The organism is Brassicibacter mesophilus (genome assembly GCF_050433385.1).
Lineage (GTDB): Bacteria > Bacillota > Clostridia > Tissierellales > Proteiniboraceae > Brassicibacter > Brassicibacter mesophilus.
On the sequence record NZ_JBNPXI010000003.1, the window covers coordinates 199,093 to 314,435 of the forward strand.

Here is a 115,343-nt window from a genome sequence, read left to right on the forward strand (position 1 = left end):
TTATTAGAACTAATCGTTTCAGGATTTGGACTTAAAAAAGACATTGGTTTAGACGAATACTTGAAGCTAGAATTTAGAAAGTAATAAAATTAATTAAATAATAAAGGAGAAATGATTATGTTATATAACTTAATTTTTACAAAGGGATTTGAAATGAAACAAGATAGAGGATTATTTGAATACCATAAACTTGAATGTAGAAACAAAACTTAGCTTTGTTTCTAGAAGATAAAGTTTGTATTAAAATGGCAGATACTATTGAAAAAATAGTATCTGCTATAATACCAATTTATAAATAAAGGGGGATTTTAACAAATGGCAGATCAAAGAATCCAAAAATTTGCAAAGCTACTAGTAAACTATTCATTGGGTATTAAGAAAGGTGACAAATTATTAATTAATGGTTATGATGTCTCATATCCGCTGATCAAAGAAGTTTATAGAGAGGCAATAAAGAATGGTGCCCATGTAAATACTGAAATAAGTCTTCCAGGCATAAGAGAAATATTCTATAAAGAAGCAAGTGATGAACAACTTGAATTTATTAGTGAGTATGATAAGTTCGTTTCAGAGTATTATGATGCAGAACTATCAGTATGGGGTGGATATAATGAAAGAGCGTTTTCTAATATAGATTCTAAAAGAATTCAAAAAAGAAGTGCCGCAACAGGTGGGCTTTTTAATAAAATGCTAGATAGAATAGCAAATAAGGATTTAAGATGGTGTGGAACACAGTTTCCTACACATGCGAGTGCTCAAGAAGCAAGCATGAGCTTGGAAGAATATGAGGATTTTGTTTACGGAGCTATGCTTCTAGACAGGGATAATCCAGTATTAGAATGGAAAAAAATATCAGAAGAGCAGGAAAAGCTTTGTAAATATCTAAATACTAAAAATATATTACATATAAAAACAAAGGACACAGATTTGAAAATGAGTATAGAAGGAAGAAAATGGATTAACTGTGATGGGAAAGAAAATTTCCCTGATGGCGAAGTTTTCACAACACCTATAGAAAATACAGTAGAAGGATATATTAGATTCACTTTTCCTGGAATAGAAATGGGAAAAGAAATTGAAGACATTAGACTTGAATTCAGTAAAGGTAAAGTCATTAAGGCAAGTGCTTCAAAGGGTGAGGACTTACTTCTAGCTTTATTAGATACTGATGAAGGTTCTAGATACTTAGGAGAAATAGCTATTGGAACAAATTACGGAATTCAAAAATTTACTAAGAATATGCTTTTTGATGAGAAAATAGGTGGAACTATCCATGCTGCAATAGGAGCTGCACCTAAGGAAACTGGTGGCAAGAATGAGTCAGGAATACATTGGGATATGATATGTGACATGAAAAATGGTGGCGAAATATATGTAGATGGAGAGCTATTCTATAAGGATGGCAAGGTTATTATAGAACTGTAGAACTGCGAATATTGTGTTAAGGAGATTATCATGAATTTTAAGGTATTGAAAAATAGGGATTTTTTACTATTTGTTTTTGGACAGTCGACTTCTCTTCTAGGCACTGGTTTTTTAAATGTGGCTTTAGCACTGTATGTACTTCAGATTACTGGATCAGCAGGAAAATTTTCTTCTGTTTTAGCGTTAGCGATGATACCAAAGATAATATTAGGACCAGTAGCGGGAACTATTGTAGATAAGGTTGATAGAAAGAAAATGATAATACTGTTAGATTTCATTAGAGGTGCTTTTGCTATTGTGTTATTTGCATACTCATTTATAGCTTCAATTAACATATTGGTTACTTATACATTAGTAATTTTCTATTCACTATGTGAAGTATTTTTTGGACCTGCATTCGTAACAATACTTCCTGCCATAGTTGATAAGGATGATTTAGTAGATGCCAATTCAATACAAAGAACAATAGAAGAGATTACATTTGCATCTACACCTTTTTTTGGAGCACTAATATTTGGTAAATATGGTGTAGGGATAATTTTACTTGTAGATGGAATAACATATTTGGTATCTGCATTTTCAGAGTGCTTTATGAGCATTCCGCCTCGTGAGCAAACAAAAGAATATTCTTCTTTTATTAATGATATTCTTGATGGATTTAAGGTGTTATTAATAGATATACGGATAACGTCTTTAATCAGTAATGGTATACTTACACACTTATTTCTATTTCCATTTGCATTAGTAGGATTCCCATATATGATTGTTACATTATTAGGAGGAACAGAAGTAGACTATGGAATAGTAGAAAGTATTGCGACTATTGGGTCAATTTTGGCAATATTTGCAGTGAGTCTTGCTAAGAAACGATGCAATGTAGCTCAATGCATAGGAATAGGAATAATCGGAATGCTAGTTTTTGTTATATCTATGCTACCTTTATCAAATAGTGGAATATTAAACTTGCTCCATAGTAACTCACCTATGATAGTTTTACTTTTTAGTACAATGATTTTTATATTTTATATGTCTTTTGGTTTTTATGGAGTATTTTATGTTACTTTTTATCAAACCACAATACCAGAGAATAAGCTTGGAAGATATGTTGCAGTTCAAGCATTGTTCTTCTCTTTAGCTCGTTTGGTTGGTTTTAAGATTTTTGGATATATGTTTGATAACTTTAATTTGATTATTCCAATAACAACACTAGGGATTGGTATGCTATTAAAAATTATAGTTCATATACCGTTTATCAAGGAAACAAAACGTTTAGAGATATTGGGAAGCAATTAAGTTTTTTCATTTATGTGTCATATTGGGGGGATTAAAAATGAACGGAATTAAAATAGTTGAATACGAAAGGGCACATGCTAAATCATTGGCTGACATGTGGAACATGAGTGCTGATAACTGGGGGGGATCTGACAGCATATATACTGAGGAGAGTGCAATAGAGGAAAACGAAAATACTGGCAATATAAACACATATGTAGCAATAGATGGTGAAAAAGTTGTAGGTTATTGTAGCTTTTCAGAATATAGGCAGGATGATGGAGCAATGTACATACCTCTTTTGAATGTTCGTCCAGATTATCATGGCAAAAAGGTCGGTAAACAATTAGTTCTTCAAACTGTAAAAAGAACTATTGAGCTTGGGTGGCCCAGACTTGATTTATATACTTGGGCAGGGAATACTAAAGCAGTTCCTCTTTATAAAAAGTGCGGCTTTTTCTGGGAGAAAAGAGACGATGCAACACATCTAATGAATTTCATACCTACAGTAATGCAAACAGAGGCTGTAAAGGAATACTTTGAAATATTTGACTGGTATGAGGATAGTAAAAGAGATATTGCAGTAAGTCCTGACGGAAATGAAGAAGATAACTATTCTAATTATGAATACTTATGGGAAAAAGATGGGAAACATTTGAGAATGGTTTTCGAAAGAAAAGGAAGAGGCTTACGATTAATTGATACAAATGACTATATTATAAGTGCAGATATCTCAGAAAAAGATTTAGTTTTCGGAAGAGAATATAATATAACCTATCATGTTGTCAATAAGACTGGTAAAAAATTAGATATTGCTATAAAAGGCAAGAACGATAAAAACATCACTTTTTCTTTTGAAGCAGAAGCTTCAGTAGCGGATGAGAAAACGTTTATTGCTAATTTCTTTGTCGGAGAAATAGAAGAAGAACAGAGTCATTGGAGAACACATCCTTGTGTTATAGCTGAAATTATGATTAATGGTAAAAGAGCTTTTTTAAAAGTAGGAATTAATCCTAAGTTTCCAGCGAAACTTTCACTTACTGCGCCTGATGTGCAGAAGCTAAAGAATGTTAATTCTGATTTTTATATAGACATTCAAAATAATTTTAATGAAGACACTGTATTTGAGTTCACATTACCTGATTCAGATGACATTGATTTTGAAGATAGAAGTTTTAGTATACCTTTAAAGCCAAAAGAAAAAGCTTCTATTCTTATATCATATACCTTAAATAATCCGTTTTTGTATCAAGCTATGTTAAATATAAAAGCTACTCTTAATAATGAAGTTGTTGAATTTAAGAAAAAAATATCGCTATATTTTAATGGATACACAGGTAGATTTGGAGGAGAAACTGATGAACAATGGATTGTATATAATGGGAACTATTCTTTACACTTAAATAAGTTTGATAATGATTTGATAGTGAAGAAATATCCTGATACTGTACATGAGATGATAGTATTTTATCCTAGAGTTGGGTTACCATTTTCTCTTGAATTTTCAAAGGAAAAACCACATACAGTTGAGAACTATTGTGAAGATGACTATATTGTACTTAAAGCTTTTTATAATTCAAGAGATTTTAAAAATATACAACTAATATCATTATCTAAACTATATCCAAATGGAATTGTAGAGCATAATTATGAAGTTCAAAATATAACAGATAAGGATACTGATGAAGATGTTTGGTTCAGTCAGAGCTACTATTATGATTTGGCGGATGCAGTAATACCTTATGATACTGAATTTGTAGAAATAAATGGATATGACAGTACTAGCCTTGACTATTGGGATAGTAGTAAATTTACTGAAAACTGGATTTATTCAAGTGAAGGCAAATCAACTTTTAGCTTTTGTTGGCCTAAGGAAGATAAAATAAAGTTTAACATGTGGTATTTTTCAATTGATAAAAATTTAGGTAAAATTCCTGCAAACTCAAGTATAAGCACAGAACCATGTTTTATAGCAATAGACACATTTAAAGATTGGAAAGAACTTAGGAAATTTGCTGTAAAACATGACTGTAATGATGATTCACATACAATTAGCAAACTCGAATTTAGTATCAATGATGGTAATCCATTTGTGGGAAAAAGCTTCAATGCAGCCTTTAAGGAGTATAGGAAATCATATTTTGATGGAGTCATCACTTTGAGTTCGAAAAATGACTTATTCGAACCTATTGTGAAAAACTTCTCCAAAGAAGACTTTGTTAACAATACTGAAATGATTGTTTCATTAGATAACAATGCAAACATTGATATTCTCTCACTAGATGTTGATTTTGAATCAGTAGCTTTTCAAAAGAAAATAGCAATATTTAAAACTAACAATGATACTATTAATAGCGAAAGAACATTTGAAAATGAATTAGAGATATTCTCAGTAGACAATGGGGAGATAAAAATTAAATCTTCTCCACAATTTGCAAATTCTATATTTTCTCTAGTGTATAATGGGCATGAATGGCTTGACACATCCTTCCCTACACCTACACCTAAATCCTGGTGGAATCCTTGGACAGGAGGAATAATAAGTCATCCTAGAGAGTTAACTCTTATTTCACTTAGTGAGGAAGAAAAAGAAGCAGATTTTATACAGATTAAAGATAGTCTAGGTAATATGTGGAGTGGTATAAAAATTTCAGCAAATATTAAGAAAAATGATAAATTTAAGGGTTTTAAGATGTACCAATACTATTTAATGCTTCCAGGCTTGCCAGTATTGTGTTGCACAACAGAAATTGTTCAAAAAACAGGCTATTATTTCAATTCTGTAGAATATATGACTGAAGTTTTTATGAAGCTTGATGAAGAGTTGAAAAATAATAGATTTACTGTGCAAAATCAATCAGGAGAGATGGTTACCTATAAGGCTGGAAAGGCTTTTGATATTAGGACAAATGGATCAATTACATTTGAGGGAGTTAATAGAACTGATAAGATGATGGTCTATAGTAATGGAGATGTCCCACTATGGGGATTTTCTAACAATGAAGCAGTAGGTAGCTTTGTAATTAACAAAATAGAGGCTAAAAATAATACTCAATTCTTTATGCCTCCAGCATTTTTAATATTCACTAAAGAAGTTATTGACCATGATTTACTAAAAAATTTACGAAATATAAAATTTTAGGAGAATAAATTATGAAAATAATAGATGCTCATTTGCATTTCTCAAGAATTGAGAGCTTTAATAAAACTGCTAGAGATATTTCTATTGTTGATTATTCAGCTTCAGGTCTGATAAAGGAATTTGAAGAAAACAACATAATAGCTGGTATAGGAATGGGATTGACAGAGGAAATGAGCGGGGGGTTCCCCGACACCTCCTCTCCTAACCCTATGAAACTTGATATAGGAGATAAACTGCCAAATAACTTAGCCTATTGTATAGGCGTTAATCCTGTTAGGTTATTGGGTAAATCAAAAGAGCTAGAGCTTGAAAATATTGAAGCAGAATTAAAAGGTGATGCTATAGGGATAAAGATATATGCTGGATATTATCAGTATTATGTTTATGACACTGTATATGATCCAGTATATGCTTTGGCTGAGAAATATAATGTACCAGTAACTATCCATAGTGGAGACACTTATTCTGATAGAGGAATCTTAAAATATTCTCATCCATTAACAGTAGATGAGCTTGCAGTAAAATACAGGGGCGTTAAATTTATAATTGCGCATTTGGGTGACCCCTGGGTCATGGATACTGCTGAGATAATTCGTAAAAATCCAAATGTGTTTACTGACCTTTCTGGGCTTATTATTGGTGATAGTACAGAAATTGAAAGAATGAAGCAAAAACAGCTATTTATTGACCATATCAAAAGAAGCTTAGTATATGCAGATAACTATTATAAAGTGCTATTTGGATCGGATTGGCCACTTGTACAGCTAAAGCCTTATATAGAATTCATAAAAGAAATCATTCCTGAAGAATTCCACGAGTATGTATTTTATAAAAATGCTTTAAGTGTGTTTAATAGGTTGAATAGAATGAAGACTCAAAAAGATATTTAATGACTATGAGGTCATACGACGAAATAATTTATATATCTCTTTTTAAAACTGTGAAAAGATAGAGATATGCGATATGACTCATAGGTCACTCATGAATAAAATACAGGTTTTTCCCTGACTGTTTTATTTCGTTTATGTTAGGAGGAAAATATATGAGAGTAATAAAATTAGAATCAAATAGAACTGCTGAGTTTATTAAATACTGCAAAAAATATGCAGATGAACATGACCCATCATTCTTGAGTGATGAAGACCTAAGAGAATTTGAACTTGATGAGAATAATCCTACATATATCTTAATTGATAAAAAAGACAAGATTGTGGGAGCTGGGTCACTTATGCTTCCTCAGAGTTATAGAGAAAATAGAAGAGGAAGGTTTAGAATTTTACATACTGAACATCCAAGTCTTGAAGCATACGAATTACTACTTGAGCCATTTATGAGGTATACAGAGGAAATAGATAACATTTATCTATTCATTCCTGAGAATAAAAAATCAATTGGTGATATCTGTGAAAATCTTGGTTTTAGAATTCAAAGATATTCATGGGTGATGAAAAAATTATCAGATAAAGCGGACAATCCAATTTTCCCAAAAGGATATCAACTTAAACCGTTTAGATTTGGTCAAGATGAACAGATCTGGTGTGATATATTAAATATTTGTTTTTCTCATTTAGCTGGACATTTAGACAGTACCCCTGATAGAATAGCTGAATTTGAGAACAGTGAATATTATCTAGAAGACGGAATGATGATGCTTTATGATAATAATAAAGCGGTTGGTATAGTGAGGGTAAGCTTAGAAGATGAAGAACCACAAAAAGATTCATACCTTGACCATCTAGCGGTTTTGCCGGAATACCAAGGAAAAGGACTAGGAAGAAACCTGCTGAGGGCAGGAGTACAGCTTAGTAAAAAGCACGGATTAAAATATACATGGCTGACTGTCAATGCAGAGAATAACAAGGCTGCAGAATTATATACAAATGAAGGATTTGATAAAGAAGAAGTTATAATTTGTTATAATAAGAAACTCTAATGGCACATTACTTTAAAGCAACAATATAAAAAATTAATTAAATAAGGACGATTTGTTTAATTTATTCAATTTATATATTGATTTTTTATAAGTTTACTGATAGATTTAAAATATGAAATAATTTATAATAACTCAAAATTTAAGGGGGTGTACCACAATGCAGGTAGGTATGTCAAAGTATTTACAAGCTCAAAAACAATTATTAAAGGAGCTAGTTTCAGCATTATCAAAGGATTTTAAATACGTTTCTGTATTAGGAACAGATATAAGTGGTAAGCAGTACATAGTTCACAGAACAGGTGCAGGGTTAAATGATTCTATGTGGGCAGAAAGAGGATTTGTGGTAAGAGTGCACAATGGAACTAACTATTCAGAGTTTTCATTTAATCAAATATCAAAAGATAGTTTGAACTCAATAATTAAAAAGATACATAGTAAGGTACTAAACGACATTAATAGCCTAAAAGAACATTCAATTGATTTGAGTAATTATCCTGTTATTGAAGAAGAAGCAATAACAGATAGCTTTTTTGGTGAAGTACAAATACTTCCTGAAAGCGTGAGCTCAAAAGAAAAGCTTCAGAAAATGACTTCAATCAAGGATAAAGCGCTTAAAAGTACGGAATTATTAATAGATATGAAGGTAGCATATGAAGAAGTACAAGTATCCAAAGTCTTTGTTTCTCAAAATAAAGATCTTGAACAGTCTTATATTTGGGGACAAGGTGCACTGATGCCAATTGTTAGAAAAGATGATAATACAAAGTATTATTATGAAAGTATATCGGGGCTAAAGGGAGTCGAAATATTAGATGAAATGGAGTTAAAATGTGAAGAAACAGTGTCCTATGCTGAAAAACTTCTTGATGCGAAAAGAATGATACCTGGAGAATATGATGTTATTTGTAATCCTGAAGTTTCAGGATTAATAGCACATGAGGCTTTTGGACATGGGGTAGAAATGGATATGTTTGTTAAAAACCGCGCAAAGGCAGTTGAATATCTAGGAAAGCAAGTTGCATCGGAGCTAGTGATAATGCATGATGGTGCTAAATCAGCAAAGCAGGTTTCATCTTACCTTTTTGATGATGAAGGAGTAATAGGAACAGACACTGTAATTATTGATAAAGGAATATTAAAAACTGGAATATCAGATTTATTATCGTCATTAAGGCTTAATACAAAGCCTACTGGAAATGGAAAGAGAGAGTCATTTGAAAGAAAGGCATATGCGAGAATGACTAATACATTTTTTGCAGCAGGAGAAGATAAGCTTGAAGATATGATAGCTTCCATAAAATATGGTTACTTACTAGAAAACTTTACTAGTGGTATGGAAGATCCAAAAAACTGGGGAATCCAGTGTATGATACTTGCAGGTAAAGAAATAAAAGATGGTAAACTAACTGGTAATATAGTATCGCCAGTTATAATGACAGGATATGTCCCAGATGTTTTGCAATCGGTCTCGATGGTTTCTGATGAAGTTAAGTTATTTGGAGCAGGAGCGTGCGGTAAAGGACATAAAGAGTTCGCAAAAACCGCGGATGGTGGTCCATATATTAAAACAAGAGCGAGGTTGGGATAATGATAGATAAAATTAGAGAAATATTATTAAACTCAAGAGAAGTAGATAGTTGGAAAGTAAACGAAAGCAAGATTGAATCAAGTGAATTATTCTTTATTAAAAAAGAGTTAGATATGAATCGAGCTAAGGAAGTACATCACTTTAAAGTTACAGTATATAAGGATTTTGAAGAAGAGGGTGTTATGTACAAAGGTTCTTCCACAACAAACATTTATCCTACTATGAGTACTGAAGAGATAGAAAAGGCAATTGAGAGTGCAGCTTTTGCAGCTTCATTTGTTAAGAATAAACATTATCCATTAGTGAAGCCTTCGGAAGTAGCTATGTCCAATATTAAAAGTGAATTTTCAAAGGCTTCTATTTCAGAATGGTTGCCTAAGGTAACTGAAGCCATATTTGGCTCAGATAAATATGAAAATGGAAGTATAAATTCATCTGAACTCTTCCTTGAAAAAATATATACTAGGATAATCAACTCTGAAGGTGTTGATGTATCATATGACGGATACAAAGGGCAAATAGAGTTGATAACAAACTGGAAAGAAGAAGGAGAAGAGATTGAACTATATAAAGATGTTAAATTTGCTGATTTCAATAAAGAAGATATAATCGAATGTGTAGAAGATATGCTTAAAATGAGCAAGAATAAGGCTATAGCAAAGTCCACGCCAGCATTAAACAATATACCAGTTCTTTTATCTGGTGAGCCTGTTAAGGAGTTTTTTAGCTATTATTATGAGCAAGCTAACGCTCAACTTGTATATGAGGGCATATCTACAGCAAAGGTTGGAGAATGTATTCAAGGAAAAGAAATAAAAGGAGATAAGATCAATATCACTGTTGATCCACTTTTAAAAACATCAACATTATCAGCTCCATATGATGAAGATGGATATCCATTAAAAGCAGTAGAGATATATAGTGATGGTATACTAGAAGGATATTGGGGAAACAATAGATTTTCCAATTATTTAAATATTGAACCTACGGGAAATATCAGAAATATTATAGTTCATGAAGGAAGTAAAAATATAGACAATTTGAAAAGTGAACCGTATCTTGAACTGGTTGCATTTTCTGATTTTCAGATGGATACAATGACTGGAGATTTTGCAGGTGAAATAAGACTAGGATGGTATTTCGATGGAAAAGATTTAACTCCAGTAACTGCAGGTTCTATATCAGGAAATATCAAAGACGTACAACAGAAAATGTATTTTTCTAAAGAAATTCAACAGTTAAATAATTTTAAAGGTCCAAAAACAATTAAGCTGCAAAATGTAAGTATAGCAGGAAATGAATAAAGATATTAGGGTTTTGATATTTATCAAAGCCCTTTCTTTTTGAATATTAATTAGTAAAAGAAAATAAGTTTACAAAACACAAACGATTGTATATAATGTTTATATAATAGCAAACATTATAGGGGTTGGTTTGGTTGAAAAGAACAGATGAATTATTTTGGAATGCTACGGTAGACGAGATTGTAAAAGGATACAAATATGATGATTTTACAGAGGAATATATATGCCTTATATGTGGAAAAAGCTTTACAAAGGGAATAATATACCCACTTTCGGACATTTTATATGATGCTCAAAAAGCTATTAAGCTTCATATTAATAATGAACATGGATCGGTATTTGAATATCTGATAAATATGAATAAAAAATATACTGGATTAACAGATATTCAAAAGGATATACTAAACTTTTTTTATAAAGGTATTAGTGATAAGGAAATAATTGAGCTTCAAGGTGGAGGGAGTACATCAACAATAAGGAATCATCGTTTCAAGTTAAAAGAAAAGGAGAAACAAGCGAAGGTATTCCTAGCAATGATGGAATTATTAGAAAAAAAGAAAGACAAAGGTAAACCAGAAACCGAAGGTATGGAATTCATTAATATTCATAAGGGGGCTACAATGGTGGATGATAGGTATGCAATTACTGAAAAGGATAGAGAGAATGTAATAAAAAACTATATTAAAGAAGATAGACTTACAGTTTTCCCTAGCAAAGAAAAGAAAAAAATAATAATACTTCAATACTTCATGAAAAAATTCAAGGCAGGTATAAATTATTCTGAGAAAGAGGTTAATGATATAATAAAGCAATTGTATGATGATTATGTTACAGTAAGAAGATATCTTATTGAATATGGATTTATGGAAAGAAGTAATGATTGCAGCCAGTATCGGGTAAAAATATAACATAATAAAAAGGAGTGAAGATTCACTCCTTTCTATTACCTATAGGAAAGTTCTAATTTTCCTTAATATAAGCTTTCTATTAATGGGTTAAAAGGCTTAATTAATATATTGACGCTTCTATAGAAGCTTTTTTACAAAGAATTACCTAACTTAATAAATCTTTCAATATCCTTTTCGATCAGCTTCAATGAGCTTCTCCAAAACTCTACTGAGTTTACGTCTATATTCATCATCTTAGTGATATCGGCAATTTTATTTTTACCAGTAGATTGAAGAAGTTTATCATACTCTGGAACGAATTCTTTACCACGTTTAAGATATTCAGCATATATTCCCTTAGCAAAAAGAAGTCCAAATGCATATGGGAAGTTATAAAAGTTAAGGCTAGCATAGTAGTAATGAGGTTTATTAGCCCACATATATGGATGAAGACAACTATGATTTAAACCATTACCATAAGCTTCTTTTTGCGCATTTAGCATTATTTCTTTAAGCTCATTTACTGAAAGGGAGTGGTCTTCTCTTATTTCGAACAATTTACTTTCAAATAAGAACCTACTATATATATCAACTATTACCTGTCCTGCATCTGAGATAGAAGATTCTAATAGATTGAAAGCTTCTTTGTCAGATGCTTCATTAAGAGCTGCGTTCATCACTATTGTTTCACAGAATATGGATGCAGTTTCAGCTATAGGCATAGGATAGTGACTATTTAAAATTGTTTCATCTTTAAGGCAAGAACCATGGTAGCCGTGTCCTAACTCATGGGCTAATGTAGTCATATTACTAAAGCTTCCATTAAAGTTAGATAAGATTCTACTTTCTTTTATTGCGTGAAGATTTGAACAGAAAGCTCCTCCTCTCTTACCTTCCCTAGGTTCTGCATCAATCCATCTTTTTGCAAATGCATTGTCTGCAAAGTCTGCAAGTTTATCACTGAAGGTTCTAAAGTTCTTAACTATGTAATTTCTTGCCTCTGCATAAGAAAACTTGATATCAGCCTCTCCCATAGGAGCAAACATATCATAGAAAGGTAAGCCATTTTGGTGTCCTAGTAGTTTAGCTTTTTTTCTATAATACTTATGAAATACCGGAAGACTTTCCTTCATAGCAGTAAGCATAGCGTCAAGAGTTTCCTTTTCCATTCTTGATTTTATCAGTGTTTCTTCTATTGGAGATTTGTAACCTCGCATTTTGGAAACAGTAATGACCTCTCCTTTTATACCATTTAAGCATGCAGCAGACGATTGTTCTATTTTCTTATATGAGTTAAGTTCTGCTTCATAAGCATTTTTTCTAACATTAGGATCTTTATCATATGCCATATTTCTGACTATTGGAAGCGGTAGTTGTTTATTTTCATCTCCCATGGAGATATCAACAAGTAATGTAGATGATAACATGTTTTGAAGCTTTGACCAAGCTTTTGAGCCTGTGTTTGCCATTTTAGAAACAAGAATCTCCTCTTGATCACTTAATAGATATTTAGAACTGTCTGCAAGTTCATTAAGATAGAAGAGATGTTCTTTTAAAAGAATAGATGAATATATAATTTCTTCAAGGTTTTCTAAAGAACCTAAGAACTTTTGAAAAGCAACTGATGGTTTAGTTAATTCGGTATATTTAGCCTGAAGTTTATCTATAAATTCAAGAGCTTTTTCATTTTTTGCATCAACACTTGATGACAGATTTGCATATGACATAAGTTTAGTAAATACATTAGAGAATTCAATTTCATACTTAATATAATCTTCAATCTTTTTAGTAGCATTTTCTTTTGAAGCAAGACTAGCCTCAGACCATGTTTTAATTTCTTCAATTTGCTTATAGCATTTTTCTAAATCCTTCTTAAATTCGTCGGATTCAAACGAAGTGTACAGTTCATCTAAACTCCATTTCATATTCATTTTGATTCCTCCTAACCAAATGTAAATTTTAACCTTATTTTTATGATACATTTAATATGTTAAAAGTTCAATAAAAAAAGCCCTATTATAGATTAACATATTAGTTTATACTTAATAATATGAGAAGATGTTGTATTATCAACAAATAACTGATTAAATATTTATTCAATTAAAAAATAAAATATATATCTTAGGAGGGACATATATGCTCAAAGAGCTAATGAAAGAGGGCTTTGGAAAGGATAAAAAATTGAATTGTGCTGAAAAAATCTTATATGGAGCAAATGAAGCCTATAACTTAGGTTTAGATAAAGAAAGCTTAAAGGTAGTAGCTGGATTTGGAGGGGGAATGGGTATCGAAAGTGTATGTGGTGCATTAACTGGCTCTATTATGGTCTTAAGTAAGCTTTTTGTAAATGATGTTGCACATGAGAGTGATAAAATAAAAGAATTGACTCAAGAGTTACTACATAGATATGGAAATGAAATGGGTGATATTAACTGCTCAGCCTTAAAGAAAAATCATAGAACATTATTCTCAGGCTGTGATAAGGTAATTGTAAAAGCGGCAGAAATACTAGACGATATTGTAGTTCGTGAACTTAAAAATAGCTAGAGAGGTGAAATGCGTTGATAAAAAGGTGTAAATGGGTAACGGATGATCCTATATATATTGAATACCATGATAAAGAATGGGGAATCCCAGTTCATGATGATAGAAAACTATTTGAATTTCTTATTCTAGAAGGAGCTCAAGCTGGATTAAGCTGGATAACTATACTAAAGAAAAGAGAAAATTATAGAAAGGTATTTGATGACTTTGATCCAGTAAAAGTTGCACAGTACGGTGAAGAAAAGATTCAAGAGCTTTTATCCAATAAAGGTATAGTACGGAATAGAAGAAAAATAGAATCAACAGTTAATAATGCTAAAGAGTTCCTAGCTATACAAAAAGAGTTTGGTAGCTTTGATAAGTATATATGGCAATTTGTTGGTGGAAGTCCAAAGATAAATAACTGGAATAGAATAGAAGAGGTGCCAGTTACGACAGTAGAGTCAGACCTAATGAGTAAGGATTTAAAGAAACGAGGTTTTAAATTTGTCGGCTCAACTATTTGTTATTCTTTTATGCAGGCTGTTGGCATGGTAAATGATCATACAACTGATTGTTTTAGGTATAGCGAAGTATAATTGAGGTAGGAAAAAATTCCTATCTCATTTTTTATCAAAAATGTTTTTACATATATAAAATATAAAAAAATATATTGACAATACTATTGTGCTGGTGTACTATGTAATTAATACACTAATACGATAGTATGTTTATTTTGTTTAAAAAGGAGGAGGTGTAGTATGAGTCTAGATTTTGACGAGAATATACCTATATATCTTCAGATAATTGAAATGATTAAAAGAGAAATAGTTACTGGTGAATTAAATGGAGGTGATAAATTGAGTTCTGTCAGAGAATTATCTCAACGATTAAAAGTAAATCCTAATACGATACAAAGAGCCTATCAAGAGCTTGAGAGAGAAGGATTAACATATACACAAAGAGGAATGGGGACATTTGTATCAGAGGATAAGCAAATAATAATTAAACTAAAAAAGGATATGGCTATAGGGGTATTAGATAGCTTTATAAATGGAATGAAGCAGTTAGGCTTTAGCAACACTGAAATTATAGAAATGGTAAACGAAAAGTTTAAAAAGGAGGATTAATAAATGGAACTTATATTAGAAGCAAAAGGCTTAAGCAAAAGCTATTTTAATAAAAAAGCACTCAGTAATGTTGATTTAGAGCTTCCTAAAGGGAAAATACTAGGGTTGTTAGGACCAAATGGAAGTGGAAAAACCTCTTTTATCAAAATTGCAGCTGGGATTCTTACATCTTCTTCTGGAGAAATACTGATAGATGGACACAAGCCAGGTGTATATACAAAATCAGTAGTGTCATACCTGCCGGATAGAAACTATCTTTATAAATGGATGAAGATAAAGGATGCTATAGGCTTATTTAGGGATTTTTATAATGATTTTGATGAAAAGAAAGCGTATGAATTACTAGACTTCATGAAGCTTGATAGCGAAGCTAAGGTGACATCACTTTCAAAGGGAATGCTTGAAAAATTTCAGCTGACACTGGTACTCTCAAGAAAAGCAAAGCTTTATATATTAGATGAACCTATAGCTGGAGTTGACCCAGTTGCTAGAGAAAAAATATTGGATGCAATCATAAATAACTATGCTGAAGATAGCTCAATGATCATAACAACTCATCTTGTTAAAGATATAGAAAGAGTGTTTGATGATGTAGCATTCATATCAAACGGCAAGATAGTACTATCAGGAAATGCAGAAGAGCTTAGATTGAGTAAAGGAAAGTCTATTGATGAGCTGTTTAGGGAGGTGTTTGAATAATGGGCAAATTATTAAAGTATGAGATTAAAGGAAGCTACAAGACGTTTATGATAGTATTTGCGTCAATGATACTACTAAGTTTATTTTTACTATTTAAAATTGATGCTTCTAATATTATAGGGAGAACCATTGCATTAGCATTAGTCGATGTTGCAGCTTTCATGGCTATACTATTGATGATAGTAGGGTTGTTCAATAAGGAAATGTATGAAGATAGAGGGTACCTAACATTTACATTGCCTGTTAATGGAAGAAACTTTCTAGGAGCTAAGCTAGTATCTTCATTATTATGGTTTTTAGTAGCGTCAGTTATATCATTAATATTTTTATATTTCATACCTACAGAAGATTTACGAGCTCAGATTATTCAAAGCTTAAGCACATACATTAACTGGAAAGCTGTGAGCTTAAATGTTTTATCGGAATTGTTTAGTGGAATATTTTTTATGACTATAATATTTTTCTCTATAACAATAAGTAAGATAGCATTAAAAAATAAGACAGCTGGAAAATTAACTGGATTTGTAGTTTTTGTTGCAGTTAACATCTTTTACTCATTTACTAGCTCTAAGTTAATGCAGGCTTTTCCTCAAGAAATCAATATAGGATTATCAAAAATGAATAATGCACTTATCTTAGAAGGGAGTAAACTATCTATAGATATGCCAAGTATCAATATTGCTGCTGCTGTATTTAGCATAATATTTATGATAGCCTTATTCTGGACTACAAGCTACCTAATAGATAACAAAATAGAAATATAAATAAAAAAGACTTGCTTCATTTGATGATGATGATATGATGCAAGTCTTTTTTTTACATTTATTTATTCTTTTTCACTACCTATTCTGATAACTTCTCCCATTTTAGACATTATATATTCATATCCACCAATACTATGAGGAATTGTACAGCTGGAACAGTCTTTTATCCCGTTATTGTATTTAAATCCACCACCACACTTATCTTTTAACATATATAATGGGCAATAGCAAAATAGACAGTTAAATTCGTCGTTATTTTTTACTTTATGGCATGGAAAATATTCGCATTTAGAGTTCTGAAAAAACTTATAATTTTCGCTCATTATCATCTCTCCTACTGATAAAATTTAAAATGGCTTGTACAAACTATATACCTATGAAACTATTATATATTAAAAGTCATTACAAATAAATAGAATAAGAAATTTTTAAAAAATGAATGAAAGTTTAATATCATTCACAAAAAATAGTACTTAAAATAGCTTTTTTTAAAGATTTCTTAAAGGAATTTAGAAAAAATAGTAGAAAAATATAGAAGAGAAGTAAAACATTCACAACAAATTAATGCTTTTTTCGACACAAGCATACAAAATGCATGAATTCTTTGTATTTCTATCTAAAAGGAGAGACGTGAATGGAATTATTTTCTGTTATGACGTTTACAGCAACATTTATAATATTAGCTATAGGAATGTATGTTGTAATTTTAAATCCAAAAAATAGTGCAAATATACTGTTTCTTTGTTTATGTTTAAGTGTATCTGTTCTTAGCTTCACGTATACAGATTTAGTGTTTTTCAGAATAGGAGAAAGTACTCTTATTTGGTATAGAATATGTTTATTTTCAGTTTGCTTCTCTATTCCATTGAGTACGAGTTACATTTATGCTTTTACTAGGAATAAACGTAATTATGGCAAGCTGTGGAAGCAAATGATTCTTTATCTTCCTGCAGTTATTTTTTATTATACTGGATTATCCGAAGATTTTGCATTTGAAGTTATACTAAAAGGGAATATAGTTTTTGCAAGTTTACCTAAAAAAGAGCCTATTTGGTTTTGGAGCTTTTTCTTGTATTGTATAACCTGTTTTATGCAGTGTATTAACTATATTGTTACCTGGTACAGATATTCAAAAAGCAATATGGCAAAGAATAAGGTGAAATTTTTAGTGGCATTTTGTGTTGTCCTACTCTTTTTAACTTATTCTCCATATATTATGTATACTATCGTAGGTATAAAGTCTTTCATAGCACCTCTTCAACTGTTATGGGTAATATTCGGCATTGTTTTTTCTATGGTAAAGTACAAAATGGCTATATACACTCCAGTTATTGCAGCTGATAAAATAGTTTCAACTATAGATATAATGTTTTTTGTGGATACCTATGGAAATATAGTAAAAACTAATGGTAAAACTTTAGAACTATTAAGGTATGATCTAGATGATATGTTAAATAGGAATATTAGAGAAATAATTGATGATAAAAGTATAATAACTAAGGAGAAAAAAAAGCTTGAAGATGAAAAATTGGAATCTAGCAGAATTGAGCTAAATCTTTTAACAAAATATAATGATGTTGTACCAGCTAGTATAACCTTGTCGATTGTGAGAGATAATTTTAACGATTTAGTTGGATATGTACTTACTGGGCAAGATTTAAGGTATACTAAAAAGCTTGAGAATGAAATAATTAGAAGAAAGGAAGTCGAAATAGAGCTTAAGAAAAGTAAAGAAAAATATAAAATATTTTTCGAAATGTCTACTGACTGTATATATGTGATAGATATTGATGGAGAAAGAATTATTGAAGCAAATCCAATTACACTAAATAAGTTTAAAACATCACTAGAAGAACTGTCAAAAGCTAGTGTATATGATATATTTACAGATAAAAATGGCAGGAAAGTTAAACAGAATATTTTAAAACTAGGAGCAGGAGATGAAATACGAGGATTAGAGCTTGAAGCTAAAGATACATCAGGCAAACAACTTATATTTGAGATAAATATATCACCTATTTTTGAAGATGGTAAGTTAGTTAAAATATTGAACTTTGCTCGTGATATTACTGAACGTAAGCATGCTGAAGAGCTTAATAAAAAAGTTGAAGAAAAAAATAGATTGTTAAGTCAGCTACAGTATTATGATAAGGTGAGGAATGAATTTTTAGCAAATATATCCCATGAACTAAGGACTCCATTAAATATTCAACTTGGTGTTCTTCAAATGTTCGATATGATATTAGCTAAACCAATAACTGAAGAAAGGAAAGATAAGTTAGTTAGCTACTCTAATATATTAAGGCAGAATTGCTATAGATTAATTAGAATTGTAAATAACCTTATTGACATAACAAAAATAGATTCAGGACATTTAGATATTAAGTTTGCAAAATGCAATATAGTATATCTTATTGAAGAGATAACATTTTCCGTAGCAGAATATATTAAGGATAGAGAAAGAATACTGATATTTGATACTGATATTGAAGAACAAATAATTACCTGTGATCCTGAAAAAATAGAAAGAATAATATTGAATCTTTTGTCTAATGCTATTAAATTTACTGAGAGAGGAGATACCATAAAGGTTAATATAGAAAGTAAAAAAGAAACTATTATTATATCTGTAGAAGATACAGGCATAGGAATACCTGATGAAATACATGACATAATTTTTGAAAGGTTTATTCAGGCAGATAAATCCTTTACAAGAAGAGCTGAAGGTAGTGGAATAGGGCTATATATTGTTAAATCATTAGTGGAAATGCATAATGGCAATATTTATTTAGAAAGTAAATATGGTTTAGGAAGCAAATTCATAATAGAATTACCAGCATACCATATTTCAAATAATGAAATAGCTGCTACATATATTGAAGAAGAATCTATAAATGAGCATATAGAAAGAATAAATATTGAGTTTTCAGATATATACTCATAAAATTACATATAATAATGTTATATAAAAAGCTTAAAAGGATAATTAAGAGGTGATAAAGTGAAAAAAGCTATCTTTTTAGATAGAGATGGAGTAATAAATGATAATAAGAGGCATGTAAATAAGCCTGATGATTTGGTTATTTACGATTCCGCAAAACAAGGTTTAGATAAGCTTTACAGAGCTGGATATGATTTGTACATTGTTACGAATCAAGGTGGTGTTGAATTAGGGCATCTAACAGAATACAATTTAGATAAGATCCATGAAAAATTAGTGAATGAGATTAATCCATATTGTGAAATAAAAGATATAAAGTACTGTCCTGACTTCAAGAGAAAATCTGATTGCAGAAAACCTAAGCCAGGTATGATTCTAGAACTTGCAGAAGAGTATAATATTGATTTAAAACAGAGTTGGATGATAGGAGATATGGATACAGACGTTGAAGCAGGTATAAGAGCAGGATGCAAAACTGCTAAAATAGGTAAAATTAATGATAGTGCAGATATAAATGGAGATAATTTAAATGATGTGGCTAAAAAAATCATACAATTAGGATAAAATCAAACCGTATTTTTACGGTTTTTTTTTTACAAATATTAGAATTAAAAAATTGTTTTTAACTTTCGTGCTAGGTTATTATAACATGAAAGGAATTTTGATACTAGTGTAGAATTCAGATTTAAAACATCAGTACAGGGGGTCCAAATGGGAGCATATGAAATAAATACTATAAAAATCTTACGGAACAAAACAATAAGAGAGATAAAAGGACTAGTACTTCTAAAGGATTTAGATGATAGCTTCGTTATTGATCTAAAATATGCAACAGAAGATAATTTTGTTAGAAAAGCAGTATATCCGGTATCGATATGTGCAATAAGAACAGAAACAGGCGAAAAGCTGGTAAGAGCTAATCAGATTTTCAAAAAAAAGGGATATACAATAAAAGTATGGGATGCGTATAGACCATTACATGTGCAAAGGTTGTTTTATGAAGCATATCCTGATCCAAATTTTGTAGCAAAGCCACCAGAAAATCCTATGATATCTGGCTTTGAGCCTAGTCATAATAATGGAATGTCAGTAGATATTACTTTAGTAGACATAAATGGAAATGAAATTGAAATGCCTACGGAGTTTGATAACTTTACTGATAAAGCAGCCACAAATTCTCTTGAAATGACTGAAAATGCAAGAAAAAATGTTAATTATCTTATCGAAGTTATGGAAAGTGTTGGATTTAAAAACTATGAGGGAGAATGGTGGCACTTTAATGATGTCATGGAAACGCCTTTACCATATTTAGATATACCATTACAAGCTTTTATTGAGTAAATTTTCAATATTTTTAGAAAATTTCGCTTTAGTACTTTAAAAGGATGCTGTTAAATAGTATAATATTATTAAATGTTTTTCAATATATTAAAAAAAGGGGGACAACATATGAGAATTAAAGAAATACAAGTAGGACAAATTTCCGTTCCATTAAAAAAACCTTTTAAAACGGCTTTAAGGACAGTTGATAAGGTTGAAGATATTGTAATTAGAATTATCACTGATACTGGACATATTGGATATGGGGAGGCACCTCCTACTGCAGTAATAACAGGGGATACAAAAGGGTCTATAAAATGTGCTATAGAAGAATTTATTAAACCGCAAATTATGGCACTTGATATTGAAAACATTGAAGTGATTATGAAAAAAATTGATTCAGCCTTAGTAAAAAATACTAGTGCTAAGGCCGCGGTAGATATAGCTATATACGATCTTTTTGGACAATTACATAACTCGCCTTTGTACAAGCTTCTGGGAGGTTATAGAAAAGAGATAATTACTGATATTACAATAAGTGTAAACGATCCTGAAGAAATGGCACAAGATAGTATTGAAGCAGTTCAAAGAGGATATAAAACTTTAAAAATTAAGGTTGGAAAAGATTCCAAATTGGACATGAAGAGAATAAAAGCAATAAGAGAGGCAGTTGGATATGATATTGAATTAAGATTAGATGCAAATCAGGGATGGAGTCCTAAAGAAGCTGTTACAATCCTTACGAAGATGGAAGAGAAAGGGTTTAATATAGAATTAGTTGAGCAGCCAGTTAAGGCGCATGATTTAGAAGGACTTAAATATGTTACTGATAATGTTGACACACCTATTTTAGCCGACGAAAGTGTTTTTTCACCAGCTGATGCTATAAGGATTATACAGGATAGAGCTGCTGATTTAGTAAACATCAAGCTCATGAAAACAGGTGGAATTCATAATGCACTAAAAATATGTTCTGTAGCAGAGATATATGGAGTAGAGTGTATGATAGGATGCATGCTTGAAAGCAAGCTTAGTGTCAGTGCTGCAGTACATTTAGCCGCTGCAAAAAGTATTATTACTAAAATTGATTTAGATGGACCAGGGTTATGTAGCATTGACCCAATAGAAGGTGGGCCAGTTTTTGAAGACTATAAAATAACGCTTTGTGATGAGCCAGGGTTAGGATTTAAAACTATTGGCAATGCAACCTTTTAGTTAAAGGATGATGCTATATGTTTGACAGAGATAGTTATGCTAGAAAATTTACAGATATGATGTCAGAAGGTTTCATATTTATTGATAATAAAGGCAGAATCCAGATATATAACAATAAGGCTAAAGAAATATTCGGAATTGCATATAACTATGGTATCAGTCATAGTTCGGGTATGATTGAAAAAGAAGATATAGTAATAATAGGAGATAATTGTCTTGGCAAGGATGATGGGAATCTTACTCCCGAAGCATTAAGCTGTATAGGTGTTAGTGATTCTGGGATACAAGTTGGAGATGCATTAATAGCTGTTGGAAGTTATAAAAGCAAAAAAAAGGAGGCGGCTGTATACAAGTTTATCAAGCCTGATTATGATGCTAACACACTAGAGCTTAGCTGTACTTATTTGAATACCGAGATTTCAGGACTAATAGACTTTAAGAGCAGAAATATAACTTTAAAGGTAAATAAAGATAAATACAACATGAATTATATTAAATACATTGGTCATATTGTAGTACTTGATGGTAATTCTAAAAAAATGAAGTTTTATCAGACCCAAGGTTATACAGCAAGAGGCGAAGGTATTTATGACTTATTAATGGGCAAAAAGTATAGAGCAAAAGGTGAGGACTCAGAATTTTTTAATGTCATTGGCAAGGATATATTTGAAATACATAAAGGCGGATCAACAATAGAAGAATTCTACTCAGCAGCAACGGGCAAAGATATAAGCTATGCAAATGAGTTCAAAGAAATAAATGGAAGACCCACTATATGCACTCTTTCTCCAGTAAACCAAGGTAAGCAAAGAGTGGGAGCCGTGCTAAAGGTTGAAGATATTTCTGAAATTAAAAAAGCTATAAGAGAGAGAGATGAAGCACTTCTTAATTTAGAGCAGATGGAAAGAAAACTTAAGGAAGAAGAAAGCTCAAAAAAATTATTACCTGAAATAATTGGTGAAAGTAAAGAAATCCTAAATGTAAAAAAGCTAGCTATAAAAGCTTCTAAGACTAATTCAACTGTGCTATTGCTAGGAGAAAGTGGTACGGGAAAAAGTCTACTAGCAAGAGCTATTCATAACAATAGTAAGCTTAAACACAAGCCATTTATACATGTTAATTGTGGTTCTATCCCCGAGACACTATTAGAAAGTGAACTGTTTGGATATGAAGGAGGAGCTTTTACTGGAGCTAGAGGAGAAGGAAAGGCTGGAATGTTTGAATTAGCTGAGGGAGGAACTATCTTCTTAGATGAAATCGGAGAAATCTCATTATTACTCCAAGTTAAACTTCTTCAAGTATTACAGGACAAATCTTTTTTTAAGATAGGTGGTAATAAAAATATAGAAGTGAACGTAAGAATTATTGTAGCAACAAATAAAAATCTTGAGGATGAAATGTTGAAGGGGAGTTTTAGAGAAGATTTGTATTATCGAATAAATGTTTTCCCCATATGGATACCGCCATTGAGAGAAAGAAAGCAAGATATATATCCTTTAGTACAAAATATGCTGCCTATGATTTGTTCAAGAATTGGATGTGAATCAAAAAGAGTTTCTGGTGAGGCTCTTAGTATTCTATCAGGCTATGAGTGGCCTGGAAATATTAGAGAATTAGAAAATATACTTGAAAGAGCAGTAAACTTAGCAGAAGGAAACACCATTTTATCAACACATTTAGCAATCAATAAAATTAAAAATATGAAAAAACATGAAGTTAAACAAATAGAATCATTAAAAGAAGCCATAATTGAAACAGAAAAAAAAGCAATAACAAATGCAATTTTACTTAGTGGAGGGGATAAAAAGGCTGCGATGAAATTACTGAATATTGGCAAAACAAGCTTTTATGAAAAAATAAAGAAATATAACATAGAATAGTCCGTATTTTAGGAAACATTCCTTAATCGTGGAATAAATCGATCAAATGGTTTGAATAGCTACAAATCAGCCATTATTACTAATATTCATACAAATATTTCTAATCTCAGTATTATTCTAACATAATTAGTTCGTAAATTCGGAAAAACTTATCTTTATTCCCATCAAAAAAACTAAAATTATAAATCTTAACTACTGTTTGTGAATTTGAAGACTACATGCGTTTAAAAAAATCACAATATTTTATCACAAACATTTGATGTATTGGCATGATAATTGCTCTTGAAATATTCAGAATATTATTACATTAGAGGAGCTGTCAATATGAAAAATATGGAGAATTCTTTGAATTTTAAATTCGCGGGCTATGATACTGTAAAGTTAGCTCAAAAATATGGTACACCGCTTTATGTGATTTCAGAAGAAATAATAAGAGATAGGTGTAGAGAGATACGAATAGATTTTTTAGAAAAGCATAGAAATACACGAGCTGCTTATGCTAGTAAAGCATTTTTGACTATGGCAATGTGCAAAATTATTGAAAGTGAAGGATTAGGACTCGATGTAGTATCAGGTGGAGAATTATATACTGCTATGAAAGCAGATTTTCCTATGGATAAGATTATGTTTCATGGAAATAACAAAAACTATAGTGAAATTGAGATGGCAGTCGAGAATGATGTAGGAAGAATTGTTGTAGACAATATAGATGAGATGGATATGATCGAAGAGATTGCAGCTAGGGCAAATAAGACTGTAAGTATATTAATGAGAGTGGCACCTGGAGTCGAAGGAAATACTCATAAGTACATAATAACAGGACAGAAAGATTCAAAATTTGGTATACCTCTTGATAAAGAAATTATAAATGAAGCCGTATCAAAAGCCATGAATAGTAATCATGTTGAATTAATGGGGTTCCATTTTCATATAGGATCTAATTTATTTGAGAATGATTCATACGTTAATGCTATTGAAACAGTTATGAATCTTTATAAAAGATTGAAGGATGAACTTGGTTTCGTCGCAAAAGAGTTAAATACTGGTGGAGGTTTCGGAATTTATTACACTAAAAATGACGACGTAAAGCCTTTAAGGTATTTTACAGACTGCATTATAGAGACTGTTCATAAATGCTGTAATAGTCTAGAATTAGACAAACCTACACTTATAATAGAGCCAGGGAGATGGATAATAGGAGAAGCAGGAATTACATTATATACAATAGGTACAGTAAAAGAAATTCCCAATATAAGAACATACGCAAGCGTAGATGGGGGATTACCAGATAACCCTAGACCTGCATTATACAGTGCAAAATATGAAGCTGTAGTTGCCAATAAATATAACTTAGAGCCTGATAGATTAGTTACTGTTGCAGGAAGATGTTGCGAAACTGGAGATATATTGATTTGGGATCTAAATGTACCAGAGCTTAAGAGAGGAGATACCTTAGCTGTTTTAAGCACAGGTGCTTATAACTATTCTATGGCTAACAACTATAATAAACTTCCTAGGCCAGCAGTTCTTTTGTTAAGAAAAGACGAGGAAAAAATAATAGTTGAAAGAGAAACATACGAAGACTTGCTTAAGAAAGAAAGAATTCCATTTTAGATATAAACACTAATATTAAGTATGTCAATTAACTTTCTGTAGCATTTCTAGTTATTATTTTCATATGTATTGCTGCAGTAAGGTTAATATAAAGAGCCAAAAGGCTTATAAAAAAGAGAAATTAGTACTTACAGTATTTTGTAGGTGACTAGAGGATTAAAAATATTAAAGGAGGGTCAAAATGAAAAAATCAATAGCTTTAATCTTAGCAATATTAATGCTTTTGGCAGGTTGCACGTCTGGGGGGACAAAACAACCAGCAAATGTTGATAACACAACAGACAATGATACTTCATTAGAGGTTAGTGATGTAGTTCAAGAGTATTCATCGGCTTACTCTGGAGAAATCACAACATTAAATTATCTAGAAACAGCTAATACTAATGAATTTGCTTTAGCAGCTAACATGGTAGATACATTAATCGATTATGATAGATATGGAGTTGCACAACCTGCTTTAGCAACTGAATGGAGCGTATCTGATGATGGATTAGTTTGGACATTTAAGTTACGAGAAGGCGTTAAATGGATGACACATGAAGGTAAAGAATATGCAGAAGTTACAGCACAAGACTTTGTAGATGCTATGAGATATGTTTTAGATAGTGGTAATGAATCAAAAACTGCTAATATCGCATATGGGGTTATTAAAAATGGAGAAAAGTTTTATAATGGAGAAATTACAGATTTTGACCAAGTAGGAGTAAAAGCAGTAGATAAATACACACTAGAGTATACTCTTGAGAAGCCTACACCATATTTCCTATCAATGCTTACATATGTATGCTTCTTTCCTGCAAATGGACAGTTTTTAAGCGAAGTAGGCGATAGGTTTGGTACAGATAATGTTAATTTCTTATACAATGGTGCTTATGTGATGGAAACATTTGAACCACAGACCAGAAGAGTCCTTGTTGCAAATGAAAATTACTGGGATAAAGAAAATGTATTTATTAAGAAAATAAATTATGTTTACAACAAAGAAGCAGCAACTTTAGCTCCAGAGTTATTTTTACGTGGAGAAATTGACTATACAGATGTGCCTTCAACAGTTATTGATGAGTGGATGAAGGATTCTGAGAAAAAGGCTATGGTACGTCCTAACAGAACAACTTTCTATACTTATTTTTACGCATTTAACTTTGATCCAAAGTTTCCAGAGGAATATAACCCAGATAATTGGAAAGTAGTAGTAAACAATCTAAATTTTCGTAAATCTATGTTCCATGCATTAGACAGAAAGGCTGCTATGCTAACTGCAGAGCCGTATAATCCGGAAAAGAGGCTTTTAAACACTTTAACACCAAAGAACTTTGTTGATTTAGAAGGTGTAGATTATACTCAGCTTGGCAAACTAGCTGACTTTTCAAATAATGACTCTTTTGATTCAAAAAAGGCCTTAGAATATAAAGAAAAAGCTTTATCTGAACTACAAGGAAAAGCCACTTTCCCAGTTAAAGTGTTAATGCCTTATAACTCCGGCATGACCGAGTGGGCAAACCGTGCACAGGTAATAGAGCAACAGCTTGAAAATCTATTAGGAACAGACTACATTGATGTAATTATTGAGCCTAAACCACCTACTGGATTCTTAAAGGAAGTTAGGCGTTCTGGAATGTATGCATTCCTTGAATGTAACTGGGGCCCAGACTATGCTGACCCTGAAACATATACAGATCCATTTGCTCCAGATGGTACTTATAACTGGCCTCACATGGCGGAAGGATATAAGGAAGCTAATGGAAAGAACACTTATGAAAATATGGTAAATGCTGCTAAGTCCGAGGTTGTAGATATTGAAAAACGTTATAATTTGTTTGTTGAAGCTGAAGCATTCTTTATAGATCAATCATTTGTTATTCCTTATGCTGTTGGTGGAGGCGGATACTCAGCTTCTAGATTAAATCCATTTGAATCACCATATTCGCCATTTGGTGTATCCAGTGAAAGATTCAAAGGTCAAAAGATTATGGCAAAGCCTATGAATACAGAGGAATTCAACCAAGGGCTTGCTAATTGGGAAAAAGAACGTGCAGAAGCATTAAAGGCAGCTAAAAACTAAGAGAATAAGGTTAAATAGTCTATAAAGGCTAATATAAAACTAAAGCCTGCAAAAGCAATTCTATTATATGCAGGCTTTATGTTTTATGATTGTATTTTATTGTTTTGACTGATGAGAAAAGGGGGAGAGAGATGTTAAAGTATTCTATAAAGAGATTATTGCAGTCTTTAATTACATTATTTATCATCATTACAGTAGTGTTTCTTCTCATGAGACTTATGCCAGAAGAAGGGTATTTTGGACAAGGATATGAAAAGCTTGACGAAGCACAAAAAGAAGCCATTTTGACAAACATGGGGCTTAGAGATCCTTTACATATCCAGTTAGGAAACTTCTATAAAAAATTATTATCTGGAGATTTGGGAGAATCAATAATATATAGACCTAAAGTACCTATAACCGAGATTCTTAAAACAAAAATTCCTTACTCGTTATATTTTGGTTTAGCCGCTATAGCTATATCCTTGATTCTTGGTATTCCTTTAGGTATAACTATGGCTCGAAGCAAAAGTAAGCTTTGGGACAAACTCGGTACAGGGTACATCGTATTTATTAACGCTGTTCCAGCAGCAGTGTATTTCTTATTTTTACAATTATATGTCACTGATATTTTTAAACTACCGATTTTGTTTAAGCCTGATAAGCCTGTAAGCTGGATTTTACCAGCAATATCTATGGCACTAGGGAGTATTGCGTATTATGCAATGTGGATGAGACGTTATATGGTAGATGAAATAAATAAAGATTATATCAGATTAGCAAGAGCAAAGGGATTGAGAAGTAAAGCGATTATGGTAAAGCATGTATTTCGTAATGCATTCGTACCTATGGCTCAGTATTTGCCTTCCGCAATATTATTTACAATAGCTGGTTCTATATACATTGAGTCATTGTATTCAATTCCAGGTATGGGTGGATTGCTTGTAGATGTTATACAAAGACAAGACAACTCATTAGTGCAGGCATTAGTGCTTATATATTCATCTATTGGAATAATAGGATTATTCCTAGGGGATATACTTATGGCTATATTTGATCCACGTATTAATTTGCAGAAAAAGGGGGGCGCTAGATAATGAGCAGCAAGGTAATGGATAAGTTATCTGATGGAATAAATGAAAATTTATTTGAATTTGCAAAATATGATGACAAAGAAGCTGAGCGTGCAGGCTATTCAAACTATTCTTATTGGCGTTCTACCTGGCAAGTGTTTATGAAAAACAGAGTAGCTGTGTTTCTTTTAGTAGTAATGACTACTATTCTAGTATTTACAATAATTCAACCATATTTACCAAGTCAAAAATCCCCTACTCAAATTTATATTGATGAAAATACAAAAATGCAGCTTAGAAATCATAAGCCTGATGCTGAGTTTTGGTTTGGAACAAACTCTATTGGTCAAGACCTTTGGTCTCGTATATGGAGTGGTACACGAACTTCGTTATTTATAGGGATAGTAGTTGGGCTTTGGGAAGCTGTGATAGGTATTATGATTGGAGCATTATGGGGGTATGTAAGATGGTTAGATCGGCCAATTACTGAAGTCTATAATGTCATAGAAAATGTTCCTAAAACTATCATATTAGTACTTCTAACATATATAATGCGTCCTGGTTTATCAACTATGATTTTTGCCATGTGTTTGACAGGATGGATAGGAATGGCACGTTTTGTACGTAATCTCATAGTGATTATTAGAGATAGAGAGTATAATTTAGCATCAAAATGTCTTGGTACTCCAACTAGAAGAATTATAACCAAAAACTTACTTCCATATTTAGTTTCAGTTATTATGTTGAGATTGGCTTTATCTATTCCGCAGACAATAGGATATGAGGTATTCCTAACATATATTGGAATTGGATTGCCAGTAAGCATTCCATCACTAGGGAATCTAATTAATGAAGGAAGAGCTCTTATGATGGTTCCTTCATTACGCTATCAGTTAATTTTCCCTTCAATAGTTATTTCTATCATTACAATATCTTTCTACGTAATGGGGAATGCTTTTTCAGATGCTGCTGATCCAAGAAATCATGTTTAGGAGGTGTAATTATGGCAGGACCAAAAATTATATTATCAGCAAAAGATTTAGTAGTTAAGTTCATGTTACGTGGTAAGGTTTTGACTGCAATACGAGAAGCATCTTTAGATCTTTATGAAGGAGAGAGCTTAGCCATAGTTGGAGAATCTGGATCGGGAAAATCTGTTTTTACCAAGACCTTTATGGGACTTTTAGATGGAAATGGATGGATAGATTCTGGTAGTATTATTTATGAAGGAGAGGATATAGCAAAGTTCAAAACTGAAAATGATTGGATTAGAATTCGAGGCAAAAAGATTGCTATGGTTTTTCAAGACCCAATGACTTCATTAAACCCGCTAAAGACTATTGGTAAGCAAGTTCAAGAGGCTGTTGAACTTCATCAAGGACTAAAAAAAGAAGAAGCAAAGAAGGTTGTAATAGAAATATTGAGAGATGTAGGCATACCTGAGCCAGAAAGAAGATATAAACAATATCCTCATGAATTTTCAGGAGGAATGAGGCAGAGAGTTGTTATAGCCATAGCAGTAGCTTGCAAGCCTAAGGTGCTTATTTGTGATGAACCTACTACTGCTCTTGATGTAACAATACAAGCTCAAATACTTGGGTTGCTGAAGAATCTTAAAAAGAAATATAGTCTTACTACTATATATATTACACACGATTTAGGTGTTGTGGCTAATGTTGCGGATAGAATAGCTGTAATGTATGCGGGAGATATTGTAGAAATAGGTAATTGTGAGGAAGTATTCTACAATGGACAGCATCCTTATACGTGGGCACTTCTTTCATCACTACCACAGCTTGGTGTTAAGGGAGAGCCTCTACATTCAATCAAAGGCACACCTCCAAACTTATTCTATGAAGTAAAAGGAGATGCATTTGCGCCACGTAATCCAAGGGCTTTAAAAATAGATTTTGTTGAAAGACCGCCATACTTTGATGTTAGTCCTACACATAAGGCTAAGACCTGGTTACTAGATCCTCGTGCACCAAAGGTAGACCCACCAGAGTCAATAAAAATACTTCGTCAGCAATGGGGGTTGAGTAAAAATGCGTAATAATCAAAGAGAGATTTTATTAGAAGTTAAGAACTTACGTGTAGAATTCGGTAAAATTAAAAGAAACAAATTTGTTGCAGTAAATAATGTTAGCTTCCATATCTATAAAGGAGAAACCTTTGGATTAGTGGGAGAATCAGGCTCGGGAAAGACTACTATAGGAAGAGCTATTATACGATTAAATGAAACAGCTGGTGGAGAAATAATCTTTAATGGGAAAAAAATAAATGGAAAAATAGATAAAGAAATGGATAAAGAGGTAACTAGAAAAATTCAGATGATATTTCAAGACCCGATGGCTTCGCTTAATGAAAGAGCGAAAGTAGATTATATAGTATCTGAAGGGCTGTACAATCTTAAAAACTATAAAGATGAAGAAGATAGAAAACACAAAGTACAAAAGGCTTTATTAGATGTTGGATTGCTCCCTGAGTTTTTAAGTCGGTTTCCACACGAATTCTCAGGTGGTCAAAGACAGAGAATAGGGATTGCAAGAGCTGTAGTTATGGAACCAGAGCTAATCATTGCTGACGAGCCAATATCTGCTTTAGATGTTTCTATTCGTGCACAGGTTTTAAATTTATTATCTGAGCTTCAGAAAAAGAAGGGGTTAACTTATTTATTCATAGCTCATGATTTATCAGTTGTTCGATTTATAACTGACAGAGTAGCAGTAATACACAAAGGGAAAATAGTAGAGCTTGCAGAGACAGAGAAACTTTTCAGAAACCCGCTTCATCCTTATACACGTTCACTCCTTTCAGCTATTCCATTGCCTGATCCAAGGCAAGAGAAGGAAAAAATACTGGAGATATATGATCCAAGCTGTCATGACTATACCAACGATCCTCCTAAATGGATTGAGATAGAGCCAGAACATTTTATATTAGGAAATAAAAAAGAATTAAATGAATATCGAGAGATGTTGAGTCAACAGCAAATAATATAAATTTAATAAAAATTATTATCAAAGAAATTTGTATGAAAAATGTTTTGCTGTCTTTATGGGGGTGTTATTTTTGGAAGATAGGTTATTTATAAATAAAGGCGAAGATTTTGAATTAGATTTACAAGAAAACATTGAGCTAAATGAAAGACATGAATTAGTCCTATTAGAAAATAAGCTTCAGGGAAGCTATGTGTCGCCTATAATCAACTCAAACAAGTTCAAAGATTTAGTTTATTCTTGGAATGCAGAAACACCTGATGGAACCGAGATAGAATTTTCTATTCAAGTTATAAAAGATGACATATGGTCAAAATGGTTTTCGTATGGAAAGTGGTCGTCTAACGGTAATAGAGGAAGTATAAAAGGCCAGAGCGATGATATTGCCAGTATGGATATTGATACACTTACGATATTTGGAGAAGAAGGGGCTAGAGGATTTAGATACAAGATTGAGATAACAAGAGACAGAATAGATACTGAAAGTCCTATAGTAAAAGGTGTGTGGGTTGCTTTAAATCTTATTGAAAAAATATCACCGGCCTTAGATGAAAGTAAAAATTGGATAGTGGAATTAGACGTACCAGTTAGGTCGCAAATGGTTATACCTAATATAGGTAATATAATATGTAGCCCAACGTCGGTATCAATGGTTATGGAATATTATGGTCAGAAAATTGATACTGAAGAAGTAGCAGATAGTGTACTCGATAATGGCGCAGAAATCTATGGAAACTGGTCATATAATGTTGCATATGCAGGTTCTAAAGGATTTACAGCATATGTAGACCGTTTTTCTTCAGTAGATGATATTAAAGATAAAATTTCAGATGGCATACCTGTTATTGCATCAATAAGGACTAAAACACAAAAAGAATTGCATGGTTCTCCTTCAGCTTATCCAAGTGGACACTTATTAGTTGTTAGAGGATTTACAGTTAAAAATGGAGAGGAATATATTATTGTTAATGATCCAGCTGCACCAGATCATGATACTGTTCGCAGAGAATATAAGCTATCAGAATTTGAAAATTCATGGAGCAATATAGTATATATCTTAACTTTAGATTCAAAATAGCTTCTAGTATATCGTAACGACAGGGGAGTGAACATTAAATGATAAAACCTAAACCACTAAAAAATGGAGACACTATAGGGCTAATTGGTCCATCGAGCCCAACTCCTTTTGAAAGAATTGAACCATCGATAGAAAGAATCAAAGAACTTGGGTTTAATGTAGTTGTCGGAGAGAGCTGCTATGGTGTTCACGGCTACTTATCTGGAAAAGATGAGGTTAGAGCTAAAGATGTAAATGAGATGTTTAGAAACAAGAACATAGATGGAGTGTGGTGTATAAGAGGAGGATATGGTACACCTAGGATTTTAGATATGCTTGATTATGATTTGATACGACAGAATCCCAAGGTATTTATAGGATACAGTGACATTACAGCATTGCATATTTCAATAAATCAAGAATGTGAGTTAGTGACATTTCATGGTCCTATGGTTTCAACAGAACTATATCGGGGGATTGACGACTTTACACGGGATTACTTAATTAAAAATATTATGGGACATAAATCATTGGGACTGATTACTAATCCAAAAAATATAGACATAAAGACTCTAGTATCAGGAAAATGTGAAGGAAAAATAGTAGGAGGGAATCTATCTTTAGTAGCATCTACCATTGGGACCCCCTTTGAAATAGACACGAAAGGTAAGATACTATTCCTTGAAGATGTAGATGAAGAGCCGTATAGAATAGATAGAATGCTTACACAGCTCAAGCTGGCAGGTAAGTTAGATGATGCTGAGGGTTTCATACTTGGAGATTGGAACAACTGCGTATCTGAAGAACCAAACAAGAGTTTAACTCTGTTTGAAATATTTAATGAGTTGATTGTGCCAATTGGAAAGCCTACAATATATAACTTTATGGCAGGACATTGCGATCCTATGATTACACTGCCATTTGGGGTAAACTCTAAGCTTGATGCAGATAATAAAAAGCTTTTTATAGATGAATCAGCTACTAATAATTAGAGAAAAAGGAGGGTGTCTTTAAATGAAGATATTTATTTCTGTGGATATGGAAGGCATATGGGGATTAGTTTCATCTGAACATGTATCAAGTAGTTCAAAGGAATACAGTAGAACAAGAAAACTAATGATACAAGAAGCAAATTGGGCTATAGAGGAAGCCTTTAAAAATGGAGCAACAGAGGTAGTTGTCAATGACTCTCATGATGATATGGACAATCTGATAATAGAAGAGTTAGATCCAAGAGCTCAACTGATAAGTGGAGGTCCTAAGCCTTTAAGTATGATGCAGGGAATAGACGATACATTTGATGGTGTCATATATATTGGCTATCATTCAAGAGCAGGCACTGTAAATGGAGTATTTAATCATACATATTCAGGAAAAACAATAGCTAATATAACTATTAATGAGAAGAAAATGGGTGAATGTGGCATAAATTCTGGAGTTGCAGGATATTATGGTGTCCCTATACTCGCAATATCAGGAGACAATATGGTTTCTGCTCAGGCCATTGTAGAAGTAGGTGATATGGAAACGATAGTTGTTAAAAAAGCAATATCAAGATATTGTGCGCATAACTTATCTAGGAATATGGTAAGAGAACTTTATAAAACTAAACTTGAAAATGCGTTTAAGAATATAAAACAAAGTCCAATACTCAAGTATGATGGTAAGATAACAATGGACATTGAGTTCAATAGAGAAGTTATGGCAGAAAATGCAATGCTTTTACCAGAGGCTTCAAGAGTTGATGAAAAAACTATTAGAATAGAATCTGATGATTATTTAAAGCTGTTCATGATGTTTAGAGCATGTCTTAATCTAGGGGGGGCGATTTCGTGATGTTCATTTTGGGAGGATCTTCCCCCTCCCTTTTTTTCATTATAAAAAGGTGGTGATTAGATGCTTAAGGATAAAATTATGAATGAGTTACATGATACTAGAGCGAAAGTTTCAATTGTGCTAAAAGACTTAACAAGAAATGAATGGATTATTAAGATAGATGAAAACAGACGATTCCCTTCTGCTAGTACAATAAAAGTATTAATTATGATAGAAGCGTTGAAGCAGGTTCAAGAAGATATTTTTACACTAGAGCATAAGGTCAAAGTTAGAGAAATAGATAGAGTAGATTTTAGCATTATTACTGAATTGAACATAAACGAATACACTTTTAAAGATTTATTAACTCTTATGATAATAACCAGTGATAATACAGCTACAAATGTATTGATAAACTTACTTGGTTATGAAAATATAAACCACATGGCTCGTACACTTGGATTGACTAATACAGTATTAAAAAGAAAAATGATGGACTTTGAAGCAGCAAAACTGGGCAGACAAAACGAAACAAGTGCGATTGATATGGCACAGATCATGGAAAGTATATATAGTAAATCGATTCTTACTCCAGAGTTGTGTGAAATAATGATTGATATTTTATCAAGGCAGAAACACAATGATATGCTGCCTAGATATATTACAGAAGAAATAGTTATCGCTCATAAACCAGGTGAGCTTGACCGATTAAATCACGATGTTGGGATTTTTTATTTAGATAATGTTCATTACATGTTAGGGGTATTTGTTACAGATGTACAGCATAATCTAGAGGCTAAAAGGATTATAGGAAGAATTTCTAAGATAGTATATGACTATTATATAGAAGAGAATATGTAGATAGTATTGAAATTTGAATATGAACAAAATGAGGTGATAATAATGGATAGGAGTATATATGAATGGGGAATAGTCAATAAAACTGTAGCTCCAATAAATCTTCATCCGAAATTTGAAAGTGAAATGGCTGATGAGGGCATTTTTGGAATGGTCGTTAGAATTCTAGAAGATGTAGGAGATGGCTGGTATCGTATAAAAACGCACTACAATTATAGTGGATACATGCATGAATCAAATATGATTATGGATGATAAAAAAGCAGATGAATGGAAGAATAAAGCTAAAGATGTGATTACTCATTCAATCGTAGATGTATTAGCAGAACCCAAATATCAAAGTTATACTATTGAACTACTAACGAGAGGTGCAGTGGTATATAAAACAGGAAATGAAAAAGATGAATGGATAGAGATTGAATTGCCAAATAATAATAGAACGGGTTGGGTGCGTAGTCCATTTGTAGGCAAGATAATGACAGCAGCTAACAAGAGTAATGAAGATGAATTAAGAAAAAATTTGGTAAATACAGCATTATCTTATATAGGAACTCAGTATAGATGGGGAGGAAGAAGTCCGCTTGGTATAGATTGTTCAGGACTCTGCTCAATATCATATTTATTAAACGGAGTCATAATATACAGAGATGCAGTACTTAAGGATGAATACATGAGAGAGATAAGTATAGACAATATAAAACCTGCAGATCTTTTATTTTCTCCAGGACATGTAGCCATGTATATAGGTGACGATAAGTTTGTGCACTCAAGTGGAAGTATTAGTGGTGTGAAGATTAATAGCTTAAACCCTAACCACTCTGACTATAGAGAAGATTTAGCAAAAACAATAAAGGGTGTAGGTACAATATTTTAAGCCAAAAGCTAAAGACAAGCCAAGGGGACGTTTTATTTGTCATATTTTCTGAATTAAAATAATTGATAAGTATAGTTATCCTTCATCATACGAAGTTCCAATTCATTAAAGCTACACAGAGCTGAGTAAAGAATGTTTGACTGGCAGCTTAGAAGTAAACCAAAAAATCTATTAGCTAATGAAGTGAAGTCTAGAGATCTCTAGGCTTCATTTTAATATTATTAGTATAAAGTCCAACAGTGTAAAAAAGGTTAAGGTAATTATTCATAACTAAAATTTTGGGCATAAGACATAAATGAATTAAATTATACAAGATATATAGAAGGAAAAGAATAAATATTGTCGAAACATACAAGTATGGTAAATTATTAACAAATTTAGTTATATAAGTTAGCTATATGTTTTAAGATAAAAGAAATATTATTAAAATGAAAAGGGGTGGAATAAAATGCTCAATTACAAAATGGAACTTACAGATGAAGAAAGGGAAATTTTAGAAGGCAAAAGAGGAGAGACCCTAAGAAAAGCTATGGAGTCTGTTGTACTGTATGGAGACACATTTGGGGCAAAGAGACTTATTCCTATTAGTGGGGCTGTTCATTTGGTAACTTCTTTTGGAATACCGATACTTGAACCAGTCTTTGATATGATGGAGGAATTAATAGAGGCAGGATTGAAGACAAAAGAGTCATTTACAGTTGACCCAAGACCACTTGATTACGACAATGTGAAATGTAATCTGCTCCAAAAAATAGTATTTAGAGTCATGTATGGAAAGCAAAAAGACTATGAACTGCAATTGAAAAAGGTTGGACTTAAGAATGATGAGGCGTTTACTTGTACATGTTATATGCCTGAAGTAGGAAATATACCAAGAAAAGGAGATGTCTTATCTTGGGCAGAGTCCTCAGCTGTTGTTTACGCCAATTCTGTTTTAGGTGCCAAGACCAACAGAAACTCTGGAGTAATAGAGCTATTATCAGGAATTATAGGAAAAACACCAGAATTTGGACTATTAACAGACGAGGGTAGAAAAGCTACATGGCGTATAGAATTAAAGACAACAAGACTACCTAATCCTCAGATTTTGGGAAGTGCAATTGGATTAAAGGTTATGGAAGATGTTCCTTTTATCGTTGGATTAGATAAGTTCTTAGGTAATGGAATTAATGATAATACAACTAACTATTTAAAGGATATGGGAGCAGCTAGTGCATCAAATGGGGCTGTTGGACTATATCACATAGAAAATATTACTCCAGAAGCTGTAGAACAGGGGGAGAATCTTCTTGTTGAAAATTATAAAATCTATATAATAGATGACTATGAAATTAAAAGGGTAGTAGAATCTTACCCAGTAATGTGGAAGAATAAAGACTCGAAACCTAAGGTTTGCTTCATAGGATGTCCTCATCTATCTTTAAGCCAAATATATCAATGGACTGAGAAAATTCATGATTCTCTTAAAAAATATGGAAACAGCAAGGTAAGCATAAGAACTATATTAAGTGCATCACCTGATGTAATTAGTAAATTTAAAGAAGATAGAGCAAGCTATGAAAAACTTATTAATACAGGAGCCACAATAACAGGAATATGCCCATTAATGTATATGAATAATCCTATATGCTCAAAGCAACCTGTTATCACAAATTCTAATAAATTGAGAACCTATACTACTGCTAGATTTTATGTAGATGAGGAAGTACTAGAAATTATTACTAAGAATTAATAGGGGGTAAGGGATAGATGGAAAAGATATTTAAAGGAAGACCTGTATTACCAGGAAATATCGAAGGGGAGGCAGTAGTTACCCATCAAGGATTAAATATTTTAGCTACTTTTCAGAAAAGTGCGTTAAGAAAGGCAAAGAAAGTTATTAGCTCTGATCAAAATAATAAAGAGCTGTATAATAAAGAGCTAACTGGTAAGATTATATGTCTACCAAAAACTATTGGTTCTACTACAGGAGGTATGGTATTAGAGTCAATAACAAAGCTTGGAATAGGCCCTAAAGCTATGCTTTTTTCTGAACACATTGATTCTCTTGCAGCTGCAGGTGTAATATTAGCCGATGTATGGGTTAATGAAAGAATAGTAACAATCGACCAGCTTGGAGATGAATTTCTTCAATATGTAAAAGATGGACAAACTATAGAGATTAGAGAAGATGGTTCAGTTGTAATTAAATAATAAGGGGGGAAAGAAATGGAGTATAATAATATATTTCAACCAGGAAATATAGGTAAGTGTAAGACAAAAAATAGAATTATAATGGCTCCAATGGGTAATATCAATATGGCAGACCCTATAGGTAGACCTCTATCTAAAATGATAGATTATTTTACTGAAAGAGCAAAGGGAGGAACAGGAATTCTAATTACAGGACTTATACCTGTATCGCAAGGAATTGATCCTACTGTTTCAGAAGACAATGACACAACGTATTTTCCAAGGATTGACAGTTCATCTAGAACCAGGCTATCAGGCTGGAGAGACTTAGCTTCTGCCGTTCATTCCTATGATTCAAAAATCTTTATACAGCTTACAGCAGGTCTTGGAAGAGTTGGTTCACCAGAAGTAGCTCTTAAAGGGAAAATATTAAAATCAGCATCATTGAATAAAAACTTTTATGTTCCCCAATTGCCTCACATTCCATATACGGATATGGGTATAAAGAAAATCGTAAAAAGTTTTGGACAAAGTGCAGTTAATGCTAAAGTATCGGGAATTGATGGTGTTCAATTACATGGGCATGAAGGATATCTTATGGACCAATTAACCTCAGCTCCGTGGAATAGAAGAAAATTTGGTAGGTATAAAAATAAATTTCAATTTGCTATTGATGTAGTTCATGAAATAAAGGAAAGATGTGGAAAAGATTTTCCTATAATCTATAGACTGGACCTTACTCAAGCCTTGAGAGAATCTTATGGAGATGAAATATTTAAGAATAGATTTAAAGGTATGGAAAGGACTATAGAGGAAGGGCTGGAAATGTGTAAAGCTTTGGCAGCAACAGGAGTAGATGCTTTTGACGTTGACAAGGGTTGCTACGATAACTGGTTTTATCCTCACCCACCAGCATATTTTGACGATATTCCATATGTAGAAGAAATGGCTGGTAGACTTAAAGCATATTTTGATAAGGAAAACATTCAATCTAAAGTAATTGCAGTTGGAAAAATGGGAAACCCTAGTAAGGCTCAAGAAGTATTAGAAAAAAACTGGGCTGATTTCATTATGCTGGGAAGACCTTTACTAGCCGATCCATACTGGCCTCAGAAAGTAAAGGAAGGAAGAACTAAGGAGATAATCCACTGTATAGGTGATCAAGAAGGATGTATTCAATCATTCATTTTAGGTGGACATCCTTGCTGTACAGTTAATCCTTATACAGGGTTCGAGGATACTAAGAAGGTAGAAAAAGCAAGCAAAGTTAAAAATGTTGCAATAATAGGAGCAGGACCAGGAGGATGTGAAGCAGCAAAAATTCTAGTTCATAGAGGGCATAAGGTTACTTTATATGAGAAAGAAGATAAGGCAGGCGGACAATTAATTGCTGGAAGCAAGCCTAAAATCAAGCATGATGTTGCAAAGTACATAGAAAACCTCCAATATCAAATGGAATTACTTGAAAAAAAAGGTTTAAAAATAAATTATAATAATGAAGTTAATGTTGAAGAACTGAAGGGAAAATATGATGTGATAATTTGTAGCAACGGACTTAAACCATTTATACCTAATATAGAAGGTAGTAATAATATCAAAAGTATTGAATCGAGAGATTTTTTAAATAATAATATGGAGTTACCACAGGATGTTAGAAAGGTAACAATAGTGGGTGGAGGAATTGTAGGGTGTGAAGTTGGATATGCTCTTGCTCATGAAAAAGGAATAGATGTTACTATAGTAGAGATGCTTCCAAATCTTATGACTGGAGTAGTACATGCAAACCGATCAATGCTACTCTGGATGATGATGGGCAAAGGAAGTCCTACAGGTAGAAAAGAAGATGCAATAAAGGAACCTATAACAGCATATGTAGCTTCTAAGGTTGTGAAGTTTAGCGAAGGAAAGGTGGTTATAAAGGCTAATAGAAAAAGAACGAATCCATTTACTCCTTGGACTACATTAGTTCCAGAAAATATTCATAATCCTTTTGACAAAAAGCTTGACCCAAATGATGTTGAAGATATAGCGATAGATACAGATTATGTAATCTTTTCTACTGGAGGGCGAGCTAATGATACTCTGTATTATAAACTTTTAAATGAAAATGCTGCTAATGAAATATATTGTATAGGAGATGCAAGAGAACCAGGTAGAGCATGGGAGGCTATTACATCTGCAAATGAAATTGCTAGATTTATTTAAATAAAAACTATTTAATATTCAGAGGGGGTTTTATCCTCTCTGAATGTTGCAATAACAAATAATATTCAAATTATGCAGGAAATGATAAGATTATGTAGAATTTTACAATTGCGACCATTGGCTGTATTAGTACAAAAATTACAGAATTTAAATATCTTAGGAGGCATATTATGGATAAAAATCAGTCAGTTCATGAAAGAAATAAACTAGTTGTCAAATTATTATGGTTTTCTTTGGTATTAGCATTGATAACAGACATAGTTAACAAAGTTCCTTTTGCTGCAATAATTGCTTTAGTAATAATAGGATTGACATGTGCAGGATTATCTACAATACTTACATACAAAAGGAAATATGAAACCTATGTTAAATATGCTATATTAGTTGGACTAGCTTTATTAGTATATTTCATCATTACATCAAATCCTCATATGGCAAACTACATACTATTGTATTATTTTTTAGCTATTATTACTTTATATCATGATTTTAAGCTTATTGTTTTGGCAGGAATTATTAATCTATTTTTCACAAATTACTTTTTCTTTGCATATAAAAACACTATGTTTTTAGGTCTTCACAACAATCATTTGGTTACTTTAAATCTTTTCTTAATACTAATTTCTTTTGTATTGGCTTTTCAAAGTAAAATTGGAGCTGATATGAGAAAAAAATTAGAAGAAAACAACGAAAAGTCTAAGGAAAATAACATTCAACTAGAGAAGATGTTTGAGCAAACTAGAAATACTTCAAAAACTTTAAATCAATTTAGTAGTAACCTAATGGACAATGTAAAGGCTATAGGTGAAATATCTAGCGAAATTACTATTGCATTTACAGAAATTGCATCAAGTGTTGAATTGCAGGCACAAAGTGCTAATGATATAAATCAATCAATGGTACAAAGCAATGTTGAAATTCAATTAGTCTCAGAAGCCTCAACAGTAATGAGAGAGTTATCTAATTCTACAGCAGATGTTTCAAGTGATGGAAATAAAGAGATAAATTCACTAAAGGATGAATTTGGTAAGGTAAATATTAATATAGACGATACTGTAACCCTTATGAATGAATTAAATAAACAAGCTAAGCAAATAGGCGTTATTTTAAATACAATTAACGAAATAGCAGAACAAACAAACCTGTTAGCATTAAATGCTGCGATAGAAGCTGCTAGAGCAGGAGAAAATGGAAAGGGATTTGCTGTAGTTGCAGAAGAGATTAGAAAGCTTGCCGAAAATTCAAGACAGTCGACAGAGGAAATAGCTTTTATTTTAAATGAAGTTCAAGAAAAAGCTGAAAATGCAACAGAGAGAGTTTATGCTGTCCACGATTCATTTAAATCAAGTAAGATCGTAACAGAAAATGTGGACAAGGTATTTAGAATGGTAAATGAAAATACGAATAATGTCTTAGCTCAGGCTAAAGATATGGATGAGAAGATAAAAAGTCTGCAAACAAGCTCAAATGCTATTGTTAATGAAGTTGCTTCAATATCAAGTACTACAGAGGAGACATCTGCTTCCGTGGAACAAGTAACAGCAAGTATAACAGATCAAAATAGAAGGATAGATGAAGTTGTTGAGAGCTTTAAGGCATTAGAGAAGTTAAGTCAAGAATTGAATAAGCTTATAAACTAATATATCAAATTAATGAATATAACTAATTTCGTACCAGTAACTTGTGATTTTTGACTTACATTGTTATAATAAGAAAATGAATTTATTTCATTGTTGGCAGTACAAATAATTGTTATACATGCTATTATAATAACCTATAAAGCAATAGTTTTTTAATATATTAGAAATTAATTATATAAAGGGTGAAATTATGAGATATCAAATTCGTCAAAAAATTTTTAGTTTTGGAGATAATTTTACAATTAAAGGTGAAAATGAAGAGCCAAAGTTTATTGTAAGAGGAAAGGTTTTTACTCTTGGAGATAAACTATCTATCGAAGATTTAAATGGAAATAAACTTTTTTATATTGAGCAAAAATTGTTTAAGTTTTTACCAGAGTATAGTATTTTTCAAGATGAAACGCAGGTTGCAAAGGTAAAAAAGGAATTTACATTTTTCAAGCCACGCTTCTATATAGAAAGTAAATTTGGAAGCTTTGATATGGAAGGGGATATTTTTGGATATAATTTTGAAATAATAAAAAACGGCAAATCTGTAGTTACTGTTAACAAAAGATGGTTTGCTTTTTCCGATACATATGGGGTAGAAATTGATGATAGAGAAAACCAGGCATTTTTATTAGCCTTAGTTATTATAATTGATCAAGTTATACACGATAATAAGAATAATAACAAATAGAGGTATGAGATTGAAGCCATCTAAATAAGTTTAGCTTATAGTACTTTTATTCAACAAGAATCAGATAGGTAATAGACCTATCTGATTCTTACTTTCCTTTAGGGAATTCATTATTAATAAAGTTAACTAATTCAGATAACATTTTCTTTCTTTCATCGTTAGAAATAAAAGGAACGGCAAAAAAGAACTTATGAGCTATTGTTTCTATACCAACAAAAGAGAAAATACCATTACCAATAACTTTTTTCATGGATGATAATAGATTGCTAGAATCAAGCACTTCTTCAGGTGAGCCTGTTGTTTGAAGTATTACTGCTTTTTTTCCCTTTAAAAGTCCAATAGGACCTTCGTCAGAGTACTTATAGGCAAAGCCAGTTGAAAAGACTCTATCTATATAACCTCTTAGCATAGCAGGCATGTTTTCCCACCATGTAGGAAAGACAAAAAATAAAGTATCTGCCCACTTGATTTCGTTTTGCTCAGCTTCAATATCTGGTGCAACTTCTCCTTTTTGGAAGTGAACAAAGTCATCTGCAGATAAAATAGAATTAAACCCTAATTCATATAAATCACGAATGCTGACATCGTGCCCATTTTTTTCAAGCTCACTAACAATATGTTCCTTTATAGCAGCATTAAAGCTTTTTGGATTAGGATGTGTGTAAATTACAAGACACTTCACTATAAAACCTCCATTCCTAATTGTAGATTAAATTCTATTATATAATTCCCTTATGTGTATAAGTGTATACAAGTAATATTTCACTTGCCTTGCTTGTTTATTATATGAAAAGAGGGTTTCATAAAAATATATTGAATAGTAAAAATAAGAAATTATAATAATGCGTTAAAAAACAGAATATTTCATAATAAACGTAAGTATTATAGGCAAATGAAAAGTATATTTGAAAAAAGGTAGTATATTTATTTAATTAATAAAGGGGGAAAATTAATGAGATTGGTAAAGAGAATGGAAGAAGTTGATATAATGGAGTTTGTAAATATTTCAGCTAATGCTTATCCTGCGATGAAGATTAATACTCAGGAAGAAAAGGATAGTGCTATCGAGCGATATACTAAAATACATAAAGAGAATCCTATAGCTAAATTGTATGGAATCTATGATGATAAAAAGATCATTGGAGGCATGATACTCTACGATTTCACAATGAAGCTTTTCTCGACTAAAATCCTAGCAGGAGGAGTAGGTTCTGTAGCTATTGACCTTCTCCATAAAAAGGATAAGGCAGCTAAAGAATTAATTACATATTTTATAAATCATTATAGAAAGAAAGAATCACCAATAGTTCTGCTATATCCTTTTAGAACTGACTTTTATAAGAAAATGGGATTTGGCTTTGGTACGAAAAAGAATCAGTATAAGGTCAAATCACAAAGACTTCCCAAGGGTAAGACTAAGACAAAGGTTTCTTATTTAAACATTGAAGATAAAGACCTTCTGAATGACTGCTACAATAGGTTCTTAGATAATACTAATGGAATGATTGAAAAGACAGAAAGAGAGATAGAAGGGATATTTAAAAATCCTTCAAATCGAGTAGTTGGATATAAAAATAATGATAAAATAGAAGGGTATATGACCTTTACCTTTAAGGCAGGAGAGAGCGGGAGCTTTGTTGTAAATGACATTTTCGTAAATGAGTTTATTTATAATACCAGAGAAGCTTTAACTGAACTCATGACATTTTTACACAGTCAAGATGACCAGATAAGATATATAATATTTAACACACAGGACGAATATTTTCATCACTTATTTATGAATCCTAGCAACGACTCTGAGAATATTATTCCTCATGTATATCATGAAAGCAACACACAGGGTGTTGGGCTAATGTATAGAGTTATTAATACTACAAAATTATTTGAAGTTTTATCAGAGCATAACTTTGGAGGACAAAACTGCAAATTAAAAATAACTGCTATAGATAATTTCAGGGAAGAGAATAACAAGAGCATTATAGTTAATTTTATTGAAGGTAAGCCATATATAACTGAAGGAGATTTTGATGCGGAGATAACTTTAGATATATCTGAGTTTTCTTCACTTATAATGGGAGTAGTTAATTTCAAAGCATTATATAGATTAGGTTTAGCAGATATATCAGATACAGCATTTATAGATATTGTTAATAAGATATTCGCAGTAGAAGAAAAGCCAATGTGTACAACAGGATTTTAAAAAAACAAAATTAAGACAAGTGGAGCATATTATATCGCTTCACTTGTCTTTTCTTTTTATAACGAATAGGAAAGTTCTACTTTTTTATTTTTATAATAAGAACTTTCGGTAGATGAGTTTCAAAAAAGGCAACATTATAATGTTTCTTTAGAAGCATTTTTTATATTTAAAGGTTTTTATCAAAATATATAGAATAATATAACAAAGATTTCCAATATTAATTAAAATGCTATAATATTTTACAAACCAGGAGGGTTTTTTATGATTAAAAAACGTATAGGTGCATTAGTCGTCGTTTTAGCTATACTATTAACAGGATGTGCAAAAGAAGCATATATTGAGGATTATACGCTTAATGGTACAGTGAGCACACTTGCTTCAGAAGAATTTAAAGGTAGACTTACAGGAACAGAAGGAAATGATAAAGCATTAGTATACATAGCAAATAGGTTTGAGGAAATTGGGCTTGATATATTTAATGATTCAAGCTATTTTCATGAGTACGTACAGACAACATATGACCCGGAAAAACAACAGCATACATTCAATATAAGCTTTGAAGATGGAAGCAGTAAGGTATGTATATATGGTATAGATTATGTGGACCAACTTCGTGTTAATAATTTTGATATTACATGCCCAATAACTTTTGATTCAACTGATGAAAAATTAAGCGAGAAGATAATAGTTTTAGATGAAAATGATGATATGAAAGATGTTAGGAATATAGCAAAAGGAGTTTTAGTAAAAAGAAACGAGTTTTTCGGAACTACGTCTGTAAGAACTGACACTACTCCTATTATAGGTATCAGTAAAAGTCTGTATGAAGAAATAAAAAATAAAAAGGTTAAGAATATCAATATAAAGTCTAGGTATGAAGCAGAACAAATAACAGCAAAGAATGCAATCGGTAAAATAAAAGGAGTTGATAGTAAAAAGGCATTAGTTTTATCTGCTCACTTTGATCATGTAGGATGGGCTGGCGAAAATATTTTCTACGGTGCGGTAGACAATGCTTCTGGAATCGCTGTTGTGCTAGATGTCGCAGAAAGATTGGTTAACAGTTCGAAGGAAAAGCAGTTTAATATGGACATTTTGATATGTGGATTTAATGGAGAAGAATATGGGCTTAAAGGCAGTGAGGCTTTTGTCAATGCAATAAAAAATCAGTATGATGATATATATAATATCAACATAGATTGTGTAGGAAAGAAGGATGGAGGGAAAATAGCGCTAGATAATACTAGTGGAGTTGATAGTAAACTACTAGATGAGATAAAAAAATCCCTTAATAAATATGAGCTTGAATTTATAGATAAATACTATGGCATGAGTGATCATCAATCTTTTATTAATAACAACTTATGCGGTATAAGTATTGGACAGGAAGAATTGTTTAGTGGTAATAGGATACACTCTGAAAAAGATTCTATAGAAAATATTGACTCTGGTTACCTTAAGAAGGTCAGTGATGCTGTATATGATTTCATTATAAATAATGATGGAAGCACATTTAAGCTTAATGCTGAAAGTCATAGAAATGATGAAGGAGATGATATTAGTGATGAGACTTGGAAAAAAATAGATCAAAGAGCTAAAGAAATTCGTGAAGAAAAAGATCTTAAATACGATGAGATAGTAGCTTTCGAGTTTGATAAATACATATGTCAGATAAGTGGAAATTACGTGTTGAGTGATTATAATGAAATAAAGCAATATTACTCTGATATGATAATACCGAAAAAACTTTTAGAATATGAATTTGAAGGCTTTTACATTAATGACTTAAATACTGGAATGCACGTATATTATGATAAATCTTATTATAAAAAAGAACTAGAAAAGGTATATAAAAGAGAGTTAAAGCCAGAGGAAATTAACACAATTTATATGACTTATAAAAATGAAGATTCAAATCTACAATTATATATTAATATACCATTTAGTAATGATAATGATTCATATTATAGATTCAAGTTTTGTGATGTAGAGGAAGTAGATATAGATAGAAATAAGTATTCTATTCTAAAAACTAAAGGGAAGGATACTGTTGAAGGAATATACAGGGAGTATGCATTTAACAATAAAAAATATCATGTAGAAATTAGAAAATATGATGAAGTAATTGAAAAAGAGAATAATAATGAATTCAGTGCAAGAATATATCAAGATACTAAAGAAGAAATGATAGATGCTGCAAAGCAGATTGATATAGAAAAAATAATTAAGGGGTTGGGGATATAAAAGATAAGAAAACGTCATACTGTGTAAGTTTCAATATTTTCTGAATGAAGGAGAGTTAAATTTGAAGCAAAACTATATGAAGATCTTTTTACTGTTTACAATTCTATCAATTGCTTTATATATTTATTATGCTTATCCTAGAAAAATAAATGAAACATACCATGGCATACAATATAAACTTGGAGATAGCGAACATAAGGAGGATGTTACAATAAAGATTAATGGTTGGATTACAAAAAAACTTATTCTAAAAGATCGTTTTGAAGGAGCTATAGTTATCAATGAAAAGGAAATATCTAAATTAAAATTAGATATTGATAATAGTAGAGAATGGTTGCTAGGCTATAATAAAGAGATATCTGAATTTGAGAGCTTTGGAGCAATATATATAAAAGGAATATTTGAAGAATTTACTATTTGTGTTTTTGAAAAAGGTGAAGAATCTGGATCAAGTGGCTGGAGTAGCAAAGATGGATTTATGATATCAGTTCCAGCAAAAAGTAGAGATGAAGCTTTAGAAATATCACAAAAACTGGTGAAAAATGATTTGATAAAGCCACTACAATAATCCAAATTAAAAAGAACATATTGAGTACATATTATTATCTAAATATATATTATACAAGATATAGACTTAAGTACTAGCTTTATATGTGATATAATACTGATAAAATCTAAGCCTGACCTTTCTATATTCTCTATGAGGTGCTTTTCTATGATAGATATATTAGAAAAATTGAAACACAAGGAAATAATAAATGATAAAAATGTTTTAGAGCTAAGAAATTATATATCTATTAATTATCCTCATATTTCCTCATATGAGGCTTCTTTACTGTTTGCTGATTCAATCCATAAAATCTTAGACGACAATATTGAATGTTTTGATAAAAGTCATCGGGATTATGTAAAGAAAACCTTAATTAGTAATTCAGTTCATAAAAGTTCATTCACAATAAATGCAAATGACATTTTTAATGCTATTATCAGTCTAGATATAGATAGCTATAGCTATCTTGAGGGTTTAACTGACTGGATTAATAAGAATCAAGATATAGAAATCTCAAAAGATCATTTACTAGATTTCATAACCGAAGTAAGGAAATACGATAAAGAATACCTAAATGATTCTATTCACGATATGATTGAAGGAGTAGACTTTAGTCCAGAAGATGATATATCAAAAGATAATAAAGAGGAGGCTCCATATAAAAAGACTGATATTGTAGAAAAGCAACTAGATTCAAAGATTATGACTTCTGATAAGGTACGGAAATCTACTAAAGGTAAGAACTTGGGAATAATTATAGGCATATTCTTAGTAACCTTATTTAGCTTAACAATATATATTAAAATCACTAATGATAAAAATGTTGTATCGGTGAAAGCAGCAGACGATGTAAAAGTACCGGAAACTAGGACTAGCAATGAACTACCTGTAGAATTTAAGTACATAGATATAGATATTGAGAAATTAAGAGTATGGCTAAACAGTAGAGACTCAAAGCTAGCAGATGAACCATATTTGACTACAATAGTAAATACTTCAGAGACATTTGATATAAACCCACTTCTTTTAATTGCCATTACGGGACAGGAGCAGGGATTTGTTCCAAGGTCAAATGAGTATGCAGAAAAAATTGCAAATAATCCTTTTAATGTTTATGGGAGCTGGAAGAAACACAATAAAGACATAAACGATTCTACAAAGATAGCAGCCATAACTATAGTTAACTTAAGCAAAAACAGGCCAAGCCACATAGACCCAGTTAAATGGATTAATAGAAAGTATGCTGAAGATGAGAATTGGCATAAGGGCGTTTCAAAGATTTTTTATATGCTATGCAAAGAACTAGAGGTAAATTAGAAGTTATTAAAAATAGTTAAAATATAATTATTTAATTTAAAGATATTTTTAAAGGAAATTATTTTTGTTTGTAGAATACTAGTTAGTAAACAATCATTTATATGGGGGAATGACTTATGAAGATAACTATTGTCATATGTGACGACGATAAAACCCATGTAGATATTATAAAAGAGTATATACATCGAATTGACTTAAATTGCGACATTAGAATTATAGAGACTTATAGCGGAGAAGAGGTACAAGAATTATTAAATGAAAATAACATTGATATAGCCTTTTTAGATATTGAAATGAGAGGGTTAAATGGTATCGAAGTAGGCAAGAAAATCAGGTATACATATGAAAAAGCAATAATAGTTTTTCTTACAGGATATAAACACTATGCTCTAGATGCTTTTCAGATTGATAGTTTTCAATACATTATTAAACCTATTACGTTTGAAAAATTTCATATTTTAATGGAAAAAATACTTGTGCGATGGAATGAAATAAAAGCATATGAAAATAAAGATAAAGTTTTTTCTATTAAGACAAAACAAGGAATAATATATCTAAAATATCAAGATATTTATTTTTTTGAGCGTAAAGGTAAAAAAATTTACGTTTATTCAAAATCTGGTACTTATGAATTCGTTGATTCTTTAAAATCAATAATGAGCCGTTTAGAAACTAGTACATTTCTTCGATGTCATAATGGCTTTATTGTAAATAGTGATAAAATCTTAAATATTGACAAAAATGAAATAATATTTAATAATATAAAACAATCTATACCTATTAGTAGAAAATGTAAAAAAGATGTATTAGATGCATTGGCAAAAAATATATTTTAAAGATAATAAGGTGATTTAATTGGCGATTATATCTAATTTTTTTACAAACGTAATAGATATATACATGCTATATTTTTACCTAAAAACTTTCTTTACAGAAAGAAAACTTAGCAAAAAGTATGTATTATTCAGATTATTGATACTTGTTGTATTCAATACTTTTATTAATGCTGTTTTGGGACTAGCTAGTTTTGTGGGCTTTATCTTAATCATATTTCTAATGAGCTATATTTTTTCATTATTATTTAATAAAGAGTTTTTATATATTTTTATTATGCTTATTATTGGAATTGTCATCATGTTTATATTAGAATTAATATCAGTAAATTTGGTTGTATTTCTCTTTGAATTACCTCCATCACTTATTTTAGAATTGAATGTCTATAGGTTTCTAGCAATTGTAATAGGGAAGGTTGGCTTTTTTATTATAATAAGATATTGGGGCTGTAAAATCCATTTAATATCATGGTTCCAAGACAGAAGGGGTGTGCCAATAGCTTTCATTTTTTTATTTAACTCTATCATTATCTATATGGCATTTACCCTTTATAGATATGTAAAAATTAGAACTTATACGGACTATATCATTTTATTTATGCTTACATTATGTTCTATCATATTCAGTTGGTTAATTTATGTTTTTACGAAGAAAATGTTTAGGCAAGAACAGCAGGAAGAACTTATGAAACTAAAAATTAAAGAATATGAGAATCAGAGTTTTTATAGTGAAAATATGGAGTCAGTTATGATGAATATTCGGGCTCAACGGCATGATTTTAACAATTATATCAGTACATTGTACGGCTTGATTTATTTAAATAAAACTGAAGAAGCAAAAAAATATATTTTAGACTTAGCACAAAGCATTTCTTTTATTAATGAAATTATTGATGTTGGGCATCCTGTCATTACGGCGCTAATAAATGTTAAAAGGGATAAAATATTAAGAGAAAAAATTAAAATGAATTTGGATATTAAACTTCCTAAAAACCTATCTTATGATTATATTGACTTGTCTGTTATCATAGGGAACCTTTTAGACAATGCAATTGAAGCGTGCCTAAAACCTGATATAGAACATCCATTTATTGATTTTAAAATGAAAATAAAAGGGAATTATTTAGTTATTGAAGTTTCTAATACAAAATCTAGTGTAGTAAGCATTAAGTCGAACTCTATAGGGAGCAGATTTACTACAAAGGAAGACAAGGAGAACCATGGATTTGGTCTAAATAATATACAAAGAATAGTAACGCGTTATGAAGGACTCCTTAAGATTGAAGATAAAGAGAGTACTTTTAATGTGCACATAGCATTACCTTTTAAAAAAGATATAGCCTAATATATCTTTTTCTATGCAAGTTATGCTTATTATTGAACCACTTATGCCTAATAGCTTGTCCTTAAAGTAAAATTGTGGTATTTTTGATTTAAACAAGCATTAACTTAATATTATAACTTTATTTACTATATTGCTTGTTAGTTCTGTATTAATGGTTTTATACCAAGACATAACTTTATTACCTTTGGTGATAAAGAAAAAAATGATTAAGGGGGTGACCTAAATGAAAGGAAAAGCTAAAATATTGAATAGTGTTGCAACAACAGCTATGGTTTTTGCTAATTTAGGAATGAATGTAAACTGCATTGGTATATTGTATCAACCAAAATGCCCTAAGAAATAATCTAGGTATGTTCTAGCATTAGGATATCTCAATTTACAATTGGAAATGAAAAGAATAAAAAAATTTAGAACACTTAAAATGCTGTTCTAAACATATTATAGGAGGAGTATCATGATAAAATTAGTAAATAAAAAAATTTTTAGTTTGCTTTTAATTGCTGTGCTATTGATATCTTTTAGTACAAGTGCATTGGCTTCTGAAGTAGGCAGTTTAGATAAGGTGAAAAATTACAATATTGATGAAATTCAGTCAGATGATTCTATAATAGTAGAAGATAGTTATGGTGATTTCATTGGTAATATGTCTTATTCAGAATATAGAACATATCTATATGGTCCCAATGTAATAGTACCTTATAGTGTTCCAGGAGTAGTAGAAAAAGAGCTGTTGAGTTTTTCAAGGTATCAGCAAAGTGGACGTAGTTGGTCATCACATCAATTGTTAAATGGAACAAATACTATCGGTACCCATGGGTGTGCACTAACTAGTACTACTATGGTCCTAGATTATTTTGAATATAACGATAATCCAAAGCAAGTTAACAATAAACTTCTCCCTTATCAACCTGATAATGATGGAAATATGTACTGGGGAAATGTACCTTTAGCTTATAATGTTAGCTTAGTTAAGTCTAGCAGTGTTTCTTATTCAACTGTGGACGACGCATATGATGATGTAAGGGGGCAAATAAGGCTCAATAGACCGGTTATTATTGGAGTAAAAAAGGGCAATCGCACTCATTTTGTAGCAGCTAGGGGAATACTTGAAACAAAGGACGACTCTGAAATAGGCTCCGTTGCTAAAAAGTATATTTATATTCATGACCCAGCTAGTAGAAACTATACTCAATTAGAAGATTACATAAATGATGGATATTATGTTTATAGAATAATTTCCTATAAAACTTTAAATGAGCAAATGTAACTGGTAAAATAAAAGGAAGAGATTTTGGCAAACAAAAACGGAGAAAATTTTCCAGTTTCTAAAGAAGTTTTCCCAGGATGGCTGAAAAGCCATCCTGAAGCAATTATAATAATATTTATAATTTCATTATAAACGCTTGGAGGGTATTATGAGGAAATATGTTTTTATCATGCTTATTATTGTAGCAATAGCTACTATTTGGCTTGTACAAACTCAGTCACGTTCAAGTTTAGATGCAACATCTAAATATAGTAATGGGCAGATTATAACTAATGTGAAGGTAAAAAACATCCAAAATATCGTGTCTACAGAGTATAGTTATACAACATACTTTTTAGAACAATATGTTAACGTTCTACCAGCTATAAAAACATTTTCATTTCCAAACTATAAAAGTTCACATGTTTTTGAAATTCAAGAAAGGCTACTAGAAGGAAAAAAAGATAATATTAAAGTACAAATTATTATTAAATATAATGACGGTGAAGAAGAGATAATGAAAAATGTTGATATTAATGATATTAAGAAGAAATTATATGATGATTTAATCATACAGTCTGAAATAAAAGACGATAAAATATATTACAGCACCAATGGTCTTACAGCAATAGTTGATAAAGATAAGTATGATAAAGATATTGTTTTTTATTCTAATCCTAATAACGAGTATCCTAATATTTCAGTAGGTTTCCAAAAAGATTTTACTTTGTATCCTCTAAAGCAATATGGAGCTATACCAAAATCAGTAGCAGTTAAAAATAATTATGAAGGAATGGCACCAGTGGAATTTATTAAAAAGTCTACCTTAGAGGAAGATTATCTTGTGGTCGAGTATGGCATGATTGAACTGCCTTGGGATGGCCTTTACCCTTACGATCTTAGTGGTAATAGTGTTTATTACGAAGGGGAGAAAAGTGAGTTAGGTATAAATCTTTTTAAAGATAACCAAATAGTTGAAGTTTCGAAAGTAAGTCATGAAAAGTATGACCAGATGTTAAATAAGATTCCATATATAACATTTGTAATCCCCTAAGGAAGTACTCAATAGTAGTATTAACTGTACTTTTTAACAACCGAACTTACCGTAAATAGAAAATAGCCCCTTATGATTTTTATCTAAACTCATAAGAGGTTATTTTTTATAATAGCTTGAAAAATAAAATTTAGGAAAACAATATAGATAGCATCCTACATTATAAAATAGTTAATTATAAATTTAAAACTAAAAAATAAGAATAATTGGTTAAAGACAGCCTGAAATGAATTAATTTATTTATACCAATGACAATAGTATATCTTTCTTTTTATGCAAGTTATGCCTATTATTGAACCACTTATGCCTAATAGCTTGTCCTTAAAGTAAAATTGTGGTATTTTTAACTTAGAGTAAATATTAAAAGGAAGATGAAAAATGATTAATCAAATGGCATCTTATGTGGTTAATATTATGAAGCGCAATAATACTATTGATGAAAAAGAAACAGATTTATATGTTTTTGGAATGGAAGTATTGTTTATTACTTTAATCAAGGGAATAGGTCTATTTATTATAGCGTTTGCACTGGGACTTTTGAAAGAAGCTATTGCTTTTATTCTAGCCTTTAGTATGTTGAGAATGCAAGCAGGAGGAGTGCATCTAGAATCCTTTTGGAAATGTTTTATTGTTACCAACATTATAACTTTCTTTTCTATATATCTTGTCATATTTTCACCTATCAATCACACTATTTTTTATCAGATTATTATATTAGCTGCATCCATTATTTTAACAATATTATATGCTCCTGTTGATACTCCAAATAAACCTTTAAATCAGGATGAAACAAAGCTATATAAAAAAAGGAGCTTGTTTGTAATACTTATAGGAAGCATAATCATTGTCATCCTAAGCCTATTTAGTACATCATTTATTGTTTATGGTAATATCGCATCGTTTGGTTTTTTATGTGAGGGAATTACTTTGACACCTTTGGTGGCAAAGAAAAAAATAAATGATTAAGGGGGTGACCTAAATGAAAGGAAAAGCTAAAATATTGAATAGTGTTGCAGCAACAGCTATGGTTTTTGCTAATTTAGGAATGAATGTAAACTGTATCGGTATTTTGTATCAGCCTAAATGCCCTAGAAAATAATCAAATAGAATGAAAGAAGATTATAATAGTAACACCCTTTATATTGCATATTTAGCTTATATTAAGAGAAAAGGACATTTTGATTAATTAAGAATACTATAAACAAACTTTTATATACTATAATCAGTGCTAAAGTACTAAAAATACATATATATATAGAAAATGCATAATTATTGAAGAAATGAAAATAATATCTAATTATAGAAAAAAATATTATTTAAAACAATACTTTACATCAAAAGATAAAGATGCTAGCATAGATGTAATTTTATCATATAAATATTCACATATATTTCAAAACAATATTCCTAGAGAAAGAATAATTGAAAGGGAGATAATATCATATTGAATATAAGAGCATCAAAAAATAGTCTGCTAACTCAAATTAATACCGGAAGGTATGTTTCATAGAGTTAATAGACCAAGAACTAAGTACAGTTATACGGTAAATGTATGCAAATATCAATAAAGAAATATTAAAACTACATATAGTCTTTAATAAGATAATTTAAAAGGAGGATTTTTATGAAAAAATTAAGAACAATTTTTATTATCATATTAGCTATAGGTTTATTAGTACCTTGTATGGCATTTGCAAGAGCTAAGCATGATCCTATTATGGAACAAATAGAACAGAAGATTCGCTCTGAGTATGTAAACGATCCAATGTTTCAAGAAGAAATGGAACAATACGGTGTAGAGCATGCAGAAGAATACATACAGCGAATGATAGATAGAGAATATTTAAAAACAACTCAAATATCGCCAATGTCTATACCAAATGCTAGGATAGTTTTATCTATGGATGTCATTAACCAAGTAAATAATACTTATTGTGGTCCAGCATCAACATTACAGACTTTTACTTCAATAGATAATTTGTACGACGAAGTAGCTGGTGATACAGATTGGGATAAGCTAGAAACATTAGCAGGAGAGATGGGTACAAATTCAGATGGAACAATAGTATATAGGGTGAAAAATGTTTTGAACGATTATGTACCGAGATCAAACTATGCTTATGATGAATATAGTGAAGAAAAGGAAGAAGACTTCTGTGAGGAGGTATATAATAGCCTAGATGCTGGATATCCAGCTATCATACACGCAAAGACTGAATACTTAAACTATTATAACGGACATGTAGCTGGTCATTATATAAGCGTTTATGGTATTGACTTAGAGCGTGGTAAGGTATACTTAGCAGATTCTCATCCTAAATCAACATATCGTGGAAAACATGTCGTCACAATACGTGAAGCATACAATTCTATAAGTGCTAAATCAGGTAGATATTTAATAGTCTGGAGATAGTATATTCTATCTATAGTAAGTAAGTTATTGTTTTTCATAGTTTACTTACTATAGATATTTTTATTAAAGAGGTGGTTTAAATGAGAAATAATAAATATGTTTACTTATTTTGCTCAATATTACTACTATTAGTTATATGTTTAGCAATTAGACATTTCTTAATCATTCAATCCCCAACTATTAATAACCATGCTTTTAAAAATGAAATAAAACGAGGCAACTTTACCTCAAAAAAATATATTACTATTAAGAACACTGACAAACATTACTATGATAATTTAAGAAAACTTAATATTGATACTGACATAATTGAAATTCCTATGGTCGATAACATGATTATAGCTGATCATACGATCTGTAATAATACAGTTTACTATGTAGTTACAGATAATGTAAAATCAGATTTTCATACCAAGTTTAAAATTTATAAATTTGATATCAAAACAGCTGAATCTTATGATATTTTTCAAATGAATGATATAAAAAAGCCATCATATATAAGTGAAATACATGCAAATGCTAATTTTCTCTTTTGGGAAGTAGTAGACTCAAATTATAACTGGAAAATCTACAAACTTGACCTTAATGACCTTTCAGCAGATATAATTCGTTGCTCAGATGACTTAAATAATTCGCTTATTGAACCTATAATGACTATATCTGATAATTATTTAGCGTGGTATGAATCTATAGGTACAAGTGGTGACAACTATGAGGAAAGAATTGTATTATATGATATAAATAAAAATATATTAGAAATCTTAGATAATGAGGTAGATCTTGATGGGAATCCATATAAAAGGCCATATCTAATGAATAACAAATTAACTTACATAGATAGAGATGAAGATGAATACATTATAAAAATATATGATTTAAATTCACAAGAGACAGATATTTTACTTCCTGGTACTAAATTAGCTTGTGTTCTTTCAAATGGTAATATAACGGTATGGATGGATGACTATTACAATAGTAATGTATATGTTTACGATCACACCCTAAAAAAACTTAACCTCATTGAAAAAGAACAAAGTATTTTATCAGTTGATATAATAAATAATGATTTACTAATAACTTATATCAAGGATAATAGTTATTCAAATATATATTATCTTGATTTGAGTAGCAATATAAAAATTAACTTGACTAATAGTAAAACAAATGTTGTTTATTGCTTGCCAAGGCATGATGTAAATTATAACTCTATTTATAAAATTTCAAAAGTTGATAAACATAGGTATTTTGTTGTGACTAATGGTAGTTAAAGTAACCTGTTGTGCATAAAGCTCTAGTATAAATTAAAATGAGCTTGACAATAACTAGAATGTAATCATATGCTAGAGTCAAATAAACATTTTATTTAAATAGATAGAATATTTGCTAGTTTTTTTACGAATCTTTATAATTGAAATTATTCTAACAAAATTGTTGCCATAGTAAATATATAAAACCGTAAAAACTTAAGCCATGTAATTTTCATCTAATTATGAAATAGTCATATTAACACTTTTTAAATTAGCATTTGAAAACTCAGATTAGCCTGGTATAAAGAATTTATTTGACCTGTTCTCTAATTAGATTAAAAACAAACTATTTTATCAATAATTAATATCTAGGAAAGTTTGTAAACTAAGGTAATAGAATTAAATTAACTAAATTATGGAGGAAAGCATGAAAAAATGGATATTATTTTTATCTATATTATTAATAGTCATTATTTTAACTAATTGTAATATTATGGATAAAAAAACGGATAAAGAAAATCAGAATTTTTCATACAATTATACTGAAGATGAAAATGATAAAACATATAAGGATTTAATAAATGAACTAAATATGAAGATAGCAAAGCTTGAAGAAGATATAACAAAAAAAGAAAATGATATAAAGTTATTAGAAGAGGAGCGAGACTACTACCGTGAATTTATTGACTCTCAGTTAGAAACCATGAATAAAGAAAGATTAATTAACATAGCCAAGCAAGAAGTAGTTTATTCTGCTTATGTCAAATGGAGTAATAGTGAAGGTATCGAAAAAAGAATAGAAATATCTGATTCTAATAAATTAGTTATAGAAAACAATACTTTTGACTTAATATTTGTAAAAAAAATTAAGCTTTTTCCTATAATACAAAGTACTATTAAGTATAAAGAAGTTTTTGATAAAATCGATATACCGAACCTAAAACAACACATAACAATATCAAATTATTCTGATTATATTTCATCACCAACAACTGCTTTAACAGCAGATGGTATTGTATACCATTTTGAGACAGTACCGAATTCTACCGAGATAACTGTTCAGATTTCTAGCGAGTTACAAGAAAAGCTTAATATGGATTTTAGTAAGATAGAATTTAGTATTGAATAGATCGGAAGAATTAACATAAATGATAAGGATAGATTGTATAGAAGGCTTGGAAAGTTTACTAACATGTATTTTAAGAGTGTAGCGAATGCTATGCTCTTTTTTAGAATAGCATACCAGGGGAACGTGTTGTTTGTCCTGTTATAGCCATGCTTAAGCGCAAAGTCCATAATTAGATAAAGAAAATTCTTCGCATTTTTACATTTATTTCAGTAATTGTTTTTCATATTAAAACGGAAATAGTGATAGACATAACATCTACAAAAATCGTAGTGTTATGTCTATTATTGAAAAGAGGATATTTTTCAGTACTCTCGATTAATATATCTTTTTTTATGCAAGTTATGCCTATTATTCGACCACTTATGCCTAATAGCTTGTCCTTAAAGTAAAATTGTGGTATTTTTAACTTAGAGTAAATATTAAAAGGAAGATGAAAAATGATTAATCAAATGGCATCTTATGTGGTTAATATTATGAAGCGCAATAATACTATTGATGAAAAAGAAATGGACTTATATGTTTTTGGAATGGAAGTATTGCTTATTACTTCAATCAAGGGAATAGGCCTATTTATTATAGCGTTTGCACTGGGACTTTTGAAAGAAGCTATTGCTTTTATTTTAGCCTTTAGTATGTTGAGAATGCAAGCAGGAGGGGTGCATCTAGAATCCTTTTGGAAATGTTTTATTGTTACCAACATTATAACTTTCTTTTCTATATATCTTGTCATATTTTTACCTATCAATCACACTATTATTTATCAGATTATTATATTAGCTGTATCCATTATTTTAACAATATTATATTCTCCTGTTGATACTCCAAATAAACCTTTAAATGAGGAAGAAACAAAGTTATATAAAAAAAGGAGCTTGTTTGTAATACTTATAGGAAGCGTAATCATTATCATCCTAAGCCTATTTAGTACATCATTTATTGTTTATGGTAATATCGCATCATTTGGTTTTTTATGTGAGGGAATTACTTTGACACCTTTGGTGGCAAAGAAAAAAATAGATGATTTAGGAGGTGAACTGAATGAAAGGGAAAACTAAATTATTAGGTAGCGTTGCAGCAGCAGCTATGGTTTTTGCTAATTTAGGAATGAATGTAAACTGTATCGGTATTTTGTATCAACCTAAGTGTCCTAGAAGATAACTCAACGACTTAGCATCAAAAAGATATTTGGTTTCAGAAATTATGAAGCAGAAGTAGAAGAACACAAATATAGAACTACAGCTAAATTTTATGATGATTTAGGAGTAGTAGCTGAAAACTATATTGCTGATCATAATCTGTAAAAAAATTTGAAGTTTTGAGGGCATATTTATTGAGACTGACTTTAATGTCGGTCTCTATTTTTCGGCACAAAAAAATAAAAAGGACACATAATCTATCCTTTTTATTTGATGGCGTGCTTTATTGTATGAGAGTAACAATTCTTGCACATTTCAATATCTGGAGGGGCCTTTATTCAGCATATAGCTCAGCTATCTTAAGTATAACCTCAACTGCTTTTTCCATAGACTCTACACATATATATTCATATTTGCCATGGAAGTTATGCCCACCAGTAAAAATATTAGGGCATGGTAATCCCATGTAAGATAACCTTGCTCCGTCAGTGCCTCCGCGAATAGGCTTAATCTTCGGGCTAACTCCGACTTCATTCATAGCTCTACTTGCTATATCAACCACATGCATAACGGGTTCAATTTTTTCTTTCATGTTATAGTATTGATCTTTTAGCTCTAATGATAATGTATTTTCACCATATTTTATATTTAGGAACTCAACTACTTTTTTAATAAGTTTTTTCTTTTGTTCAAAATTATCTTTATCATGATCTCTTATAATATATTGAATAGTAGTCTCTTCAACTTCTCCGTTTATCCCCACTAAATGGAAGAAACCTTCATAGTTTTCAGTATACTGTGGTTTTTGGTTCTCTGGTAGCATTGCATTTAGTTCTATAGCTATTTCCATAGAGTTAATCATTTTGTTTTTTGCAGATCCGGGATGGACATTTCTACCTTGAATAGTTATTTTTGCCCCAGCAGCATTGAAGTTTTCGTATTCAAGTTCACCAATTGTTCCACCATCTATTGTGTAAGCATAGTCAGCACCAAATTTCTCTACATCAAAATAGTCAGCACCTTGACCTACTTCTTCATCTGGAGTAAATGCTACCTTTATTGTACCATGTTTAATAGAAGGGTTGTTGACAAGATACTCTATAGCTGTAATTATCTCAGCTATACCAGCTTTATCATCTGCACCAAGTAGAGTAGTTCCATCTGTAGTAATCAATGTTTTACCTATGTATTCCTTTAAATCTGAGAAATTTTTTGGAGAGAGAACAATATTTTTTTCACTGTTTAAGATTATATCGTTTCCATTGTAGTTATCAACAAAAATAGGGTTTACATTTTCACCAGACATGTCTGGGCTTGTATCCATGTGAGCAATAAAACCTATAGTTGGAACGTCCTTGTCAATATTAGAAGAAAGAGTAGCCATTACATATCCTTTTTCATCGACTGAAGCATCATTAAGCCCTATTTCTTTTAATTCTTTGACTAATAGGTTAGCTAGATTAAATTGTTTTTTTGTGCTTGGAAAGGTTTTAGAATTCTCATCTGATTTCGTATCAATTTTTACATACCTTAAAAATTTGTCAGTTACTTTTTCCATAAAAAACATCTCCCTTTCGAACATTTTCAAGATTTACTTTAACTGTATTATACTTTATTTTTTTATTGATTTACAAGTACTGATATTTTGCTGTAATAATGGAACAAAATAACAGTATTTACGTCAGTATGATTAATATTATATTAGGAGTTGATGATATGAATAAAAAAGGGCTGATAGTTGCAATATTAGCTATAGCATTAACTTTTTTAATAGCTTGTAAAAGTACCGAAGTAAATGATTCTATCAAAGATGTACAAACTAATACTGATGTTCAGGATGTTGAAATCCAAGATAAACATAAAACAAGTGAAGATGAGTTAAAAGAAGAAGCGGAAAAAATATTTACAGTTGATAATAGTGAAAATAAAATAAAAATATTATTTGATTCAAAAAGTAAACTACAGCCTTCTTTTTATGATGTCAAATGGCTTAATAATACTAATTTTGCTTACAAATGTTATTCAAAAGATGGTATGAATAACAGGTACTATGAATTTAATACCTTAACCAAAGAAATAAAACAAACATTTAATTTAGACGGCGAGTATTACTGGCAGACACTAGTGAATGATGGGCAAGGGCTCATATACTCGAATGATGGATTTAATGGACTGTATTATTTATCTAAAAACAAAGAAAGTACAAAAATCATGGATTCCCAAAGGTGGTATAATATATCTCCAGATGGGAGAAAAATTATAATCAATGGCTCTCCTACAAAAGATAGTACTCAAGAGCATTTTCAAAGATATATTTATGATATTGAAAGTGGAGCACTCATTCTAAATGAATCAATTCCTGACATGGACTATGTATTTTCGTATTTAGCAGCTAGATGGAGTCATGATTCGATCCACATTTCTTCGCAAGAAACAGATAAAAGTAATAGTTTGAAGATTATCGATACAGTTAATAATAAAGTGAAAAAAGAAATCATTATTGATGGAGCGATTATATCCTATCCATGCTGGTCTACTAATGGAAAGGAACTTGCTTTCTTAGTTCAATCGGAACAAAATAGTGGATACGTTTTAGAGGGCGAAGATACGAATTTTTACTTATCTGATAGAGTAGGTATTTATAGTACCGAAGATAATTCTCTTAAATATATTGACCTTAAAGATTCCTTAGCAGTAAATCCTATAACTTGGGGAATAGAGAGTTCGGGTTTCTTCATTGATACAGTGCCTAAAAGTACAGCAGATGAAATCTTAGGTCGGACACATGATAGTGAAATAAATGAAAAATATGCTATGAATTATGTTAATGTTAGTACTGAAAAAGTGAAAGAGATTTTTAAAATAAAAATAGACATGTACTACAATAACATCCTAGTAACAACTGTTCCTTTAAAAATGCAAGATGATGGAACATTATTATATTATGAGTCGAATGAACTTGATGGGGAAATATCTTCTGTAAAAGCTTTTAATAGAGATACTGGAGAAATTATAGAAATATTTGAATCTAAAAGCTATATACAGCAGATATTTGAGAAAGATGATAAATTAGTTGTGATCTCTCAAGATGGTATATATGACATTGATAAAGACTTAAAACATGAGACCGTATTTAGTTTTGACACTTACAATGACGAAGGACTATCGTATATATACACTTCTGTCTCTCCTGATAAAGAAAGAGCAATTGTTGGGGTGGAGTACATTCATGGCTCACCTAAAGAAAGCTTTTTTGAATTAATAGATTTAAAATAAGACATTATTTATCATTATTTTTAAAAAAAGAGTCATAATAAATGTTTAAATGATATTATATCGGGTAAAAAAGGAATAGATAGATGATAATAATTATCATTAAATCCCCCAAACTCCCCCGTTTCAACAGGACCTTTATAGGTCCTGTTGTTTTTTCAAAAAGTAATAGTATTGTAATTAAACTGTAACGTTAATTGGCTTAAATACTAACGAAAAACTGGTATAATATATTAAAAGAACTATAGGGGGTAGGCACATGGCGAAAAAAGTACTATTATTTACATTTACTGTAGTTGTTATGACTTTATTTTCAATGGTAGGAATGCTGTTTTTAAGACCAGTTGAACCATATCATACTGTTATGGCATTTTCAGATGAGGTAGTAAACATTGTAATTGATGACCAGAATATACAGACTAATATCTATCCAGTTATTCAGGGGAATCAAATACTTATACCAGTAAGTTTATTAAAGGACTATATTTATAGTGATATAGAATTAAGCGAGCAATACAACAGATTATATGTGAACATAAAAAGTCCTAATTTTAAGCTCGAAACAGAGGAATTAGATAATAGAATAGAAGATGGAATAAATCTGAATTTTCTCACTCAAAATATTGATGATATAAATTACATAAACATTGTAGGATTAGAAAAAATATTTGGTATATCAGTGGAATATAAAGAAGAAAGTAATATACTAATCATAGACAAAATAAGAGAAAATGATGAAATTGGAAAGATAAATCACTCTACATATCTAAGACTTGATAAATCTTCATTTAGCTCTAAACTGGACAAGCTAAGCAAGGATGAAAGGGTTTTAGTATTTGAAGAAGATGGGAAATGGGTAAAAATAAGAACAGATAAGGGTTTTATAGGATATGTTCAGAAAAAATACATTGATGCTAACGTGGAGGAAAAGAACGTAGATATATCTCTAAATGAGGTTAGAGAAGACTGGAAACCGACTGGAAAGCTTAATCTTGTCTGGGAATACGTGAGAAAATACTCTCCTGATCTATCAACAGAACAGAAGATAGAAGGCCTCGATGTAATATCTCCTACTTGGTTTTCAATAGTTGATGCAAGTGGATATGTGGTAAACAATGCTGATTATAAGTATTCACAAGATGCGCATTCTAAAGGATATAAGGTATGGGGACTTATTGACAATAGTTTTGATAAAGAATTGACTAAAGCCTTACTTGCTGATGAGAAGGCACAGGAAAGAGCAATAAATCAGATATTAATTTATGCGAGTATTTATGACCTTGATGGAATAAATATTGATTTTGAAAATGTATACTACGAAGATAAAGACAATCTTACTAGTTTTGTAGACAAGCTAACAAAAGCATTAAAGCAACAAAATTTAGTAGTATCTATGGATACAACTGTTCCATCATCTAGTTCAACATGGTCGAAGTTTTACGATAGAGAAAAGCTGAGCCAAATATTAGATTACGTGATGGTGATGACTTATGATGAACACTGGGCTGCAAGTCCAAAAAGTGGATCTGTAGCTTCACTAAGTTGGGTTGACAGAAGCATAGAAAGAACACTTGAATATATTCCTAAGGAAAAACTAATAATGGGAATACCGTTCTATACAAGGGAATGGGAAGAAACTAAGGATGCGAATGGTAAGATAACAGTAAAGTCAAAGGCCCTGTCTATGGAGGCAGTATCTAATAGGATAAAAGACAATAATTCGCAGATAGTGTGGCTTGAAGATGTAGGCCAGAATTATACTGAGTATATTAAAGATGGCAAGAAATATAGAATATGGATTGAGGACGAAAAATCAATAGAGCTTAAGTCATCATTAGTGTATAAACATGATTTAGTAGGAACAGCTTCTTGGAGAAAAGGGTTTGAAGTTGAAGGTGTGTGGACAGTATTAAACAATGTTATTAAGTTCAATAATAAATTGGTAATGAATAGAGAATAGACCATAATAAATAGTTTGCAAGCTCAAAAAAATGTCGTAAAATGTACCATTAAAGTTTTGCTAAAATATATTAAAAAATGTTGAAACATAAGAAAGGAAATGGTATTATATTACACGGCAATTAAAGTTTTACAAAATTGAGAGTGAAAATCTAATTGAAGCTTGCTATCTATTTTATTGTAGGGAAGGGAAGAGGATATGAAAAAAGTGGCGTTATTTAGAATAAAGGACATCATTAAGGACAAGCGAGAGGAGCTAGATGAACTTTTATCTAATGACCATGTAGATAAAGAGAAAGCTTTAGAATTGAGCGTTGAGCTGGACAAGCTTATATCTAAATATTATTGTATAGTAAATGAATAAAAAAATGTCTGCATAATATTATGCAGACATTTCTTTTTTATCCTAAAGTAACATCTAAAAACATCATAATAACAAATCCAATTAATACTCCATAAGTTGCTTGTCTCTCAAAACCATTTTTATGAGTCTCAGGAATTATTTCATCACTTATAACAAATAACATCGCACCAGCAGCAAAAGCAAGAACTAGTGGAAGAATTGGCCTTGCAAATTGTACTAAAAATAATCCTATAAATCCTCCTATAGGTTCCACTAGGCCAGTAAGTAAAGCTATGAAGAATGCTTTGCCAGTTGAATATTTTTCTCTTAATAAAGCAAGTGCAACAGCCATTCCTTCAGGAAGGTTTTGTAAGCCTATACCTATAGCTAAAGTTAATCCATTAGATATATTTCTGTCACCAAAACCAACACCAACAGCAAGTCCTTCAGGGAAATTATGTATTGTTATAGCTATTATGAATAGCCACATTTTAGCTAGAGAAGATTTTCTTCCTTCCTCACGTTTATCTAAAAGGTGAACATGTGGTGAATGCTTATCTGTAAAGTCTAAAAAAATTCCACCTAATAGAATTCCTACTAATGCAATAGCAGCCCCCTTAACTCCACCGCCACCATAATCTATAGCAGGAACAACTAAAGAAAATGATGTAGCAGCTAGCATTACACCAGCAGCAAACCCAAGCATTATATCAAGAGTTTTATTAGAAATATTTTTTGTGAAAAAAATAGGAATAGCTCCAAGTCCAGTTGCCAATCCTGCACCAATACTTGCTAGAATACCGATTAATATAACATTGTCTGAATTTAAAATACTAGTCATATAAATACCTCCAAAGTCAAAATGATAAACAAAATTATAGATTATATTTACCCTAATTTTTTTATTTATATCAAAAAGTTTAATTTCTTATGTATATTTGCTAATATTAGTATAAAGAACAAAAATGGAGTTGATAGTATGTCAAATCATATAGACAAAATTCTTGTTGTAGATGATGATGTTGAAATATGCAATCTTGTACAGATGTTTTTAGAAAAAGAAAGATTTGAAGTTGTCAAAGCATATGATGGAAAAGAAGCAATAGAGATATTCAAAACAGAAATGCCAAACCTAGTAATATTAGATATAATGCTTCCTAAAATGGATGGATATGATGTATGTAGAGAAGTCAAAAAGATAAGTGATGTACCAATAATCATGTTGACTGCTAAGGGAGAAACCTTTGATAAAGTCTTAGGACTAAGACTAGGAGCAGATGACTATATTGTTAAGCCATTTGATCCTGAAGAATTAATAGCTAGAATTCGTGCAGTATTAAGAAGAGTGTCTCCAAAAGATACTAATACTGAGGAAAAAATTATATTTCCTAGCTTAGCTTTAGATATGGATGATTTTAGTATAAAAGTAGTAGATGAGGTTATACAGCTTCCAAGAAAAGAAATGGAATTATTATATTTTCTTGCATCACATCCAAATAAACTGTTTACAAGAGAACAACTTATAGAACAGATATGGGGATACGATTTTTTAGGAGATACAAGAACTGTTGATGTACATGTAAAAAGACTTAGGGAAAAGCTGAGAGAAGTAGAAGATAAATATGAGATAAAGACAGTTTGGGGAGTAGGATATAAGTTTGAGGTGAAGAAAGTTGTTTAACTCAGTATTTAGAAAGCTTACATTTGTATATTTTATAGTTATATTGCTTAGCTTTATAATACTTAGCACATCAATGATTAAGATGCTTGGAAATTACTACTTTGATAAAAAAAGTGATGCACTTATTAATGAAGGCAAAAAGTTGAATACAACAATTGTAAGGCATCTTAATGGAGAAGTTGGATATGAAAGGCTGAGTACTGAGCTTGAGTCAATAGAGCGATTTCTTAATACAAAAATTTGGGTTGTAGATAGACTGGGGTATGTTTATGGTGTTTCTAGCAAAACAGAAACTAAATGGATAGGAAGGCAGCTCTCGGAAGAGGATATAATAAGTGTGCTCAAAGGAAATGTGATAACTAAAAGAGGAGAATATGATGAATATTTTGGTAGTCCTGTAATGACTGTTGGGGTCCCAATATTTATTAATGGCGAGGTCGTGACTGGGGTGTTTATGCACTCTCCAATATACGAAGTTAATGAAACACTGAGAGAAATATATAAAATAATATTTTATGCTATAGGTATATCATTATTAATAGCAACGATACTCTTATATATTATTTCACAAAAGATATCAAAGCCTATACTTGAAATAAACAAAATAACTAAGGTTATAGCATCAGGAGAGTTTAGTAAGAGAGTAGCTATTGAATCTAATGATGAAATAGGCCAGCTTGCAGAATCATTTAATAATATGGCTCAAGAGTTAGATAAGCTTGAAGAAATGAGAAAGGGATTTATTGCAGATGTTTCTCACGAGCTTAGATCTCCTCTGACTTTAATAAAAGGGTATATAAAAGGGTTAATGAATATGGACTTAACCTATGAAAAAAGACAAGAGTATTTGAATATAATATCAGATGAGACAGAAAGACTTACTGAATTAATAAACAACCTTCTTGACTTATCCAAGATGGAGTCTGGAAAATATTCTGTGAATATGACTAAGTTTGACATAAATGAGCTCATTAGAAGAAATATTATAAAATTCAGTAATAAACTTGAAGAAAAAAATATAGAGGTCGAAGTTTCTTTTAGTCATGACCCTATATTTGTTTTAGCAGAAAAAGATAGTATATCTCAAGTATTATCAAATCTAATTGATAATGCAATAAAATTTATGCATGATAAGGATAGCTTAATTATAAAAGCAGAAAAGGAAAATAAGAAGGCTATAGTGTCAATAAAGGATACTGGTATAGGAATATCAGAAGATGATATAAAAAATATCTGGCAAAGATTCTACAAAGGAGATAAATCAAGATCAAGACAGGTAAAAGGGACAGGATTAGGATTATCTATAGTAAAAGAGATTATTAAAAGTCATAACGAGAAAATATGGGTTCAAAGCAAAATAGACGGAGGAACTGAGTTTACATTTACACTAAGATTAGAGGATGAGGATTCATTATAATTTACAATTTGTTCATATTTTTTTAAAAATTATTGTCTATAATAAAATCAAATAGAATATCGAATATAAAAGGAGGTTTTATTATGGATAATTTCAATGAAAATCCTAATGTTGAATACCAACAGGACAGAGTAGAGAAAAAATATAAAAAGAGTAGACTAATCAATATGGTTTTAGTTTCAGTCATCATAGGAATGCTAATTGGTGGAGGATTTATGTATGGTTTTATTAATGTATCAGATTCTAATGTAGCAAGCACGGCAGAAGCTGCTGCACAGAATAAAACAACCACTAGCACACAGTGGTATACCAGCCCAGTAGTAGAAGTAGCTGATAAAGTACTTCCGTCTATAGTTATGATAAAAAACAAGGTTAATGTTAATAGTGGATTTATGACACAGAGCATGGATAAAGGTACAGGCTCAGGAATAATATACAGAGAAGATGGATATATAATAACAAATCAGCATGTTATTGATGGTGCATCAGAGCTTTTAGTAACATTACATGATGGGAAAGAGTATAAAGGAAGGGTATTAGGTCAAGATGCTAAAACTGACCTTGCAGTAATAAAGATAGATGCTACCAATTTACCAGCAGGGAAATTTGGTGACTCAACCAAGATAAAAGTTGGTGAGCTGGCTGTAGCTATTGGTAATCCTGCAGGTGAAGAATTTTCAGGAACTGTTACTGCAGGAATAGTAAGTGCTTTAGACCGATCATTATCATTAGGAGAAAAGAAAATGAAGCTTATTCAGACAGATGCAGCAATAAATCCTGGTAATAGTGGAGGAGCACTTGTAAATGAGAGAGGAGAAATAATCGGAATCAATAGCGTAAAGCTTTCTGCACCGGATATAGAAGGAATGGGATTTGCAATACCAATAAATGATGCTTTGCCTATAATAAATGAGTTAATGCAAAATGGATATGTAAAGAGACCTTGGATTGGTGTTGGAATAACAAATATTACAGACCAAATATCAAAAGAATATAATGTACCTAAAGGTATATACATTGCAAAAGTCTACTACAATAGCCCTGCAGAAAAAGCTGATCTTAAGGTAGATGATATTATAACAAAGATAAACGATAAAAATGTAGAAACAGTAACAGATTTATCTAATACAATAGAAGAATATAAGCCTGGAGACAAAATTAGAATAACCATATACAGAAATAAACAATATAAAGATATAGATATTACACTCGATGTAATGCCGCCTACTGAATAGTAAATAGGTGAGTCAGGGGACTAAACGGTTCCCTGACTCATTTTCGTTTAAATTAGCTCTTTTTTTGTTAAAATATATAGCACAATATATCCAACAACAATAAATAATATTGAAAATATTATTTCAAATAATAAGCGCACCTCTCTCACCTCAAATAAAATAATTATCTTTAAGAATAGTATTATCAAATAGTAGCAAAATATATATAAGAAATTCTATAGAAATAAGGTTTATTGTATTGGAGTTGATAAAAATGAAGCTATTTATTGAAGTTTTTGTTCAAACGCTACTTGCTTTTTTTTCAATATTATATATAACTAGACTGCTAGGAAGACAGCAGGTATCACAGCTTACGTTTCACGAGTATATAAATGGTATCACCTTTGGTTCTATAGCAGCTACTTTAGCAACCGACGTAAATCAAAAGACGTGGCAGCACTTATTGGGATTGATACTATTTGGAGTACTGACATTTTTAGTATCACTTATAACTCTAAAAAAACGATCAGTAAGAAAGGTACTAGAAGGAGAACCTATACTAGTAATACAGAATGGTCAGATACTAGAAAATAATATGAAACGTACTAGATATAATGTTGACGATTTGGGGTTGCTCTTGAGACAGGCAGATTGCTTTACACCAGATGATGTAGAATATGGAATTCTGGAAATGAACGGACTGCTAAGTGTAATAAAAAAAGGTGAAAAAAGAAATGTAACGCTTGGTGATCTTGATTTACCTCCAAAGCCAGAGACTATACCAACTGAACTAATAATAGGTGGACAGATAATTTATGAGAATTTAAGAAAAAGAGAAATTAGTGGTAAGGACTTAATAAACAATCTAAACATGTTTGGAGTTAACAAGGTTGATGAAGTAATGTATGCTACCATAGATGAAAATGGAAAAATGTATGTAGATAAATATGATGACAAATTAAAACCAAATACTGATTTTAGTGAAAATAATAATGGCATTTAAGTTGCAAAAATAAGTAAAAAATATCCTTGACAGTTTTTTTCATTAGCACTATAATATATAACAATACAATAAGATAAAGCAGTGAGAGGACGAGTAAGTTTGAAGTAGTCTCAAGAGAGGGGTTGTCGTGGCTGGAAGCGCCCTAGATGTATCAAACTGAAAACTATCCTTGAGTTGTATCCGAAACCAAATTATTTGGGTAAGGATTTCCGTTGATTACGTTATAATCACTCGAGTGGAATCTTTATAACACAGAAGTTTTTGTTATAATGAAAATTCTAATTAGGGTGGAACCGTGGGAAAAACTCTCGCCCCTAGATGAGCATCTAGGAGCGGGAGTTTTTATTATTTTTATAAAAAATGAGGAGGAGAAAATATGTCAAAAATTAATATTACATTACCAGATGGTTCGGTTAGACAATACGAAAGTGGAATAAAGGTTGTAGATATCGCAAAAAGCATAAGCGAGGGACTTGCAAGAGTGGTTCTTGGTGCTTTTGTAAATGGTGAGTTACTAGGATTAGAAGAAGAAGTAAATGAAGATGCAAAGGTTCAACTATTGAAATTTGAAGATGAAGGTGGGCAGGAGATATTTAGACATACAAGTGCTCACATGCTTGCTCAAGCAGTAAAAAGACATTTTCCAGATGCTAAGCTTGCTATAGGTCCCTCAATAAAAGATGGGTTCTATTATGACATAGATACTGAGCATAGGTTTACTCCAGAAGACTTAGAGATGCTTGAGAAGGAAATATCTAAGATTGCAAAAGAAAATTTAGAGCTTAAGAAATTTGTGCTAGACAGAGATGCAGCTTTAGAATATTTGAAGAAAGCTGGAGAAGACTACAAGGTAGAATTAGTTCAGGATTTACCAGAGGACTCAGTAATATCTTTCTATCAACAAGGTGACTTTACAGACCTTTGTAGAGGACCACATCTACCAAGTACTAAGAAGGTAAAAGCAGTTAAATTAACAAGCATAGCTGGAGCATACTGGAGAGGCGATGAAAAAAGACCTATGCTTCAAAGAATATATGGGACTTCTTTTGAAAAGCAAAAAGACTTAGATGCATATCTATTAATGCTTGAAGAAGCTAAGAAAAGAGACCATAGAAAGCTTGGAAAAGAGCTTGACATATTTAGTATGCATGGTGAAGGACCTGGATTCCCATTCTTCCATCCAAAAGGAATGATTCTTTGGAATACTATACAGGGATTTTGGAGAGAAGAACATACTAGGAGAGGATATGGAGAAATAAAAACTCCACTTATATTAAATGAACAGCTATGGCATCAATCAGGACACTGGGATCATTATAAAGAAAATATGTACTTTACAAGAATAGATGATAGCGATTATGCTATTAAGCCTATGAATTGTCCTGGATCTATGCTTATATATAAATCTCAAATGTTTAGCTATAGGGATTTACCGCTTAGATGGGCTGAACTTGGTCAAGTTCATCGTCATGAACTAGCAGGTGCTTTACATGGACTTATGAGGGTAAGAACATTTACACAAGATGATGCACATATATTCATGCTTCCAGAGCAAGTTAAGCAAGAGCTTATAAATGTAATAGACTTAGCAGATTTCGTCTATAAAGTGTTTGGATTTAAGTATCACGTAGAGCTTTCAACACGACCAGAGAACTCTATGGGAACAGAAGAACAATGGAATATAGCTACAGACAATCTAAGAGAAGCCTTAGAAGAAAAAGGCATCAAATATATAGTTAATGAAGGTGATGGAGCATTCTACGGACCTAAGATAGATTTCCATCTAGAAGACAGTATTGGACGTACTTGGCAGTGTGCTACAATTCAGCTTGACTTCCAGATGCCTGAAAGATTTGATTTAACATATATAGGTCAAGACAATGAAAAGCATAGACCAGTAATGATTCACAGAACAATACTAGGAAGTATGGAAAGATTTATAGGAGTACTGATAGAACATTATGCAGGAAAATTCCCAGTATGGCTGTCACCAGTTCAAGTAAATGTACTCCCTATATCAGATAAATTCAATGAATACGCTTATGATGTTAAGAAGAAGCTAGAAGAAAAAGGCATTAGAGCCGAAGTTGATACTAGAGCAGAAAAAATTGGATACAAGATAAGAGAAGCTCAGCTTGCAAAGACACCTTATATGCTTGTAGTAGGAGAAAAAGAAGCTGAAAGCAATGCAGTTTCAGTAAGAGTGAGAGATGAAGGAGATATTGGCTCAATGCAAGTTGATGAGTTTGTTAATAGAATAATAAAAGAAGTTGAAGATAAGAAATAGTGTAGACGGTCAATTGACCGTCTTTTTGTTTAGAAACTTAATATAAAAGGATAATGTAATATGATGACGAATAGATATATTTATAAAATAAAATAATTTTCAAATAACTATAAGGGGGATAAGTATGAAAAAAAAATTTGGTGATTATGTAATAAGTGATGATAAATCACTATTATCAATTGACAGAATTTACGATATGCTTTCAAAAACATATTGGGGTAAAAATAGAGCTAAAGAAGTACAAGAAGCTGCAATAAATAATTCCGTTAATTATGGAGTATATTATAATAACAAATTAGTGGGATATGCAAGAGTAGTTACAGATTATGCTACTATGTTTTGGTTATGTGATGTTATAGTTAGTGGAGAACATAGAGGTAAAGGCATTGGTAAAAATTTGGTTGAATGTATCGTAAATTCTGATGAATTTAAGGATAAGCTTGGTATTTTGATGACTAAAGACGCACATGGACTATATGAAAAATATGGCTTTATAAGCAATCCACAAAACTCAATGTGTAAACCGCTGAAGAAGGACTAATAAAATGATAGAAATGATTGTTTGCTTAACTTGTGAAGCAAAAGGCTATATGTTATATTGTATTCAGTAGTAATTATAGAATAGTTGAAAAACGATTTACGAAATATTAAGAGCAATAGTTTGAAAACAGGAGAGATTAGCACATGTTTACTCAGATAAAGAACAAAAAAATATACGAGCAAGTTATTGAACAGATACAAGAGATGATAATGAATGGAACCTTAAAGAAGGAAGATAAGCTCCCATCTGAGAGAGATTTAGCAGAAATGCTGGGAGTTAGCAGAACATCTATAAGAGAAGCCTTTAGATCACTTGAGATTATTGGACTCATTGAAAGTAGACAGGGAGAAGGAACATACATAAAAGGTGACCTTGAATCTGGTATTTTCGAGCCCCTTTCAGTGATGTTTATGCTTAATAAAGGTAAGTCCAGAGATGTTCTAGAATTAAGAAAAGTAATAGAAATAGAGGCTGCAAGACTAGCAGCTACAAGAATAGAATCAAGCCAAAAGGATGAACTAATACAAATAATTGAAGAACTAAAAAATGCAGATAATGAAAAAGACAGTGCAGAGATAGATAAAAAGTTTCACTACAAAATTGCTGAGTTAACTGGCAATTATTTGATATTGACTCTTTTAAATGCAATATCAAGTCTTATGGAAGCTTTCATCAAAGATGCTCGACTAAAAATCATGTCTGAGGCAAAAAACAGAGATACATTAATAATTCACCACAAAGAAATATGTGATGCTATAATCTCTAATAATTCTGATAAAGCAGCATTAGCTATGAAAGCACATTTAGATTATATTAATAAAATAATTAAAAGTTTATAACACTACTTATCTTTAAAGTGCGCCCCAAATGTTAGATAAAAAAACTAATATTTAGAGGTGCCTTTTTTACATTATCCTTTGTTAAAATACTATCAAAAGTAGAAACCTTATTAATGATGTGATACTATTAAAATATAACTGGTATGACCATAGTACCAAATGTAAATAGGAGGTATCGATATGGAAATAATTGTTTGTATCAAGCAGGTTCCAGGGACTTCAGACGTAAAGGTTGATGAAGAAACTGGTGTGTTAAAAAGAGATGGAATCGATTCTAAGATGAACCCTTATGATTTGTATGCCATTGAAACAGCTATAAGAATTAAAGAGAAAGTTGGCGCCAAGATATGTGCTCTAAGCATGGGACCTCCACAAGCAGCAGAGATAATCAAAGAGGCTTTTATGATGGGTGTTGATGAAGGTGCTCTTTTATCAGACAGAAAATTTGCAGGGGCTGATGTTCTTGCTACAGCTTATACAATATCTCAAGGTATAAAGAAAGTAGGGGTTCCAGATTTGATTATATGTGGGAAGATGACGACAGATGGAGACACTGCTCAAGTAGGTCCAGAAATTGCTGAATTTCTAGGTATACCTCATGCTACAAATGTATTAAATATAATTGAAATAAAGAAACAATCGATAGTTATTGAGATGGATATGCCCACTACAGTAGAGATCGTTGAGGTACAGTATCCGTGTCTCATAACAGTTGAGAAAGACATATTCCAACCAAGGCTTCCATCATTTAAACTAAAAATGTCTACTAAGGATAAACAAATACCTGTTTATGGATTGAAGGATTATGATGAACAAGATGAAATGAAATACGGACTTAATGGTTCACCTACGCAGGTCAAAAGGATATTTCCACCACAGAGTAATATTGATTATGAAATATGGGAAGGAAGTACTGAAGAGTTAGTAGGGAAGCTGGTTACTAAGCTAAAAGAACAGAAAATTATATAAGGAGGGATAATATGTCTAAGATAATAATACATCAGCATAAGATAAAAAATATTGAAGAGACTCTAAAAATATGCCCTTTTGGAGCAATTGAATATACACAAAACAAACTGGATATTACTTCAGCTTGCAAGATGTGTAGGATTTGTGTCAAAAAAGGACCTGAAGGTGCTTTCGAGTTCGTTGAAACACAAACACATCAAATAAACAAGGACGAATGGAATGGGATAGCTGTATATGTTGACCATGTTGATGGAGATATCCATCCTGTAACATATGAGCTTATTGGTAAGGCGAAAGAAATGGCAGAAAAGATAAATTATCCTGTATATTGCGTTTTTATGGGCTATGGTATCAAAAACAAGGCAGATGAATTATTACATTATGGTGTTGATAAGGTTTTTATATATGATTATGATGAACTTGAAAGCTTTCGTATAGAACCATACGCAGCTGTGTTTGAAGATTTCATAAATAAGCATAAACCATCAATTGTTTTAGTAGGAGGTACAACTATAGGAAGGTCTCTTGCACCAAGGGTAGCTGCTAGATTTAGAACTGGACTAACAGCTGATTGTACAATATTGGACATTCAAAACAATACAGACCTAGACCAAATAAGACCTGCCTTTGGAGGGAATATTATGGCCCACATATATACTCCAAATCATAGGCCTCAGTTTGCAACAGTGAGATATAAGATTTTTGATGCACCCGAAAAGAAAGAAAAGAAAAAAGGAGAAATAATTTATTGTGATATTTTTAAAGATAAGCTTCAATCAAAAATCACTGTTTTAGAAATAAAGAAAAAGAAAAGAGAAGTAGGTATAGAAGAGGCTGAAATAATTGTAGTTGCAGGAAGAGCAATTAAAAAAGAAGAAGATTTGAAAATGATACATGAATTAGCAGAGCTTTTAGGAGGGCAAGTAGCAGCTACGAGACCTCTTATTGAGTCAGGATGGACAAATGCAAAGAATCAGATTGGTTTAAGCGGTAGAACTGTAAAACCAAAGCTTATAATTACTTTAGGTGTTTCTGGAGCGATTCAGTTTGTTGCAGGTATGAATAATTCAGATTGTATAATATCAATAAACTCAGACAAAAATGCACCAATATTTAATGTTGCACATTATGGAATTACAGGTGATATATATGAAATCATTCCTAAATTAGTAGACAGATTGAAGTCAAAAAAAATAAACGGAGAAAAGAATATCCTAACTTCAGTATTGGAGGTGTAAAAAATGAATTATAAGAAGATTGTAAAAAATGATATAGATTTTTTAATTAAAGTATGTGGAAGAGAAAGAGTATTTGTTGGAGAAGAAATAAACGAAGATTTTTGGCGCGATGAACTTGCAGGTATCAAAAAGTCTCCAGAGGTTCTTGTAGAGGTTTTAAATACAGAAGAAGTTTCAAAGATAATGAAATATGCATATGATAATGATATTCCAGTTACTCCTAGAGGTTCAGGAACTGGTCTAGTAGGAGGCTCTGTTGCTATATATGGTGGTATAATGTTAAGTCTTACAAGAATGAATAGGATACTCGAAATAGATGAAGAAAATTTGACATTAACAGTAGAGCCTGGGGTATTACTAATGGAAATATCTAAGTATGTTGAAAGCTATGATTTGTTTTATCCGCCAGATCCAGGAGAAAAAAGCGCTACTATCGGTGGGAATATAAGCACTAATGCAGGCGGCATGAGAGCTGTAAAGTATGGTGTTACCAGAGATTATGTAAGAGGTCTAGAGATAGTAATGCCAAATGGTCAGGTAATGGAGCTAGGTGGGAAGGTAGTTAAAAACAGCTCAGGATACAGCTTGAAGGACTTAATTGTTGGAGCAGAAGGTACTCTTGGCATAGTCACTAAAGCAATATTAAAGCTTTTACCATTGCCTAAAAAAGCTATAAGCTTACTCATACCATTTCCGAACTTAGATATGGCAATAGAAACAGTACCCAAAATTATTAAGTCAAAAGTAATTCCTACAGCTATTGAATATATGGTAAGAGATGTTATTTTGGCGTCTGAAGAATTTTTAGGAAAGAAGTTTCCAGATAGTACTTCAGATGCCTATCTATTATTAACATTCGATGGAAACAGTAAAGAAGAAATAGAAAATTCATATGATAAGGTAGCTCATATTTGTCTAGAAGAAGGGGCATTAGATGTATTGATTTCTGATACTCAAGAAAGACAGGAATCTATTTGGTCAGCAAGAGGCGCTTTCCTTGAGGCAATTAAAGCTTCCACTACTGAGATGGATGAATGTGATGTTGTTGTTCCAAGAAATAAGATTGCACAATTTGTGAAATTTGCAGACGAATTACAAGAAAGATTCCATATTAGAATTAAGGGCTTTGGTCATGCAGGAGATGGAAACCTTCATATATACATTCTTAAGGATAATCTTAGTGAAGAAGAGTGGAAAAAGAAGTTAAGCCAAGTATTTGACTGCATGTATGAGGAGGCAAACAAGCTAGGAGGCAAAGTTTCAGGAGAGCACGGCATAGGCTTTGCTAAGAAGCCTTTCCTTGAAGAATCAATGGGCGAACAAGGAATGGAAATATTAAAGAATATTAAGCTTGCTTTTGATCCTAAAAATATTCTTAATCCAGGTAAGATTTGCTAATATTTTGCTTTTGATAGACTTTACTAAACTCATGTATATTACATGAGTTTTTATTTTAATAATATATCTATGATTGAGTAAATAATAAGCTAGTGCTAAAATATAGTAGACCATATAATTTAATAGAAGGGAAAACTCAAATGAACCTGATAATACTATTTGAAGATGATTTTATAAATAATAATAAAGTTAGATTGACAGGAAGAAGATTAAATCACGTTCTTTCAGTTCATAGAGCAGAAATAGGAGATACACTAAAAGTAGGACTTTTAAATGATAAAATAGGAAAAGGATTAATTACGAAACTTAATAGCGAAGTATTAGAAATGGATGTAGATCTTATAGAACAAAGTCCATCTCCTTCAAACGTTCAGCTTATACTTGCGATGCCGAGACCTAAGGCTTTAAAAAGAATCATACAAGATGCAACAACCATGGGAATAAAAAAACTGTATATAATAAAAACCTGGAGAGTTGAAAAAAGCTTTTGGAACAGCCCTGTTTTGTCAGAAGAAAGCTTATTTGAATATATGGTACTAGGACTTGAACAAGCTAAAGATACAATACTACCCGAAGTAAAAATCGTAAAGCTGTTCAAACCATTTGTAGAAGATCAAATTCCAGAGATAATAAAAGGAACAAAAGCGATTGTAGCTCATCCAACAGGACAAAAAGAATGTCCAAGAAATATTAATGAACCTTTGACCTTAGCAATTGGTCCAGAAGGTGGATTTATTCCATATGAGGTTGATATGCTGGAAGAACAAGGATTTGAAGCAGTAAATCTAGGAGAAAGAATATTGAGAGTTGAAACTGCCATTCCTGTTATATTAGGAAGATTGTCGTAAAACCGAGATAAGAGTAGCATAAAGATTATAATTTTCGAGAAATGAAAATTTATGGTCTTTTTCTGTTAATTTGGATTAAATAGAGGGTAATATATGAAGTATATGGATTTGAAAAAAAGGTATTTTTGACATAAAATAGAATATAAACTTTAAAAATGCCTAGTCGTGCAATTTTAATTGTAAATAAAAAAAGATAGAACTTAATTAAGGGACAAGCTATAATATATAAGATATTAAAATATAATTATAATTGTAAATTCTTATATTACCCATATATTTAAGTGAACATGTGGAGGCGAAATCAATGAACAGGGTATTAAATGTTGGACTTGACGTTGGTTCAACTACAGTAAAGATGGTCGTATTAGATGAAACAGCTAATATTCTTTATAAAAAGTATTCAAGACATTTTTCGGATATAAAAAATACTGTAGTTTCAATGTTTGAAGATGCTAAATTACTCCTTCAAAAAAATAGAATAACAGTTATGATAACTGGTTCAGGCGGATTTAATATATCTAAAAAGCTAGAGGTTTCGTTTATTCAAGAGGTTATAGCATGTACTAATACCATAGAAAGTTATATACCATATACAGATGTGGCAATAGAGCTAGGCGGAGAAGATGCAAAAATAACATATCTAGGAGAATCTATTGAGCAAAGAATGAATGGAACATGTGCAGGTGGCACTGGTGCTTTTATTGACCAGATGGCTACACTTTTACAGACAGATGCGGCGGGATTAAACGAATTAGCTAGAAATCATAAAACGATATATCCTGTAGCGTCGAGATGTGGAGTATTTGCAAAAACAGATATACAGCCATTATTAAACGAAGGTGCGTCAAAAGAAGATGTTGCGGCTTCTGTACTTCAAGCAGTTGTAAACCAAACTATAAGTGGACTTGCTCAAGGTAAGCCAATTAGAGGAAATGTAGCATTTCTAGGTGGTCCACTATACTTTATGTCTGAGCTAAGAAATAGATTCATTGAAACCCTGAAGCTAGACGATGAGAATGTAATATTTCCTGAAGACTCTCAATATTATGTTGCTTTAGGAGCAGCGTTATCCTCTAGAAATGTGCAGTCTATTCCATTTGAATGCTTATATGAAAGAGTTCCAAGACTAAACACATTTAATGATCAAGAAGATGAAAAACTTTTTCCATTGTTTTTAGACCAAGATGATTACAATGCATTTAGAGCAAGACATGATAAACACAAGGTTAAAAGAGTAGACTTAGATTCATATAAAGGAAATGCTTATTTGGGAATAGACGCTGGCTCAACTACCACAAAAGTAGCTTTAATAGATGAAGAAGGCGGTCTTTTATATTCTTACTATGGAAGCAATATGGGAAGTCCACTACAATCAACAATAAATGCACTAAAAGACTTATATAGTAAAATTAATGCCCAAACTAGAATAGTGAACTCATCAGTAACAGGATATGGAGAGCACTTAATAAAATCTGCACTCAAGGTAGATATAGGTGAAATAGAAACAGTAGCACATTATAAAGCTGCAGAGTTTTTTCTTCCAGGAGTTGATTTTGTTCTAGACATTGGCGGACAAGATATGAAAAGCTTAAAGATCCACGATGGTGTTATCGACTCTATTATGTTGAATGAGGCTTGTTCTTCAGGGTGTGGGTCATTTATTGAAACATTTGCACATTCATTAAATATGAATGTAAAAGAATTTGCGATAGAAGGACTGAAGTCTAAAAATCCTGTTGATTTAGGTACCCGTTGTACTGTATTTATGAACTCAAAGGTAAAGCAGGCTCAAAAAGAAGGTGCTAGTGTTAGCGATATTTCATCAGGAATATCCATATCTGTAATAAAAAATGCATTGTACAAGGTTATAAGGCTTAGAAATATTGAAGAACTAGGAGAAAAAATAGTTGTTCAAGGTGGAACCTTCTATAATGATGCTGTTCTACGTGCATTAGAGCAAATAGTTGGAAGAGATGTAGTAAGGCCTGATATTGCTGGTATTATGGGAGCCTTTGGGGCAGCTTTAATAGCTAAGGAACGTTTCTATCAGGATTATAAAACAAAGCTTCTTCAAGGAGAAGAACTTGACGAATTTACAACAGAAACCTCAATGCGACGTTGTGGATTATGTGGAAATAATTGTTTATTAACTGTAAATCATTTTTCTGACGGGCGCGAATATATATCAGGAAATAGATGTGAACGAGGTGCTGGAATAGAAAAAGTTGAAAATGACATTCCAAACCTTTATGAATATAAATATAAAAGAGTATTTAATTATAAACCCCTTAGAAATGAAGAAGCTACGAGAGGGACAATAGGATTGCCTAGAGTTTTAAATATGTATGAAGACTATCCATTTTGGTTTACGTTCTTTAATGAGCTTGGATATAGAGTAGTGATTTCTGCTCGTTCATCTAAGAAGATATATGAACTAGGCATGGAAACTATACCTTCAGAATCTGTATGTTATCCGGGCAAGCTAGTGCATGGACATATTATGGATTTGATAAACAAAGGAATTAAAAAGATTTTTTATCCGTGTATACCATTTAATAGGATTGAAGATGAAGAAGCTGGAAATCATTATAATTGCCCTATTGTAACATCATATCCAGAAACAATAAATGCAAACATAGATGAACTGCGTGATGGTGATATAATTTTCTATCATCCTTTCTTACCAATTGATAATCCTAAAAGACTTATAAAAAGACTAGATGAAGAATTGATTAATGAGAAAATTAGTCTACAGGAGATATCTAAAGCTGTTGATAAAGCATATGCAGAGCTTGACAGGTATAGAGAAGACATTAGAATAAAAGGGGAACAAGCAATTGAATATATAAATAACAAAAATATAAAAGGTATAGTATTAGCAGGGAGACCTTATCATATAGATCCTGAAATAAATCATGGAATACCAGAGATGATTAAATCATATGGATTTGCAGTCTTGTCAGAAGACGCTATTGATCATTTGGCAAAGGTAGAGAGACCAATAAGAGTTGTAGATCAGTGGGTATATCATTCAAGGATGTATGCAGCAGCTACCTATGTTGCGCAACAAAATAATATTGAGCTTGTTCAACTAAACTCATTCGGATGCGGGCTAGATGCGGTTACAACTGATCAGGTACAAGAGATTTTAGAGAGGTTTGGGAAAATATATACAGTTATTAAAATAGATGAAATAAACAACCTTGGGGCAGTAAGAATACGTATTCGTTCGCTAATTGCTGCAATGGAAGAAAGAGATAAAAGGAATTTTGAGCCTACAGAGCTTTATAAGCTTCCTGAAAGAATAGCATTTACAAAAGAAATGAGGAGTAAGCATACTATTCTAGCTCCACAAATGTCTCCAATTCACTTCCAGTTTCTAAAGACAGGATTTTTAAAAGCTGGCTATAATGTTGAGGTGCTACCGTCTGTAGATAAGAAGGCAATAGATGAAGGACTAAGATATGTGCATAACGATGCATGTTATCCTTCTATAATTACTGTGGGTCAGATTATGGAGGCGCTTAAGTCAGGAAAATATGATTTAAATAATACATCTGTTATTATTTCTCAAACAGGTGGAGGATGTAGAGCTACTAATTATATTGCTTTTATAAGAAAGGCACTTAGAGATGCGAATATGGAACACATACCTGTAATATCATTAAATGCAGTAGGATTAGAGAAAAATCCAGGATTTAAAATGACCCTACCTATAGTTAATAATTTAATGATGGGCTTAGTATATGGGGATCTTTTAATGAGAGTACTATACAAGGTTAGACCGTATGAAAAAATTCCTGGTTCAGCAAATAAACTATATGACAGTTGGGTAGAAAAATGTAAGCAGTCACTAATAAAAGGTAGTTTTAAAGATTTCAAACAAAATATATATGATATTGTCCAAGATTTCGATAAGCTAGAAATAAATGAGGAACTAGTGAAGCCTAAAGTAGGAGTTGTAGGAGAAATATTAGTTAAGTTTCATCCTACTGCTAATAATAATATAGTAGAGCTATTAGAAGCAGAAGGTGCAGAGGCTGTTGTTCCTGATCTCATTGACTTTTTCTTATATACAGCATTTGATAGCAGAATAAAGTACCAAGATCTATCAGGAAGCTACAAATCAATGCTTATAGGAAACCTATCTATAAAAGCAATTGAGTTCTATAGAAAGGACATGAAGAAAGCTCTTAAAGCAAGCAAAAGATTTGAAGCCCCTAAACCTATTGAAGAGCTTGCTGAAGGTGCAAAAAAACACTTATCTCTTGGGAATCAAACGGGTGAAGGCTGGTTTTTGACAGCAGAAATGGTAGAGTTAATAGACAGTGGAGTACAAAACATAGTGTGTCTACAGCCATTCGCATGCTTGCCAAATCATATTACTGGAAAAGGTATGATAAAAGAACTGAGAAGGTCTTATCCATTAGCTAATATAGCAGCTATAGATTATGATCCTGGTGCAAGTGAAGTAAATCAGCTTAATCGAATTAAATTAATGTTGTCAGTAGCATTTAAACATTTAGAGAAGGAGAAAGAAAAGGAAGTAGCATTAACATACTAAAAATGCGGCATAAGCCGCATTTTTCTATTTAGGTTTACTAACAAACATTTGTACAATCATATTTCCATATTTATTACTATTTTTAATGCCTACGCCAATGTGAGTAAAGTTTGGATTTAAGATGTTTTCTCTATGTCCTTGCGAATTCATCAATGATTGATGTGCATTATCAATAGATGAATTGCCTGCTAGATTTTCACCAGCATGTAAAAAATTTATTCCGAAGCTTTTTAACATATCAAATGGACTGCCATAAGTTGGAGAATAGTGACTAAAATAATTATTATCAATCATATCCTGAGCCTTTACTCTTGCTACTTTAGTAACATCTAAATCGATTGATAAAGGCTGTAGATTTCTACTTGTTCGCTCTTGATTTATTAAGTTTACTATTTTTTGTTCATTACTAGTTAACCTAACGGCACCTTTAGTCTGTGATTGTGTAGATTCTTCAATAACGGGAGTGACTTCGTTTGAATCAACTGCCCCTACTTGATTATTTGGCATTCTTATTATATACCAATCTTTTAATTGCCCAACAACATCTACTTTATCACCTTTATTAAGGGATCCTATGACATCAAAATCGCTTCCAGCACCACTTCTAATCTTGCAATCTTCAGTTATAACTTTAACATTTTCTACTCTCTCAGCACCATATAGTGAAGTATTATCTCTAGGTAGCGGTTTTTGAGGTTGTCTTGTACATGATACAGTAAGTAATAGACATGCAATAACAGTTAAAGTTTTTTTTATCACAAAACTCACCTCCATAATGTTTTTAATTTCTAAATATATTATTAGTAGAATAAATCTGTTTTATTACATGATAAGTAATAAAACAGATAAAAGTCTTTGCTTTTTCTTGCTGTAAGTATAGTATAATTTATAAATGTAATAATAATCATTGAACTACCTTATTCTTTATAAAGATTAAGCGAATATATATATATTGATACCTGTGTAAAAGTGAGGTGACACTATGTTTTTTAGAAGTACTCTTGAAGATAGAATAGAGAATGCAAAAAAAGATGACGAAGAATTGAACAAGCTTATTGATGAGTACAAGCCTTTTATAGCAAGTGTGGTGCAAAAACGAACAGGAAAATTTTTAAAGTATGGATATGATGACGAGTTAACTATAGGAATGTTGGCCTTTAAAGAAGCTATAGATTCATATGATAGAAGCAAAGGAAAGTTCTTAAGCTTTGCAAAGCAGGTAATCAATTTAAGAATGATAGATTATTACAGAAAGAATAAAAAACAAGAAAATGTCGTTTATATGGAGCAGATTAATCAGAAAGATGATGATAGTAGGTATGATTTAGGAGATATCAAAGCTATTGATGAATATAGAGATAGAGAGGAAAATGAGGCAAGAAAACTAGAAATAATACAATATAAAGAAGAATTAAGTGAATGGCAAATAGAATTTTCTGACTTGGTAAAAAATTCCCCCAAACAAGATAAAGTTAGAAAAACATATAAGGAAATAGCAAAGACTATAGTATCAAACAAAGAACTGTTGGATCTTTTAATTTCAAAAAAAAGGTTGCCTATCAAAGAAATACAAAATACCGTACATATACACCGAAAAAAAATAGAGAGAGGCCGAATATATATAATAGCACTAGTGATTGTAATGAAAGGAGATTATACATATTTGAAGGAATATATGAATTGGAGGTGATAATATGCGTGGTATTGTAATGGATAAAAATAATAATAAAATAATAGTTCTTACTGATAATGGTCAATTCCTTGAAATCAAAAACTTTAATAAATCAATTCAAATTGGACAAGAAGTAAATTTTAATAATAATAGTATATATAGTCAAAATTTCATTAAAAAAGCTATTTCTATAGCAGCCGTATTTTTAGCTATGATAACTGGTGGATATGGAGTATACGGATATTATATGCCTTTTGGATATGTAGATGTAGATATAAATCCTAGTGTGGAACTTTCATACAATTTGTATGATAGAGTAATTGACATTAAGGGTTTAAACGAAGATGGGACTCATATTATTGAAAAAATTGATAGTTATAAAAATAAACCTGTTAAGGACATTATTACTAAGGTTATAGATAGAGCAATAGAAGAAAAATATATTAAATCAGATGAACAAAATGCTATATTAGTAACAATAACTGAGGCTGGAAGTAAAATTGACGACAAAGAAATCTTCCAATCAGTTGATAATCATATGAAGGAAGAGAAGCTTGAAACTGAAGTTGTACTAGTAAAAAGTGATAAAAATGAATATGAAGCAGCAAAGAAGAATAATATTTCACCAGGAAAACAGATGCTGATAAACAAAGCATTAAAATCTAGTGATAAAACTAACCAAGAAGATATGCAGAATAAATCTGTAAAGGAAATCATGAATATAATTAAGGAAAGCAAGAAGGAAGATAAAAAAGAATATAAAGAAGATAAGTTTGATACTAAATATCAAAATAGCGATTATAAAGAGAATAAACAAAATAAACAAAATAAACATAATAATGTCAAGACTAATGTTAACTCTAAAAATCCAAACTATCTTAAAGAAAGCTTTAAAGAAGACAATGAAGATGATAATTATGAAGATAGCAGAAAAGATATAAAAGATAATGAAAGTGATAAAAACAATAAAAATAATAAAAACGATAATAATAGAGACAATAATAATAATAGAAACAATAATAATAAAAACAATAACGATGATAAAGACGATGAAGATAATAAAAACAATAAAAGCAATAAAAAAGATGAAGACGATAAAGATGATGCAAATGATAAAGACGATGAAGCTGATAGAAATAATAAAAATAACAAGAATAACAAAAATTATAATAAAAATAATATCAAAAATAGAAATAATAAAAATGCAAAGAATGATGAAGATGATTAAAGTTATGTAAGAATTGACGATATTAAAGAAAATTTAGTAAATCAAATAAATATAAAACTAAGCCCTAGTATAACCTACTAGGGTTTTTATCGCGTTGCTATTTAAGAAACTATACTTTTGCTATATTATTGATAGTACAATTAGTAAAGCTATCAATAATAGAATAATGGCGATAACACTATAAAGAACTTTTTTCCTAATAAAAAAAATTTTTGCCATAACATCACCCCTTATAACCCAACTCGTAGTTAGGGCACAATATTCCATATTATAATCTATTGTTTATTAGGTTTATATATTCCAAAAAAACAAAATATAATAATAAATCTGTAGCATGGATAATAAAGCCAAGGCAAAAGATATTATTTTAATATGAACATTATTCCTTGTCACATTTATGTATAGGTATTGGCTATGTATAAGAATTATTTAATATTTTTATGGATTTTTTAAATAATTTCAAAGTATTATTTAAAAAAATTTATTCTTACATTAATAATATTCAATAAAAATATTGACTTATCAAAAAAATTAAGTATAATATAATTAAAATATTCTAATTAGAGATTTATATATTTAATTTTATGATAAAGCTCTATTTGATTTTGGAGGGATAATCAATGACAGAACAACATGCTTTGAATAAGGAAAAACTTTGGAACAAAAACTTTTTCTTATTATGGCAGGGGCAGCTTGTTTCATCACTGGGAGATGTTGCTTATAATATTGCTCTTGGCTTCTGGATTCTTAAGACTACTGGATCTACTGCTTTAATGGGATCATTAATGGCAGCTTCAGTACTGCCAAGGGTGTTAATATCACCATTTGCCGGAGTTTTAGCTGACAGGAGTAACAGAAAGAACATACTTGTTATTATGGACCTTATTAGAGGGGTTTCTATTGTATTTGTAGGTATTGCAGCATTTTTAGGATTTATCAAGATATGGATGGTATTCTTGGCTGCTATTATTTTAGGAATATGTGGTGCTTTTTTTAATCCGGCAGCAAGTTCTTCAATTCCAGACATTGTACCAAAATCAAAGCTAATGAAAGCAAATTCTGTTTACGGCATAGCATATACAGGAACAAATATTTTGGGAAATATTGCTGGTGGGAGTTTGTACGTTCTTTTAGGTGCACCACTAATGTTTCTTTTTAATGGGATATCATATATTATTTCATCTTTTACAGAAATTTTTATTAAGATACCAAAAATAGAAAAACAAAATAATCAAATACACTTTTTAACAGATATGAAAGATGGATTTAAATTTGTCTGGGAATTTAAAGGTCTTAGATATATCATATCGATTGCAGCCTTTATTAATTTTTTTGGTAATATGGGATTTATTCTTTTACTACCTTTGTTTGAAAGAACATCTTGGCTTGGACCAGAGAAATATGGATTTGTAATGGGAATAATGGCTGCTGGTTCACTTGCAGGCATGATATTTACATCAGTAAAAGAAATAGCACCTTCTAAAAGATTATTTTTATTTGTATTTTGTGGAACAATTTCATCAACAACTACTGCACTATTTATACTGATTAAAAACTTACCTGTTATTTGTATTCTTCTATTTATTTCTGGATTTATGAATGCTATTGTCAACATATTCTTTGGAGCATCAGTTCAGCTTACAGTACCTCAGAATATGAGAGGAAAGGTATCAAGTTTATTGAGTACTGTCTTACAAGGACTTACTCCTATTGCAATGGCTTTAGGTGGGGTTTTAGCAGAATTTATACCAATAAGAATAATACTATTTACTTGCTTTATTGTAGATGCATTGATATTCTTACCATTTGCATTCAATCAACCATTTAAGAAATTTATAAACTTTAACCCAGAAACACAGACCCTTGAAGATATAATATAATACTCATCCTAATCACGTTAAGATTTACATATAAAGGTTATTATAATATAATAATAGTACAAAGCAAATAGGGGGTTAAAATTATGAATATAAGGATTATTACAGATAGTGCTTGTGACCTGTCACCTGAGATAACACAAAAGTATAACATAGATGTAATACCGATTTTAGTTTATATGAATGATATTGAATATAAAGATGGTGAAACATTAAATGCTAAAGAGCTATATGGCAACATGAGAGATGGGAAAATATATAAAACTGCACAGGTACCACCTCAAGTATTTACTGAAAAATTCAAAAGATACGCGGAAAATGGCGATCAGTGTATTTATATAGCTTTTTCTTCAGGACTGTCAGGTACATATAATTCTGCTATGATGGCAAAACATGAAGTTATAGAGGACTATCCTGAATTCAATGTAGATATAATAGATACAAAATGCGCTTCGGGTGGATTCGGTCTAGTAGTATATAAAGCTGCACTAATGCTACAAGAAGGCAAATCAAAAGATGAGATAGTTGAAGCAGTCAAATTCTACTCTATGAATATGGAGCATATATTTACTGTTGATGATTTAGAATATCTATATAGAGGTGGTAGAGTAAGCCGTACAGCGGCATTTGTTGGTGGCTTACTTAACATAAAGCCTATATTGGATGTTGAAGATGGTAAATTAATTCCTATTGAAAAGACTAGAGGTCGCAACAAAGTTTTTAAGAGAATGATTGAATTAATGAAAGAAAGAGGAGTAGATTTGTCTAGTCAAACAATAGGTATTACTCATGGAGACGATCTAGAAGGGGCAATGAAGCTTAAAGAAATGATGGAAGAAAACTTCGGGTGCACAGATTTTGTTATAGGAATGATAGGATGTGCAGTAGGTGCTCATTCCGGGCCAGGTACCTTAGCTATATTCTTCTTAAAAGAAAAAGAACCAATGTAAAAAAACGGCATATGCCGTTTTTTTATTCTGTAATACTAAGAGCTTCTTCAACAAATAACATATCAGTTACTTCAGATACTATATGTTCAATATCATTTTTACAAAGACTAATTGATTCTAGAGCGAAATCTGAAAGCATATATTGCATTCCATCTATTCCAAGACCTATTCCAAGCATCATTGCTAAAGCATCAGCAATGTGAACAATTGAAACAAGCTCATGATCGATCATAGCAGCTTCTGGGGAGTGATGGTATTCTATTGCTTCTACTAGATTCGCTGGGAAGTTCCATTTTCTAGCAATATTTGCACCTACTTGTGCATGATTATATCCAAGTATTTCTTCTTCTGCTTCTATAAACGTAGAGCCTTCATCATTAACTTTATCGATTATCTTATAAAACTCAGATGTTACATAACAGTTCAGAATTACTTTACCAATATCCCTTAAAAGCCCAGCTATATAAGCTTGCTCAGGGTGACAGATTTTTGTTTTTTTAGAGATCAGTCTAGAAATTATAGCACAAGCAAGTGATTGTTGCCATAACATATCTTTTTTTAGTCCATACCCTGGTAGTTCCTTAAGTAGATGTGTATTGACACTTGTCGTTAAAGCAATACTTTTAATTGTCTGAAATCCTAATAATACAGTTGCTTCAGAAATTGTACTTATACGCCTAGAATATCCATAATGTGTTGAATTTGCTAGTTTAAGTACTTGTGATGTCAAACTTTGATCCTTTAATATCTCTTTTTCTAAATCCTTTACAGTAGAATCTGGATCTTCAGTTAGTCTGATTATTGTTTCTATGCTCTCAGGAAGCATAGGCATATCATTTATACGATTCATAATGCTATTTAGCAAAATTATACTCATATTCAGTACCCCTTATTTGTATTTATCTTAATTATATTTTTATATGATAAATATATCTATAGCCTTAACGTCCTAATTTATCACATTCTTAACTTTTTGTAATAAATGAGCTATTATTATGCTAAAGCATGCAAACAACAAGAGTTGGGAGAATGTTCTTATTGTTTTTTACAAATTGATAATTTTATAACAAGATAGTATACTGTAATTAATAGAATTGGAAGTTGTATTTAATGAAGATAACAAAAAAACATTACTATTTGTGACTAAATGTATATTCTAAAGATATTAAAATTTTATCGAACAATATGTTTTTTTATAAAAGATTGTTAAAATGATAACAAATAAGAAAGGAGGATTTATTATGGTTACAATTAATGTTTGTATAGGTAGTGCATGTCATCTTAAAGGAGCTTATAACGTGATTAAAGGATTGCAAAAAATTATTGATGAAAAACATTTGGAAGAGAAAGTTACTGTAAAAGCAGCGTTTTGTCTAGGAGAATGTACCAAAGCTGTTTCAGTAAAAGTTGACGATGACAAAGTTGTATCAGTTAGTGAAGAAACTGTAGAAGAATTTTTTGATAACAATGTTTCTGGGAGGCTATAACAATGAAGTTCATAAACTTCTCAAGAGAAAAATGCAACAATTGTTATAAATGTTTAAGAACATGTCCATCTAAGGCTATAACAATCCTTGAAGAACATGCGGAAATTGTTGATGAAATGTGCATTTCATGTGGGAAATGTCAGGTCGTTTGTCAAAAAGAGGCTTTATATATAAAGAGTAATATTGAGCAAGTAAAAGATGCAATACAAAATGATAAAAAAGTCATAGCAAGTATTGCGCCTTCGTTTGCAGGAGCTTTTGAAATGAAAGATGAGCATCAAATAGTAACTGCATTAAAGCAGCTTGGATTTGATGTAGTTGAGGAAACTGCTATAGGAGCTGAAATAGTACTTGATTATTATAAAGAATATGCGGAAGAAGGAAGCTATGACAACTTAATTACTACAAGCTGCCCATCTGCAAATTATCTGGTTGAAAAATATTACCCATCTCTAACAAAATATATGATACCCATAGTTTCACCGATGATAGCTCATGGGAAATTACTTAAGCATAAATATGGAATGGATAGCTATATGGTTTTTATCGGCCCATGTCTTGCTAAAAAAGTAGAAGCAGAGGACTTTCAGCATAATGAAATCATAGATTCAGTATTAACATTTGAAGAGTTGGATGATTGGTTTAAGGAAGAGAAAATACAATTAAATGAGCTAGAGCCTCAGATATTTGATCACACATCCTATAGAAGGGGAAGTTCCTTTCCATTGGAAGGCGGCTTTTTAATAAATGGTTCAGATGAAGTTCAAAGGAAGTATGAAATAATTCGAGTTACAGGAGTAGATAGGTGCAAAGAAATACTAGAATGTATTGAGAATAAGAGCATAAACAGGGTGTGTGTAGAACTTAATGTATGTGAAGGAAGCTGTATAGATGGTCCAGGTATGCCTAAAGATGACACAAACTATTATAAAAGAGAAAATAGAGTTAAGAACTATGTAAACAAAAAAAGAAACTTTTCAAACAGTGGTGTTGAAGCAGAATATGTTACGGAAAGAATAGATTTCTCGAAATCGTTTTTTGATAGGAAAGCTAATAGAAGAAAAGCTTCTGAGGAAGAGCTTCAAGCAATACTAAGAAAAATGGGAAAATATAAACCTGAAGACGAACTAAATTGTAATGCATGTGGATATGTAACGTGTAGAGAAAAGGCGGAATCTATTTTTGAGGGAATGTCAGAAATAAATATGTGTTTACCATTTATGAGAGCAAAAGCTGAAAGCTTGAAAAATGTCATTTTTGACAATAGTCCTAATGTAATTTTTCTTTTAGATAATGAACTATGTGTAAAAGAGTTTAATCCTTCTTCAGAAAGAGTATTTAGAGTTAAAGCAGATGATATAAAAGGTAAACCAATATCAAAGATAATAAATGATGAAGAGTTTATCAAGGTCATGACGACAAAGGAAAGTCTTATAGGACAAAAGGTTGTCTACTCAAAATATGGCGTTGTACTAATCGCTAATATACTATACTTGGAAAAAGAGAATGTTATTATGACTATTATGACAGATGTTACATTAGCAGAGAAAAATAAGGAAGAGCTTGCTAGAGTAAAAGAGAGAACACTAGACGCTGCACAAGAAGTTATTGAAAAGCAGATGAGAGTAGCACAGGAGATTGCAAGCTTATTAGGAGAGACTACAGCAGAAACAAAGGTAATACTTACGAAATTGAAGGGTATAGCATTAGGGGAGGCAGGTGATATGTAATGGAATACTTCATTGATGTTGCCTATGACAGCTTAAATAAGTATGGTGAAGAGTTGTGTGGTGACAAAGTGGAAATTGTTAATACAGATCAAAGCGTAATTATTGTATTAGCTGATGGACTTGGAAGTGGAGTAAAAGCCAATATACTTGCTACAATGACAACAAAGATAGCAGGGACTATGCTTAAAGAAGGAGCAAGCATCTATGAGACTGTTGATACTATTGCAAACACTCTCCCTGTATGTAATGTCAGAAAGCTAGCTTATTCAACATTTGGAATTATAAAAATACAGAATGATGGAACGGCTTATATGATTGAATACGATAATCCTCCAATATTTTTTACTAGAGATAATAGGATTATAGATATTGAAAGAAAAGAAATTGTAATAAATGGAAAGAAAATAATGGAAAGCAATATAGCATTAAAAGAAGGTGATACACTAACATTAGTTAGTGATGGAGTCATCCATGCTGGGGTAGGTGGAATCTTAAACCTGGGCTGGCAATGGGAAAATGTTGCTGATTATATAGGAAGACAAGTCAGAAGAGAAAAATGTGCTAAAGGTATTTCGAAAAGCTTAGTTGATACATGTAAGTGCTTATATGCTGATAAGCCTGGTGATGATACTACAGTCGTTAGTGTAAAAATGAGAATGCCAGAAATTATTGATTTATTTACAGGACCTCCAGAAGATGAATCAAATGATTCCAGAGTAATAAAAGATTTCATGAAAAATGCAACTAAAAAAGTTGTGTGTGGAGGGACTGCAGCGAAAATAGTAGGCAGAGAACTGAATCAAGATGTAATAGTAGACTTAGAGTCAATGACAAAAGATGTCCCACCAATGGCGAAAATAAAAGGGATAGATCTTGTTACAGAAGGTGTACTTACACTGAGTAAGGCTGTTGAGAAAATAAAGAAGTATGCTAATTATCCAACAGGAGGATATACAGTATACGACTTAAATGGTAAGGATGGAGCATCTTGTTTAGCAAAAATGCTTATAGAAGACTGTACTCATCTCAAACTATGGGTTGGTAAAGCAATAAATCCGGCACACCAGAATCCTAACCTGCCAATAGACTTAAGTATAAAGCTACAAGTAGTAAATGAGCTATCAAAACTGATGCTAGATTTAGGAAAGAAGGTTTCAATAAATTATGTTTAATTCATAATTATGGATAGGGAGGAGGAGAGAAAGTGAGAAAGTTTGAAAGTCAAGTTCAACTTATTAAATATGAAGTATTAAGAGAAGTCTCCAGATTAGCTATGGAAGGAAGACTTGAAGAAGGCTGTAGTAAAATCCCAGAAATAATTGATCCAGGCCCTGAGCCAAGAACAAGGTGCTGTATTCATAAAGAAAGAGCAATTACTGTAGAGAGAGTTAAGCTTGCCATGGGAGGAAATAAAGATAATGATAATATAATCGAAGTTCTTGATTCAGCTTGTGATAAATGCCCTCTTGACCGTTTTGTAGTAACAGAAGCGTGTAGAGGCTGTTTAGCTCATAGATGCTCAGATGCTTGCCCTGTTGGCGCGATACAGTTTATAGGTCACAGAGCATATATAAATCCAAATAAATGTATTGAATGTGGAAAATGCAAAGAGGCTTGTCCCTACAATGCTATATCAGATGTTATGAGGCCTTGCAAAAGAGCATGTCCTACTTCGGCACTTTCAATTAATGAGGAAAAGAAAGCAGTTATAGATGATGAAAAGTGTATACAGTGTGGTGCATGCGTTTATCAATGTCCTTTTGGAGCAATTATGGATAAATCATATATAGTTGATGTTATAGAGCTATTAAAGGAAGCTAAAGCAAATAGAAATACTAAGGTTTATGCTGTTATAGCACCAGCAATATCAAGTCAGTTTACTTATGCTAAAATCGGCCAAGTAGTAAATGGAATTAAGAAGCTGGGCTTTCATGATGTGGTTGAAGCTGCATTAGGAGCAGATATAGTGGCTAAACATGAAGCACATGAATTTGCTGAGAATATTGAAAATCAAAGAATTATGACTAGTTCATGTTGTCCAGCATTTGTTTCATTTATTAAGAAGAATTATCCAATGCTAGAAAACAAGATATCAACGTCAGTTTCACCAATGATTGCAGTGTCAAGACTTATAAAAAATATGGATGAGAATGCTAAGGTAGTGTTTATAGGACCATGTACAGCAAAGAAAATGGAGATAAAGCAAAGTGATTTAGCTGGAAGTACGGATTATGTATTGACCTTTGAAGAATTAGCTGCTATGCTAGATGCAGCTGAAATAAAAATAGAATTCTGTGATGAGACAGTATTAGATAATGCTTCTTTTTATGGAAGAATATTTGCTAGAACTGGCGGGTTAGTGGAGTCAGTAAGACATGTTGTAGATATGGATAACATGGAAGTAAACTTTAAGCCTATTAGCTGTGACGGAATAAAAGAATGTGACAGAGCTTTGAAAATGGCCAGAGTAAACAAGCTTGATGCCAACTTTATAGAAGGTATGGCATGCGTTGGAGGTTGTATAGGAGGAGCAGCGTCACTTCACCATGGTCCTAAAGATAGAAATGAAGTAGATAAATACGGAAAGCTTGCTATAGAAAAAGACATAAAAGATAGCTTGAGGATATTTGATATAGATAATTTAGAGCTGAGCAGAAATAAATAATATAATTCCAATTAGAAAAAATGGCTTGATATACATCAAGCCATTTTCCTTTTATTAAGCATTTCCAAAACTATTTCTCTTTCATCAAAATGAAAAACTTCAGTACCAATGATTTGTTCAGTCTCATGTCCTTTCCCAGCTAGAAGTATAATGTCATTTGGTTGTGCTATTTTCAGAGCATACTCTATAGCTTTTTTCCTGTCAATAATTTCTACGTATTTTCCATTTTCTTTCTTTATTGCTTCTGTAATTTGAGTCATAATTGCTTTAGGATCTTCACGTTTTGGGTTGTCTGAAGTAACTATTGATAAGTCACAGTTTTTTCCTGCGACACTCCCCATATCCCATCTTTTGTCTTTACCCTTTTCACCACCGGCTCCGAAAACAACTATTTTTCTGCCTTTTGCAAATAGATCAATAGTATCTAAAGCCTTTTGCAGACCATCTCCGGTATGTGCGTAGTCAATTATTACAGTGTAGTCTGTATTTGTTGGCACAACTTCAAATCTTCCCCTCACGCCTTTAACGTCACTTATACCTGCTTTTATTTCTTCTAGACTTATATTGCAAGCATATGCACAAGATATTGCTGCTAAGCTGTTATAAACATATATTAGTCCTGGTATGTTAACATGTATATCAATATTTCCCTTTGGAGTATGAACTATATAATCTACACCACGAGGAGAGTATGATATATCTGTAGCATATATGTCAGCCATACTGTTTACTCCATAAGCTAGCAATTTTGCTTTAGAGTTATCAATTTTTTCAATTAATTCATTGCTATGGGGATCGTCAATATTAACAATGTTATATTTATTACTCATATTGAACAATTTGACCTTAGCATTTAGATAGTTTTCCATATTCTTATGCAGATCCATATGGTCACGTGATAGATTAGTAAATAAAGCAATATCAAAATCACAGCAATCAACTCTATTAAGCTCTAAGGAATGGGAAGATACTTCCATTACACAGCTATCAAAACATTTATCCTTCATGTGCCTAAACATTTTCTGAAGCTCCAAAGATTCAGGAGTAGTATTTTTTGTATTGATAAATTCATTGCCAATTATATTACCTATAGTTCCGATTAGACCAGAATTCATTTTTGCTTGCTCAAAAATTGATTTGATCAAATATGTAGTTGAAGTTTTTCCATTTGTTCCAGTTATTCCAATTAAATTCAGTTCTGAAGATGGATTACCATAGAAATTTGAGGAGATTTTAGCCAATGCAAATCTTGCATTACTTACTTTTATAATAGTTATATCTTCAATAAGCGAGACATCTTTTTCAACGAATAGTGCTTTTGCACCGTTTTTAATAGCTTGCCCTATAAAATTATGTCCATCAACTGAAAAGCCCGATATAGCTACAAAGACGCTACCTTCAATAGCTTGTCTTGAATTATAGCATACTGAGGTAATATCTAAATCTAGACTTCCTTTTATTTCAATTACATCTAATTCTTCAATAAGATTTTTTAGTTCCATCATACTTCCCCCCATTATTAAAAAAAGTCTACTTATTAGTGAATTATACCACAATCCACGCTAATGTCTAGACTATAGATAAAATGCAAAAATAAAAAAGCTTCAGCAATTGCTGAAGCTCTTAGTCTGTAGATGAATTTTCTACTGGTTTTTGTTTAAGTATTGTAGACCATATGTTTAAGTTTCCTGGATATTTTTCATTTACAGGAAAATCAGGGATATTTCCTATTCGCCAGATGGAAAAGCTGTTTATATTAAATAGTTTTGCAAGATGTATTTTAGATAATATGCTTCTATTATCTTCATACCATATAATATTTTCAGTATTATTTTGACTGTTAAAATAGTATAAATATGGGGAACTAGAAATACTATCATAGTGCATTTCTACAGAATCTGTTACTTGACCTTCAGTGATAGAAGGATTAATCCTATTCATTATTTGTTGATAGCTAGGACTAGTTCGTATAACAGAATTATTATTTAAGTCCTTAATCCATTGTACTGCGTCAAAGGACAGTTGAAGAACTATTTTGCTTTTATCTTTTATACCAGTTTCTTCATTTGTAATGTCTTCAAGGGCACTGTAAATATCAAAAGTAGGATCATAAATATTGTCTAAAGGTGCTAGAGGAGTTCTTATACTAGAGAAATTATTATATGGGTCAGATACATTAAGTTGTTGGACATCTCTAGCATAATAATCATGTGCCATCAAAATAACCTTATCAGCTATTTCACCAATAGTTTTATAGTCATAGCCCTTATAGTATTTTCTAGGATGAACAGCTACGTAAAGCTTTTTATTGCTTTCATTTAGCTTTTTCTTGAGCTCTTTAAGAAAATCATTATAATATGAGGATAAACGCTCATCTTTTATATTTTCAAAATCTATGACTACTCCGTTAAAAGAAACTGCATTACTGTCTTTTACAGTCAAATTTACTTTGTTTGCTATTTGTTCAATCACTTGCTTTTTTACGTTAGGGTCAGTAATAACATACTCTATGATACCTCTATTATTATCAAGCTTTGTTAGTTGAGATGCATAAACCATTAAGTTAGTAGATACATTATTTTCAAATGCTAGTTTAGTAGGCTCAGAGAAACCATTTGGTAATGAAAAGTCACCTTCATCCATTGTCAATTCAACAGTATTTCGAGAGTTGTTGTTGTTATATTTTAATTCGCTCCATCCAAAGCTTACACTATTAAATTCAGGAATAAAGTTAACCTGAGAATATGAACTAATAGCATAAAAGCCATTAAGCTCATGAATAGGTTGGTTTATTTTATTATACATATCAATTATTATCCTAATGGTCGGATTATCCAAGTCTAAACTAGCAAGATGAGAAATATTGTTATTAATATTATTGCTATTAAGTCCGTTATTTTCAGCTCTCGGAAAGATGATAGGGTCATTAATTGTGGCTCTTATGAATATTAGCTCTGCTTCTCTTTTAGATATACTTTTTTCTAGGTCATTAACATTATAGAGGTTTTTAGATATTAAGTTGCTATTTTCAGAAATATATAAAATATCTTCAGCGCTAAGCTTATCTATATTAACCTCAGTATTGTCTATGTATATAATCTTAATAATTGAACGCAGAAATTCTTTTTTAGAAATTATATCGAATGAACTATTTACAGTATTATCATCATACCCAGCGTGCACATATGCAGGCAGTATCATGGTTAGAAACATAATAAATGCTATTAAAGAATGAAATATTTTTTTCATGTTAGTCCTCCTTAAAGTTATATATACATTTACACATTTATTATCCTAGTATAGATTCTACATTTTTTTGATTATACCTTCTAGCATCTATAATCTATTATACTAGATTAGATAATAAAAGAAAGCAGTTAAAAAAATATAAATTTTGATAATAATGTTTACAAATTATAGAAGTTATTATACAATATGACTAACGAGTCATATGACTAACAAGTCATTAAACAATAGGAGGGATAAAATCAATGCCAAAGAGTACTTTTTTAAATCTACCTGAGGATAAAAAAGAGCGGATAACAGAAGTAGCCATTGATGAATTTGCACAGCATACTTTTCTTAATGCAAGCATTAACAGAATAGTAGAAAATGCAGGCATAGCAAAAGGAAGCTTTTATCAATATTTTGAAGATAAGAAGGATTTGTATAAGTATATCTTAGAGAAATCGGGAGAAAAGAAGCTAGAGTCTATAGCTGATGTCATGAAAAACATGAAAGAATTAGACTTTTTTAGTCTAGTAAGAGAGCTTTATGCCGCAGGAGTAAAATTTTCACTTGATTCTCCTAAACTTTCAGCTATATCGCTTGATTTTGTAAAAAACTGCGATAGTGATCTTAAAAAAGAGATTATGGGAAACAATGTGCCAAAAAGTAATAAGTTATTTGAAGACTTATTGAGTGACGGAATTGATAAAGGAGATATAAAAAGAGATATTGATGTAAAGCTTGTAGCATATTTGATAACTTCATTAAGTATATCTACAAGCGAGTATTTCATTAATGAGGTCAAGGAAGAAAGCGACATGGAGATTATGGGTTTGATTGATAAAACACTAGATATAATTAAAAATGGTATTAAGGCAAAAAAAAGACCAGTAAAGAATGTTGAAGACAGATTTTATTAATATGACTATGTAAGGATGCATTACTGTTTATAAGGTGAGGAGTGATTGTATGATAGAGGTAAAAAAGCTATTTCATGATTATAATGGTAATGGCGAATATGCGGTTAATGATGTTTCCTTTACGATTGAAAAAGGTGAAATATTTGGATTTTTAGGGCCTAGTGGAGCTGGTAAAAGCACAGTCCAGAATATCATGATAGGACTTCTTGAGCTACAAAAAGGAAAAGTCTTATATGATAATGAGTCTATTAAAGACATGGGTTCTAAGTTTTTTAATAAAATTGGAGTTTCTTTTGAACATCCAAATCTTTATGCTAAGTTAACAGGATATGAGAACTTAAAGTACTATGCAGGGCTTTTTGACGTACCAATAGATGATCCTATGACTTTATTAGATAAAGTAGGATTAAAAGCATCTGCTAACAAAAAATCTTCTGCTTATTCAAAGGGTATGAAACAAAGATTAGTATTTGCAAGAGCGTTATTAAATAGACCTGAAATAATTTTCCTGGATGAGCCTATGTCAGGGCTAGATCCTGGAACTGCAAGCACAATAAAAGAAATAATTAATAGCAAGAGAAAGGAAGGAAGTACTATATTCTTGACGACTCATAACATGTTTGACGCAGAGGAGCTATGCGATACAGTAGCATTTATAAATAATGGTAAGATTGTCGCAATGGACTCTCCTAGAAATCTTAAGCTTAAGTACGGTAAAAAATCTGTAGAGATAGAATACTTGGAAAACAATACAGTAAAATCAGAAATATTTTTCCTCGAGAAGTTAGATGATAGAGAAGCATTTAATAAAATAATCAGTTCAAAAGAAATACAGACTATACATTCACAGGAGGCTACTCTTGAGCAGATATTTATTAAACTGACAGGCAGGGGGCTGAAATAATGCTAAGAAGGTTTTTAAATCTGTTTATGCAAGATATAATAGTCGCTTTAAGAAATTATTTCCATATAGTGATTTTAGTTTTAGTAACTCTTATGATTTTATTCATAAATTTTGCCGTACCGGAGAAAGTAAAGCTAACTCCGACTGAATATATTCTTGATAAAACTGAAGGCAAAGTATTTGAAAAGTATTTGATAGAAGAAGGAGCGGATAGTACTAGGTTTTTTAATAGTCGTAATGATTTGATTGATAAAGTTCAGAAAGATAGCAACTCTCTTGGTATAATCATTGAAGGAGATATTCAGACTCCAAAGGTTACTATTATACACCAGGGAACAGAGTCAACAGAAATATTAAATGTGCTCGACTCTACTATAGAAAATGCATTAGATACAATTAGAAAAACTGCAAGAGAAACAAATTCGAAAGTATTACTTTTAAGAGAGAAATCAAAACCTATACCATTTAATAAGAATTTAGTTCCTATAATGCTTGTAACAGAGGCAGTAATGCTAGGATTTCTGTTAATTGCTGTTATGGTGTTTCAAGAAAAGGAAGAGGGAAGCATAAGAGCTTATCGTGTAAGTCCAGCAGGCACGATAGAATATATTCTTTCGAAGGCTGCTGTGAATACTCTGTTAGCGTTACTATATTCAGTAATACTAGTGACATTTACTCTCGGAACAAAGGTAAATTATTTGGGGCTTATACTACTAATATTTGTATCCAGTTTATTTGTAACATTATTAGGACTTTCAGTAAGCGTGTATTTTAGAACCTTACAAGAATTTTTATTTGTTGGTGTATTTTTCATGTCAATACTTGGTCTTCCAATAGCTTCGTACCTTAGTCCTTCATTTGCACCAAGCTTTATTACCTGGATACCATCATATAATATACTGTTTGGGTTAAGAGAAGTTCTTTTTTCAACAGGAAAGGCACAGTTTTTGTTTTCATTAATAATAATACTTGCAGTGGAGAGCATTATTTTGCTAGGAATAAGCTACTGGTCTGTTAGAAGGAAGCTTATGAAGGAGGGTAGATAGCCATGATAAAAAAGATCATTAACTTCATAAGAAAAGATTTTACTAGTTCAATGCGAGACAATATGATTTTATACGGACTATTATTTCCTATACTGTTAGCATTTATAATGAAGTTTTTTATACCAAGTATGTCTGATATGAAGCTTACTGTAGCAGTAGAAAAAAATGTAGAACAGCAAGTAATAACTGGATTAATGAACTATGCTAATGTAGAAGTATTTGATACTAAAGAATTAGTAAAAAAAAGAGTAGAAAAAAATGATGATATGGCTGGAATAGTAAGAGAAAACGATCAGTATGTGATTTTACTTGAAGGAAACGAAGCTGGTGAAGCAGCTGAAATTGCTAAAACCTTGATGGATATAATACTTTCAGATAAGCCTATGGCTGAATACTCACATTTAAGCTTAGGTAAAACAAACTCAGTACTGTATGAAATAACAGGAGCACTATTACTGCTGACATCCATTTTAATTGGAGGATATGTTGTTGGATTTAATATAGTAGATGAAAAAGAAACAAAGGTAATAAGGGCATTGGCTGTTTCTCCATTAACTACTAGAAATTTTTTGATATCTCATATGCTATTTTGTTTAATAATATCAGTTATGCTAGCTATAGTATCATGCCTGATATTTACTGGCACATCAGTCAGCTATATACAAATATTTGTATCTATAATTGCTACTACAGGAATAGGTGTAATCATGGGATTTATAATTGGGGGAATAGCAGATAATCTAATATCTGCAATAGCCGTAGTAAAATTCCTAATGTTAATATTTATGGGAGTTCCTATTGCATCATTATTTGTTCCTCAAAATCTTCAATGGATATTCTATCCTTTTGCACATTATTGGGCATTTGAGTCATATTTAAACATTTTTGGTGGAGGTAATTTACAGATAGGATTCACAGTAGCGACTTTGATAGCAGTGGCTTTGAGCATAATTATGATGCTTTTTGTAGCACCGATGTTAAAGAAAAGACTAAAATTGAGATAGGAGGTGCAGGTATATGCCTTGGTGGGGATGGTTAGTAATAGCTATATTAGTTGTGGTCGGATTACCTTTAAAGTTTAAGATATTAAAGAAAATGATAGCAAAGAGAGAAGAAAAAAGCGAAGAGGAAATTTAAATGTTTAAATTTTTTAATAATTATTGACATTAATCTAAAGTCATAGTAGTATATTTAGAAATATTAATTAAACTTTATGGAAGTGCTTCTAGGGTTCCGGGATATATTCTGTCTGGTCCGAGTGAAGCAGCTGTATTGCAGTACACCGTGAGTATAAAAGACTCTAGCGGCAGGTTCCATTTGGAATCTGCCGCTAGAGTCTTTTTATATTATTCTTTATTAGGGAGGAGATAATATGTTAGTTGGAGAAAGAGTGAAGTTAAGAGATTTGAGAAAAGAAGATGTACAGCTCGCTTATCAGTATATGAATGACCCAGAGGTAATACTGAACCTATGGACCAGTATACCATATCCAATGACTTTGGAAAGTGAGATGGCATGGTTTGAAACTCAAAAAGAAAGAAAAGACACATATAACTTTTCCATTGAAGCATTAGACAGTGGATTATATATTGGAGGCTGTGGCATAAATGATTTAGACTGGAAAAACAGTGTAGCTACAGTTGGAATATATATAGGACACAAGGATTATAGAGGAAAAGGATATGGAACTGAGGCTATGAAACTTTTACTAAAATTTATCTTTAGCCAAATAAATGTAAACAAAGTTCAGTTGAATGTTTTTGGTTTTAATGAAAGAGCAATCAAATCATATAAGAAAAATGGATTTATAGAAGAAGGTAGATTAAGGCAGGCTATTTTTAGAAATGGCAAATACCACGATGAAATAATAATGGGCATTTTAAGAGAAGAATATTTTAAAGACTAGGGATGATTACCTGGTCTTTTCCCTTTAGTATATATATAACGAATAGAAAATACCTATGAATTAGTTGCTATTTATAGATAAAACATATATATTTCTTTTAATTTCTTATAGACAACTCGGAATAGTAGGAGTATAATATTTTATGTAATCAATTTTGCTCCTTTAGCTCAGCTGGCTAGAGCACCTGACTCTTAATCAGGGTGTCCAGGGTTCGAGTCCCTGAAGGAGCACCACTAATTGCAATGCTTTCAGAGGTTATTCTGGGAGCATTTTTTATGTTGTACCCCTATTTTACCCATCTAACTAAGTAATATTAATTCGGTTTTCCCCACTTCATGATTTGCTGAGAATAATAATAAGAATGATTTTGATATTAGTAACTATCTATAATTTATTTTTAATAAATTCATTATATTTAGCAATAGCTGCATTAAGAACCTGGCTTGCAGCTATGACATCAGGGTCTTGAAGATTACTCTTTTTTTCTTCAATTAATTTCATTAGATTTTCTCTAAGTGTTTCAATATCCTTAAGAAGATCATTAAGTTCGGTCATTTTGGAAGCCTCCTTTTATATTAGGTTACTTAAATTGCTAAAGATTTATACACTAATTATAATATTTTAATGCAACTTTAATACATGTTTAAGATGAGAAAAATAAGAGATTACATAAAATGTAATCTCTTAAAAATGATTATTTTATTCTCTAAAGAGCTCTGCATCAATTTCTATTTGAAAGTCTTTAAATTTGAGATTTAATTTAGCACTAAATAGCATTAGCATTAATAATATAGTAGAAAATAGTAATAGTAACATTAATATTGTTCCAGAAATGGTGTTTAGAACATGGATTATCATAAAATATCACTCTCTATAATTTTATTTTTATATAAATATTTTAAAATGATTTCTAACATTTTTGAAATTTCTTTAAAATCACTGTATATTTTCTGCTAAATATGATATAAATATATAAGGAGTGGCTTTAAGTTCAGTATGATTAAAGGAACTTTGGGGCAAACCCGATACAATGAATTTTATTGAGACTTATAGGAAACCTTAATTTTAGACGTTTTTTAAACGTCTTTCTCTTTTTTTTGCCTTGCTATATCAAACGAAATTTCTTTTTCAAGTGTATTCTGCTTGTATTTTCCCTTTATTCTCAACTTTCCAGTTGTGAATGTTATAATAATCAATATTGTAATTGTTGTTAGACAGATGATTAAGGTTCTAATTACTTCTACGTCAATAAACACCACCCCCTCCCCGTTACGGGTTTTCCTTGCCCCATTGTTCCACGGATTAACTGTGAGGATGGGTAATTTCATTGTATTTTTATCTTTTGATTTAAATCACTTATAAAATCATATATGGTTTTATAAGTAATTATTATATATTAGTTCTTGCATTATAATTATATGCTATTTTAAACTTTCAGTCAATTTATTACATTGCAATAAATTTATGGTAGTGAAGATTATCGTCAATATCCTTCACAATAATAATTATTTCTTAAGCACGCCTTATATCATAAAATAGAAAACATAATTATTACTAAAAATGACTCGCCATATATTGCTAAGAGATATATGATTATGAGAACAAAACACAAGGACCAATCGAGGAAGACTATTAATTACAATATTTTAACGACCAAATGTTATATTTACCGTTATTTTTTATAATCTTCGAATATAGATTTTAAAGTTAAGTTATCACTTTCCATAACTTTATCATAAACTGAACTACCATCTGATGTAATTATATTAGGATCTGCACCAGCTTCTAATAAAATAGATGCCATTTCACAGTTTTCCATTATGAGCACAACTTCAATTGGATAATTTCCTTCTGAATCTTTCTGATTAACATCGATAAATCCATCCTTCAATATTTTTTCTACTAAGTCAATATTATTAGATAATATCCCTTCAGATAATTTGTCAATATTATCTTGAACAATATTTTTATCTGTTTCATTATTGAAATTGAGTTCTTTTTCAGTTGTACATCCTGAAGAGAGTATTAAAAGTGAAATTGAAAACAATAGTAAGCTTTTTTTAAACATATCAGCACATCCCCTTAAATTTTCCATGTTAGATCATATTTATAATATGTAATATATCTCAATATTTTCATTCACATTAGTACTTTAATGAGATACAGAACTTGATTTTTTAGTCTATTTTTTATGAATGATGAGAAAAACACTTGACTCATCTACCTCATGAATTTCATATTCATACCCTGATAAGTAGCCAATTGTTTTTAAATCTTCAAGAGTATGTGTAACTGCTTTGAAACCGTCTTTACAAGTTATAATCCCATCCTTTGTTTTGTCTAAATCAAGTTCACCCAGCAACCCCTTCTCGGCCTGCTCTTTAAACCACATTAGTCTATACTCCCAAAATTTTTCACTGTAAGTACTAAAATAAACTTTTCCACCACTTACAACCATTCCCATGATCTTGTCAATCAAATCCGATGATTTGACCTTCATTGCGGACAAACCGTTTTGCAGACAAAGTATTACATCAAACTTTTCTTTTAATGTAAGATTATGTACGTCCATGGTCATAATTTTTGCATTAAGACTATCCTTCAAATATTCTTTGCCTAAAGAAACACTTTCATCAGAAATATCAATACCAACAATTGATTTGCAATTACCTGCTAGCTCCTTTACAATACGCCCATAACCTGCACCTAATTCTAAAATCCTTTCACTGCCTCTCAGATTACCTCTAACAAAAGAGATTTCGGCATCCAAATACTGCTTTATTCTAGGAATTTTGGTTTCATACGCCATAAACAGCTTTTGTGAATTTAGTTTTTGTGCGTAATAGTTGTTATCCATCATTGACAAGCCCCCTTATATTTTTAGTACAGCATAGTAAAAAAAACTTTTTACTTCCCTATTTTAAAGTTTATTTGCTTTATTTATAATAACAGTTCGTTACCAATATTACTATAATATGCTATAATTATTATGATAAAAAAAATTGCTTTAAATTGAGTATTTAAAGGAGAGAAAATAATGTTTGATGTTTTAATACACGGATTTATGCTGGGGTTAGCATATGTTGCTCCAATAGGAATGCAGAATATCTATGTAATAAATACAGCCATTAGTAAGAAAAAAATCAGAGCATATCAGGTCGCTTTGATAGTAATTCTTTTTGATATTTCTCTCGCATTAGCTTGTTTTTTTGGTATGGGATTACTAATGGATAGGTTTCAGCTATTAAAGTCTATCATATTTTTAGCTGGAAGCTTAGCAGTTATGTATATAGGCATAATGCTTATAAAAAGCAATCCGGAGACTAATCGAGAGATAGACACGAACAAATCTCTTCTTCAAATAACGGCTACTTGCTTTACCGTTACATGGCTTAATCCTCAAGCATTAATAGACGGATCTCTGCTACTAGGGGGATTCAAAGCATCTCTCCCTGTAGAGACTTCAAATCTTTTTATCCTAGGAGTTTGTCTGGCATCATTTTCCTGGTTTGTTGGATTGACAACTATAGTTTCTATATTTAAGAGTAGTTTTAATAGTAAAGTGATTAAGTGGATTAATATAATATGTGGAAGTATTATTATATATTATGGATTAAAGCTAGGGTATAGTTTTATAAAAAGTATTTTTTGAAGGTTACATCATAGAAGTCTGAACTGTGTATTTAGAATTTATGATGCATATAGAAATATATACCCAGTTTAAATTACACTTACTGTGGTTGTGCTGGATAAAAATGCTCTTTGTATTCAACTGGCTTATTATTTACAGAAAAATAGGCTGTTTTTTCTAAATACTGTTTTTTACTATTACTAGACAATTTATCATTTTCTTCTTTCCATTCTGCAGATTTTGAACTTATGTTGATTACTTTCCATTTACCATCTTCGATTGAAAAAGTATAGCGCTTATTTGTATGTGTTTCTAGATTATTTTTATAGTTATATTTTTTTATTATTTTTACAAAAACATATTTTCTGTTGTAATCTTTAGAATTATAAACATCAGATATTTCATATGCTGTATCTATAATATCATTATTATTTTTAGCAAAAATCGATGTTATTTTATTTTTATGTACTTTCCATTCTTTGGACGTCATTTTTTCAAGATCTTCACCTTTTAACTTAATATCATTATATACAAAAACTACTTGGTTATCTTTATAGGGAAAGAAACTGACTACAATATCTCTAATATTTTTTTTATATTCATTATAAGATATCTCTAAGTTATCAAATAAGTATTCATTTCTTTCATATAATTTTACTTTATTAACTAAGCTTTCATTTAAAACATTTCTATTTGGTATTTCTGGTATTTCACACCCTATTATTGCTATAAGTATATTAAAATAAAGCACTGCTATTATTAATTTCTTGCTTATCATACTTTTTTTCACCTCCATAAGAAAAACAGTTTTATACCCAGTTTTGATACGGTTAAGAAATGAAAAAAATAAAGGGCTAAGTCCTCATTACAATAATAAGATTTACTAAATTCATAATAGATACTATGGACCAGAAAGCTGCTGCTATTCTATATACTATTATTTCAGGCTCTTCAACATTTTGACTATTATAAATAATAGTATTTATCAATATATTAGGCTTGATGGCGATTATATATAGGCTTATAGTAAATGAAACAGAAAATATTGTATTAGTAATTTCTCTTTTCACACTGTGATAATCATATGAGAGTCCCCACAAAATTGAAAAAATGGATATTAAGAAAAATACAATCATTGCAGCTTTATATTTTCTTTCTGTTACATTTTGATGTGCCATATAGCTACCTCCAAATTATTTCAATTTTAGTTATATTATATCATAAAATAGAAAAAACTTGATATTCTACTATTGAAGTCAACTTTATTCTAGTTAGAGCATTTTGTTTTGAGTAACAATATAGGAATTAGCTAATACTAATTAGATATTAAATTAGGAGGAGCAAATAGTGGACAGAAACGTTATTTCTGACAGACAAGGTATATCACTTATTATTCTATTTTTAATAGGGACATCTTCTATACATACAACAGGATTACAAGCCGAAAGAGATTTGTGGTTAGCTATTATAATATCAATACTTATGGCTTTGCCCATAGTAATTATATATGCTCGACTTCATTATCTTTTTCCTAACCAAGGGCTATATGATATTATTGAGCTCTGTTTTGGAAAATTTATTGGAAAAGTCATTATTATTCTATTTTCTTTGTACATTTTTAATTTATCTGCTTTAGTTTTAAGAAGTATAGTTCAGTTTATTAATGTAACTGCTATATCTGAAACTCCTATAATCATACCATCAATAGCTATTATTATCATATGTATCTTTGCGATAAAAGAAGGCATTGAAGTTCTAGGTAGAATGGGAGAAGTTTTTGCAAAGATACCTATTATTTTTATAATAATTTTAGTCTTATTACTGATTCCTAATATTAATTTAAGTAATGCTAAACCTATATTATATAATGGCATGAAGCCAGTATTTAGAGGAGCTCTTAGTGTCTTATCATTTCCTCTTCTTGACACAGTTGCATTTACTATGGTTTTTACCGGCTTTAAAGAAAAAAAATCTTCATACAAGATTTATGTTTATAGTATAGCTATAGGAGGATTAATGCTGCTAACGACATCAACAATTGATTTATTAGTATTAGGAATAAATGCAGTTTCAATATTTTATTATCCTACTCATACTGCTGTTACAAGAATAGATATAGGAATGATTATTCAAAGAGTAGAAGTAATAGCCGCTATTATATTTATACTAGGAGGGTTTATCAAAATAAGTATATGTTTATTAGCTACTTCTAATGGAGTTGCTAAAATTTTTAGATGTAAAGATTATAGGTTTATAGTGATACCAGTTTCTCTATTAGTACTAAATCTCTCTTACTTTGAATTTGATAGCATTATGTCTTATGTTGAATGGACAAAGTTATATCCTTTACATGATTTCTTGTTTGAAATAATTTTACCCTTCATAATTCTAATTGCTGCTGAAGTAAAAAAGAAAAAAATAATCAATGATTTAAAGATAATATAAGAAAAGGGACAAATTAATTATTATAGGATTAGAATTATAACCAAAATATGCTATAATTGTATTGACAAAAAATAAAGGGGGAGTTCAATGAAAAATTTCAAAATTATAAGCATTTTACTAGTAGTAGTTTTAATTGTATTAGCTGGATGTGGTGGAAGCGGGGCTAGACCTGAAAAGACAGTTGAAGATTGTCTTAATGCAATTCGAGAAGGAAAATTAGATAGCGTGAATCAATATGTTTTAGATGGTGAGGCTAGTTTAAGTAACGTTGAAGATGAACGCAATGAAGTAGTATTAAATGAGACTTTTAAAAAACTAGAGTACGAAATATTGGAGTCAAAAGTTGAAGGAGAAAATGCCCAAGTAAAGGTTAAAATAATTGCTCCAGATATGGCAAAAATAATGGGACAGCTAATGATATCTGCATTAAATAATGCTTTTAGTGGTGATAGTGAAGAAGCAATGCAGGAAAAGATGAATAATGAAATGAAAGAGATTTTTAACTCTGATAGTTTTGAGATGGTAACAAGCGAAGTAGTCGTAAGTCTTAAACAAAAAGATGGTAAATGGCTAATAGATGCTAATGAGCAGTTTGTTAACGCAATAACAGGCAACCTTTTAGAAGTAATGAATGAATTAAGTAATATTAGTATAGGCAGCTAATAGAGTAATGGCATAGATTTGTTTGTATTATATTTAGAAAAATAACTAAAAATAATTTTTAGGTTAAAAGAAAAGTTAAATTCTAGTATAGGGTGACTGCTTAGTAAATGCAGTACTAAGTTCTGTTTTTGAGACTTAACATTATTATTAATTCGCTATATAATAACCTTATAGGCATATAAAAAAAGAATTTTGAGCACGCCAAAAAGGCAACTGGATTTAGGGTGTAAGACTAAATTCCACTTACCTAAGTGTAAGACTAAGTTCTATGCAGTGAAATCTGCCTGTGCCATATCCATATTATTTCAGTAATTCCGGTCGTAACATTACATCATCAGGGGGATTTCCTGTAGATGTAAAACGGAATGCAGTTGGTTATTCAGTAGTAGCAGAGACAGCTTGTATGGTGTACAGCCATTCAGGCTGTCTCTTGCTTCGCTATTAATGTGGTTCGTTAATTTATTGATGTCTTTCTGTGTATATTTATCAAAAGCTTTCCCTTTCGGGATAACATGCCTTATATACTGGTGGTTCTTTTCAATCATGCCTTTCTGCCAGGAACTATGAGGGTTACAGTAGTAAATTTGTGTTCTAATTTCTCCGTTTTCATCACATTCAAGTCTGAGCCGATCCTGAAATTCTACTCCGTTATCAGTTAGAATCACTGGAAAAAGCGTCTGAAACACTTTAGTTCCAAGTGATTGGGTAAGGTGATCAAATACCTTTTGTACACAGTCCTGAGTTTTCTCCTCCATCAGAAATATCAGCATTAAAGAGCAATTGCGAAATAGCATAGTGAGGAACACCTTACCACCTTTAATGCCTTCTACGGTATCCATTTCAACAATAGGAATATTAGGATGTTCCTTAACCAATTTTTGAAAATCATCATAGGTACGCCCGACACGGAATTCTCGGACCAAAAGACTGACACGAGTTGACTTTTTCCTTGGCTTATAGCGTACTCTTCGGCGAAGATCAATATTTCTGGCAGAGAATACAGACTTATCAATGTAGTTATAAAGTGTCTTGCGGCAACAGGGAATCTCTAAGGCATGAGTGGAATAAATGTGAGCGATGGATTGCCCTTTTAATAATAAAGGGGATACCAATGCATCTAACATTGAAATATCAACAGCACTTTGGTTAATTCCTTCTCTGGAAGAAATTAAGGTGTCTCGATAGGCGTCATCTGCATATTTTGCCGAATAGAATATCTTTTGTAACAAACAGCTTTGTTTCTTAGAACATCCATTGCATACATAAGGCGGTTTGTCCAGTTTCGAGCATTGAGTTGGTTGGTAATCTGGACAGATGTCTGAACAGTGAAGCTTGGGCTTTTGACAAATTTTACAGAACATCGCACAATTCTCCGGGCATAGATAACGTATTCTGCAGTCGGACCTATTAGAGCAGGGAATAGCTGGAGCTGTAGGCTTTCTGGTAGCATATTCACGATGTTTGCGCACTTCTTTAGAAATCGTACTCGGGTCTTTTTGAATTCTTCGTGCTATTTCTGCAAAGGGAATCTGATCATTCAATCCTTTTTCGATAACAAGTCTTTGAGATAATGTCAGGTGTTTTTGATTGCTTTTAATTTTGACGGTCATGATAACATCTCCTTCAGCACAGGCAGACAATAATCTGCACTTTTATTATACCGAAAGATACGTGTAAGAGTAACATCTATAATATTGAATTTAGTCTTACAAACTGGAATTTAATCTTTCACTTAACCTTTAGTTATTTTTTCACTATTTACACCGAACGAATGTTCTTATATAATATTAATAAGAATATATTGGAAGGTGAAGATGATGGGAGAGTATGCTCTTAAATTTTCTTATAATAACCATAAAGTGATTGAGATTATGTATATGAAGGGTATAGAAATAACTCAAAGGAAAATTCAGGTGCTAAAGATAGAAGATGAAAGTATAAAGGCTTTAGACATAGATAAAGGAGCAATACGCACTTTTAAAAAAGACAATATATTAGCTGCTATAAACATATCAAGTAATGATACAAGGAAAAATCATAACTTAAGACGAATATAGCAATGTCACTATTATTTATCATATTTATATATAGAAACAAGAACGATAGATTGAAAAACTATTAATCTTCAGATCGTAGAAAATGAATAAATAGTGTTCCTAGTGATTTGATACACAATAATTTGCTATACATTATTTAGGAGGGCTGATATGAAAGAGATAAATGAAAGACTCACTAATTTAAAGATAAAGATGAGAGAAAGGGAAAGGCTGAAATCTATTTTGCTTGATGTTAAGGAACAAAAGAGCAAAGCAGAAGAAAGAAAGAAGAATCTATCTAAGCAATTAAAAAAAGAAAAGATTGATGTAGAAAAACTTGAAGTGCTTTCTTTTAGCAATTTTCTCAACACAATCATAGGAAAGAAAGTTGAAAAACTTGCAAAAGAAAAGAGTGAGTTCATATCTGCTAAGCTTAGTTATGATACTGCATCTACAGAACTAGAAAGCCTAAAAGGAGAAATTGAAAGATTAGAAGCCAAGATATCAGATATAGGAGACGTGAGTAGTGAGTATGATCGATTAATCAAAGAGAAAGAAAGTATTCTCATGAATGAGTCTAGTGATTTTAAGAATAAACTAAATTGCATAGTAGAAGGTGAAGCTAAACTTACCAGTGAGAAGAAAGAACTAAATGAAGCAATACAAGCCGGGAATGAATTGTTATACTCATTGCAAAGAGTGCAGGAAAGCTTGACCTCTGCTGGAAACTGGGGAACTTGGGATATATTTGGTGGAGGTCTTATATCCACTATGGCAAAGCATTCAAGAATAGATGATGCGCAAAATGAAATAAACAATGCGCAGTATCTTATAAAAAAATTTCATAGAGAATTGCAGGATATTGGAGGCCAAATGAATTTGAGCATAGAGATAGGTTCATTTTTAACCTTTGCTGATTATTTTTTTGATGGATTTTTTTCAGATTTAGCAGTACAGTCGAAAATAAGAGATGCTCAGAGTAAGGTAAGTGGAGCTATATATAAGGTGGAAAAAGTTATTAGAAATCTCAATAGAAGATTAGGTGAAAATGATAGAAAACTTGAAGAATTAATAAAAGAAAGAGTAAGTATTATAGAAGGATATAAGTAGAATAGTGAGATAATTTAAGTGATTAAGAGGGCAATGTAGCTCTCTTATTTTTTATAACTAAACAAATTGAAGCTGATTAATACTATTGCTAATAGCTGTGAAGTATAAAGAGCTTGATTATTTAAGAATGTTACAGGCAAATATACAAACAATAATAAGATAGTGATTACTGAATAACATAAATTATTGAGGTGTAGAAAATGCTTAATGAGATAGATGAGAAGCTGAAGGCTTATGTAGGACATTTACAGTCTGTAGAAGAGATTTCTAGAGAAATCGAATATTTTAGTATATGTAAAAGATGTAAAGAGTTACAAAGACGTATAGAAAATTTTGAATTTCATATAGTAGTGATTGGACAATTTAAAAGAGGGAAATCAACTTTAATAAACTATTTTTTAGGAGAAGATTTACTACCTACAGGTATAGTTCCTATCACATCAATTATTACAAAACTTAAATATGGCGACATGCCAAAAGCGAATGTTATATTTGAAAATGGAGATCAGCAAAGTATAGATATTAAATTAATAAGTCAATATATATCAGAACAAGAGAATTCCGAAAATATAAAAAAGGTTGATGATATTGAGGTGTTTTATCCGTCAGAATTACTTGAAAAAGGACTTGTTTTAATCGATACTCCTGGAATAGGGTCGGTATATAAGCATAATACTCAAGCTGCATATGATTATTTATCTGAAGCTGATGCAGCAGTATTTGTTATTTCTGCAGATGCTCCTATAGGAGAAGTAGAAATAGAATTTTTAATACAAGCAAGAAAATATATAGATAAAGTATTTTTTGTTCAGAACAAAGCTGAGTATCTTACTAACGAAGAGAAAGAACAAAGTTTATCATTTTCATCAGAAGCTATTTACAAGATAATAAACTACAAACCTAATATATATCCTATTTCAGCGAAATTAGCTTATGAAGGAAAAAAGGAAAATAGTTTAAAAAAAATCAATGATAGTGGAATAATAGTATTTGAAACTGCATTAAATAATTTTTTGACAAACCATAGAGGTGAATATTTAGCTGAAAACTTTAAAAACAAAGTATTGTCAATACTTGAAAATGTAAGACAGTATATAGATTTTAATATAGATATGCTTAGTAGCAGTGTTGAAGGCATAGACGAAAAGATAGAAATATTCGAGGTCAGATTAAAAAATATTGATTCAATGAAAAGAGAAGCGCTTGCAGTCATAGAAACAGAACTTACTAATATAATAGAATCTTTTGAGAACGAATTGCATAATTTTAGACAAAAACAAGCACAGATTATTAAAGATAAGCTAAACAAGATAGCCCTAGACAATAAAAAAATTAGCCCAAAACATTTATTTGAGCTATTAAATAATTATCTAGAGAATGAAGTAGAAGCAGCATATATCAACTGGAATGAAGAACAAGAAATAATTATAAAGAGATGTTATGAGGATACTATTAATAGATTTACAGATAAACTAAATAATATAATTGAACAAATGAATGATATAATCTACTCTTTATTCAAAATCAATATTGGCCATCCTATTGAAGATTTTGGATTAGTTGACAGGGATACTTTTTATTTTAAATTTAAGAGAAAAAGTTCAGCATATCTTAATCCGAACATTAAAGAAATTTTGTTTTTGCTTCCAAAAAAGTTTAGTAATAGAAAAATATTAAAAGACGTACTAAACAGAGTAGAAAAAGAATTAGAAACAAATGGTAATAACTTAAAATGGGATTACACATGCAAAATAAGAGATAGTAAATATTCTTTTGAACATGCCTTTAATCACTATGTTCAGTCTATAAGACAAGAACTTGAAACTTATACTGAAAGAGCTAGGACTTTGAAAAGAGAAAGGAGTAATAGAGTAAATGAAAAAATTGATTTCTACACAGAAAAAAGAAAAATTATAAATAGATTAAAATATTCATTAAAAGATAATTAGGCAGCATATTCAATAAGAAAATGAAACCTTAATTAAATATTTATAATGCTTAGTTTATTAAAATAGAAACTTTGTAAGTATTGTTATCTTCTGTTTATTACTAAAGTTACTAGAATACCTGTAGCTATTAATAAAATGAAAATAATACTTAGAGAAAATACAGACATTATATGACCTCCATTACTTTTATATATAAAAGCATTAGCATTATGACAATAAACATAGATAATTTATCATGATATGCAGTTTTTGTTGACTACTATTTAAACAGTTCAAGTAAAACTTCTATCTTTAATCTATTCATAGGATTTTCTAAATCAATTTTAATTAAATCATTTATCTCATCTATTTTCTTTCTTACAGTGTTAATGTGCATAAAAAGCCGTTTTGCTGTAAGACTATAATTCATTTTACTCTTCAGATAGGCTTTTAATACAGTGACATGCTCCTTGTATTCTTCAGAATGTAGAAGATGGTCTATATCCTTTAGCATGATGTCTAACTCATCCTCTTTTATATTCATCCATGCGAAAAAACCAAGTTCAGAATATGTTAT

Annotated in this window: 102 protein-coding genes, 1 tRNA gene and 1 other annotated feature (1 of these 104 running past the window's edge); of the genes, 86 read left to right on the forward strand and 17 right to left on the reverse strand. The window is 31.2% G+C overall.

Going from position 1 to position 115,343, the window contains the following annotated elements; translation table 11 throughout:
* The first annotated feature begins 315 nt into the window (after positions 1-315).
* The 8 genes from HNR33_RS05915 to HNR33_RS05950 all read left to right on the forward strand — a co-directional run bounded on the left by HNR33_RS05915 (position 316) and on the right by HNR33_RS05950 (position 11,572).
* Positions 316-1,425 carry an aminopeptidase gene (locus HNR33_RS05915; protein ID WP_429081165.1) on the forward strand — a complete coding sequence of 370 codons (1,110 nt, stop codon included), beginning with the start codon at positions 316-318 and terminating at the stop codon, positions 1,423-1,425.
* A 30-nt stretch (positions 1,426-1,455) separates the two neighbouring features.
* Positions 1,456-2,718 carry an MFS transporter gene (locus tag HNR33_RS05920; protein WP_429081166.1) on the forward strand — a complete coding sequence of 421 codons (1,263 nt, stop codon included), beginning with the start codon at positions 1,456-1,458 and terminating at the stop codon, positions 2,716-2,718.
* Between the two features lie 37 nt (positions 2,719-2,755).
* Positions 2,756-5,839, forward strand: a complete 3,084-nt coding sequence (locus HNR33_RS05925; RefSeq protein ID WP_429081168.1) for a GNAT family N-acetyltransferase — start codon at positions 2,756-2,758, stop codon at positions 5,837-5,839.
* An 11-nt stretch (positions 5,840-5,850) separates the two neighbouring features.
* A complete protein-coding gene (locus tag HNR33_RS05930; protein WP_429081171.1) occupies positions 5,851-6,729 on the forward strand; it encodes an amidohydrolase family protein in 879 nt (292 codons plus the stop codon).
* A gap of 152 nt (positions 6,730-6,881) precedes the next feature.
* Positions 6,882-7,772, forward strand: coding sequence for a GNAT family N-acetyltransferase (locus tag HNR33_RS05935; RefSeq protein ID WP_429081173.1), 891 nt, complete (start codon positions 6,882-6,884; stop codon positions 7,770-7,772).
* Positions 7,773-7,929: 157 nt separating this feature from the next.
* Positions 7,930-9,360 (forward strand): TldD/PmbA family protein, encoded by a 1,431-nt coding sequence (locus HNR33_RS05940; RefSeq protein ID WP_429081175.1) that lies wholly within the window; start codon positions 7,930-7,932, stop codon positions 9,358-9,360.
* On the forward strand, positions 9,360-10,664 hold the full coding sequence (locus tag HNR33_RS05945) for a metallopeptidase TldD-related protein (protein WP_429081177.1): 1,305 nt from the start codon (positions 9,360-9,362) through the stop codon (positions 10,662-10,664). Before HNR33_RS05940 ends, HNR33_RS05945 begins: the two co-directional genes overlap by 1 nt.
* 134 nt (positions 10,665-10,798) lie before the next feature.
* Entirely contained in the window at positions 10,799-11,572 is a 774-nt protein-coding gene (locus HNR33_RS05950) for a DUF2087 domain-containing protein (RefSeq protein ID WP_429081178.1), read from the forward strand.
* A gap of 131 nt (positions 11,573-11,703) precedes the next feature.
* Here HNR33_RS05950 and HNR33_RS05955 read toward each other — a convergent pair whose 3' ends face one another.
* Positions 11,704-13,482, reverse strand: a complete 1,779-nt coding sequence (locus tag HNR33_RS05955) for a M3 family oligoendopeptidase (protein ID WP_429081180.1) — start codon at positions 13,480-13,482, stop codon at positions 11,704-11,706.
* Positions 13,483-13,687: 205 nt separating this feature from the next.
* Between HNR33_RS05955 and HNR33_RS05960 the strand changes: the two genes are divergently transcribed.
* The 5 genes from HNR33_RS05960 (at position 13,688) to HNR33_RS05980 (ending at position 16,667) form a co-directional block, all read left to right on the forward strand.
* The gene (locus HNR33_RS05960) at positions 13,688-14,098 is read left to right on the forward strand and encodes a C-GCAxxG-C-C family (seleno)protein (protein WP_429081183.1); all 411 of its coding nucleotides are present in this window, start codon (positions 13,688-13,690) and stop codon (positions 14,096-14,098) included.
* Positions 14,099-14,112: 14 nt separating this feature from the next.
* Positions 14,113-14,673: a DNA-3-methyladenine glycosylase I gene (locus HNR33_RS05965; RefSeq protein WP_429081184.1), complete on the forward strand. Its 561-nt coding sequence runs from the start codon at positions 14,113-14,115 to the stop codon at positions 14,671-14,673.
* Positions 14,674-14,835: 162 nt separating this feature from the next.
* Positions 14,836-15,204 (forward strand): GntR family transcriptional regulator, encoded by a 369-nt coding sequence (locus tag HNR33_RS05970; RefSeq protein WP_429081185.1) that lies wholly within the window; start codon positions 14,836-14,838, stop codon positions 15,202-15,204.
* A gap of 3 nt (positions 15,205-15,207) precedes the next feature.
* Positions 15,208-15,903, forward strand: a complete 696-nt coding sequence (locus tag HNR33_RS05975; RefSeq protein ID WP_429081187.1) for an ABC transporter ATP-binding protein — start codon at positions 15,208-15,210, stop codon at positions 15,901-15,903.
* Complete coding sequence (locus HNR33_RS05980; RefSeq protein WP_429081189.1) at positions 15,903-16,667, forward strand: hypothetical protein; 765 nt, start codon at positions 15,903-15,905, stop codon at positions 16,665-16,667. The genes HNR33_RS05975 and HNR33_RS05980 overlap by 1 nt, the downstream gene beginning before the upstream one ends.
* A 62-nt stretch (positions 16,668-16,729) precedes the next feature.
* Here HNR33_RS05980 and HNR33_RS05985 read toward each other — a convergent pair whose 3' ends face one another.
* Positions 16,730-16,990 (reverse strand): cysteine-rich small domain-containing protein, encoded by a 261-nt coding sequence (locus HNR33_RS05985; protein WP_429081191.1) that lies wholly within the window; start codon positions 16,988-16,990, stop codon positions 16,730-16,732.
* Between the two features lie 311 nt (positions 16,991-17,301).
* Here HNR33_RS05985 and HNR33_RS05990 point away from each other — a divergent pair, with 311 nt between their 5' ends.
* The 21 genes from HNR33_RS05990 to HNR33_RS06090 all read left to right on the forward strand — a co-directional run bounded on the left by HNR33_RS05990 (position 17,302) and on the right by HNR33_RS06090 (position 43,049).
* Entirely contained in the window at positions 17,302-19,611 is a 2,310-nt protein-coding gene (locus HNR33_RS05990; RefSeq protein WP_429081194.1) for an ATP-binding protein, read from the forward strand.
* Positions 19,612-19,668: 57 nt separating this feature from the next.
* Positions 19,669-20,172: a D-glycero-alpha-D-manno-heptose-1,7-bisphosphate 7-phosphatase gene (locus tag HNR33_RS05995; RefSeq protein WP_429081196.1), complete on the forward strand. Its 504-nt coding sequence runs from the start codon at positions 19,669-19,671 to the stop codon at positions 20,170-20,172.
* 147 nt (positions 20,173-20,319) lie between these two features.
* Positions 20,320-20,949, forward strand: coding sequence for a M15 family metallopeptidase (locus HNR33_RS06000; protein WP_429081199.1), 630 nt, complete (start codon positions 20,320-20,322; stop codon positions 20,947-20,949).
* Positions 20,950-21,057: 108 nt separating this feature from the next.
* Entirely contained in the window at positions 21,058-22,143 is a 1,086-nt protein-coding gene (locus HNR33_RS06005; protein ID WP_429081202.1) for a dipeptide epimerase, read from the forward strand.
* Positions 22,144-22,160: 17 nt separating this feature from the next.
* Positions 22,161-24,023 (forward strand): sigma-54 interaction domain-containing protein, encoded by a 1,863-nt coding sequence (locus HNR33_RS06010; RefSeq protein ID WP_429081204.1) that lies wholly within the window; start codon positions 22,161-22,163, stop codon positions 24,021-24,023.
* 324 nt (positions 24,024-24,347) lie between these two features.
* On the forward strand, positions 24,348-25,637 hold the full coding sequence (gene lysA, locus HNR33_RS06015) for a diaminopimelate decarboxylase (RefSeq protein WP_429081207.1): 1,290 nt from the start codon (positions 24,348-24,350) through the stop codon (positions 25,635-25,637).
* A 181-nt stretch (positions 25,638-25,818) separates the two neighbouring features.
* Positions 25,819-27,699, forward strand: a complete 1,881-nt coding sequence (locus HNR33_RS06020; protein WP_429081209.1) for a peptide ABC transporter substrate-binding protein — start codon at positions 25,819-25,821, stop codon at positions 27,697-27,699.
* 131 nt (positions 27,700-27,830) lie between these two features.
* Positions 27,831-28,775: an ABC transporter permease gene (locus tag HNR33_RS06025; RefSeq protein WP_429081212.1), complete on the forward strand. Its 945-nt coding sequence runs from the start codon at positions 27,831-27,833 to the stop codon at positions 28,773-28,775.
* A complete protein-coding gene (locus HNR33_RS06030; protein WP_429081215.1) occupies positions 28,775-29,743 on the forward strand; it encodes an ABC transporter permease in 969 nt (322 codons plus the stop codon). The genes HNR33_RS06025 and HNR33_RS06030 overlap by 1 nt, the downstream gene beginning before the upstream one ends.
* An 11-nt stretch (positions 29,744-29,754) precedes the next feature.
* Complete coding sequence (locus HNR33_RS06035; protein WP_429081218.1) at positions 29,755-30,804, forward strand: ABC transporter ATP-binding protein; 1,050 nt, start codon at positions 29,755-29,757, stop codon at positions 30,802-30,804.
* Positions 30,797-31,753, forward strand: coding sequence for an ATP-binding cassette domain-containing protein (locus tag HNR33_RS06040; protein ID WP_429081221.1), 957 nt, complete (start codon positions 30,797-30,799; stop codon positions 31,751-31,753). The genes HNR33_RS06035 and HNR33_RS06040 overlap by 8 nt, the downstream gene beginning before the upstream one ends.
* 70 nt (positions 31,754-31,823) lie before the next feature.
* A complete protein-coding gene (locus HNR33_RS06045; RefSeq protein ID WP_429081224.1) occupies positions 31,824-32,828 on the forward strand; it encodes a C39 family peptidase in 1,005 nt (334 codons plus the stop codon).
* A 38-nt stretch (positions 32,829-32,866) separates the two neighbouring features.
* Complete coding sequence (locus HNR33_RS06050; protein ID WP_429081226.1) at positions 32,867-33,799, forward strand: S66 peptidase family protein; 933 nt, start codon at positions 32,867-32,869, stop codon at positions 33,797-33,799.
* Between the two features lie 22 nt (positions 33,800-33,821).
* Complete coding sequence (locus HNR33_RS06055) at positions 33,822-34,643, forward strand: M55 family metallopeptidase (RefSeq protein ID WP_429081228.1); 822 nt, start codon at positions 33,822-33,824, stop codon at positions 34,641-34,643.
* Positions 34,644-34,703: 60 nt separating this feature from the next.
* Positions 34,704-35,483 carry a serine hydrolase gene (locus tag HNR33_RS06060; RefSeq protein WP_429081231.1) on the forward strand — a complete coding sequence of 260 codons (780 nt, stop codon included), beginning with the start codon at positions 34,704-34,706 and terminating at the stop codon, positions 35,481-35,483.
* Between the two features lie 42 nt (positions 35,484-35,525).
* Entirely contained in the window at positions 35,526-36,353 is an 828-nt protein-coding gene (locus HNR33_RS06065; RefSeq protein ID WP_429081233.1) for an NlpC/P60 family protein, read from the forward strand.
* Between the two features lie 448 nt (positions 36,354-36,801).
* Positions 36,802-38,085, forward strand: coding sequence for an aconitase X (locus HNR33_RS06070; RefSeq protein WP_429081236.1), 1,284 nt, complete (start codon positions 36,802-36,804; stop codon positions 38,083-38,085).
* A 17-nt stretch (positions 38,086-38,102) separates the two neighbouring features.
* Complete coding sequence (locus tag HNR33_RS06075) at positions 38,103-38,546, forward strand: aconitase X swivel domain-containing protein (RefSeq protein WP_429081238.1); 444 nt, start codon at positions 38,103-38,105, stop codon at positions 38,544-38,546.
* 15 nt (positions 38,547-38,561) lie between these two features.
* Positions 38,562-40,730: an oxidoreductase gene (locus tag HNR33_RS06080; protein ID WP_429081240.1), complete on the forward strand. Its 2,169-nt coding sequence runs from the start codon at positions 38,562-38,564 to the stop codon at positions 40,728-40,730.
* A gap of 170 nt (positions 40,731-40,900) precedes the next feature.
* Positions 40,901-42,370: a methyl-accepting chemotaxis protein gene (locus tag HNR33_RS06085; RefSeq protein ID WP_429081242.1), complete on the forward strand. Its 1,470-nt coding sequence runs from the start codon at positions 40,901-40,903 to the stop codon at positions 42,368-42,370.
* A gap of 190 nt (positions 42,371-42,560) precedes the next feature.
* Positions 42,561-43,049: an LURP-one-related/scramblase family protein gene (locus HNR33_RS06090; protein ID WP_488167837.1), complete on the forward strand. Its 489-nt coding sequence runs from the start codon at positions 42,561-42,563 to the stop codon at positions 43,047-43,049.
* A gap of 88 nt (positions 43,050-43,137) precedes the next feature.
* Here the strand turns inward: HNR33_RS06090 and HNR33_RS06095 are convergent, their stop codons facing one another.
* Positions 43,138-43,731, reverse strand: a complete 594-nt coding sequence (locus tag HNR33_RS06095; protein WP_429081245.1) for an NAD(P)H-dependent oxidoreductase — start codon at positions 43,729-43,731, stop codon at positions 43,138-43,140.
* A 270-nt stretch (positions 43,732-44,001) separates the two neighbouring features.
* On the opposite strand from HNR33_RS06095, the gene HNR33_RS06100 reads away from it, so the two are divergent.
* The 17 genes from HNR33_RS06100 to HNR33_RS06180 all read left to right on the forward strand — a co-directional run bounded on the left by HNR33_RS06100 (position 44,002) and on the right by HNR33_RS06180 (position 59,788).
* On the forward strand, positions 44,002-45,252 hold the full coding sequence (locus HNR33_RS06100; protein WP_429081246.1) for a GNAT family N-acetyltransferase: 1,251 nt from the start codon (positions 44,002-44,004) through the stop codon (positions 45,250-45,252).
* A gap of 261 nt (positions 45,253-45,513) precedes the next feature.
* A complete protein-coding gene (locus tag HNR33_RS06105; protein ID WP_429081249.1) occupies positions 45,514-47,496 on the forward strand; it encodes a M28 family metallopeptidase in 1,983 nt (660 codons plus the stop codon).
* Positions 47,497-47,557: 61 nt separating this feature from the next.
* Complete coding sequence (locus tag HNR33_RS06110) at positions 47,558-48,064, forward strand: hypothetical protein (protein ID WP_429081251.1); 507 nt, start codon at positions 47,558-47,560, stop codon at positions 48,062-48,064.
* Positions 48,065-48,211: 147 nt separating this feature from the next.
* Entirely contained in the window at positions 48,212-49,363 is a 1,152-nt protein-coding gene (locus HNR33_RS06115; RefSeq protein WP_429081253.1) for a hypothetical protein, read from the forward strand.
* Between the two features lie 116 nt (positions 49,364-49,479).
* The gene (locus HNR33_RS06120; RefSeq protein ID WP_429081255.1) at positions 49,480-50,199 is read left to right on the forward strand and encodes a LytR/AlgR family response regulator transcription factor; all 720 of its coding nucleotides are present in this window, start codon (positions 49,480-49,482) and stop codon (positions 50,197-50,199) included.
* A gap of 682 nt (positions 50,200-50,881) precedes the next feature.
* A complete protein-coding gene (locus HNR33_RS06125) occupies positions 50,882-51,541 on the forward strand; it encodes a sensor histidine kinase (protein WP_429081257.1) in 660 nt (219 codons plus the stop codon).
* Between the two features lie 223 nt (positions 51,542-51,764).
* Entirely contained in the window at positions 51,765-51,884 is a 120-nt protein-coding gene (locus HNR33_RS06130) for a cyclic lactone autoinducer peptide (protein WP_429081258.1), read from the forward strand.
* A gap of 111 nt (positions 51,885-51,995) precedes the next feature.
* A complete protein-coding gene (locus HNR33_RS06135; RefSeq protein ID WP_429081261.1) occupies positions 51,996-52,808 on the forward strand; it encodes a C39 family peptidase in 813 nt (270 codons plus the stop codon).
* Positions 52,809-52,956: 148 nt separating this feature from the next.
* On the forward strand, positions 52,957-53,841 hold the full coding sequence (locus HNR33_RS06140) for a hypothetical protein (RefSeq protein WP_429081262.1): 885 nt from the start codon (positions 52,957-52,959) through the stop codon (positions 53,839-53,841).
* 378 nt (positions 53,842-54,219) lie between these two features.
* Positions 54,220-54,807 carry an accessory gene regulator ArgB-like protein gene (locus HNR33_RS06145; RefSeq protein WP_429081263.1) on the forward strand — a complete coding sequence of 196 codons (588 nt, stop codon included), beginning with the start codon at positions 54,220-54,222 and terminating at the stop codon, positions 54,805-54,807.
* 13 nt (positions 54,808-54,820) lie between these two features.
* On the forward strand, positions 54,821-54,940 hold the full coding sequence (locus tag HNR33_RS06150; RefSeq protein WP_429081265.1) for a cyclic lactone autoinducer peptide: 120 nt from the start codon (positions 54,821-54,823) through the stop codon (positions 54,938-54,940).
* Positions 54,941-55,121: 181 nt separating this feature from the next.
* Entirely contained in the window at positions 55,122-55,289 is a 168-nt protein-coding gene (locus tag HNR33_RS06155) for a hypothetical protein (protein ID WP_429081267.1), read from the forward strand.
* Between the two features lie 176 nt (positions 55,290-55,465).
* Positions 55,466-56,254: a C39 family peptidase gene (locus HNR33_RS06160; RefSeq protein WP_429081270.1), complete on the forward strand. Its 789-nt coding sequence runs from the start codon at positions 55,466-55,468 to the stop codon at positions 56,252-56,254.
* Between the two features lie 80 nt (positions 56,255-56,334).
* The gene (locus tag HNR33_RS06165) at positions 56,335-57,522 is read left to right on the forward strand and encodes a hypothetical protein (protein ID WP_429081272.1); all 1,188 of its coding nucleotides are present in this window, start codon (positions 56,335-56,337) and stop codon (positions 57,520-57,522) included.
* A gap of 406 nt (positions 57,523-57,928) precedes the next feature.
* Positions 57,929-58,630, forward strand: coding sequence for a hypothetical protein (locus tag HNR33_RS06170; protein ID WP_429081274.1), 702 nt, complete (start codon positions 57,929-57,931; stop codon positions 58,628-58,630).
* 437 nt (positions 58,631-59,067) lie between these two features.
* Positions 59,068-59,685 (forward strand): accessory gene regulator ArgB-like protein, encoded by a 618-nt coding sequence (locus tag HNR33_RS06175; protein WP_429081277.1) that lies wholly within the window; start codon positions 59,068-59,070, stop codon positions 59,683-59,685.
* A complete protein-coding gene (locus HNR33_RS06180) occupies positions 59,669-59,788 on the forward strand; it encodes a cyclic lactone autoinducer peptide (protein WP_429081279.1) in 120 nt (39 codons plus the stop codon). The genes HNR33_RS06175 and HNR33_RS06180 overlap by 17 nt, the downstream gene beginning before the upstream one ends.
* Positions 59,789-60,100: 312 nt before the next feature.
* Here HNR33_RS06180 and pepT read toward each other — a convergent pair whose 3' ends face one another.
* The gene (gene pepT / locus HNR33_RS06185; protein WP_429081281.1) at positions 60,101-61,324 is read right to left on the reverse strand and encodes a peptidase T; all 1,224 of its coding nucleotides are present in this window, start codon (positions 61,322-61,324) and stop codon (positions 60,101-60,103) included.
* 158 nt (positions 61,325-61,482) lie between these two features.
* Here pepT and HNR33_RS06190 point away from each other — a divergent pair, with 158 nt between their 5' ends.
* The 3 genes from HNR33_RS06190 to HNR33_RS06200 all read left to right on the forward strand — a co-directional run bounded on the left by HNR33_RS06190 (position 61,483) and on the right by HNR33_RS06200 (position 65,362).
* A complete protein-coding gene (locus tag HNR33_RS06190) occupies positions 61,483-63,042 on the forward strand; it encodes a hypothetical protein (protein ID WP_429081284.1) in 1,560 nt (519 codons plus the stop codon).
* 256 nt (positions 63,043-63,298) lie between these two features.
* On the forward strand, positions 63,299-64,999 hold the full coding sequence (locus tag HNR33_RS06195; protein WP_429081285.1) for a glycosyl hydrolase family 18 protein: 1,701 nt from the start codon (positions 63,299-63,301) through the stop codon (positions 64,997-64,999).
* Between the two features lie 198 nt (positions 65,000-65,197).
* Positions 65,198-65,362, forward strand: a complete 165-nt coding sequence (locus HNR33_RS06200; RefSeq protein ID WP_429081287.1) for a Spo0E family sporulation regulatory protein-aspartic acid phosphatase — start codon at positions 65,198-65,200, stop codon at positions 65,360-65,362.
* A gap of 37 nt (positions 65,363-65,399) precedes the next feature.
* On the opposite strand, the gene HNR33_RS06205 is transcribed toward HNR33_RS06200, so the two are convergent.
* Complete coding sequence (locus HNR33_RS06205; protein WP_429081288.1) at positions 65,400-66,182, reverse strand: ZIP family metal transporter; 783 nt, start codon at positions 66,180-66,182, stop codon at positions 65,400-65,402.
* Positions 66,183-66,320: 138 nt separating this feature from the next.
* On the opposite strand from HNR33_RS06205, the gene HNR33_RS06210 reads away from it, so the two are divergent.
* From HNR33_RS06210 to HNR33_RS06265, 12 genes are all read left to right on the forward strand, one after another.
* Complete coding sequence (locus HNR33_RS06210; RefSeq protein ID WP_429081290.1) at positions 66,321-67,022, forward strand: response regulator transcription factor; 702 nt, start codon at positions 66,321-66,323, stop codon at positions 67,020-67,022.
* A complete protein-coding gene (locus HNR33_RS06215; protein ID WP_429081292.1) occupies positions 67,015-68,439 on the forward strand; it encodes a sensor histidine kinase in 1,425 nt (474 codons plus the stop codon). Before HNR33_RS06210 ends, HNR33_RS06215 begins: the two co-directional genes overlap by 8 nt.
* An 83-nt stretch (positions 68,440-68,522) precedes the next feature.
* Positions 68,523-69,674, forward strand: a complete 1,152-nt coding sequence (locus HNR33_RS06220) for a S1C family serine protease (protein WP_429081295.1) — start codon at positions 68,523-68,525, stop codon at positions 69,672-69,674.
* A gap of 253 nt (positions 69,675-69,927) precedes the next feature.
* The gene (locus HNR33_RS06225; protein ID WP_429081297.1) at positions 69,928-70,656 is read left to right on the forward strand and encodes a YetF domain-containing protein; all 729 of its coding nucleotides are present in this window, start codon (positions 69,928-69,930) and stop codon (positions 70,654-70,656) included.
* Positions 70,657-70,728: 72 nt separating this feature from the next.
* Positions 70,729-70,975 (forward strand) — a binding site (T-box leader).
* A gap of 57 nt (positions 70,976-71,032) precedes the next feature.
* The gene (thrS, locus tag HNR33_RS06230) at positions 71,033-72,943 is read left to right on the forward strand and encodes a threonine--tRNA ligase (protein WP_429081299.1); all 1,911 of its coding nucleotides are present in this window, start codon (positions 71,033-71,035) and stop codon (positions 72,941-72,943) included.
* 124 nt (positions 72,944-73,067) lie between these two features.
* The gene (locus HNR33_RS06235; protein ID WP_429081301.1) at positions 73,068-73,484 is read left to right on the forward strand and encodes a GNAT family N-acetyltransferase; all 417 of its coding nucleotides are present in this window, start codon (positions 73,068-73,070) and stop codon (positions 73,482-73,484) included.
* A gap of 143 nt (positions 73,485-73,627) precedes the next feature.
* Positions 73,628-74,323 (forward strand): FadR/GntR family transcriptional regulator, encoded by a 696-nt coding sequence (locus HNR33_RS06240; RefSeq protein WP_429081303.1) that lies wholly within the window; start codon positions 73,628-73,630, stop codon positions 74,321-74,323.
* A 180-nt stretch (positions 74,324-74,503) separates the two neighbouring features.
* Positions 74,504-75,292 (forward strand): electron transfer flavoprotein subunit beta/FixA family protein, encoded by a 789-nt coding sequence (locus tag HNR33_RS06245; protein ID WP_429081305.1) that lies wholly within the window; start codon positions 74,504-74,506, stop codon positions 75,290-75,292.
* Between the two features lie 11 nt (positions 75,293-75,303).
* On the forward strand, positions 75,304-76,530 hold the full coding sequence (locus tag HNR33_RS06250) for an FAD-binding protein (RefSeq protein WP_429081308.1): 1,227 nt from the start codon (positions 75,304-75,306) through the stop codon (positions 76,528-76,530).
* 3 nt (positions 76,531-76,533) lie between these two features.
* Positions 76,534-77,928, forward strand: a complete 1,395-nt coding sequence (locus tag HNR33_RS06255) for an FAD-binding oxidoreductase (RefSeq protein WP_429081310.1) — start codon at positions 76,534-76,536, stop codon at positions 77,926-77,928.
* 140 nt (positions 77,929-78,068) lie between these two features.
* Positions 78,069-78,776 carry a 16S rRNA (uracil(1498)-N(3))-methyltransferase gene (locus tag HNR33_RS06260; protein ID WP_429081312.1) on the forward strand — a complete coding sequence of 236 codons (708 nt, stop codon included), beginning with the start codon at positions 78,069-78,071 and terminating at the stop codon, positions 78,774-78,776.
* Positions 78,777-79,080: 304 nt separating this feature from the next.
* Positions 79,081-83,340: an acyl-CoA dehydratase activase-related protein gene (locus HNR33_RS06265; RefSeq protein WP_429081315.1), complete on the forward strand. Its 4,260-nt coding sequence runs from the start codon at positions 79,081-79,083 to the stop codon at positions 83,338-83,340.
* Between the two features lie 24 nt (positions 83,341-83,364).
* Here HNR33_RS06265 and HNR33_RS06270 read toward each other — a convergent pair whose 3' ends face one another.
* Entirely contained in the window at positions 83,365-84,099 is a 735-nt protein-coding gene (locus HNR33_RS06270) for a CAP domain-containing protein (protein ID WP_429081317.1), read from the reverse strand.
* A gap of 223 nt (positions 84,100-84,322) precedes the next feature.
* Here HNR33_RS06270 and sigI point away from each other — a divergent pair, with 223 nt between their 5' ends.
* From sigI to HNR33_RS06290, 4 genes are all read left to right on the forward strand, one after another.
* Positions 84,323-85,030, forward strand: a complete 708-nt coding sequence (gene sigI / locus HNR33_RS06275; protein ID WP_429081319.1) for an RNA polymerase sigma-I factor — start codon at positions 84,323-84,325, stop codon at positions 85,028-85,030.
* Positions 85,031-85,034: 4 nt separating this feature from the next.
* On the forward strand, positions 85,035-86,240 hold the full coding sequence (locus tag HNR33_RS06280; RefSeq protein ID WP_429081322.1) for an anti-sigma factor domain-containing protein: 1,206 nt from the start codon (positions 85,035-85,037) through the stop codon (positions 86,238-86,240).
* 620 nt (positions 86,241-86,860) lie between these two features.
* Positions 86,861-88,120, forward strand: coding sequence for an MFS transporter (locus HNR33_RS06285; protein ID WP_429081323.1), 1,260 nt, complete (start codon positions 86,861-86,863; stop codon positions 88,118-88,120).
* Between the two features lie 83 nt (positions 88,121-88,203).
* Positions 88,204-89,067, forward strand: coding sequence for a DegV family protein (locus HNR33_RS06290; protein WP_429081325.1), 864 nt, complete (start codon positions 88,204-88,206; stop codon positions 89,065-89,067).
* 22 nt (positions 89,068-89,089) lie between these two features.
* Here HNR33_RS06290 and HNR33_RS06295 read toward each other — a convergent pair whose 3' ends face one another.
* Complete coding sequence (locus tag HNR33_RS06295; protein ID WP_429081327.1) at positions 89,090-89,944, reverse strand: HDOD domain-containing protein; 855 nt, start codon at positions 89,942-89,944, stop codon at positions 89,090-89,092.
* A 364-nt stretch (positions 89,945-90,308) separates the two neighbouring features.
* Here HNR33_RS06295 and HNR33_RS06300 point away from each other — a divergent pair, with 364 nt between their 5' ends.
* From HNR33_RS06300 to HNR33_RS06315, 4 genes are read left to right on the forward strand one after another with little or no spacing between them, the layout of a single operon-like run.
* Entirely contained in the window at positions 90,309-90,554 is a 246-nt protein-coding gene (locus tag HNR33_RS06300; protein ID WP_429081330.1) for a (2Fe-2S) ferredoxin domain-containing protein, read from the forward strand.
* Positions 90,555-90,556: 2 nt separating this feature from the next.
* Positions 90,557-92,284, forward strand: a complete 1,728-nt coding sequence (locus HNR33_RS06305; protein ID WP_429081332.1) for a [Fe-Fe] hydrogenase large subunit C-terminal domain-containing protein — start codon at positions 90,557-90,559, stop codon at positions 92,282-92,284.
* Entirely contained in the window at positions 92,284-93,456 is a 1,173-nt protein-coding gene (locus HNR33_RS06310) for a SpoIIE family protein phosphatase (protein WP_429081335.1), read from the forward strand. Before HNR33_RS06305 ends, HNR33_RS06310 begins: the two co-directional genes overlap by 1 nt.
* Positions 93,457-93,488: 32 nt before the next feature.
* On the forward strand, positions 93,489-94,949 hold the full coding sequence (locus HNR33_RS06315) for a 4Fe-4S dicluster domain-containing protein (protein WP_429081338.1): 1,461 nt from the start codon (positions 93,489-93,491) through the stop codon (positions 94,947-94,949).
* Positions 94,950-94,984: 35 nt separating this feature from the next.
* Here HNR33_RS06315 and HNR33_RS06320 read toward each other — a convergent pair whose 3' ends face one another.
* Together HNR33_RS06320 and HNR33_RS06325 are read right to left on the reverse strand one after the other, a co-directional pair.
* Positions 94,985-96,451, reverse strand: a complete 1,467-nt coding sequence (locus HNR33_RS06320) for a UDP-N-acetylmuramoyl-L-alanyl-D-glutamate--2,6-diaminopimelate ligase (RefSeq protein WP_429081341.1) — start codon at positions 96,449-96,451, stop codon at positions 94,985-94,987.
* Between the two features lie 121 nt (positions 96,452-96,572).
* Positions 96,573-98,198, reverse strand: coding sequence for a glycosyl hydrolase family 18 protein (locus HNR33_RS06325; RefSeq protein WP_429081344.1), 1,626 nt, complete (start codon positions 98,196-98,198; stop codon positions 96,573-96,575).
* 242 nt (positions 98,199-98,440) lie between these two features.
* Here HNR33_RS06325 and HNR33_RS06330 point away from each other — a divergent pair, with 242 nt between their 5' ends.
* The 6 genes from HNR33_RS06330 (at position 98,441) to HNR33_RS06355 (ending at position 103,186) form a co-directional block, all read left to right on the forward strand.
* Positions 98,441-99,097 carry a TetR/AcrR family transcriptional regulator gene (locus HNR33_RS06330; protein ID WP_429081347.1) on the forward strand — a complete coding sequence of 219 codons (657 nt, stop codon included), beginning with the start codon at positions 98,441-98,443 and terminating at the stop codon, positions 99,095-99,097.
* A 49-nt stretch (positions 99,098-99,146) separates the two neighbouring features.
* Complete coding sequence (locus HNR33_RS06335; RefSeq protein WP_429081348.1) at positions 99,147-100,001, forward strand: ABC transporter ATP-binding protein; 855 nt, start codon at positions 99,147-99,149, stop codon at positions 99,999-100,001.
* The gene (locus HNR33_RS06340) at positions 100,001-101,047 is read left to right on the forward strand and encodes an ABC transporter permease (protein WP_429081349.1); all 1,047 of its coding nucleotides are present in this window, start codon (positions 100,001-100,003) and stop codon (positions 101,045-101,047) included. Before HNR33_RS06335 ends, HNR33_RS06340 begins: the two co-directional genes overlap by 1 nt.
* A gap of 2 nt (positions 101,048-101,049) precedes the next feature.
* Complete coding sequence (locus tag HNR33_RS06345) at positions 101,050-102,051, forward strand: ABC transporter permease (RefSeq protein WP_429081352.1); 1,002 nt, start codon at positions 101,050-101,052, stop codon at positions 102,049-102,051.
* 368 nt (positions 102,052-102,419) lie between these two features.
* Positions 102,420-102,953: a GNAT family N-acetyltransferase gene (locus HNR33_RS06350; protein WP_429081354.1), complete on the forward strand. Its 534-nt coding sequence runs from the start codon at positions 102,420-102,422 to the stop codon at positions 102,951-102,953.
* A gap of 156 nt (positions 102,954-103,109) precedes the next feature.
* Positions 103,110-103,186, forward strand: a tRNA-Lys gene (locus HNR33_RS06355).
* A gap of 151 nt (positions 103,187-103,337) precedes the next feature.
* Here the strand turns inward: HNR33_RS06355 and HNR33_RS06360 are convergent.
* The 4 genes from HNR33_RS06360 to HNR33_RS06375 all read right to left on the reverse strand — a co-directional run bounded on the left by HNR33_RS06360 (position 103,338) and on the right by HNR33_RS06375 (position 105,813).
* Positions 103,338-103,508: a Spo0E family sporulation regulatory protein-aspartic acid phosphatase gene (locus HNR33_RS06360; protein WP_429081357.1), complete on the reverse strand. Its 171-nt coding sequence runs from the start codon at positions 103,506-103,508 to the stop codon at positions 103,338-103,340.
* A gap of 521 nt (positions 103,509-104,029) precedes the next feature.
* Positions 104,030-104,281 carry a hypothetical protein gene (locus HNR33_RS06365; protein WP_429081360.1) on the reverse strand — a complete coding sequence of 84 codons (252 nt, stop codon included), beginning with the start codon at positions 104,279-104,281 and terminating at the stop codon, positions 104,030-104,032.
* Between the two features lie 344 nt (positions 104,282-104,625).
* Complete coding sequence (locus HNR33_RS06370; RefSeq protein WP_429081362.1) at positions 104,626-105,021, reverse strand: ankyrin repeat domain-containing protein; 396 nt, start codon at positions 105,019-105,021, stop codon at positions 104,626-104,628.
* Positions 105,022-105,135: 114 nt separating this feature from the next.
* Positions 105,136-105,813 (reverse strand): class I SAM-dependent methyltransferase, encoded by a 678-nt coding sequence (locus HNR33_RS06375; RefSeq protein WP_429081364.1) that lies wholly within the window; start codon positions 105,811-105,813, stop codon positions 105,136-105,138.
* A 177-nt stretch (positions 105,814-105,990) separates the two neighbouring features.
* Here HNR33_RS06375 and HNR33_RS06380 point away from each other — a divergent pair, with 177 nt between their 5' ends.
* A complete protein-coding gene (locus HNR33_RS06380; RefSeq protein ID WP_429081366.1) occupies positions 105,991-106,605 on the forward strand; it encodes a LysE/ArgO family amino acid transporter in 615 nt (204 codons plus the stop codon).
* A 79-nt stretch (positions 106,606-106,684) separates the two neighbouring features.
* On the opposite strand, the gene HNR33_RS06385 is transcribed toward HNR33_RS06380, so the two are convergent.
* Complete coding sequence (locus HNR33_RS06385) at positions 106,685-107,362, reverse strand: hypothetical protein (protein WP_429081369.1); 678 nt, start codon at positions 107,360-107,362, stop codon at positions 106,685-106,687.
* Positions 107,363-107,438: 76 nt separating this feature from the next.
* On the reverse strand, positions 107,439-107,762 hold the full coding sequence (locus HNR33_RS06390) for a hypothetical protein (RefSeq protein ID WP_429081371.1): 324 nt from the start codon (positions 107,760-107,762) through the stop codon (positions 107,439-107,441).
* A gap of 169 nt (positions 107,763-107,931) precedes the next feature.
* On the opposite strand from HNR33_RS06390, the gene HNR33_RS06395 reads away from it, so the two are divergent.
* Positions 107,932-109,029 carry a GerAB/ArcD/ProY family transporter gene (locus HNR33_RS06395; RefSeq protein ID WP_429081374.1) on the forward strand — a complete coding sequence of 366 codons (1,098 nt, stop codon included), beginning with the start codon at positions 107,932-107,934 and terminating at the stop codon, positions 109,027-109,029.
* 87 nt (positions 109,030-109,116) lie between these two features.
* Complete coding sequence (locus HNR33_RS06400; protein WP_429081376.1) at positions 109,117-109,692, forward strand: hypothetical protein; 576 nt, start codon at positions 109,117-109,119, stop codon at positions 109,690-109,692.
* 326 nt (positions 109,693-110,018) lie between these two features.
* Here HNR33_RS06400 and HNR33_RS06405 read toward each other — a convergent pair whose 3' ends face one another.
* Positions 110,019-111,302 (reverse strand): IS30 family transposase, encoded by a 1,284-nt coding sequence (locus HNR33_RS06405; RefSeq protein ID WP_429081378.1) that lies wholly within the window; start codon positions 111,300-111,302, stop codon positions 110,019-110,021.
* A gap of 207 nt (positions 111,303-111,509) precedes the next feature.
* Here HNR33_RS06405 and HNR33_RS06410 point away from each other — a divergent pair, with 207 nt between their 5' ends.
* From HNR33_RS06410 to HNR33_RS06420, 3 genes are all read left to right on the forward strand, one after another.
* Positions 111,510-111,749 (forward strand): hypothetical protein, encoded by a 240-nt coding sequence (locus HNR33_RS06410; protein WP_429081380.1) that lies wholly within the window; start codon positions 111,510-111,512, stop codon positions 111,747-111,749.
* Positions 111,750-111,899: 150 nt separating this feature from the next.
* Positions 111,900-112,838, forward strand: a complete 939-nt coding sequence (locus HNR33_RS06415; RefSeq protein ID WP_429081382.1) for a hypothetical protein — start codon at positions 111,900-111,902, stop codon at positions 112,836-112,838.
* Between the two features lie 200 nt (positions 112,839-113,038).
* The gene (locus HNR33_RS06420) at positions 113,039-114,787 is read left to right on the forward strand and encodes a dynamin family protein (RefSeq protein ID WP_429081384.1); all 1,749 of its coding nucleotides are present in this window, start codon (positions 113,039-113,041) and stop codon (positions 114,785-114,787) included.
* A gap of 259 nt (positions 114,788-115,046) precedes the next feature.
* Here HNR33_RS06420 and HNR33_RS06425 read toward each other — a convergent pair whose 3' ends face one another.
* Positions 115,047-115,343, reverse strand: partial view of a PucR family transcriptional regulator gene (locus HNR33_RS06425; RefSeq protein WP_429081385.1) — the 3' end only. Its footprint extends 1,323 nt past the window's final position; 297 of the gene's 1,620 nt are visible here — the last part of the coding sequence; its start codon lies beyond the right edge, outside the window — the gene reads right to left on this strand; its stop codon occupies positions 115,047-115,049.

What these genes read in the sequence shown, in the direction of transcription:
- HNR33_RS05915 (WP_429081165.1), top strand. Translation starts at nt 316, where the DNA reads ATGGCAGATCAAAGAATCCAAAAATTTGCAAAGCTACTAGTAAACTAT.
- HNR33_RS05920 (WP_429081166.1), top strand. Translation starts at nt 1,456, where the DNA reads ATGAATTTTAAGGTATTGAAAAATAGGGATTTTTTACTATTTGTTTTT.
- HNR33_RS05925 (WP_429081168.1), top strand. Translation starts at nt 2,756, where the DNA reads ATGAACGGAATTAAAATAGTTGAATACGAAAGGGCACATGCTAAATCA.
- HNR33_RS05930 (WP_429081171.1), top strand. Translation starts at nt 5,851, where the DNA reads ATGAAAATAATAGATGCTCATTTGCATTTCTCAAGAATTGAGAGCTTT.
- HNR33_RS05935 (WP_429081173.1), top strand. Translation starts at nt 6,882, where the DNA reads ATGAGAGTAATAAAATTAGAATCAAATAGAACTGCTGAGTTTATTAAA.
- HNR33_RS05940 (WP_429081175.1), top strand. Translation starts at nt 7,930, where the DNA reads ATGCAGGTAGGTATGTCAAAGTATTTACAAGCTCAAAAACAATTATTA.
- HNR33_RS05945 (WP_429081177.1), top strand. Translation starts at nt 9,360, where the DNA reads ATGATAGATAAAATTAGAGAAATATTATTAAACTCAAGAGAAGTAGAT.
- HNR33_RS05955 (WP_429081180.1), bottom strand. Translation starts at nt 13,482, where the DNA reads ATGAATATGAAATGGAGTTTAGATGAACTGTACACTTCGTTTGAATCC.
- HNR33_RS05960 (WP_429081183.1), top strand. Translation starts at nt 13,688, where the DNA reads ATGCTCAAAGAGCTAATGAAAGAGGGCTTTGGAAAGGATAAAAAATTG.
- HNR33_RS05970 (WP_429081185.1), top strand. Translation starts at nt 14,836, where the DNA reads ATGAGTCTAGATTTTGACGAGAATATACCTATATATCTTCAGATAATT.
- HNR33_RS05975 (WP_429081187.1), top strand. Translation starts at nt 15,208, where the DNA reads ATGGAACTTATATTAGAAGCAAAAGGCTTAAGCAAAAGCTATTTTAAT.
- HNR33_RS05980 (WP_429081189.1), top strand. Translation starts at nt 15,903, where the DNA reads ATGGGCAAATTATTAAAGTATGAGATTAAAGGAAGCTACAAGACGTTT.
- HNR33_RS05985 (WP_429081191.1), bottom strand. Translation starts at nt 16,990, where the DNA reads ATGAGCGAAAATTATAAGTTTTTTCAGAACTCTAAATGCGAATATTTT.
- HNR33_RS05990 (WP_429081194.1), top strand. Translation starts at nt 17,302, where the DNA reads ATGGAATTATTTTCTGTTATGACGTTTACAGCAACATTTATAATATTA.
- HNR33_RS06000 (WP_429081199.1), top strand. Translation starts at nt 20,320, where the DNA reads ATGGGAGCATATGAAATAAATACTATAAAAATCTTACGGAACAAAACA.
- HNR33_RS06005 (WP_429081202.1), top strand. Translation starts at nt 21,058, where the DNA reads ATGAGAATTAAAGAAATACAAGTAGGACAAATTTCCGTTCCATTAAAA.
- HNR33_RS06010 (WP_429081204.1), top strand. Translation starts at nt 22,161, where the DNA reads ATGTTTGACAGAGATAGTTATGCTAGAAAATTTACAGATATGATGTCA.
- lysA (WP_429081207.1), top strand. Translation starts at nt 24,348, where the DNA reads ATGAAAAATATGGAGAATTCTTTGAATTTTAAATTCGCGGGCTATGAT.
- HNR33_RS06020 (WP_429081209.1), top strand. Translation starts at nt 25,819, where the DNA reads ATGAAAAAATCAATAGCTTTAATCTTAGCAATATTAATGCTTTTGGCA.
- HNR33_RS06025 (WP_429081212.1), top strand. Translation starts at nt 27,831, where the DNA reads ATGTTAAAGTATTCTATAAAGAGATTATTGCAGTCTTTAATTACATTA.
- HNR33_RS06030 (WP_429081215.1), top strand. Translation starts at nt 28,775, where the DNA reads ATGAGCAGCAAGGTAATGGATAAGTTATCTGATGGAATAAATGAAAAT.
- HNR33_RS06035 (WP_429081218.1), top strand. Translation starts at nt 29,755, where the DNA reads ATGGCAGGACCAAAAATTATATTATCAGCAAAAGATTTAGTAGTTAAG.
- HNR33_RS06040 (WP_429081221.1), top strand. Translation starts at nt 30,797, where the DNA reads ATGCGTAATAATCAAAGAGAGATTTTATTAGAAGTTAAGAACTTACGT.
- HNR33_RS06050 (WP_429081226.1), top strand. Translation starts at nt 32,867, where the DNA reads ATGATAAAACCTAAACCACTAAAAAATGGAGACACTATAGGGCTAATT.
- HNR33_RS06055 (WP_429081228.1), top strand. Translation starts at nt 33,822, where the DNA reads ATGAAGATATTTATTTCTGTGGATATGGAAGGCATATGGGGATTAGTT.
- HNR33_RS06060 (WP_429081231.1), top strand. Translation starts at nt 34,704, where the DNA reads ATGCTTAAGGATAAAATTATGAATGAGTTACATGATACTAGAGCGAAA.
- HNR33_RS06065 (WP_429081233.1), top strand. Translation starts at nt 35,526, where the DNA reads ATGGATAGGAGTATATATGAATGGGGAATAGTCAATAAAACTGTAGCT.
- HNR33_RS06070 (WP_429081236.1), top strand. Translation starts at nt 36,802, where the DNA reads ATGCTCAATTACAAAATGGAACTTACAGATGAAGAAAGGGAAATTTTA.
- HNR33_RS06075 (WP_429081238.1), top strand. Translation starts at nt 38,103, where the DNA reads ATGGAAAAGATATTTAAAGGAAGACCTGTATTACCAGGAAATATCGAA.
- HNR33_RS06080 (WP_429081240.1), top strand. Translation starts at nt 38,562, where the DNA reads ATGGAGTATAATAATATATTTCAACCAGGAAATATAGGTAAGTGTAAG.
- HNR33_RS06085 (WP_429081242.1), top strand. Translation starts at nt 40,901, where the DNA reads ATGGATAAAAATCAGTCAGTTCATGAAAGAAATAAACTAGTTGTCAAA.
- HNR33_RS06090 (WP_488167837.1), top strand. Translation starts at nt 42,561, where the DNA reads ATGAGATATCAAATTCGTCAAAAAATTTTTAGTTTTGGAGATAATTTT.
- HNR33_RS06100 (WP_429081246.1), top strand. Translation starts at nt 44,002, where the DNA reads ATGAGATTGGTAAAGAGAATGGAAGAAGTTGATATAATGGAGTTTGTA.
- HNR33_RS06105 (WP_429081249.1), top strand. Translation starts at nt 45,514, where the DNA reads ATGATTAAAAAACGTATAGGTGCATTAGTCGTCGTTTTAGCTATACTA.
- HNR33_RS06115 (WP_429081253.1), top strand. Translation starts at nt 48,212, where the DNA reads ATGATAGATATATTAGAAAAATTGAAACACAAGGAAATAATAAATGAT.
- HNR33_RS06120 (WP_429081255.1), top strand. Translation starts at nt 49,480, where the DNA reads ATGAAGATAACTATTGTCATATGTGACGACGATAAAACCCATGTAGAT.
- HNR33_RS06125 (WP_429081257.1), top strand. Translation starts at nt 50,882, where the DNA reads ATGAAACTAAAAATTAAAGAATATGAGAATCAGAGTTTTTATAGTGAA.
- HNR33_RS06130 (WP_429081258.1), top strand. Translation starts at nt 51,765, where the DNA reads ATGAAAGGAAAAGCTAAAATATTGAATAGTGTTGCAACAACAGCTATG.
- HNR33_RS06135 (WP_429081261.1), top strand. Translation starts at nt 51,996, where the DNA reads ATGATAAAATTAGTAAATAAAAAAATTTTTAGTTTGCTTTTAATTGCT.
- HNR33_RS06140 (WP_429081262.1), top strand. Translation starts at nt 52,957, where the DNA reads ATGAGGAAATATGTTTTTATCATGCTTATTATTGTAGCAATAGCTACT.
- HNR33_RS06145 (WP_429081263.1), top strand. Translation starts at nt 54,220, where the DNA reads ATGATTAATCAAATGGCATCTTATGTGGTTAATATTATGAAGCGCAAT.
- HNR33_RS06150 (WP_429081265.1), top strand. Translation starts at nt 54,821, where the DNA reads ATGAAAGGAAAAGCTAAAATATTGAATAGTGTTGCAGCAACAGCTATG.
- HNR33_RS06155 (WP_429081267.1), top strand. Translation starts at nt 55,122, where the DNA reads ATGAAAATAATATCTAATTATAGAAAAAAATATTATTTAAAACAATAC.
- HNR33_RS06160 (WP_429081270.1), top strand. Translation starts at nt 55,466, where the DNA reads ATGAAAAAATTAAGAACAATTTTTATTATCATATTAGCTATAGGTTTA.
- HNR33_RS06165 (WP_429081272.1), top strand. Translation starts at nt 56,335, where the DNA reads ATGAGAAATAATAAATATGTTTACTTATTTTGCTCAATATTACTACTA.
- HNR33_RS06170 (WP_429081274.1), top strand. Translation starts at nt 57,929, where the DNA reads ATGAAAAAATGGATATTATTTTTATCTATATTATTAATAGTCATTATT.
- HNR33_RS06175 (WP_429081277.1), top strand. Translation starts at nt 59,068, where the DNA reads ATGATTAATCAAATGGCATCTTATGTGGTTAATATTATGAAGCGCAAT.
- HNR33_RS06180 (WP_429081279.1), top strand. Translation starts at nt 59,669, where the DNA reads ATGAAAGGGAAAACTAAATTATTAGGTAGCGTTGCAGCAGCAGCTATG.
- pepT (WP_429081281.1), bottom strand. Translation starts at nt 61,324, where the DNA reads ATGGAAAAAGTAACTGACAAATTTTTAAGGTATGTAAAAATTGATACG.
- HNR33_RS06190 (WP_429081284.1), top strand. Translation starts at nt 61,483, where the DNA reads ATGAATAAAAAAGGGCTGATAGTTGCAATATTAGCTATAGCATTAACT.
- HNR33_RS06195 (WP_429081285.1), top strand. Translation starts at nt 63,299, where the DNA reads ATGGCGAAAAAAGTACTATTATTTACATTTACTGTAGTTGTTATGACT.
- HNR33_RS06200 (WP_429081287.1), top strand. Translation starts at nt 65,198, where the DNA reads ATGAAAAAAGTGGCGTTATTTAGAATAAAGGACATCATTAAGGACAAG.
- HNR33_RS06205 (WP_429081288.1), bottom strand. Translation starts at nt 66,182, where the DNA reads ATGACTAGTATTTTAAATTCAGACAATGTTATATTAATCGGTATTCTA.
- HNR33_RS06210 (WP_429081290.1), top strand. Translation starts at nt 66,321, where the DNA reads ATGTCAAATCATATAGACAAAATTCTTGTTGTAGATGATGATGTTGAA.
- HNR33_RS06220 (WP_429081295.1), top strand. Translation starts at nt 68,523, where the DNA reads ATGGATAATTTCAATGAAAATCCTAATGTTGAATACCAACAGGACAGA.
- HNR33_RS06225 (WP_429081297.1), top strand. Translation starts at nt 69,928, where the DNA reads ATGAAGCTATTTATTGAAGTTTTTGTTCAAACGCTACTTGCTTTTTTT.
- thrS (WP_429081299.1), top strand. Translation starts at nt 71,033, where the DNA reads ATGTCAAAAATTAATATTACATTACCAGATGGTTCGGTTAGACAATAC.
- HNR33_RS06235 (WP_429081301.1), top strand. Translation starts at nt 73,068, where the DNA reads ATGAAAAAAAAATTTGGTGATTATGTAATAAGTGATGATAAATCACTA.
- HNR33_RS06240 (WP_429081303.1), top strand. Translation starts at nt 73,628, where the DNA reads ATGTTTACTCAGATAAAGAACAAAAAAATATACGAGCAAGTTATTGAA.
- HNR33_RS06245 (WP_429081305.1), top strand. Translation starts at nt 74,504, where the DNA reads ATGGAAATAATTGTTTGTATCAAGCAGGTTCCAGGGACTTCAGACGTA.
- HNR33_RS06250 (WP_429081308.1), top strand. Translation starts at nt 75,304, where the DNA reads ATGTCTAAGATAATAATACATCAGCATAAGATAAAAAATATTGAAGAG.
- HNR33_RS06255 (WP_429081310.1), top strand. Translation starts at nt 76,534, where the DNA reads ATGAATTATAAGAAGATTGTAAAAAATGATATAGATTTTTTAATTAAA.
- HNR33_RS06260 (WP_429081312.1), top strand. Translation starts at nt 78,069, where the DNA reads ATGAACCTGATAATACTATTTGAAGATGATTTTATAAATAATAATAAA.
- HNR33_RS06265 (WP_429081315.1), top strand. Translation starts at nt 79,081, where the DNA reads ATGAACAGGGTATTAAATGTTGGACTTGACGTTGGTTCAACTACAGTA.
- sigI (WP_429081319.1), top strand. Translation starts at nt 84,323, where the DNA reads ATGTTTTTTAGAAGTACTCTTGAAGATAGAATAGAGAATGCAAAAAAA.
- HNR33_RS06280 (WP_429081322.1), top strand. Translation starts at nt 85,035, where the DNA reads ATGCGTGGTATTGTAATGGATAAAAATAATAATAAAATAATAGTTCTT.
- HNR33_RS06285 (WP_429081323.1), top strand. Translation starts at nt 86,861, where the DNA reads ATGACAGAACAACATGCTTTGAATAAGGAAAAACTTTGGAACAAAAAC.
- HNR33_RS06290 (WP_429081325.1), top strand. Translation starts at nt 88,204, where the DNA reads ATGAATATAAGGATTATTACAGATAGTGCTTGTGACCTGTCACCTGAG.
- HNR33_RS06295 (WP_429081327.1), bottom strand. Translation starts at nt 89,944, where the DNA reads ATGAGTATAATTTTGCTAAATAGCATTATGAATCGTATAAATGATATG.
- HNR33_RS06300 (WP_429081330.1), top strand. Translation starts at nt 90,309, where the DNA reads ATGGTTACAATTAATGTTTGTATAGGTAGTGCATGTCATCTTAAAGGA.
- HNR33_RS06305 (WP_429081332.1), top strand. Translation starts at nt 90,557, where the DNA reads ATGAAGTTCATAAACTTCTCAAGAGAAAAATGCAACAATTGTTATAAA.
- HNR33_RS06310 (WP_429081335.1), top strand. Translation starts at nt 92,284, where the DNA reads ATGGAATACTTCATTGATGTTGCCTATGACAGCTTAAATAAGTATGGT.
- HNR33_RS06320 (WP_429081341.1), bottom strand. Translation starts at nt 96,451, where the DNA reads ATGGAACTAAAAAATCTTATTGAAGAATTAGATGTAATTGAAATAAAA.
- HNR33_RS06325 (WP_429081344.1), bottom strand. Translation starts at nt 98,198, where the DNA reads ATGAAAAAAATATTTCATTCTTTAATAGCATTTATTATGTTTCTAACC.
- HNR33_RS06330 (WP_429081347.1), top strand. Translation starts at nt 98,441, where the DNA reads ATGCCAAAGAGTACTTTTTTAAATCTACCTGAGGATAAAAAAGAGCGG.
- HNR33_RS06335 (WP_429081348.1), top strand. Translation starts at nt 99,147, where the DNA reads ATGATAGAGGTAAAAAAGCTATTTCATGATTATAATGGTAATGGCGAA.
- HNR33_RS06340 (WP_429081349.1), top strand. Translation starts at nt 100,001, where the DNA reads ATGCTAAGAAGGTTTTTAAATCTGTTTATGCAAGATATAATAGTCGCT.
- HNR33_RS06345 (WP_429081352.1), top strand. Translation starts at nt 101,050, where the DNA reads ATGATAAAAAAGATCATTAACTTCATAAGAAAAGATTTTACTAGTTCA.
- HNR33_RS06350 (WP_429081354.1), top strand. Translation starts at nt 102,420, where the DNA reads ATGTTAGTTGGAGAAAGAGTGAAGTTAAGAGATTTGAGAAAAGAAGAT.
- HNR33_RS06360 (WP_429081357.1), bottom strand. Translation starts at nt 103,508, where the DNA reads ATGACCGAACTTAATGATCTTCTTAAGGATATTGAAACACTTAGAGAA.
- HNR33_RS06365 (WP_429081360.1), bottom strand. Translation starts at nt 104,281, where the DNA reads ATGAAATTACCCATCCTCACAGTTAATCCGTGGAACAATGGGGCAAGG.
- HNR33_RS06370 (WP_429081362.1), bottom strand. Translation starts at nt 105,021, where the DNA reads ATGTTTAAAAAAAGCTTACTATTGTTTTCAATTTCACTTTTAATACTC.
- HNR33_RS06375 (WP_429081364.1), bottom strand. Translation starts at nt 105,813, where the DNA reads ATGATGGATAACAACTATTACGCACAAAAACTAAATTCACAAAAGCTG.
- HNR33_RS06380 (WP_429081366.1), top strand. Translation starts at nt 105,991, where the DNA reads ATGTTTGATGTTTTAATACACGGATTTATGCTGGGGTTAGCATATGTT.
- HNR33_RS06385 (WP_429081369.1), bottom strand. Translation starts at nt 107,362, where the DNA reads ATGATAAGCAAGAAATTAATAATAGCAGTGCTTTATTTTAATATACTT.
- HNR33_RS06390 (WP_429081371.1), bottom strand. Translation starts at nt 107,762, where the DNA reads ATGGCACATCAAAATGTAACAGAAAGAAAATATAAAGCTGCAATGATT.
- HNR33_RS06400 (WP_429081376.1), top strand. Translation starts at nt 109,117, where the DNA reads ATGAAAAATTTCAAAATTATAAGCATTTTACTAGTAGTAGTTTTAATT.
- HNR33_RS06405 (WP_429081378.1), bottom strand. Translation starts at nt 111,302, where the DNA reads ATGACCGTCAAAATTAAAAGCAATCAAAAACACCTGACATTATCTCAA.
- HNR33_RS06410 (WP_429081380.1), top strand. Translation starts at nt 111,510, where the DNA reads ATGGGAGAGTATGCTCTTAAATTTTCTTATAATAACCATAAAGTGATT.
- HNR33_RS06415 (WP_429081382.1), top strand. Translation starts at nt 111,900, where the DNA reads ATGAAAGAGATAAATGAAAGACTCACTAATTTAAAGATAAAGATGAGA.
- HNR33_RS06420 (WP_429081384.1), top strand. Translation starts at nt 113,039, where the DNA reads ATGCTTAATGAGATAGATGAGAAGCTGAAGGCTTATGTAGGACATTTA.